Origin of the sequence: Cognataquiflexum rubidum (genome assembly GCF_022538115.1) — a bacterium.
Lineage (GTDB): Bacteria > Bacteroidota > Bacteroidia > Cytophagales > Cyclobacteriaceae > Cognataquiflexum > Cognataquiflexum rubidum.
In genome coordinates, this window is the sequence record NZ_JAKZAL010000011.1 from 1 (window position 1) to 115343 (window position 115343).

The window sequence follows — 115343 nt, forward strand, 5'->3', positions numbered from 1 at the left end:
TCTTTCCTTCCCCATTCGGCAAGGGAAATGTCTTTCACCTTGTATTGGACAAATTTTTCTGATTTGATTTCAGACATAGTATAATTATTTAATGAATTGAATTTCAATTTAAAATGCAAAGTTAGGTTTTTTTGTGCCCAAAATAAAATTTGCCTGTTATAAGAAAAGGACCTCTTTCAGTCCAAAAAAACAAACCATTCCGTTCCTTTTTTCTATTGCTAATTTTCCGTATTCGTCGATTCCCGTAATCTTGCCTTCGAAAACATCACCGTCATCATAGGCAGACCATTCTCCCAACCTGTATAAATTTGCCAGGTAATCTGACTTGATTTTACTGAAGTCTCCTCTTTTCAAGGACATATATCTCTTTTCGATTTTGGCAATCAGCAACCTGAAAATTTCCCATTTTTCTTGCTGCTGACCTGCAAGTAATTTGAGCGAAGTGACCTTTGGCAAGCTGAATTCAGTTTGGTTGATATTCAATCCGACCCCGACTACGGCATGTTCTATCCCCTTTTGGTTGATGATATTTTCAATCAAAATCCCTCCTAGTTTTCCGTCAGTCTGATGGACAATGTCGTTTGGCCACTTGATTTTCAAATCAGCTGCATAGTCAGAAAGCAACTCTACCACCGCCAAACTGATAATCATATTCAGGAAAAATTGTTCGGAAGGCGCGAGAAAATTGGGTTGGAGCAAAAGAGAAAAGGTGAGGTTCTGCCCATTTTCTGATTGCCATGTACTGCCTCTTTGTCCCCTTCCTTTGGTTTGGTGGTCTGTAATGATGATACTTCCCTCCGCTATTTCCCGCCTGCGTAATCTTTCAAGCGCTTCATCATTAGTTGAGTGACACTCTGTCAGGTAAATCACATCTTTACCAAGAAATACGGTATTGGCAAGGATTTTATACATCTCAAATTAGCTAATTTGGAAAGCAATGAAGAAATTTGTTGGCTCTTCACCTATAGAAAATTTTATTTGCAAAATTACTTTAAATAAATGATGACAGCAGAAGCGCTGAGCAAAATAATCGTAAAGGGAATGCAGGAAAAAAAGGCTTCCAATATTGTAGTGATGGATTTGAGAGGTGTAAAGAATGCTTTCACTGATTTTTTTGTTGTCTGCTCAGGGAATTCAGACACCCAAGTCGAAGCAATATCCGACTCGGTGGAAGAAGTCACCCAAAATTTCAAAGAAAAACCTTGGAGAAATGAGGGAAGACAAAATAATCAGTGGATATTGATGGACTACGTTAACGTGGTAGCTCATATATTCCTCAAAGAACAAAGAGAATTCTACGGATTGGAAGAATTGTGGGGAGATGCCAAAGTCAAAAGAATAGATTCTTAAAGGTAGTTTGAACCTTAAGTATCTTAAATCGTTTTACAAAAAGTTTGAAACAAAAAATAATGGCTGATATCAAGAAGAGTAAAAATTTCATGCCCAAGACACCTGACAAGCCTAATTTTCAGCTTTGGCTGATAGTGACTGCCGTGATTGTGCTTGTAGGGATCACCTGGTTCAACCAGAGAAATACAGTAATCAACATTACAAAAAGCAGGTTTGAGGAAATTTACCTAGCTAGTGACGTGGCCAAGGTCATGATCATCAGAAACCAAAACAGGATCGATGTGACCCTGAAGGAAACCGCGCTTCAAAATGAAAAATACAAAAGCGAACTTGAGGCAAATAGCCCTTTCTTTAATCCCACTGGCCCCCATTATTCAATAGAGGTGGCGAGTGCCGAAAAATTTGAAAAAGATTTTGAGGAATTGGAAAGTAAGGTTCCTGAAGATCAAAGGATCGGATACAGTGTAAAAAATGAAGAAAGCTGGTCAAATTGGTTCGGTAGCTTCGGCTTCTTGATCATTCTTTTTGTGTTCTTCTGGATCATGATGAGAAGGATGTCAGGACCAAGCGGTCCGGGCGGACAGATATTCAATGTGGGGAAATCAAAAGCCCAACTTTTCGACGCTGAAAACAAAGTCAAAATCACTTTTGACAACGTGGCAGGATTGGATGAAGCAAAAGAAGAAATTCAGGAAATCGTTGAATTCCTCAAAAACCCGGGAAAATTTACCAAACTAGGCGGTAAAATTCCAAAGGGTGCATTGCTTGTAGGACCTCCGGGAACTGGTAAAACTTTATTGGCCAAAGCCGTGGCAGGTGAGGCCGGTGTGCCATTCTTTACCTTGTCAGGTTCTGACTTTGTCGAGATGTTTGTCGGTGTAGGAGCTGCACGGGTAAGGGATTTGTTCAAGCAAGCCAAAGAAAAAGCACCTTGTATCATCTTCATAGATGAAATAGATGCAATCGGTAGATCGAGAGGAAAAGGACAAATGCCTGGATCCAATGACGAAAGGGAAAATACGCTAAACTCTCTGTTGGTTGAAATGGATGGATTCGGTACTGACTCGGGTGTAATCGTCCTAGCGGCGACCAACAGACCTGACGTGTTGGATAGCGCACTCTTGAGACCGGGAAGATTTGACAGACAGATCAGCATAGACAAGCCGGATATTGTGGGAAGAGAAGCAATTTTCAAAGTCCACCTTGCCCCAATCAAAACCGGTGATGACATCGATCCAAAAAAACTTGCTGCCCAGACTCCTGGTTTTGCAGGTGCAGAAATCGCAAACGTATGTAATGAGGCTGCCTTGATCGCTGCTAGAAGGAGCAAGACGGCAGTGGACATGCAGGATTTCCAAGATGCCATTGACAGGGTTATCGGCGGGCTTGAAAAAAGAAATAAAATCATTTCTCCTGAAGAAAAGAAAATCGTTGCTTATCACGAAGCAGGTCATGCTGTGGCAGGTTGGTTTCTAGAACACGCAGATCCATTGGTCAAAGTAAGTATTGTGCCAAGAGGAATCGCCGCCTTGGGATATGCCCAATACCTTCCAAAAGAGCAGTTTCTATATCAAACAGAGCAATTGATTGATGAAATGTGTATGACTCTTGGTGGCCGTGCAGCGGAAGAAATTATATTCAGCAAAATCTCCACAGGAGCCTTGAGTGACTTGGAGAGGGTTACCAAAATGGCCTATTCTATGGTATCTGTCTATGGAATGAATGACAAGATCGGTAACGTATCGTTCTATGACAGCAAATCTGCTGATTATAGAATGACCAAACCATATTCTGAAACCACTGCAGAAACCATTGATGAGGAAGTGAGAAAGTTGGTTGCCTCAGCCTATGAGAGAACCAAAGACTTGCTCAAAGGAAAGAAAGAAGAATTGGAAACTCTTGCAAAGGAACTTCTTGAAAAAGAAATCCTGTTCCAGTCTGATCTCGAAAAATTAATCGGGAAGAGACCATTTGCTAAGGAAACTACCTACGAGGCATACACCAAAAAGGTAGATAAAAAAGATCCAAATGCCCCTAAAGTTGAAGAAAACGGAAATGGCAAAGCAGAACATACTGAAGAGAAAGAGCCGGTCAAGGTGAAAGAAACCGAGGATTAATTCAAATAATTTCTCATTAAAAAGCCTCCAAATTGGAGGCTTTTTTATTTTCCTGTTACCTTTACCGCATTCTTAAAATCACATGAATCTTAGACTTCAAGAAAAAAAGATTTTTTTTGCATCTGATTTCCATTTGGGTGCACCTGACGAAAAAAGCAGCCGTGACCGGGAAAAAAAAATTGTCAGTTGGCTCAATGAAATCCAAGAAGACGCAGCGGCAATATTTCTGGTAGGAGATATTTTTGATTTTTGGTTTGAATATGATCAGGTGATCCCAAAAGGCTTCATCAGATTTTTAGGCAAAATCGCAGAACTCCGAGAAAAAAACATTCCTATCTTCTTTTTTACCGGCAACCATGATCTTTGGATGAAGGATTACTTCACCAAAGAACTCGGCATTCCGGTTTTCCAGCATCCGATAGAAGTAACTATTGAAAAGTATAAATTTCTAGTTGGTCACGGGGATGGACTAGGACCGGGTGACAACTCTTACAAAGTGCTTAAGAAGATTTTTACCAATCCTGTTTGTCAGTGGGCATTCAAATGGCTTCATCCTGATATTGGGATGCGCATTGCCAATAAATGGTCAAGCAACAGCAGGATCACCAACATTGCCAAAAACGAAAATGACTTCAAAGGAGACGATGAATGGCTTTGGGCCTATTGCAAACAGGTGGAGCAAAGCAAGCATTTTGACTACTATATCTTCGGCCACAGGCACCTACCTTTAAATCTACCTGTTGGGAACAAAGCAAGATATTATAACCTAGGCGAATGGGTAACCCATTTCACATATGGTGTATTTGACGGAAAAGAATTTGAAATCAAAAAGTACGGCGTTTGAAACTTTGGCTTCTCATATTATCCCTCCTTTTGCTTCATGGGCAAAATTCCTTTTCACAGGAGAAGGATTGGGGAGATTATAAAGAAATCAATTTTCCCAGGATCGACAAGGTATCCATGGACAATCAGGGATTCATTTTTTTGACTGATCCGGAAGGGAACCTGTACCAATACAGCAAATCAGGAAATGTCATCAATAATTTTTCTCCACACCGGCAAGGCCGTGTAAGTCAATTGGAAGCGGCTTGGACAATCAATATTTTTACTTTTTCCTCTGACCTGCAGGAATACAGGATTTTGGACCGGTTTATCAATCCGGTGGCAGAAAACAGAATTCCATTAAACCTGATTACCCTTGCCAAAGTCGCCACCATCGGAAACAACAATATCATTTGGGTGTTCGATGAGGCGGATTTATCACTGAAGCAATTTGATTTTATGAGAAATGAAGTGGTCCAACATCAGCCTTTAAACTTGATCCTTGACCGGTCTTCTCTGGAAATAACTGACATTAGGGAATACCAAAACCTGTTGTTCTTAAATATCAAAAACGAGGGGATTTTTATCCTTGACAATCAGGGGAATCTGATCAAAAAACTAAAAGCCTATCCGGCGAAAAATTTTGGCTTTTGGAAAAACAGCATCAACTTCATTGAAAAAGAAGAAATCACCTCTTTGGACTTTCAGTCAGAAAAACAGGAAATTTTTCCGTTACCGGATGATTTCAAAGCATTTGGGATTTTTGTAAACCAGCAATTGGTCTTACTTTTTGATTCAAGCAAAATCCGGATTTATCAAAAACAAAATACGCCACTCAAAGGAAAATAAAAAAAGGAAAGCATAAGACCAGAATCTCACGCTTTCCCTTCATATGAATTTAACCTGGAATTAACCGATCTCTACCAAAGTAATATCAAAAATAAGGTCCTCACCTGCAAGTGGATGGTTGGCATCCAATACGATTTTTTCCTCATCTACATGGACCACTTTCACGGGAACGGGCTGACCCGCCTGATTCTGAAGGGAAAGTTCCATCCCAATTTCAGGCTTGATATCTGCAGGAACCTGATCCATAGGGATATCGATCATCATGTCTGCTCTTTTTTCGCCATATGCCTCAATAGAAGGAATGGTGACAATTTTCATCTCTCCGATGGCCATTCCGTATACGGCGGCATCAAATCCTTTGATCATATTTCCATCACCGAGTACAAAACCCAAAGGCTCTCTGTTGGATGAAGAATCGAATACGGTTCCGTCTGTAAGTCTTCCAGTGTAATGTACTTTTACAGCGTTTCCTTTGGTTGCAACTGACATAATTATATCGTTTTTTTTTAGAATCGTCAAAGGTAAGACTTTTTGTAAGGGATCAAAAACCAAATTGGGTAATTGGCGGACACTGTCCGATATTGTGATACATGTGTTCACATTTGGACATAAACTCTCTATATTTACTGTCCTGAGTCGTGGGAATGGTGGTTTTGATTGATGGCATCATTTTCTCATTAAAGTTTTTAAGAAATAATCCAAACAACATGGAAAACCAACCACTAGGAAAAATCCTGATCATAGATGACAATGAAGATTTGCTCTTTGCGGCAAAGATGTTTCTTAAAAAACATGCAAAGGAAGTGACCATTGAAAAAGATCCGCGACGTATCCCCTTTTTGGTCAATAACAATTCCTTTGATGTAATCCTGTTGGATATGAACTTCACGGATGACACCACTTCAGGCAAAGAGGGATTTCATTGGCTCAAGCAGATCAAAGAAATCGATCCAAAAGCTGTCGTGATTTTAATTACGGCATTTGGTGATGTGGAGATGGCTGTAAAAGCGCTCAAAGAAGGAGCTACGGATTTTATCCTAAAACCTTGGCAGAATGAAAAACTCCTTGCCACCTTGACTGCAGCATCCCGGTTAAAGGAAAGCTACAATCAGGTCGAAAAACTTTCCACCAAGCAAAAGCAGCTTCAATCCGAACTCAAAAAGCCTTATTCAGATATCATCGGAGCAAGTGCCTCGATGAAAAACATATTCTCTATCATTGACAAAGTAGCGCAGACCGATGCCAATATTCTGATTTTGGGAGAAAACGGCACAGGAAAGGAATTGATCGCGAGGGCAATTCACGACAGGTCCAACAGAAAAGACGAGATTTTTGTAGGGGTCGACATGGGATCGATTACGGAAACACTTTTTGAAAGTGAGCTTTTTGGACATAAACGAGGAGCTTTTACAGACGCCAAAGACGATAGGGCAGGCAGATTTGAAATCGCAGACAACGGGACACTTTTCTTGGATGAAATCGGAAACCTCAGCATGCCCCTGCAATCAAAACTTTTGACAGTATTGCAGCGAAGAGAGGTGACGAGGATTGGTTCCAATAAGGCCGTACCCATTGATATCCGACTGATTTGCGCGACCAACATGCCGGTACATGAGATGGTGATGGACAATACTTTCCGTCAGGATTTATTGTATAGGATCAATACCGTAGAGATTTTTCTTCCACCACTCCGTGAAAGACAGGATGATATTCCTACCCTTGCCAACCATTTCCTGAAATCCTATTCGCACAAATACCGCAAAGACTTCAAGGGTTTTACACCCGCAGGTCTTCAGCTGTTGCAGAAATACAATTGGCCGGGAAATATCCGTGAGCTCCAGCATGCCATCGAAAGGGCCATCATCATGGCAGAGGGAGATATGCTGGACAGTCGGGATTTCTTTTTCCTTTCAGCCAAACCAACCAATGAAAAAATTGCCGCTACGGCTACTTATAATCTTGACGAAATGGAAAAAAGCACCATTCAGAGAGCCATTGACAAAAACGGAGGCAATATCTCCAAAGCCGCAAAAGAGCTTGGGCTGACCCGGGCTTCTTTGTACAGAAGATTAGAAAAATATGGATTATAAAGTTGGTCTCCTTGGGAGAATTCTCCTCCTAGCGGTTTCTTTGTTTTTGCTTTCCTACTTCATCCTCAATGGAGCCGGGGTTTTTGCCATTTCCCTGTTTATAATTTTGGTTTTAGCCCAAATTATTTTCCTTTTGGGATATGCCGAAAGTTCCTTCAAAAAAGTCCGTCAATTTCTCAACAATATTAAGCAGGACAACTATTCCAATGTCTATCCGGTCAAGTTTGACGGGACAGACACCGATGACCTCCACATAGAATTCAACGCCATCCTCGCCAAGCTGAAGGAGGACCAAGCAGAGAAAGAAGCCAATTACCAATATTTCCGCTCCGTCTTTCAGCACCTTAGTATAGGATTGATCACTTTTGATGAAGAGGGAAAAGTCCAAATTGTCAACACTGCTGCCAAAAGAATGCTCAGCATACAGCAGTTGGGAAACATTGCAGAAGTTGAAAAAATCAACAAAGAACTCCATATCGCCATCCATACTTTAAGGACGGGAGGAAGCGAACTGATCAAAATCGCCCATCCTGATGGGATCATGCAGTTGTCGGTATATGTGATCGAGCTTGTCCTGAGGGATGTCAAATTCAAATTGGTATCCCTGCAGAATATCCAAAGTGAACTCGAAGAAAAGGAAATGGAAGCTTGGCAAAACCTCGTCCGTGTCCTGACCCATGAAATCATGAACAGCATCGCTCCGATTTCTTCCTTGGCCTCCACGGTAAAAGGAGACATAGAATCCAAAATCGACGCCAACGCCCCTATTGAAGCCAGCGACTTGGAAGATTACCTGATGGCCATCTCCACAATCGAAAAGCGAAGCGAAGGCATGATCAATTTTGTCAGCGATTTCAGAAGCCTTGCCCATATCCCGACACCAAAATTTCAGGCTATTCGCTTGAAACTTCTTTTTGACCAGTTGGAAGTGTTGCTCCAAAACCAATTCGATGCCAACCAAATCCAATTCATCAAGCGTGTGGAACCACAGGATTTGATTCTGTTTGGAGATCAGACATTGATCGAGCAGGTGCTGATCAACCTGATCCAAAATGCCATTCAGGCTGTGGAAGATACAGTGACCCGGATGGTGAGTCTGAAGGCCTTCATCGATGAATCCGGAAAAATCATCATCGAAATCAGTGACAGCGGCAAAGGGATCGAAGAAGAAGCTTTGGGGAAAATTTTCATTCCATTTTTTACCACAAAAAAGAAAGGCTCAGGTATCGGTCTGAGCCTTTCAAAGCAGATCATGCGCAGGCATAAGGGCAATATCCAAGTCAAGTCCAAGCTTGGGGAAGGATCTACTTTCAAGCTGATTTTTAATGCATGATAAATTCAATTTTTAAATTTTTATCACTTTCATTAGGGATTTTAACCTCCAATTAACTTTGCTTTTACATTCAAAGCGCTTATAGTCAAAATCATATCATTTTCATAACATCCTTTTCACACCTAGTTTATAAGCGGTTTTTAGATTTGGGAAAAACAAATCCATTTGAAAACCAATTTTAAAACTATCGTCATCTCGGATGTGCATCTCGGCACTAAGGGATCTAAGGCCAAGGAGGTGGCACGGTTTCTCAAGCAATATACTTGTGAAAACCTCATCCTCAACGGAGACATTATCGACGGCTGGCAACTCAGAAAGTCCGGCTCATGGAAAAGAAAACATACGCGTTTTTTTAACAGAATGCTCAAAATGATGGAAGAAGACCATACCAAGGTCTATTACCTGAGAGGCAATCATGATGATTTTTTGGACCAAATCCTTCCCCTTCAGATTGGAAATCTTTCGATTCAGGCGGACATGATTTATGAAAGCTGCGGAAAGAAATATTTTATCACGCACGGAGATATTTTTGACAGTGTCACGACCAACCTGAGGTGGATTGCCTATCTCGGAGATGTGGGCTACACTTTCCTTCTCTGGCTCAACAGATTGGTCAATTACCACAGGAGAAAAAGAGGAATGCCTTACTTTTCTTTAAGTCAATATATCAAGGGAAAGGTCAAAACTGCCGTAGCCTATGTCGATCAATATGAAGAAGAGTTGTCAAAAATGGCCAAATCCAAAGGTTGTGATGGGATCATCTGCGGCCATATCCACAAAGCCGAAAACAGAACCATCGATGGCATCACCTACCTCAATTCCGGAGATTGGGTGGAGACCATGAGTGCATTGGCAGAAGACCACGAAGGCAATTGGCAGTTGATTTTCTACAATGAGATTGATTTCAAAGCAAAACCCGACCACTCGGTGCCCGTTGTTGAAATTATCCCTGAATTGAAATTCGTGGCCTTCAATAAGTTTGAAAATGACCTCAAGATTCCCAATTTCTTCTAAATTGAAATTCCTATTCATCATTCAAGGGGAAGGCCGCGGTCATATGACCCAGGCGATTTCCATGACCCAGATGTTGGGTGAAATGGGCCATGAGGTCTGCGCAGTCTGTATTGGGAAAAGTCAGCGAAGAGAAATCCCGGAATTTGTTTCGAGGAATATCCATGCTCCTATCTACCTATTTGACAGCCCAAATTTTGTGACAGACAAATCACAAAAGTCAATCAACCTGAGCAAAACCATTTGGGGAAACCTGCTAAAGTTTAAGACATTTAAAAAAAGCCTTGAGCAAATTGACCAATTGGTAAAAAAACACCAACCGGATGTCATTTTGAATTTCTATGATATCCTTGGCGGAATATATAATGCCCTTTACAGACCTGAATGTCAGTTTTGGGTGATCGGTCACCAATATCTGATCCATCATCCCGAGTTCCCGTTTGCACCGGGACAGCCACTCCAAAAACTGCTTTTCAAGATCAATACCCATATCACTTCACTCGGGGCGGATTTGCTTTTGGCACTTTCATTCAGACCTATGCCGGCACATCAAATCCACAATCTCCATGTGCTACCACCTTTATTGAGGAAAGAGGTCAGAAATCTAAACCCCACCCAAGGCGACTTTTTCCTGGCCTATATGGTCAATCCAGGGTATGCAGAGGAAGTGATTTCAGAAGCCAAAAACAATCCTGAAATCCAAATTGAAGCCTTTTGGGATAAGAAAGACGAACCGATTTCCCAAAAGCCCTTGCCCAATCTGACCATTCACATGGTGGATGACAAATTGTTTTTGGAAAAAATGGCAACCTGCAAAGGATTATTGTCCACAGCAGGATTTGAGTCTGTGTGCGAAGCCCTGTATTTGGGAAAGCAAGTCTTGATGGTTCCGGTCAAAGGCCAATATGAACAGGCCTGCAATGCCATTGACGCCCAAATATCAGGAGCGGGATTGATTGGTGAAAAATTTGATTTCAAAAAATTGGATGCCTATCTAAAAGCAGGAACTCCTTCGACGACCACGGACAAAGAATGGATAGACAGTTTTCAATTTATATTTCATGATTTTCTGAGACATTCTCTTCAAAATAAGAAAGAGGTTTTCTTGATTGATTTCACAGAGGAAATTCCCGCCCTTTAACTTCTTACAAAAACTCTGTTGTCCAGGAATGGAGGTAAATTTTTCGTTACCTGATTTTTTTTTGACCAACAAAGAAAATTGACCCTATTTAATTCCTTGAAAAAGTTTGATTTAAAACGATTGCGGTAAAAAAACTTCCAGAAATAGTCCTTCATAATCGGTTTTCCTGAACCAAGAAACCCAAAAATTGGTAAATTCGGTTCTGGCAATTTGGAAATCGCATCAATGAATATAGAAAAATTAAGGCTTGAGGAAGACCGGGAAGGCAAAAAGAAGTGGAAAAAATGGGGCCCATATCTGACTGAAAGGCAGTGGGGCACAGTGAGGGAAGATTACAGTCCAAATGGTGCAGCATGGGACAACGTCACCCACGATGAAGCCCGGAGCAAAGCATACCGATGGGGAGAAGAAGGAATCGGAGGAATTTCGGACAACAAACAGAATCTTTGTATTGCATGGGCTTTTTGGAACGGGAAAGATCCAATTATTAAAGAGCGCTTATTTGGTCTTACCGGACCGCAGGGAAACCACGGAGAAGACGTCAAGGAACTCTATTATTACCTGGATTCCACGCCCACGCACAGCTACATGAAAATGCTGTACAAGTATCCCCAAAATGAATTCCCTTATTCTCACATCAAAGAAGAAAATAAAAAAAGGACAAAAACTGACCCTGAATTTGAACTGATCGATACAGGAATTTTTGATAATGATGCCTATTTTGATATTTTCATTGAATATGCCAAAAGGGATCCTGAGGATATTTCAGGGTTTGCTACGATCCATAACAGAGGAAAAGAAGATGCTGAAATATGGGTAATGCCTACCTTTTGGTTTAGAAAAACTTGGCATACCGGACATGAACCTTTTATGCCCAAGCTTTCCAAAACAGAGGAAAATGGCATTAAGGCATTTTCACCCAACAATGGAAACTATTTTATAAGCTTTGAGGGAAATCCTGAAATTAAGTTTTGTGACAACGAGACCAACAGAGAGCGCCTTTACCACATTCCAAACGATAAAAAGTACCTGAAAGACGCCATCAACGATTATGTGGTGCACAGGTATTCGCAATATTTAAACCCCTCAAATTACGGAACCAAGGCCGCCGCAATATATAAAATGACCATCCCGGCAGGCGGTTCAAGCGTGGTGAAGTTTAGGATGATGCACCAAAAGTCAACTGCCGCGATAGAGATTTGTGACGAAATCCTGAAGGAAAGAAAAAGAGATGCAGATGAATTCTATGCAGAAATCCAACATCGGGTAAAAGACGAAGACATGAGGTCCATACAGCGGCAGGCTTATGCAGGTATGATGTGGGGCAAGCAGTTTTACTATTACAATGTAGATAGATGGCTGGAAGGAGATTCAGGCAGGTATGTCCCACCAAAAGAAAGGAAAAAGGGCCGAAACAGTAATTGGAGGCACCTTTACAACCAAGACATTATCTCCATGCCGGACAAGTGGGAATATCCATGGTATGCCGTTTGGGATTCTGCTTTTCACTGTATCCCGCTTTCGAGGATTGATCCGGATTTTGCCAAAGACCAACTCCTGTTATTTTTGAATGAATCCTACATGCATCCCAACGGACAGATTCCGGCATATGAGTGGAATTTCAGCGATGTCAATCCACCTGTCCATGCCTATGCAGTCCAAAGGGTCTATCAGATAGATAAAAAAATGAGGGGCAAAGGGGATCAGGAATTTTTGGAAAGGGCATTCCACAAACTGATGATCAACTTTACCTGGTGGGTCAATCAGAAAGACAGTGATGGTAAAAACATTTTCGAAGGCGGATTTCTAGGGCTCGATAATATCTCTGTCATCGACAGGTCGCATGCACACCATTACAAAGGAAAATTGGAACAGGCGGATGCCACCTCTTGGATGGCAATGTTTTCGCTGAACATGATGCGGATTTCGCTTGATCTCTGCGAATTCAACAAGACCTACCAATTCACCGCAATGAAGTTTCTGGAGCACTTTCTCCATATCGCAGGTGCGATGAACAACATTTCGGGGGAAAATATCAGTCTTTGGAATGAAGAGGAAAATTTCTTCTTTGACATTTTCCACCTCCCCGGCAAGGAGCCGAAAGTCATGAAGCTCAAATCAATCGTTGGCATCATTCCCTTGTTTGCCGTGGAATCTATCCGGGTCGACATGTTTGACAGTTTACCGGAATTCAAAGAAAGGCTTGACTTTTTCCTCAAGGAAAAACCAAAACTCGCAGCTTTGGTCTCAAGTTGGATCCAACCAGGTTTCGAAAAAAGAAGGCTATTTGCCTTGCTTAGGGGACACAGAATGAAAAGTATTCTGAACAAAATGCTTGATCCGCAGGAGTTTTTGAGTGATTATGGTGTCCGTTCATTATCTAAGTTTCACCTCAAAAAACCCTATAGTGTGAAGTTAAATGGAGACCAACTGACGGTCAGGTACACACCCGGAGAATCCGATTCCCTGATGTTTGGAGGAAATTCCAATTGGAGAGGACCGATCTGGTTTCCGATCAACCACCTTATTATTGAGTCCCTGCGCAAGTTCGATTATTACTATGGGGGCGAATTTTCCATCGAATACCCTACAGGCTCGGGAAATTATATGACAATGGACCTAATCGCCAAGGAACTATCCCTTCGGTGCATCAAAATTTTCCTGAAAGACAAAGATGGGAACCGACCCGTCTATGGACATTACAAAAAGATGCAGGAGGATCCCCATTTCAAAGACCATATCCTATTCTATGAATATTTCCACGGAGACAATGGCCGGGGAATCGGTGCTTCCCATCAGACCGGATGGACAGGCCTAGTGGCAGAAATGATCTATAAATATTATAAACCGGCAACAAAAACCCCAGAAGATGTTGATTCCATTTTTAGAATCTGACAGATTAGAGGCAGGATGCGATGAGGTGGGAAGGGGTTGTCTCTGTGGACCTTTAGTGGCCGCCGCAGTGATATTGCCTCCTGATTTTGCAAATGAGCTAGTCAATGATTCCAAAAAACTGACAAAATCCAACCGCCAAAATCTTGTTTCTGAAATCAAATCATCAGCCATTTCTTGGGCTATTGCCGAAGCAAGCGTGGAGGAAATTGACCGGATCAATATCCTTCATGCTTCTTTTTTGGCCATGAGCCGGGCGGTGGAGATGTTGGATACCAAGCCCCATCATCTATTGATTGATGGCAACAGGTTTAAATCCCATCTTGAAATACCATTCACCTGTATCATCCAAGGAGATGGCAAATTTGCGAGCATTGCCGCGGCTTCAATCCTTGCCAAGGTCTACCGCGATGAAATGATGGAGCGGTATGCTGATGAATACCCAGGATATGGTTGGGAAAAAAATGCAGGCTATCCCACAGTAGTACACCGTGAAGGGATTATCAGATTAGGATTGACGCCTCTTCATAGAAGGTCTTTCAGGCATTTGCCGGATCAATTGACTTTGGATATTTAGAACCTCATCAACATGTATCCCTGAGGAACATAGGTTGTAAGGGTAGTCAACATCGATAAGGCGATTTCTGTCCCTTCCCACATATCAGTGGTTTCCATATCTCTTGCAATCAATGATTGCCCACAGACATAAAATTCTACCCCTGCGTCTTTCAATGCCTCAAAAACAGGCAAATTGGGATTTTTTACACCATTTCTTTTTTGGTATTCCTCGTTGTTTAGCATGCTGAAGATCGCTCCTCCATGGACTGCCACCTTGACTTTAATGTTTTCCTTTGGGACACCTGCAATTCCGTGAAGATTGACCATGCGGGCGATATTGTCCACCATCCTGTTGATTTGCTTTGGATCGTCTGCAGCTGAAACAAGGTCGATAATGATTTTATATTCCGCCTTGGGATCAGGTCTTTCTGTCGCTTCGGGAATTTCATATATTCCCCCAAAACCTTTTACAATCGGAAATTGGGGAGTTTGGCAATATGCGGAAATTGACAATGCAACCAAGGAAAATGTGGCTAGGAACGTTTTTGCAGCTCGGAACATGATAGGAAATGGTTAATTCTGAAAAAATACACAAAAAACCATCCGGCTCAAACTTCTATTTTTCGGATCACATGCTTGGATTGACCATTGATGGTTTCGATCCCTGACACTATAAATTTATTGTCTTTCCAATGGTAATACTTAATCTCAACCCATTCAGAATCATTTGGCTTCACTTGCAGATAATCTTGAGCCTTTAGTAACCCTGTGAGTTGGCCATCTTCTATCTGGTATAATTTGTAACCCGGCAAAACGTTGATTTTTGGGTTTCCTTCAAACAGAAAGTACAGGTCCTTATCTTTCATGGCCAGTGTGCTGTTGTTAAATGCTCCTCCAAAATCATAAAACACCTTCACTGAAGTATCATAAATATGTGAACCATTTTTGTCAAGGACGACAAAATGGACAAATTTCCTTGAAACTTTATAGGAGCTGGAAGCCAAGGCGACATAATCCCTGCTCGCATATGTCTGATACACTTGCATGTCTCTTCTGAGATTTTTGGCATTTTTTCTTAGGCCAGGATTTTTTTTATACTCAAAAAAACCCTCCAATGTCCGCATCGGATGGATTTCGGCTTTTTGCTCCAAACTGTCATTTATCGAAATATGATAGTATCCCGAAAACTGCTCCCCTTGTTTCTTGGCATAGGTGCCCGCTATTCTATAACCTGTGTCACCGGATGGAATCAACTTTGCCGACTTGAAAATAAGTTTTTTTGTTCCGGGGGGTAAAATATCCGTTTCGTACAACTTTGTGCCTGCAGCATTAAATCCAATCATTTTAAGGGATTGGTTTCTGAAGTCACCTTTTTTATGAACTAGGATGTCAAATATCCCATCCTTAACCTGTACATCCCAAATCCGGGTTTTAGGATAAAACAATTCCGCCAAGGAAATCAGCATTCCGGTCCTGTAATCATACAATTGCACAAAATCCCCTTTTTGTAGCGACTTTACTACTAAAATCGAATTTCCAATAATCTTGAATCGGTCTATTGTTCCAAGGCTTACTGAAAAAGGAAAAAACTCAACTTCACCGTTTTGTGTATTTATTTTTGTTAAAAATTTAAAAGTACTGCTATTTGTGATTAACAGGTAAACTATGTCGCCTTCTACCTCGTGATGGACAGTATTGAAACCCCGACCGATACTATATTGCTCAAAATGCCGGTTATTGAATTCTCCATCCTTTATGGAAAGTGTAAGGAGACCTAAATTGGCATCCATTGCATAAGAAAGTACAAAATCTTGACCGGGAACCACGCCAAGATTAATCCCAGGCCAAGGTGAACTGTTTGGAGGAATAATATAATCCTGCCCCAATGCCATTGAGGAATACAAAAGCAAAAAAAACTGAATCCTAAAAAACGTGGTAATTTTTCCTGACATATTGAAATTTACGATTTCAAACTGTTTTAGTTTTATCAATAATTTGACTCAGGAACTTGGCGCCGGACTTTCTTGAGTTTTTCCTTGGGGCCTTGGTACAAAACGGGGGACACGCGCCTGATAGGATTTATATGAAGGATATTTGGAAGCGCTGATTTCTTCGCTGAAATTGGAGCTTCCCTGAAATAAAATCAACAGCAAGAGGCACCCAACCACGGACCAATTGAGCCATTGGCCAGATGCAGCTACAGAGAAAAAGTAAAAAGAAACCCAAAACCCCTGTTCCCCCAGGTAATTGGGATGCCTCGAAATAGCCCAAAGCCCTTTGTCCAAAAATCCTTTTGCAAAATCTCCCCTCAACAACTTCCCTTCCTTTATCAGCCTCCATTTTTCAGTTTGATACTTCCATTGCTGTTCATCGGCGGCAGTTTCTAGGGCCAAGAAAAACAAGGCGATCCCGGCAATAAAATAGTCCCAAAGGCCTATTCCACCGTCATCAAACTGCATCGTCACGAGCATGGGCAGGGTAAACAACAAAATCAATACATTTTGGTAGCCTGATATGAAAAAGAGATTGAATAAAGTCCATTTCCATTTTGGCTGGAATTCAGGCTTTTTGCGTAATATTTCCCAACGGTAGTCCTCTTCCCCTTCCCAAAACTTCCACCTATAAGCCCCTTTTCTGGCAAAATTATAGGTAAGCCTCGCTCCCCAAGCACTGATAAGTATCGCGAGCAAAACCATTCTCGGTGAAAAATCACCGAAATAGGCCATTACCCAAGCGTAAATGATTGGCAAAATACTCCAATATTTATCCACCTGACTGTTATTGTTAGTAAGCTCACCTACCAAAAAACAATAGGTAACCGAGGCTCCACAAATCTTAATCAAGACCCAAAGTGCCTCCCAATCACGATCTCCCAAAGGAATTCCAAACAAATAAGTGAAAACAGGTACAACAAGTAGGGTGAAAATCAGAAGAATCGCCGTTTGGAGAATTTTCATAGAACAGGATTTTCTTTTCAAAATAAGAATAAATTCAAAAAATAAAAACTAACCTCTCCTGTAAAATCTAATTGGTAGAACGGATATAAATGAAAAAAGCCCCGGAAAAGATCCGAGGCCATGTGCGCACGAGAAGATTCGAACTTCCACACCCGTAAGGGCACCACCCCCTCAAAGTGGCGTGTCTACCAATTTCACCACGTGCGCGTTTTTTGAGGTCTGCAAAAGTAGAAAGGTTTGCTATTCCCTGCAAGGGTTAATTTAACTTTTAAAAGGTTTTTGGCTAAAATTTCAACCACCAATTCCCTTCAAATTGAAATTAATGATAGATTTTCTTTTCCGCTGCCAATAAGGTATTGTAAAGCAGGGAAGCAATGGTCATCGGGCCTACTCCGCCTGGAACAGGAGTGATGGCAGACGCTTTTTGGGCAACTTCATCGTATTTGACATCTCCGATCAACTTAAAACCGGATTTCTTGGAGGCATCATCTACCCGATGGATTCCCACATCAATCACAACAGCGCCTTCTTTGACCATGTCGGAAGTGACAAATTCCGGTTTTCCCAATGCTACAATCAAAATATCAGCAGATTTGGCGATTTCAGCAAGGTTTTTGGTACGGCTGTGGGTAAGCGTTACCGTACAATTTCCCGGATATTCATTTCTCGCCATCAGGATACTCATCGGCGAACCTACAATATGGCTTCTTCCGATAACCACGCAGTGTTTTCCGGCAGTTTCTATTTTATACCTTTTCAATAGCTCCACAATTCCATAAGGTGTTGCTGCCACATATGCGGGCCAACCTAATGTCATGCGGCCAACGTTAGCGGGTGTAAAGCCATCCACGTCTTTTTCTGGTTTGATTTTGTTGGTAACTTTTTCGACAGAAATATGCTTTGGTAAGGGCAACTGCACAATCAACCCGTCAATTTCCGGGTTTTGGTTGATGTCCTCCACCACTTTGAGCAACTCTTCTTCGGAGACATTTTCATCCAATCTTACCAAGGTTGATTGAAATCCAACCTGCTCGCAGGATTTGACTTTTGCTCCCACATAGGTTTGGCTAGCACCATCACTGCCCACGAGAATGGCTGCCAAATGGGGGATTTTACCTCCTTCATTCTTTATTTCTGCCACCCTTTGAGCGATTTCTCCCTTTATCTCCTCGGAGGTTTTTTTTCCATCAATTATGACCATTGGATTTACGAATTACGAGTTTGGATTTACGAGGCTTCTTGGAATTTCTCCAGGCAAATTATGACCTTGAAGTTTTTAGACTTGCTACTATTATTGCCACAATCTCATCAGCTTCTTTAATCAACCGTTTAATCTCATTTGTTAATTCCAGATTAGAATTTATTTCTTCAATTACTTCAAGGAAAAACTGGCTTTCGTCGGCTTCCTCCTCCACAATCTTCAATTTATTAATAAAATCCGCCTTTGACTTTGCTCTACTAACCGCCCGATAATTTGCTGCTACCGAACTTGAACACCTGATTAATTGATTTACAAAACTGTTATATTCTCTCGAATGAGGCAATTGCGAACACAATCGCCAAACATCAATGGCAAACTGCTTTGTCCTTTGTTTCATTTCAACCTTCAATTCCGAATCATTTTAGTGAGTCAATTATGAAATTTAGGAATGAAGTTCAAATAAGCCTCGTAATTCGTAAATCATCAATCCAACTTAAGTACAGCCATAAACGCTTCCTGCGGGATTTCGACATTGCCGACTTGCCTCATGCGTTTCTTACCTTTTTTCTGTTTTTCGAGAAGCTTACGCTTACGCGAAATATCACCTCCGTAACACTTGGCCAAAACGTTTTTACGCATGGCTTTCACAGTTTCTCTCGCAATGATTTTTGCACCGATCGCAGCTTGGATTGCAATCTCAAACATCTGTCTCGGTACCAATTCGCGAAGCTTTTCACAAAGTCTTCTACCCCACTCATATGCTTTGTCTCTATGAACAATCGCTGACAAAGCATCGACGATTTCACCGTTGAGCATCACATCCAAGCGTACCATATGAGACTGTTTGAATCCGATCATTTCATAATCTAGGGATGCATATCCTCGGGAAATCGTCTTCAGCCTATCAAAGAAATCAAATACAATCTCTGCCAAAGGTATGTCAAAAGAAAGTTCAACACGGTCGGAAGTCAGGTAAACCTGATTTTTGATTATGCCCCTTTTGTCCATACAAAGTTGGATCACCGGTCCGACAAATTCCGCCGCCGTGATGATGATTGCCTTGACATAAGGTTCCTCGATATGCTTAAAAAGCGTGGGATCCGGCATGTCGGATGGTGCATTGATCAGTTTGTATTCGTTGTTGTTCATCAGGGCTTTGAACTGAACGGACGGTACGGTTGTGATCACCGTCATGTCAAACTCACGCTCCAAGCGCTCCTGAATGATCTCCATATGAAGCATTCCCAAGAACCCGCAACGGAATCCAAAACCCAAAGCTGCCGAAGTCTCTGGTTCCCAAACCAGCGACGCATCATTGAGTTGGAGTTTCTCCATGGAAGCTCTCAATTCTTCAAATTCGGTAGTTTCGACAGGATAAATCCCGGCAAAAACCATTGGCTTCACATTTTCAAAGCCTTTGATGGATTCTGAACAAGGATTCTTGACGTGCGTGATTGTATCACCCACTTTTACTTCTTTGGCTACTTTGATACCAGATATCAGGTAACCCACATTTCCCGCATACATGGTTTGTTGCGGAATCTGATTGATCCCCAAAATTCCTATTTCATCGGCAAAATACTCTTTGCCTGTATTGACAAATTTGATTTTATCACCTTTGTTGATGGTTCCGTTAAAAATCCGGAAGATTACCTCCACTCCCCTGAATGAGTTGTAAACCGAATCAAAAATCATTGCCTGAAGGGGAGAATCAATATTTCCTTTTGGAGCTGGGATTCTTTCCACTACCGCATTGAGAATATCTTCGATCCCAATACCTTCTTTGCCTGATGCCAAGACGATATCTTCCCTATCGCAGCCTATGAGTTCAATAACTTCATCTGCCACCACTTCTGGATCGGCTCCCGGAAGGTCGATTTTGTTCAATACCGGGATGATTTCAAGATCATGACCGATAGCCAAGTAGAGATTGGAAATGGTCTGGGCTTCAATTCCCTGCGAGGCATCCACAATCAAAAGCGCTCCTTCACAGGCAGCAATTGACCTCGATACTTCGTAAGAAAAATCCACGTGTCCCGGGGTATCGATCAGGTTCAGGGTATATTCCTCACCTTTGTAATTATACTTCATCTGGATAGCATGGGACTTGATGGTGATCCCGCGCTCCCGCTCGAGGTCCATATTGTCCAACAACTGATCCTGCATCTCTCTGTCAGTCACCGTATTGGTAAACTGCAGGAGACGGTCTGCCAATGTACTCTTCCCATGGTCAATGTGGGCAATAATACAGAAATTCCTAATTCTTTGCATATCCATTCTGGGCGCAAAAATAGATAAAATTGTGGGTAAAATTGGTATAGACTCAAACTATCCAAAAGAAAATCAATTTATCTCGAGGTAACAGTCTTCGTCTTGATTTAAAAACTCATGAACCAATTCTATGTTTGAAATTAATTTTTGAATAATGGCTTGTGTAGACATGTTACCAAATTTTAATCGGATTACTTTAGGAGGACATCCATTTAGCACGCTCAAAAAATAAAAATCTGAATCTTTTGTAAGAATGGAATAATTCGATTTTTTTGACCAATCCCAGATATGCTGATCGGATTCAGTCAGTTTTTTAAAGTCAGAAATATGGGTGATCTCAGTAAAATATTGACTTAACGGCTTTTTTATTCGCCACTTTAGATTTTCATCAATAAGAATTTTCATTTTTTTGGAAAAAAGTCGCAATGAAACTAACCTGAAATATGAATTTTCTTTTCGGCATCTGCAGCGTATGCCAAACTTGCCATAATATCTTCCCTAGTCAATTCAGGAAAATCATCTAAAATTTCTTCTGTAGACATGCCTGAAGCTAAGTATTCCAAAATATCATAGACGGTGATCCTCAATCCCCTTATACAGGGTTTCCCGCTTCTTTTCCCAGGCTCGATGGTGATGATTTCCTTATAGTCTGGCATAACGATTTTTCTTAAATGTACGCACTTTCTCATTTATTGTTAAAAACCAACCTTTCTTATTTTCTTTGCACCATCAATCAAAACTTGAAAAATGAGAGCAGTTGCAGAAAAGAAAAAAGCCCAAAATATTCCTGAATACATCATTTATATGTACCAAATGGAGGATTTACTTCGGGTCTATAATTTCAGCATGGAGGATATCCGGCAATATGTGATCTCCCACTATCCTATTTCGGAAGCAGAAAAATCAGAGGCGGCAGTTTGGTTTAGCGATATGGCATTAGATATGGAAAATGCAAAAGTGGAAGAATCCGGACATCTACCCCAAACCCAGGAATTGGTAGACAAACTCGCCTCTATCCATTGGACCTTGCTCAAAACCGACAAGGATTACTTTGATCTGTATCAAAAAGCAAAACCACATTTCATCCGTCTTTTGCTCGAAGCTGGAGAAAATGCCCCCAAACATGAGATCCAGATTGCCTTGAATGCCATTTACGGACAGTTATTGGCAAGGCTGAGAAGTAGGGAAGTTCCTGATGATATCTTGGAGGCCACAGATACTTTTGGAGACATTCTCAGTTACCTGAATTGGGAATATTTTAACCAACAGGAAGGAAAAACCAGACAAAACTGAGCTACTCCAGATATTCAAAGACACTTTTGTAACAGCCATTGGCATCAATGTAATCAAAGAATGAGTTGTAAAAAGGATGGATGCTCAGCGTCGCGCTGTCCCCTACAACTATCAATTTTCTTTTTGCTCTGGTCAGCGCCACGTTCATTCTCCTAGTATCTGCCAAAAAACCGATTTCTCCTTTTGCATTGGACCTGACAAGGCTGATGACAATAATATCCCGCTCCTGTCCCTGAAATCCATCAATCGAGTCGATGGTCAACAGTTCAGAGAAAGAGCGGAGGTTTGGAAATTCATATGATTCAAAAACCAATTCATTAAACCTTCTGACCTGGGCGCGATAGGGTGCGATGAGTCCGATATTCCATTGTTTGGTTTTGATCTCAGCGATCCCGATTCTCTTGATCAGCTTTTCAAGGTTTCGGAGTGAAAATCTAGCTTCATCCAAGTTAAATGTACTCAACGATTCTTCTTCTTGAAGCTCACCATAGCCACTCCCTGCTGTATCAATAAATTCCAGCACAGGTTCGTCAGGTCCCAAGAAATGAAGCAGGGTGTTATCTGCAGCTTTTAACCCGTTATGATAAAAGTACTTGCTCGAAAAACCCATGATCAGTTCCGGCATTCTATATTGAAGGGAAAGCATTTTCGAAGCTTCAGGTTTTCTTTTGATCACTTTTTCAAATAGCGTTTCACTCAATCCATTTTTGGCAGCTTCGTAAGATTTGATGGTTGGCGGTAGCTGACAATGGTCGCCCGCCATCACCACTTTAGAAGCTTTCTGGATCGGAATCCAAGTAGCTGCCTCTAATCCTTGGGCTGCTTCATCTATAAATACAATCGGGAAAGTCATTCCTTTCAGAGCCGAATTGGCGGCGCCGACAAGCGTACAAGCAACTACTTGGGTATCTTGGAAAATATCATACACAATATAATCCTGAAGACTTTCTGCTTCATCCTTACAGCGGTTGGCTTCATCAAAGAACCTACGTCTTTCCATTCGATCTTCAGGTCCAAAAGTGCGTTTGCGTTTTTGTCCAAGCTTTCTGAAGTCGTCTGCTGACTTTTTGATTCTCTTAAGATCCTTGTAGCTGTCGTGCATCGCTATCTTGGCATCCAATGTCTGGGACAGGATATGGTCCTCCACTCTTGCAGGATGTCCTATGCGAAGGGTTTTTATTTTGTATTCCAGTAATTTTTCCACCAGATAATCCACAGCAGAATTGCTCGGCGCACACACCAACACCTGCCTGCACTCCTCCAACGACTGAGCGATAGCCGCAACCAAGGTGGTCGTTTTGCCTGTCCCAGGAGGCCCGTGTATGATGGCAATATCCTTAGAGGATTTTACCAAATCCAAAGCTTCGTTTTGACTTGAATTGAGATGGGGAAGAGGTACAGAAACAGCAGCGATAAGTGTAGGCGTTTTTTCCCCCAATAAGATCTGTTTCAATTCTCCCAATCGGCCTTTTTCTGATTTGATAACTGCTTTCATGGCAGATTCCATCTCCCGGTAACTCGCTTCATCAAAAAGCAAATCAATCCCCAATTTGCCCTGATGCATCCACTCGGGAACTTCCTCAGCCTGCAATGTCACTGTCATGACATCTCTTTTTACCTGATTAATCACGCCGCTGATCCGATGGGACTGGGATTGGAATAGAGCTTGGTTGGAAAAAACCGAAACAGACTTCCCAGATTGAAACATATGCGGGGTAGTAGTGTCAAATCTTTCAAATTCGACGATAAGACGCTCCCCAAAACCAATTTTTGATTTTTTTACCTGAACGGGATACCAGCATACGCCTTCATCTTTTTTATCTGAAATTGAGGTATATAAAAATTTTTTCTTGTACTGAACCAGGTCTTCTTCCCACTCCTGCTTTAAAAGTTTTAAAGAATTCCCTAATTCTTCCTGAATATTTCCCATCTATTATTACATTTAAAATCGAAAATAACTGATAATCTATCTCACCAACCAACACTCTAAACATTAAATCGTGAATTTTCTAGCACACGCCTATTTGTCCTTCGGGGATCCCAAAGTCCTAGTCGGAAACTTTATTGGGGATTTTGTCCGAGGGGACATTGATAACATGTATGACAAAGACATTGTTGTAGGCATCAAACTTCATTGGAGTATAGATAAATTCACTGATTCACATCCTGTGGTAAAAGAAGCCCAAGCGATATTGAGACCCGAATATGGGAGATATTCCATGGTAATCACGGATATGTATTTTGATTATTTTTTGGGAAGGTATTGGAAAAACTACCACCATGTGCCCTTGGACCAATTTGCCGAGGAGGTTTATACCACCATTGATGAATACGCGGATTCATTGCCGGAGAAATTTTTACAGACCTTCGGATACATGAAGTATTACAATTGGCTGGCAGGATACGGAGAACTTGACGGCATCAGAAGGGCTATGACAGGAATGGCGAAAAGAGCCAAATTCAATTCAAAGATGGAAACTGCCCATGTGTTCCTTGACCAGCACCATGAATACCTGAAAGTCCATTTTGGTGATTTTTTTGAAGATATAGTGGCCCACTCCAAGAAGACACTCAAGGAATTGCGCAACCCATGATTCACTGTAGACCAAAAGCGAGTACCTATTTCGTACTTGGGCTGATTGTTTTGGCACAGGTTTTCGGACTCATATACACGCTTAATCATTTTGCGACCAAAAGAACCTATCCTACTTTTATCTATCTGTCGCTGACAGTATTTCTCACCTTGGTGATCCTTTTGATATTGGTAAAAATGATGGCAGGCTTCAAAATCATCTCTTTTGGCAAAGATCAAATCATTACAACACTCCCCTTGAGGCGAAAAAGTACCACCTACAACTTGCCTCAGGTGCTGGCTTGGGAAGAAGAGTCGGTGATCACCAACAAAAGAGAATTCAAGCAGCTGACGCTGGTATTTGAAGACAAAAACTCCTTTACCATCAGTAACCACGAGCACCTCAACTACAATGAGTTTTCGGTTTACCTCCACAAAAAACTTTTGAAGAAAAAGATAAAGGAACGCAAAAAGCCTTAAAACCAGACTGCCAATGATCCTGTCAAGGCAAAATTACCCTGGCTGAATCCTGCATCAGGAAGTGAAAAAATCTCATCAGGGCTTATAAATTTTCTTGCCTCCACCCTAAGTAATGCCATTTTTTTGATGTTGTAGTCAAGATTTGCAGAAAACCCGGACACTTTAATTCCATTATTCAAAATGATGGCATTTGGATCAGCATAATATTCAGCCCTTCCGGCAACTGAAAAATTGTCACCAAGACCTCTTTTTAAAGATGCAATCAAGCCAACCCATGAATCAATGCCGTCGGACAAAGTTTGCTGAATACCAAAATCCGCCCCAGCAATAGCAGTCCATTGGCCTTTTTCGTATATGGAATAAAAATTATTGAAAAATCTGTTGAGGCGGATTGGATCAGGATTTTCATTTCCAAAATAGTTGGAATAATTGATAGTAAAATTCTCGCTAGGCATAAACTTTATTGCTGACCCAATACCCAATGACTTGTTTCCCTCTTCCCTGACAATGTTTTGCCAGCCATTCGTCAGCCAAAGTTGGATTTCCCATTTTGGATTTGGGTTAAAAGTAAATTTCCCGCCGGTAAAAAAATAAGGGGAGTTTTCTGCCAAGAGACTCCGTGTCAAATTGATACAATCCCTTCCGTACCACGATTCAAAACCAATATAGGAAGGCATGACTCCAACGTCAAACCATAACTTTTCATGAAGCTTGATTCCTAGCGAGGCTTCATTGAGGTATTGTGCCCACTTAGGCTCATTGGCAAGGTTATACTGGGCGTAAGTTCCCGCCATCAGGGCGAGATTTCCCCTTATCATGTCACTTTGATAGGTTGCTTTTAGGAGAGCAAGGTTGATGCTGAATTCATTGTGCCTATTGAAGTTATATAAAAAGTCAGGCCTGAGATTATCTTCTGGCCGATTAAAATCATAACTGTAATAGGCTTCAAGATATCCGGAGAAAATAAAGTTTTTCTCTATATCCTCTTGGGCGGACAGTTTTCCGATCAAAAAGAAAAGGAAGATGACTGCTCTTTTCATGGGTGAAAAAGAAAAACCCGGATGTTTCCAACCGGGCTGTAATTATCTCTTGGTTCTGAAATTCAGGTCGTAAAGCTCAACGCTTTCTTGAATAATTTTATAGGCTTCTTCTTTTCCTAAAAAATCCTCCACTTTGACTTCTTTGTTTTCAAGTTTTTTGTAATCCTCAAAAAACCTATGGACCTCTTTCATCAAATGGGGAGGAAGTTCATCGATGTCATTGATGTAATTCACAGATTGGTCTTCAGAAGCAACTGCGATGATTTTATCATCTGCCTCTCCTCCATCTACCATCCTCATCACGCCGATTACTTTTGCTTTGACCAAAGTCATGGAAGGAATGTCGATCTGAGAAATAATCAAAATATCCAGGGGATCTTTATCATCACAGAAAGTCTGTGGAATAAACCCATAATTAGCAGGATAATGGACGGCGGAGAACAGAACCCTGTCTAACAAAAGCATTCCGGTCTTTTTGTCCAACTCGTATTTGCCTTTACTGCCTTTAGGGATTTCAATTACGCCCATTACAAATTCTGGGGCTTCTTTGCCAATATTGACATCATGCCAAGGATTGATCATATCTAAAAACTTTTTGGTTTGGAAAATTGAAACAGAGCACAAAGAAACGCGAAAATCACTTGTAATCAAACATTCATGAAGCGGATTCCCGGATGGAGAATTGTCTTTGAACTTAAAAATATGTCCTTTGCTGATTACTGAGTTTAATTAGGAATAAGGCTCGGCAACAATACTGTCACTTTTGTCCCTACATCTTCCGTAGAATCCAACTGGACCTTGCCACCCATTTGGGTTGCAGATTCTTTGACCATATAAAGTCCAAGTCCTGAGCCTACATTTTTTTGAGTCGCTCTTTGGAATAAATTAAACACATCATTAATCAACTTATCTTCAATCCCGACTCCGTTGTCTTCGACGATTATCGTCGCAATGTTTTCTGTGACGTCGATGGTCAATTGGATGAATTTATCCTGAAAATTTTCTTTTTGGAAGACTACGGCATTATGAAACAGGTTGTTGAGAATTACCCGGATTTTGGAATCATCTGAGTTGAAAATGGTGTTTTGGTTGACCTCGATTTTGATATCAATACCTTCCAGATTCCACTTCTGCTTGTAAATTTCAAGCTGTTGGGAAACGACTTCTTTAAAATCTATTTCTGTAACCTTGTTTTCCATTTTTGTGGACCTGTAGAAATCGAGCATTTTGTAAATAAACTCGTCCAATTTGTCCGTGGCAGTATCAATCAAATCAAAATATTCCAAAACAGAGGGGTCTTTGGCCTCCATTTTGGCAAGTTTGGATACGCCAGAAATACTCATCAGAGGCCCTCTCAATTCATGTGAAAGGGAATAAACAAACTGATTCATCTCAGAATGGATTTTCTGAAGTCTTTCATTTTTATCCTTCAGTTCTTTTCTGGCAAAATAGATATCGCCTGCGGTCTTGATGGCATTTTTTATCTGCTCTATATTCCATGGTTTGTCAATAAACCGGTATACCTGCCCCCTGTTGATCGCATCTATGACGTCGGCAATGTCTGAATACCCGGTTAGCAAAATCCTGACAGGTTCGGGATTAATTTTCATCAGTTTTTCAAAGAATTCCACTCCATCCAATCCCGGCATTCTTTGATCGGCAATCACCACATGAAGCTCTTCTGTTTCCGCTATTTTCAGTCCCTCAAATGCATCGATGGCAGTAATGACTTTAAAGTCCCTCCTCAAACTCGCCTTAAAGGAGTTTAGGTTATTGTCTTCGTCGTCTATATAGAGTACTTTAATCTTGTCAGTCATGCTGCGGGGTATTTTGATATATTGGAAGGGTAATGATAAAATTGGTTCCTTTGCCTTGCGCCGTACGAACCTCCAGTGTTCCTTTGTGGTTTTCGATGATGGTATAGACAATTGAAAGACCCAGACCTGTACCCTTCCCTACTGCTTTGGTTGTAAAAAAGGGTTCAAATATCCGCTGTTTGACATTTGCAGGCATTCCAAACCCATTGTCTTCTATTTCTATTCTTATTTTTTCTCCGATATGGATTGTTCTAATCGTAATTTTGGGGTCAGTGATTTTATCCAGATTTTCGACCAAAGCGTGAATGGCATTGGTAATGATATTCATAAACACCTGATTGAGTTTTCCCGGCAGACATTCAATTATCGGTATATTACCAAATTCCCTATACACCTGTATTTTGCCGGACATGGAGCTGTTGAGCAAAATCAAAGTACTGTTGATCCCATCATGGATATCTACTCTTTTGACATCCTGCTCATCTACACGTGAAAACAACCTCAAGCCTTTGACAATTTCGACCGTTCTTTTTGCTCCTTCTTCCATTCCTCTCAAAAGCTGGTCTATTTCTTTGAGAATATAATCGAACTCGATGTCATCCTCGACCTGCTTCAAAGCTTTTTTGGAAGAATCGGTAAACTCGAGCTTTCCTTTCTCCCTGTAGGCATTGACTACTTCCAGCAGATCATTGATATCTCTTTTGAGCGGAGAAATGTTAGAGCTTACAAAGTTGATCGGATTATTGATTTCGTGCGCTATTCCGGCTGTCAATTGTCCCAATGAAGCCATTTTTTCTTGGTTGACCAATTGTATTTGAGTATTTTGGAGATTATGGAGCGTGAGTTCAAGCTCTTCGGTCCTTTGTTTTACCTTTTCTTCCAAAAACTCATTTTGTTCTATTATCCTACTTTCATGCTCCTCAAGCAATTTGAGTTTTTCTCTTTGCTCTTTTTCATTCTCTCTTTTTTGGTCATTAATCCTGTCTGCCAATGCAAATGACAGCAGGATGACTCCCAAAGTTGCCCCAAACGGCATCATATAGAAGTAAGTTGGAGAAAAGGGCATCAATCCCATTTGGGTCAAAACAAAAATAAATATACCCACCATAAAGACCGACCAAGCAATCAGGAAATACCTCGCAGGTTTGAACCCTTTCTTAAGAATGAAAATAGAAATCAGAAACGCATAAGGAATCACGATGGCCTGTGTCACCAAAAAGACCGCGTATGTAATGGTCAAAAAACCCAAAACAGTACCCGCAAGAATAATTCCATAAACAATATAGATTACCTGTATTCCTTTGTCCAATTTTGGAAGGTAGACTTCTGTCTTGAGGAAAGATTGGACAAACATGAGTGCGACGATACTTCCCAGAACAGAAAAAAGGACATTTGACCTTAGATTCATCCATATCCAGTTGGGCCAGATCAATTCCTGGGCAAATCCCAAAATAGAAGTCTGGCCTAACCAAACCAACAAGATGTAGGCAACGTAGATCAGATAGGTGTTGTCATTGAGGGAAAAATAGAGGAATAGATTATAAAAAAAGAGCCCGAAAAACACCCCTGTAAAGATTCCAAAAAGGATATTTTCAAAATTTAGCCGGTTATTGATGGCTTGCATGCCGGCTATACTTGCAGATACAATCCTTTTATCGCTGCTTTTTATTTTGAGGTATACTTCATCCATACCTCCCATTTTGGTTTCAAGGTCAAAAATTATTTTGCGGGAAGGCACCAACCTATCATAGAGATCATGGATCCTTCCACTTGTTTGGTTTCCCCTTACTTTTCCGTCCCGCACCAGATAAAAGTTTACTTCATCTAAATTTGGGTTATTGATCACGAGGTATTTTTTCTCGCCCTTTTTTCCTGTCGATTCCACTTTAAACCTCAGCCAAACTGCTTGCTCACCTAGACCGAAATTTGGATTTTTGGATAAAATCGGCAGGAAGTCGGAGCTGTAAATCACGTCATTGATTTCCAAGTCTTTGCCGTTTTCCATTAAAAACTCATAATTGGAAACATCCACCATAGTGGACCCAATGTCCAATTGGAGTACCGGAGCGTATAAAAAGAAGAAAATTTTGACAAAAAAAACTAACATAGAATCAGTATTGGGATGGGTAAAGCCTGGTGAACTCCATAATGACTATTTTGTCCAAATTGTCTATACTCGGGTAAATGAATATCCATGGCTGCAACGGTCGGTGGGAATCCTTCCACTGTTTCAAAGAAAATTTTAGGAATTTCTTTTGGACATAAAACCAAAAGGCTAGGAAATTCAAACCCCTAAACAAAATTTCAATTGGATGGAGTAAATCAAGCGATGAAGCCAATCTCATGTAGAGGCAGTAAGGGTGGATACCAGCGATAAAGTTATGTTATTGCACCAATAATCATAAGAGAAATGTAAAAAAAATTAAAAAAAAAGAATTTTATACCGACATTTGAATGAATCCTTGCAAAGGGAAAAATTTTTTTGGTGAAAATTATCATTAAGTTGAATATATACTTAAACTTGTACCTAAAGTCTCACTACTAGTAAATTCAAATGTCCGAGTCACCCAAAGAAAAAATCAGGATACTTTATGTAGATGATGAAGAAAACAACCTTCAGGCATTCAAGGCTACATTTAGAAGAGATTACAAGATACACCTTGCACTTTCTGCCGAGGAAGGCCGGGGTCTTTTACATTCCAACGAGGTGGATATCATCATCACGGATCAAAGGATGCCTGATGAAACCGGTGTTGATTTTTTGGCTTCTATCATTCCAGAGCATCCTGACCCAATAAGAATTTTATTGACAGGTTACACTGACATCCAGGCAGTTATTGACGCCATCAACAAGAGTCAGGTATACCATTACCTGACCAAACCTTGGGAGGAGGATTACATGCGGACAGTCATCAAAAATGCGTTTGAAGTGTTTTCGCTTAGGAAAGAAAATAGAAAACTGATGGAAGACCTTGTTGAAACCAACAAAAACCTTGAGGTGATGCTCCATCAAAAATAATATCAATACCGGGCTGCAAGGAGCAATAAAAGCTCCTTGTGGGTCATTGAAAATTTCCTTGCCAGATAGGCGTTCGTCAAGCTTCCTCTGTAAGTGTACACCCCTTTCATAAACCATTTATAATTAAAAATCATTTCTTCGGCTCCACCCAGGTCTGCCATATGGAGTAAAATGGGTGTAAAAATATTGCTCAAAGCACAGGAAGCTGTCCTTGAAACCCTTGAAGCAATATTGGGCACACAATAATGGATCACACCATGTTTGACAAAAGTAGGGACATCGTGAGAAGTCATTTCTGAAGTTTCGATGCAGCCACCCTGATCTATCGATACATCTATGATGACGCTTCCTTCCATCATCGCGGCGACCATTTCTTCACTTACGACAATTTTGTTTCTTCCTTTTTCAGCCCTGAGAGCGCCTATGACGACATCGGCTTCCTTGATGGCATTTCCCAAGGTATAATTATCTATTGTTGAAGTGAAGACCTGCTGACCGAGAAGGTGCTTGATCCTTCGAAGTTTATAAATATGGTTGTCAAACACTTTGATGCTTGCACCTAATCCCAATGCTGTCCTTGCGGCATATTCAGCCACAGTTCCTGCACCGACGATGACCACTTGGGTGGGAGGAACACCGGTTACGCCCCCCATGATCAAACCTTTTCCGTTGTTGACGCTAGATAAGTATTCCGCTGCTATCAGCATTACTGTGCTTCCGGCAATTTCACTCATGGCCCTTACCACAGGCATGCCCCCAACTTTATCCTCTAGGTTTTCATAAGATACGGCTGTGATCCTTTTTTTATTAAGGGCATGGATAAAGTCTGCATTCTGCTTACCCAATTGGAGGGCAGATATCAGGCAGGAACCGGAGCGCATGTAATTGATTTCATCCTCTGTTGGCGGCTCGACTTTGATGATAACTTCTGCATCAAAGGCCTCCTTGGCGGTATAGACTACCTTTGCACCGGCATCTGAATATTCCTTGTCGGTAAATTTTGATTCTTTGCCCGCGTTTGTTTCCACCAAGACCCGCTGTCCGTTATTGACAAGTAGCGCTACTGCATCAGGTGTCAGAACGACTCTTTTTTCCTGAGCGGCCGTTTCCAAGGGCAACCCTATCAACAAAGAGTTCTGTGAATTTTTAACTTTTGCTACTGCTTCTTTGGGATAAATCCCAACCTCTTCCCTGATTTCAACCATCTGTTTGCCCATTAATAACCCTTTTTAAGGTGATATTTCTTCCTTCCTTTTCATCCACTTCGATTTGGATATGGATAAAATCAGAAGGAAGATATCCTGCGATTTTTTCAGCCCATTCTATCCAACAATGTCTGCCACTATCCAAATATTCGTCCAGCCCAATTTCCAAAACTTCCTCCGGATCTTCGATTCTATAAAAATCAAAGTGGTAAAAAACTTCTCCCTCAGGGTTTTGGTATTCATTGACTAGCGAAAAGGTAGGACTATTCACCCTGTCTTTCACTCCCAAAATCCCTGCAATTTCCCTGATCAGAGTGGTTTTACCTGCACCAAGATCCCCTTTGAAAATCCAAATTTTGTCAAACTTGCCAAAGTCTATGATCTTTTGGGCTGCGGCATGAATCTCTTCTATACCGGGACAATAATACTTTTCCAAATTTAATTAAATATTCTTTGGTTCGAGTCGGATAATTGGAACAATCATTTCTTCAAGAGACACTCCCCCATGTTGGAAAGTATCCTTGTAGTAATTTACATAATAATTGTAATTGTTCGGGTACGCAAAGAAATAATCTTCTACGGTAAAAACATAGCCCGTTGATATATTGAACCTAGGAAGTTTGGCATCCTCCGGCCGGGAGATTTCAAATACTTTCCCACTTTCAAAATTCAGATTCTTGCCCTGCTTGTATCTGAGGTTGGTGGTTACATTTTTATCTCCGATGATTTTGTAAGGTCTGGTTACCCTTTTTGTACCGTGGTCGGTAGAGATGATGACTCCGGCTTTGGCAGCATGAATTTTCTTGAAAAGGTCAAATAAGGTAGAATGTTCAAACCAACTTTTGGTCAAAGACCTATAGGCAGATTCATCCGGAGCAAGTTCTCTGACCATTTTGATATCGGTTCGGGCATGTGACATCATGTCCACAAAATTGTAGACGAGGACATTCAGGTCATTGTTCAACAGCTGATGAAAATGGTCCAACGCTGCTTTACCCTGATAAACCTGAAGGATCTTATTATAGCTGAACTTGATATTCAACTTGTTACGGTGGAGATTTTCGGACAGAAAATCTTCCTCATGGTTATTTTTTCCTTCATCGGTATCTTCTCCTTCCCACAGTTCGGGATGGAATCTTGCCATATCGGAGGGCATCAATCCACTGAAAAGTGCATTTCTCGCAAAGGCCGTAGTCGTAGGCAAAATACTGAAGTAGGTACTTTCCTCTGAGGTGTTGAAGTATTCAGAAATAAGTGGCTTGATCACCTCCCATTGGTCAAGCCGGAGATTGTCGATCACCACAAAAAAGAGTGGCTTCCCCTGCTTGATATGGGGAAACACTTTCTCGGCCATTAAACGATGAGAGAGTATTGGCTTATCGGATTTGGGATCATTGATCCAGTCGATATAATTGTTTTTGATAAATTTGGCAAAAGCGGCATTGGCCTCGGTTTTTTGGGTATCCAGGACATCCTGCATCCCTTTGTTTTCGGTCCCGTCAATCTCCATTTCCCAATATGTCAGCCTTTTGTAAATGTCGGTCCATTCCTGATGCGTAGAGGCTTCATCGCAGGCCATGCTGATATTCATAAAATCCTGTCTGTAAGACAGGTTCGTTTTTTCGGTGATCAGCTGCTTGTTTTGCAAAATCTTTTTTACCGAAAGGAGAATTTGGTTTGGGTTAATGGGCTTGATAAGGTAATCAGCGATTTTACCCCCGATTGCATCATCCATGATATGTTCCTCTTCACTTTTGGTAATCATTACGACAGGAACCTGCGGTTTGAGCATTTTGATTTGTTGCAAAGTCTCCAATCCTGTCATTCCGGGCATCATTTCATCAAGAAAAATCACATCGTAATTATACTTCTCCACCATTTCAATGGCATCTACACCGCTATTGACAGTAGATATTTCGTAGCCTCTCTGCTGTAAAAATAAAATATGTGGCTTGAGAAGATCGATCTCGTCGTCCGCCCATAGGATTTTGAACCTTTGCATAAAATTTGGTTTACTTCTTTTAAATTTATAATTACTTTTGAGACCTATCAAATGTCTGCGACATTGAAACGCCATAAAATTTTGAATGATCCTGTTTATGGATTTATCACCATACCCAGTGAATTGATTTTTAGCATTATTGACCACCCCTACTTCCAGAGGTTACGTCGTATCAAGCAACTAGGTTTGACAGATTATGTCTATCCAGGTGCTCTCCACACGAGATTTCACCATGCTATCGGCGCCATGCACCTGATGAGCATTACTTTGGACAACCTCAGACATAAAGGTATCGAAATTAGTGAGGAAGAATACGAAGCAGGATTGATTGCTATTTTATTGCACGATATCGGGCATGGACCTTTTTCTCATGCTTTGGAATTCAGCATACTTCAAAACATCCCCCATGAATCCCTTTCTCTCCTTGTCATCCAATTGCTCAATAAAGAATTGAACAACGGGCTGGACTTGGCCATTAAAATATTCAGAGGGGAATACGAAAGGAAATTTTTCAACCAATTGGTTTCCAGTCAGCTTGATATTGACAGGCTTGATTACCTCCAAAGAGACTGCTTTTTTACGGGAGTTTCGGAAGGAGCCATCGGTGCAGATAGGATTATCAAAATGATGGATATCAAAGATGACCGTTTGGTAATCGAAGAAAAAGGAATTTACAGTATTGAAAATTTTCTGAGTGCACGCAGGCTGATGTATTGGCAGGTATACCTCCACAAGACCACCGTGAGCGCAGAAAAAATGATGATCAGCCTCATCAACCGTGCAAAATACCTCATGCAAAATGGGCAAAACCTGGTCACCACGGATGAACTTTCCTATTTTCTAAAAGGTAATTTTACCTTAACGGACTTTGAAAACAAGGAAGACTCACTAAAATGCTTTCTTGCTTTGGATGATTTTGATATTTGGGGGGGCATCAAGCTGTGGAAAAACCATGATGATTACATTCTCAATAACTTATCACGCATGTTTTTGGAAAGGAATCTCTTTAAAATAAATCTCAGAAATGATGAGTTTTCAAGTTACGACATCGAGGAGGAAAAAATAAAACTGCTGCAAAGGCTTCAGATACCGGAAAGTGACCTTCCCTATTTTTTTAACCATGGCGTTTTGAGTAATCATGCTTACCTCAACACGGAGCAGATTTTCATTTTGACCAAAAAAGGAAACATCATAGATGTGGCCATTGCAGCAGATCTTCCGAATATCAAGGCAATGAGTAAAATTGTGAAAAAACACTACATCTGTCATGCCAAAAAATTAACTTTATAAGCTCTAAACCTACTCTATGGAATTTTCTCTTGGTCAAATTGCACAACTAATTGGCGGAAAAGTAGAAGGCGACAGTTCCCTCAAGGTAAGCCGCCTAGATAAAATACAGGATGGTTTGCCGGGGGGCATAAGTTTTTTGTCCAATGAAAAATATGAATCTTTCATCTATGACACAAAAGCCACAGCCGTCATTGTGTCCGAAAATTTCGAACCTCAGAAGCCTTTAAGCACTAACTTGATCAGGGTTAAAAATGCCTATGAAGGGTTTACGATGCTTCTTGAAGCCTATGCCATGATGCTACAATCCTCCAAATCAGGCAAAGAGGAACCTTCATTTTTTGACGAGTCAAGCACAATGGGTGAAAATTATTACAGAGGGGCATTTTCATATGTGGGAAAAAACTGCATTATCGGCAATTCTGTAAAAATCTATCCCAACGCCTTCATCGGAAACAATGTAAAAATCGGGAACAATACCGTCATCCATGCCGGAGTCAAAATCTATGACAATACACAGATCGGGGATAACTGCGAATTCCACCCCGGTGCTGTCATCGGCGGAGACGGATTCGGATTTGCACCATTGCCGGATGGGACGTATAAAAAAATCCCCCAATTAGGAAATGTGGTCATAGAAGACAATGTCAGCATCGGCACCAATACCACAGTTGATTGCGCCACGATGGGTTCTACTTTGATTAAAAAAGGAGCAAAAATTGACAACCTTGTCCAAATCGCTCATAATGTTATCATTGGCGAAAACACAGTAATAGCAGCCCAAACGGGTATTTCCGGCTCTACAGAAATCGGCAAAAACTGTGTGATTGCAGGAAAGGCCGGGATAGTAGGGCACATAAAAATCGCTGATAACACGACCGTGGGCGCTAATACAGGTGTTTCCAAAAATATAACCAAGTCAGGACAGACTCTTTTTGGTTATGTGGGATTTGATATCAAAGATTTCTTAAAATCTTACAGTCTTTTTAAAAAACTGCCCGAACTAAACGACAGAATCAGAGAACTCGAAAAAAAACCATAAATTTACGCGTCGTAAAATGAAGGAGATTAATAGGATCGGATGAGAGTCAAACAGCATACCATAAAAAAACAAGTTACCGTCTCAGGAGTAGGTCTCCATACAGGGGTAATATCAAACATGACTTTTTTGCCGGCCCCGCCGAATCACGGATTCAAATTCCAAAGAATTGATCTTCCCGGAATGCCGATTGTGGATGCTGACGTGGACAATGTCGTGGATATTTCACGGGGCACTACGCTTGAGCAGAATGGAGCTAGGGTATTTACAGTTGAGCATGTACTTGCTTCCCTCGTCGGATTAGAAATTGACAATGTTATGATCCAGTTGGATGGCCCTGAGCCTCCAATTATGGATGGTTCTTCGATCCAATTTATCGAAGTTTTGGAAGATGTGGGACTGGAAGAACAAAATGCCCTCCGTAGATTTTTTGAAGTACCTGAAAGTATCACCTACCGTGAACCATCGCGAGAAGTAGAAATGGCTGCTTTGCCGCTAGACGACTACCGTGTCACCGTCATGGTGGATTACAACTCTCCTGTGTTGGGGAGTCAGCACGCTTCCATCACGAGTATAAGTCAATTCAAAACTGAAATTGCCTCGTGCAGGACTTTTTGTTTTTTGCATGAGCTTGAAATGCTCTACAACCAAAACCTCATCAAAGGAGGAGACCTAAACAATGCCATTGTGGTCGTTGACAGAGTGGTAGAGGAAAAAGAATTGGAGCATCTCGCCAAGATGTTCAACAAGAAAAAAGTCGAAGTCCGAAAAGAAGGTATCCTCAACAATGTAGAATTACGCTACAAGAATGAACCCGCAAGGCACAAGTTGCTGGATGTGGTAGGGGATTTGGCATTGGTGGGAAGACCATTGAAAGCCCAGATTTTGGCTGCAAGACCCGGACATGCTGCTAATGTTGCTTTTGCCAAAAAAATAAAGCGGGCGATGGAAAAATCGGGTTCGGTACATATTCCCCATTATGACCCGAAGCTTCCTCCGGTTATGGATATCAATCAGATCAGCAATATACTACCGCACCGATATCCATTTCAGCTCTTGGATAAAATCATTTATCTGGATGAAACAGTAGTAGCAGGTGTTAAGAATGTTACCATCAATGAGCCCTTCTTTATGGGTCACTTTCCAAACAATCCCGTTATGCCGGGTGTTCTTCAAGTGGAAGCAATGGCTCAGACAGGAGGTATTCTGGTATTGAGCACCGTAGATGACCCGGAAAAATATTGGACCTATTTTTTAGGTATTGAAAGTTGCAAGTTTCGAAAAATGGTGCTACCCGGAGATACCTTGGTTTTCAAATGCGAATTGCTTGCTCCCATCAGGAGAGGAATCGCAAAAATGAAAGGAGAAGCTTTTGTGGGTAACACCCTTGTATGTGAAGCAATTATGACAGCAAGTATAGTCCGAAAAGAATCATGATCAGTCCTCTATCATACATACACGAAAAAGCCACTATCGGAAAGGATGTGCAAATCGACCCTTTTACTATGATTCACGAAAACGTAGTAATCGGTGAGGGAACCTGGATCGGATCGAATGTCACCATTTATTCGGGAGCCAAAATCGGCAAAAACTGCAAAATTTTTCCAGGTGCAGTGATCGCTGCCATTCCTCAGGACCTCAAGTTCCAGGGAGAAGATTCGACCGTCGAGATAGGGGAAAATACCACCATCAGGGAATGTGTGACCATCAGCCGTGGAACAATAGACAAAAGAACCACCAAAGTCGGAAGCAATTGCCTCCTGATGGCCTATGTACATATTGCCCATGATTGTATTGTCGGCAACAACGTCATTATTGCCAATGCAGTGCAGGTGGCCGGACACGTATCTATAGACGATTGGGCCATCGTCGGCGGAAGCAGCGCCATCCATCAATTTGTAAAAGTGGGAATGCACTCCATGATTTCAGGAGGCTCTTTGGTAAGAAAAGACGTTCCTCCATTTACTAAAGCTGCCCGCGAACCGCTTAGCTATGCCGGCGTAAACAGTTTGGGATTGAGAAGAAGAGGCTATTCCAGCGAAACCATCAGCCACATCCAAGAAGTTTACCGCTACCTGTTCTTAAATTCTTTGAACAACAGCAGGGCACTTGAGGAAATTGAAATCAACCTTCCTGCCACCAAAGAACGGGATGAAATCATCAACTTTATCAGATCCTCCGAAAGAGGTGTGATGAAAGGTTACATCAGTTGATTTATAATGGAACTGAAGCTGAACCAGGCATCCAAAAGATTCCAGTTTGAATGGATTTTTAGAAACATCAGCCTTCACATTCCGGCTTTTTCCCATTGGGCCATTACAGGTAGTAACGGTTCGGGAAAATCCACCTTGTTAAAATGCCTTTCAGGAATCAACCCGCTCACTCAAGGGTCGATATCCTATTTTTCCGAAGGAAAAGAAATAAATGGCAATGATATTTTTAAATCCCTCGTCATCAGCGCACCTTATATGGAGCTGCCTGAGGAATTTACTTTACTTGAGTTGCTTCAATTTCATTTTAAGTTCAAGAGCCCTGCTGAAAACATCAACCTCGATGCCATGATGGATATCATGTACCTCAAGGCACATGAAAACAAACCCATTTCCCAGTTTTCTTCGGGTATGAAACAAAGATTAAAGCTCGGTTTGTGTTTTTTTTCTGAAAGCAAACTTGTTTTTTTGGACGAACCTACCTCCAACCTCGATAAGCAGGGTGTAGATTGGTATTTGCAGTTGGTAAAACAATTTTCGAAGAATAAGACCCTTTTCGTCTGTTCCAATGATCCCAAAGAGTACGGTTTTTGCCCTAATGAGATTAAAATTGAGGATTTCAAGCACAAGCAAAAACTTTGATTATTCGACTGAATGATTAATTTTACAGAAATTAAATCGCCTAGAAATTATGCAAAAACAAATATTTAGCATCCTACTCTTTGGATTGGTGGTCCTTGGGATTTTTTCTTGTAAGGATAAAAAAGACGATCCAACTCCAAACAAAACCCCTGAGGAATTGGCAATTGAAGAACTTACAAGCGGATCCTCACAGATTTGGACAATTGCAGGAGGTGGTTCTGTAATTAGAGATGGCCGGTCAGAAACCAATATCTATCAGACCTTCGAGCTGACGCTTGCTGCGAATTCATCCAGCAAAACGTATGTGACGATTAACAGCAATGACCTTTTTGATGCAAATGGAAATTGGTCTTTTGTAACAGGTGGACTTGACAAGCTTTTGCTTACCGGATCAAAACCTGTCGCAAACAATGAAATTTCTTGGACCAGAACAGCTGACAACCTGATTTTAAGATTCAGTATCGTAGCACCCGGAGCCCGTCAGTTGGGAACAGCCGCAGTTTTGGGAAGCTATGTATTTACGCTTAAGAAGAAAGCATAAAAAATATTTTCCTGAAATTCAAAAGGGCATTCCAAAAATATTTGGGATGCCCTTTTTTTTATGCTTTTAGTGTTACCAAGGTCACTCCCGCACCGCCTCTATCGGCATGTTCATCCTCAAGTTTGGCTACCTGATTCATATTTCTCAAAAGGTTACGGGTAATTTCCTTCAAAATCCCATTTCCCTTGCCATGAACTATCCTTAAGTCTTTGAGCCCAAGCATATAGCCATCATCCACAAAAGCCTGAACCAACGGGAGAATTTCTTCGCCTCTCAATCCACGGATATCAAGATTGGGAGAAAATTCAAGCATTTTGGCGTTGGTATCAAATCCCGTTCTTTTGGCAAAGGTTTTCTTTTCCTTTTTTGCCTCTGAGAGTGAAATCTTCTGAAGTCGGTTGATCTTGACATTGGACTTCAGGTCTCCGATACTAATTTCAGCTTCCTTTTTCTTCAAAGCCAAAACCTGCGCTATAGCGCCATTGTCTATCAATCTCACAAAATCGCCTACCTGGATTTCACCTTCCAAGTCTTTAATTTCAGGAATGACAATAACTTTTTTCTCAGGCTTGACTTTGACTTTCAGATCCTCGATTTCTGTCCTTAGCTGCTTGGTGATTTCTTTGTCACCCTTGCTTTTTTTGATATCAGAAATGGTGTTTTCAATCTTTTTGTTGACCTCATCCAAAAGCGTTTTGGCTTCAGCTTTAGCGTCCTGAATGAATTTCTTCTTATTCTGATCGATATTGTCTTTGAGTTCTGTGTATTCTTTGACTTTAAGGTCCAGAACCCTTTCTTTCTTCTTGTTTTCATTGACCAGCTGCTCATAGTTGGCAAGCTGATTTTCCAGCTTGGTAAGCATCTTGTCATATTTAACACGGTCTTCTCCGATATGCATTTTGGCATAGTCGATGATTTCCTTCGAAATGCCGATTTTAGAGGCGATCTCCAAAGCAAAGGAGCTTCCAGGCTTGCCCAAATCCAATTGATATAAAGGCTCAAGTTTCTCTACATCATAGCGCATCGCCCCGTTTATCAAACCTTGGTTTTTGGAGGCGACTTGCTTCAGATTACCGTAATGTGTGGTCAAAACTCCGTATGCTCCTGTTTTATTCAGAGCCAACAGAATCCCTTCAGCAATGGCCCCGCCAAATTGCGGTTCGGTCCCTGTTCCGAATTCATCAATAAATAGAATGGTCTTCTTGTCGGCAAACTCAGTGAAAAACTTCATGCTCATCAGGTGCGAGCTATAGGTACTGAGGTCATTTTCGATATTCTGCTCATCCCCAATATCGATGAAAAAATTATCGAATAGCGAGCAAGTGGAATGTCCGTCCATAGGAACCAACAATCCGCATTGCAGCATGTATTGGACCATGGCTACGGTTTTTAAGGTGACGGATTTCCCGCCGGCATTGGGTCCGGAAATCACCAACAACCTCCTATTGTGGTCCAGAGTGATATTGAGCGGAACGATTTTTTTGTGCTGCTGCTTCAATGCAAACTCCAGCAAAGGATGTCTTGCATTGCTCCATTCCAACTGTCTTTCTTTTTTTAGAATAGGCCGGGAGGAGTTGGTTTTGATCGCAAATCTGGCTTTGGCACGGATAAAATCCACCATGCCCAGGAAATGATATGCTCGCCTGAGTTCAGGAATATTTGGCCTCACCGTATCGGTAAGCTTGGTCAGGATCTTTTGGATTTCCCTTTTTTCCATGTACTCCAAGTCCTTCAACTCATTGTTGATATCCAAAACCTCTGCGGGCTCGAGATAGACTGTCTGACCGGTAGCTGATTCATCATGGATAAATCCCTTGATTTTTCTTTTGCTTTCAGCCAAAACCGGAATCACCATCCTGCCGCCACGGATTGTGACAGAAGCATCTTCGGGAGTCAGTCCTTTGGCTTTTGCATCCCTAAAAATCCTGTCCAAAACCTTTCTTAACCGGTTTTCTTCATACAAAATCTGTGACCGGATCAGGGAAAGTTCTTGTGAGGCGTTGTTACGGATTTTACCTTTTTCATCGATTATCCGCTCTATGGCTTTGAGGATCGTATTGTCCAATGCCACCAATCCAAGCAAATTAAAGAGGTTGGGATAGGTTTCTTCATGATCTCTGAAAAACTCAAGACAACGGCTCAAGGTAAACAGGGAGAGCCTCATTTCGTGAAACTCTTCCTCATACAGAAAGCTACCTTCGATTTTTGCTTTCTCGAGGTAGGGATAGATATTGGTAAAATTAGAAGAGGGAAACAATTCACCCGATTCGAGGATGGCTTTGAATTCGGATGTTTGGTCTAGAAGTTTTCCGACCAGGTTGGGGTCTTTCGAATACCCCATTTTATCCACAAAATCCATCCCAAGAGGTCCGGTGCATGCTTCTTTTAACAATTCCCGGATTTTGGTAAAATTGATTTTCTCTTCGAGATTTTTTGGGTAAATCATGGGTTGGGATTAGGGGTTCTTGCTTTTTCAACTACATGAAGGGAATCGATCGTCCTTGCATAAATCCGGTCCATCGTCTTTATGTCCAGCATGTAGTATTCCAAGCTCTTTTTGAAAACAGTATCAGCGATATCATGTTTTAAAAAAACCTCATTTTCAAAATAGGGGTATAATAACCTTGAAGAATCATAATGTATCGGAAATGATGAAACCATACCTTCAGCCAAATGGATGTCAATGAGCACTTCCACCATTTTATCTTCGGACAGGATGCCTTCGGGGATTTCTTGCTTGCTGCAGGCAATTCCCACAAAAAGCATCAACAAAAGAAAGATTTTATTTTTCACAGACCAAAATTAATCAATTCCGACAATGAACAAGAAAATTGATTGGTTTACCTTACGTCCGATGATCACATATCGTTTTTTAATTCAATTATCAACCTTAATTTAGGCCTTTGAAAAATCAGCCATGAACGAACTGCTCAAAAAACTCAGAAGGTACGAGATAATGATCCGGAAGGTGGTCAACAACCAGCTTCAGGGTGACTATCAATCCATCTTCAAAGGCGCGGGATTGGAATTTGATGACCTGAGACCCTACCAATACGGAGATGATTTCAGGACGATAGAATGGAAAGTATCCGCCAAAGGCCATGGTACCTTTGTCAAAACCTTTAGGGAAGACAAAGACCAATCGGTTTATTTCCTCATAGACATCAGTGGATCGCAGGATATCGGACAGGAAGGGAAAAAGAAAATAGATATCGGAAAAGAGATTGCCGGCGTTTTGACTTTGGCGGCTGTGTTTGAGGGAAGTCAGGTCGGATTGATTTCTTATTCGGACCAAAAAGAAAAAATCATCCTGCCGGGAAAAGGTCCGAAGCAAGGAGTGAAAATCATACAGGGAATCTTTGGGCACAAAAACATTTCCCAAAAAACCAACTTGACAGAAATGTTCAACTTTGCACTGAACCTGATCAAGAAGAGAAGCATTGTGATCGTGATTTCTGATTTTATCGATGAAGGATATGAGAGACCATTCAAGGCTTTGGCCCAAAGACATGATCTCGTAGCCGTCCAGGTGACGGATCCGCGGGAATCAGCGCTTCCAACATTGGGAATCATTCCAGTCTACGACAAAGAAGAAGGCCGGACGACTTGGGTAAATACTGCCTTTGGTAGCTTTTCCAGAAAAATAGCAGATACATTTACTTCCGAAAGGGAGCATCTCAAAACAATCTGCAAGAAAAACCAGATCAATTATCTGGGCATCAGCACCAAGGACGACATCGTGATTCCTTTGATAGAATTATTCAAAAACCGTAACCGGACAATGAAACGTGGGTAAAGTATTATTCTTCCTTTGCATAATCAGCTACTTTCTGATACCTCAGCAGGCCCATTCCCAGGACCTTGAGGTGGAAGGGTATTTCATGCAGGATTCGGCCATGCTTGGCGAAAGGGTCGGGTATGTCCTCAAAGCAAAATCAAAACCCGGAGTAAATATTGTTTTCCCGGACTCGACACATAATTACTCTCCATTTGTCCTCTTGGAGAAAAAATCCTTCATTTCCTCCACGCAAGAGGATGTCACTGTTGATTCGGTGGTTTACTATGTAAGCAATTTTTCTCTTGATCCTGTTGCCAAACTCGCCCTTCCGGTATATGAAGTATTCAGATTTGACAGTTTGGTTCACATGCCTTTGGAAGCAGGTTTGGCATTGAAACTGACCATTGACCCCCTTCCCGAAGAGCTGGCGTTCAAGGATAACAACGTCTACCAACCCATTCCTACAGAATTCAACATGCTGGTATTACTCCTGATTGTAGGAGTCATTGCAGTTTTGGCAATAATCGTATTGGTTATTTTCGGTAAAAAAATCAAAAGAAAATGGGATAATTGGCGGGAAAAGCAAAAGTACAAGCGCTTTGTCAAAAGGTGGAATGCCGCCGAAACCGCCTTTGCAGCTACGCCGGATATGGCCCAAGCCGATGAGCTCCTTGGCCTCTGGAAAACTTACATGGAACACCTCAATGACGAGCCGTTCAGAGAGTGGACCACGACGGAGATTTCAGAATTCCTCGACAACAAGGAGATCATCAAGGATTTTAGAGCCATCGAAATGGTAATCTACGCCGGCAAAGAAGGAAAAGACATCACCGAAACCTGCAATAACCTGAAAGATATCTGCACGGATTCTTTCAAGAAAAAGATAACAGAACAAGATGAATCCAAATAATATTGCTGACTTTTTTTCTTGGTTCTGGTTTTTGCCTGAGACCTTCAAGACTTTTGAGTGGGAAAATCTATGGGCGCTGCACCTCATTTGGATTGCACCTTTGATTTTGGTTTTGAGAAAGTTTGTAAAATTTCTCAAAAATCCCGTCCTCGAGCTTTCATTGCCGGGTACAGTTTCTCAAAACAATCCGTGGACTTATCTCCGGTTGATTCCCGGGCTGATGTTTATCCTTGCGGTTTGGATGATTGTCATTGCCTTGGCACGTCCCCAAAAAAGCAACGAACGGGTTGAGCAATCTACAGAGGGAATTGACATCATGATCGTGATGGATATCTCAGAATCGATGGACCTGCAGGATTTCAAACCCAACAGGCTTGAGGCCGCCAAAGAAACCGCGATTGACTTTATAAACGGGAGGTTTGGAGATAGAATCGGTATGGTGATTTTCTCGGGAGAAGCTTATTCGCTAGCACCCTTGACGACGGATTATGCCCTGCTGACTGATTTGGTCAAGGATATTTCATTCAATATGATGGATGCAAAAGGTACTGCCATCGGATCAGCTTTGGCTGCCGGGACCAACAGGATGCGTGAATCAGAATCCAAAAGTAAAGTCATGATCTTACTGAGTGACGGGGAGAGCAATGCCGGAAACGTCGATCCACTTTTTGCTGCGCAGTTGGCCGCGGCTATGGATATCAAGATCTACACCATTGCGGTGGGCAAAGACGGCATGGTGCCATACGGCGTGGACTTCTTTGGCAGACCGCAGATGGTCGAGAGCTACCTGGATGAATCTACCCTTCGGGAAATCGCCGGAATCGGCAGCGGAGAGTTTTTCAGAGCATCGGATGACAATGCCTTGGAGCAGATTTTTGACCAGATCAATACCATGGAAAAAGCAGAAATCCTGGAATCACGGTATAAGGAAACAACAGACTACTACCGGGTATATCTCTTTTGGGGTATCCTGTTGTTCTTAGCTTGGCTTGGACTGAAGAGTACTTTCTTCAATAATTTCTTGCTGGATTAAGATAACCTCAAACCCCCACCTTCTCCTTCCATTCCTCCAACCTCCTGTCCATCACCTTGAACCATAAAGGTGGAAACAAAGCCAAAATAATCATGGCTGAATATCCCTGTGGCAGCTGCGGGCTTTGGTCGTAATGGTTAAGGACCTGATAGCGCTTATGGGCATATGCATGGTGGTCGGAATGCCGTTGAAGCTGGAACAAAAGGAAATTGCTGACCATATGACTTGCATTCCAAGAGTGCAAATGTGTCACTTTTTCATACCTTCCATCTATTTTCTTTCGAACCATCCCATAATGCTCAATGTAATTCACCAATTCCAACAGACTGAAAGCGAAGAAACTCTGGGCAAAAAAGAAAACAGGAATTTCCCATACAAATTTGCCAAGGAAGAAAGAGAAAATAATGGTGAAAATTCCAACAAATAAAAGTGGATAGATTGCAAACCAGATCATTTGATTATCTATAGACCAAAAAGGAATGCCTCTTTTTTGAAGTCTTTCCTTTTCTAAATTTACAGCGCTGCTGTAGCCCTTTGTGACAGACCTCCACCAAAAGCTATAAAAAGTCTCCCCAAACCTGCTTGTGGCCGGATCTTCAGGTGTGGCCACCCGTACATGATGCCCCCGATTGTGCTCAATGATAAAATGCATGTAACAAACGGTCATCAATAAAGTTTTGGAGTAATCTTGCTCCAAATCGTCACTTTTATGCCCCAATTCATGGGCAACAGTAATCCCAACCCCTCCTGTAACCAATGCCATTCCTGTAGTAAATGCAAGCCATTCCCAAAAAGAAAGAGTAAAAGCTGCCACAACATAAAAGCCCCAAACCAAAACACCAATCTGCACATACACCCAAATGAAAGTCACAAAACGGTAAAAACGCTCTTTGGAAATATTGGAGATTTCATTTTCGGGTATATTGGTCTTGTCAGTACTGATGAGAAAATCCAAATATGGTACTAAAACAAAAACAAATGCATGGATCAAAAGCAGGTTTAAACCACCCAAATGGAAGCCTCCAATCAACAAAACAGGAAGGATAAATGCAGAAAAAAAACCGATTTTCTTTAGGGGATTCATAGGCGGAAGTTAGGAAATGGGAATTGAAAAAAAAACAGCAAAGAATTATCCGCTACTTTGCCAATAGACAGAAAAGGGGCAACCAAAATCAGGCATTGTCAATAAGTCCATAGCCACTGCGATGGAACTTCAATCCGAGTTTTATATAGTTAATGGCCAGAAAGTGGATACCCACAGAACAGCAACAACCATTCTTATTTACTATTGCCAAGAATCACCTTTACATGTATTGTACGCGATGATCCAACTTGAATTGTAATTCTATATAAATCTTGTTGGGAGATTGGAATTGCCCGGAACATCCCTGCCCGACGACAGGCGGGGGTCTTCCGACTTCGTCCCGATAGCTATCGGGATCCGTCCCAATTGTAATTGAATATTTGGTAATTGGCAAAGAAGCGGATAACCATATTTTTCTATTCAGAAAAGATATCTTTTGTCAAATCCTCAAACAAAATGTAGGTAGCATAGAATGAAATCGGGATGGTGACCAATAACCCCAACCCTAACGTGAGAATACCCAACAAATTGATAATGATTAAGATCAATGTGAAAACAAAAAATTTCCACCACCTCACCGTGATCAACTTTCTGCTTTCTTCCAATGCTGTCCAAAAATCAAATCCACCGAACAAAGCCATCAAAACCGCAAAGCTATATCCTACTGCGAGGTAAATTCCCGGAATCAAAAATGCAAATAATCCCAAAGCCACCAAAATCTGGCCAATCAACCAAATAGAAAAAATCGGCATGTAAAAACTGAAGCCCTTGAAGAAATCCGGATAGATTACCGGTAATCCCAAACTGATCCTATTGGCCGCTAAATAGAATCCCGAATAGAGCGGAGGTGCCAAAAACAACGCAAAAACAAAGGCAAATTTCTGAAGGTACACAGCGGCCATCAACTGCAAAGAAATGATGAGCATGGTATAGGCGACACTCAAAACCGGCTGCTTGAGAAACATTTGCCAAGCCCTTTGAAATATGTCCTTGAAATCGAAATCGTAACCTGTAACCCTAAGTTGTTCTAATTTTTCTTTACTCATTTATAAGACAAGAGATGTGAGAATGAGATTTGAGACATGAGATTTGAGAAAAATTCGAATCTCGGTATGAAAGGATTATTCAATTATTTAAATCCATTTATCATCAAGAAACCGATACAAATAACCCAATAAACAATTAGCCATTAACCATTATTTTGTCATCGCTTCCAAAATATCATGTTTGGTGACAATATGGATCTGATGGTTATCATCTCTTACCAAGACGGCTTTCTCTTTATCCAACATCGAACTCAACACATCCAAGGTGCTGTCCAAAGCCACGAATTTCATGGATGCTTCCATCACGTCGGCGACAGTTGCGTCTTTGAGCTCAGGATTCTCAATTATTTTTGTCAACAATTTGCTGTCTGTAAGGCAGCCCACTACTTGACCATCTTCCAAAACAGGGATTTGGGAAACGCTTTTCCCATTCATCAGGTGGATGGCATCTTTGACTTTGTCATTTTTGTGGGAAACTACCAATTGGTAACTGCCATTTCTAGCACTGATGATATCTCGGGCTGTTCCAAAAGTTTTGTTTTCAAGAAAGCCGTGGTTCCGCATCCAATCGTCATTGTAGATTTTGCCGAGATACCTCGTCCCATGGTCAGGAAGGATGATTACCATGCGGTCTCCCTCTTTCAGGTTTTCTTTGGCATATTCCAAAGCGCCATGAACGGCAGATCCACATGACCAGCCTACGAACAAGCCTTCTTCCCTTGAAAGTCTTCTTGTCATGACGGCCGCATCTTTATCAGTCACTTTGATAAAGTGATCAATCAGTGAAAAATCAACATTTTTTGGCAAAATATCCTCACCAATCCCTTCAGTCAGGTAAGGGTAAATTTCATTTTCGTCGAAGATTCCTGTTTCTTTATATTTTTTGAATACCGAACCATAGGTATCAATTCCCACGGTGATGATGTCAGGATTTTGTTCTTTCAGGTATTTGGCTGTACCACACATCGATCCTCCTGTGCCCACCCCGGCTGCATAATGGGTAATTTTTCCTTCTGTATCGCGCCAGATTTCGGGACCTGTGGTCTCGTAATGAGCTAGCGAATTGGATAAGTTATCGTATTGGTTAGGATAAAAAGAGTTGGGAATATCCTGATTCAGTTTTTTTGCCACTGAATAATATGACCTTGGATCATCCGGAGTCACATTCGTCGGACATACGATCACTTCTGCACCAACTGCTTTGAGGATATCGATTTTCTCTTTGGACTGTTTGTCAGCCATCGTAAAAATGCACCTGTACCCTTTGGCAATGGCGGCCAAAGCCAATCCCATTCCGGTGTTCCCGCTTGTTCCTTCTATGATTGTTCCTCCCGGTTTCAAAAATCCGGCTTCTTCCGCATCTTCGACCATCTTGATGGCCATCCTGTCTTTCATCGAATTTCCTGGATTGAAATATTCAACTTTGACGAGAATCTCTCCCTTGATGCCTTTGTTCAGCCTGTTCAACCTTACCATCGGTGTATTTCCGATGGTTTCAATAATGGAATTATAAATCATAAAATTTGGGTTCTAGAGCCCGAATTTACGAATAATTTTAAACCTCATGCATTTCTAACTGAGGTATCCAAATTTTATTTCGAAAGGGTTGTCACGCCGTCAGGACGCTTTGGCAACAGGTTCGACTTGGACGGCGTATTCGTCCACCAAAGCAACTGCCCCATGTATTGCTGTTTCATCCAGATCCGAAATCAAAATTTTGAGATTTTGGCTGATTGAGGGATATTTAAAAGTTGCAATATTGGCCATCATGCTTTCCTTAAAATATGGAAAAGCTTTCCGGATCGACCCGCCCAAAACTATCGCCTGAGGCGCCAAAGTGTACAGGATATTTTTGATCAACTCACCGAGGTGATGACCGAACTCCGCATAGGCTTTAATAGCCTCGGGATCACCTTCTTTGGCTTTTTTTGCCAAGGTTTTGGCTCTAGAACCATATTTGGCATCAAAAAATTTATTGCTGCAATAAAACTCAAAATCCTGATCGAGGTAAGGTGCCGAGCACCATTCACCTGCCGCACAATTGAATCCACAATACAAATGGCCATTGGCAATAATCCCTGCACCTAATCCTGTTCCAAGGGTAATACCGACTACATGCCTATAAACACGTGCCGCGCCAAACTTATACTCTCCGAGGGCAAAGCAATTGGCATCATTGTTTATATATACCGGTTTTGAAAATCTTTCTTCCAAAAAATCCCTCAAATGGACCCTCCTGAAAGAGGGAATGTTTTCGAGGTTGAGCACTACACCCAAATCCGTATCAATCAATCCCGGGATACCAATTCCAATCGCATAAAAATCATGATGGCTGTAAGAAGAAATCAATTCCGCGATTGTCTCCAGGATAAAATCCTGGCTTTCCTGAGAGGGAGTAGCAATGGTGCGGATATCAATCAATTCAGAACCAACAAGAACTCCTGCTTTGATGTTGGTGCCTCCAATGTCAAGTCCAAGAATGGGTTTTTCGGTTTTCAGCATAGGTCTAAGGTTTTTAAGCTTTAAACAGAAAAAGAAGAATGATTCTTTCATTCTCCTTTTTCCAAAATTTTGGTTTGCTATCGGTTAATCTAGCATACCCTCTATGGATTTTTCAAGTTCGCGTGCATGTGCCAAAAACTCTTCCACATTCATGTCTTTGAAAAAGATCAGCCCATGACTGGATCTGACTTTTGCTGTTTCATGAAGGTAAAAATAATTTTTCCCCAAAAGTAACTGAATATCGTCAAGTTGTCCAACCCATGTACGCTTGGCAACAGTAGAAAATTTACCATTGTGTGAGTAGCTCGGGAAAGAGGCATTCACTTGGCTGAGGTAACAGTTGGAGAATGAATCTTCCATCACCGACATGTCGCCCAGGGAAACCGGCACGATTACATTTGCTTCATGAGGCTCAAATTTGAACCACACATTTCTATAGCCGATGATTCTCAACTTGCTCAGGTCTTTTTCCTCACCCCACTGTCTGACAGCCTCTGCAGTGGCTTGAAGGACTTTATAGTGCGTGTCAGGACCCGAACCTTCAGGATCAAGGGTCAGACTGATTTTGGTAGGATTGACTTTTCTGAACAATTCAACAATCGGAATAACGTCCCTTTTTTTGTCAGGCTGCTCCGTAAAAATATCCCCGGTGTAGAATCCCAATCTCAAATGGTGCACATTTTTCACTTGGACTCCAAAATGAGCCCAAACAAGTTCCTCTTCAAATTCCCTGATCATTCCTTTGAGTTTCTGGATTTTGGCCGGATTTTTTTCTCCGTCATAGGAATTCCTGAGGATACTGATGATGTCGTTGATGGTTTCTCTCAACTTGGCCGCCGACTTGACTTCAAACACATCGACCACAGCACGGACTACCCTGTGGCAAAGTCCCCTGATCCTTTCATCCAAATCCTCTGAAGCCACGTTGGTCAGAAAATGGTAGACATCTTTATCAGTTTTCAGTTTGTACCCAACATCAAAGAAATCCTCAAATTTGACCATCTGAATCTTTCCTTCATCCAAAAGTTTTTTGGTCTGGAGAAGGGTATCGATCACAAAAGTATTGGTGACCGCAGTAAACCCTGATGTCAAGACAGAGAAGTGGGCCTCATTGCTGTATTCATGCAATTGGTTGGTGATATGGGGCAAAATACCCAATGAAATATCATCATGGTGAGGTCCTGTATGGAGCAAAACTTCATCCCGCTCCTGTGTGATGCCACGGGTAAGTTTGGCAATGGTACTTTCCATAACCTGATTGACCGTTTCCTCGGACAATCCGGGAATCATGGCGGTATATTTATCGGCTTTCAGGTCCTCCATTTTGAGACGGTGACCATATTTCTTGATTTTTTTACAAAGGTCAACGATGGACCTTTCTGTTTTTTCCCAAGTCCATTCGCCTTGACGATAATAGGCATCCACAGAATCTGTCAACTTCACCGCGGCACCTTTGGTCACATAAAAACGTCCATTCTTCAGTTTTTGTAGAACTGTGGCCGGGTAGACATTGTCCAATGGAGTCTCAAGGGAATCTTTGACAATTTGTGCTTTGGCTTCACCGGCAGCAATGATGATCCCAACTGCATCGGGATTGAACACAATCGTGTCAAGACCAATGGTGATGACCAGCCTATTGGCCGATACTTCTATCCCTCCCAAATCCCCTGCTGCTACCGCTTGGGTTTCAAAGTTGGTTTCTGTCAGCCTTGTCGTTGAAAAAAGATGCGAACCGCGGGTATTGAAGGCAATGTGGCCATCCGGCCCGATGCCGCCCAAAAAGAATCCGATTCCGCCTGCATCTCTTATTTTCTGCTCATATTGACCACACCAATGGTCGATTTTGTAAATCGATTCTTGTTGGATTTTTTCTAAGTTGTTTATCGGGTCACGGAATCTCAAGGAAAGATCCACTTTGAGATCAGGGAAAACTTCCTTGAAATGTTTCCCTCCTGCTAAAGGAATCTCATCCGAATTGATCAGGATTGCCTTTTCTTTGCTCAGACCGAATCCTTCGAGGTAAAATTTATTGACGTAGTCAAAAAAACTGTTTTTCTGCTTGGAAGAAATCGGATAAAACTCATCTATCTGCACAAAAGTCAAATCCTTGAGATAGGGTTTTTTGACGGCCCCAAGTCCATATTTTTCTCTTGTTTCTTTTCCCTTTTTGGTGTCCCAATTCTCCAAAAGGTATTGTGTCCATTTGATGAAATATTCCGGGGTTTTGCCTGTTGGCAAACTGATGACTCCCTTGGGATTTTCAGAAACCCATTCCAAAAATCTACAAGCGGTGATAAGCCCTAGTTTTGGGAAGTTATCCACCAAAAGATAGGGAATCAGCGTACTTATCTTATCCACACCGGATTCTCTTTGGAAAGCTTTTTCTACTTCTGAAAGCGGGTATTTGCTAAGCATAGGACTGTTTTTTTGTTTCGGACTTTTTAGAAATATATGACAAATGGAGTGACGCAATTTTTTCAATTCCCAACGAAAACAACCCAATTTAAATTTGGCATCTATTCATTCGCGAAGAATAAATATTTAGGCTTGCTCGGATTGCCTTCTGTATTCAACTTAATTTAATTAAGTACAGACGGGAAATTATTTATGCAAAAATAAAAAAACTTTTACGTTAAATCATAGACTTTTATAAAAATTTTAAAAAAGATATTCAAATTTTGCTAAAATATATTTTTAGTAAATTCAATCTTGATTTTCAATTGAAATTCTTTGATCACCTTGAATATTTCCACCAAAGTCACCATCTGCACTTTGGTCAGCTCATCGGTACTGACGTGGTTGGTCGGATTGCTTTTGTTTTCCATAAGCTGTAGCGACTGTTTTTCCAACCTGATCCCCATAAGGTAATAGTAGGCGTGGGAAATCTCCTTAGCTTCCTTGTCGGTAAAGATTTTTTGCTCCTCGAGCATCCTGATCCTGTCTCCTGTATTGGTCTCAAAAATCCTGTATTTCAAAGCAAATATTCGGACAAGGTCCACGATAGGCGTCATGGTTTTCTTGATGTTGAAATGTTTCTCCCCATCAATTTTATAGGTTTTTATATTTTTGAAAAAAGTCAGTGGCGGCTCAAACTGAAGTGCATTGGTCCCCATATTGATAAAAAACTTCTCGGAAGGATTTTCAAGCTGTTGGTCCATAAATTTCCTCAAATCCTCCAACAACCCAAATTCCCCATAAATCGGCCTGCAGTCGAAGAAAGTCGAATACTTCATGACAGTTTCGGGAGTGGATTCCTGAATCCAGCTTTCATAATTCCGCTTCCAATGGGAAAGAGAATGAGTCCATTTTGGGTTTTTGGCCATAAATCCACCCTTGCAGAACACAAATCCGACCTGATCCAAGGCAAAAGAAACCCTTTCGGCAAAATCCAAAAAGTATTCCCTGACCATTTCGCGGTGCTCATTGGCCTTGTCCTCATAGATGATGGCGTTGTCCTGATCGGTTTTGAGGGTTTGCTCTGCCCTTCCCTCGCTGCCAAGCACAAAAAACACAAACTTGGCGGGGGGTTCGCCTATTTCCCTGATGGTATTTTCAATGATCCTCAGGGCAATCGTGTCCGCTACGGCGGTAATGATCTGATTGACGATCTGTGATTTGAGCCCTTTATCGATCAGCTGATGGATAATTTGGGGAACTTGCTCCCACTTTTCCTTCAGTTCTTCCGTATCCATAGACTGCTTCACAGATTGGATAAAAACAAAAGGGCCCTGCGCCTGCTCGGAAAGGATTTTATTTCTGCTGATCCAGCCGACAAATGTTTCTTTGTTTTTGACCAAAAGGTATCGCGTCTTGGTCCGGAACATCATCAAAAGCGCTTCATACAGGAAAGCTGAATCCTGAATGTAAACGATATTCCTGTCCATGATTTCTCCCACAGGGGTATCAAAAGAAAGCTTATCGGCGATAATCCTGTCCCGGAGCGTGATATCAGTGACGAATCCAATAATTTCATTGGGAGAATCTCCAATAAAAAAGCAGGAAATCTTGTCCTTAGCCATCAATCGGGCAACTTCAAAAACAGGGGTATGGACCGGACAAACCGATAAATTACGGAAATGGAGGTCCCCGACTTTTTTGGTGTAGATGTGGTCAATATTATTTTCAGCTGTGGTTATCATTCCTTCCCAAACTCTTCATGGTGAAAATAATTAAATTTCTTAATTTCGGCTATGGTAATTATTGTAACAGGTGTTTCGGGAAGCGGAAAAACAACTTTGGGTTCCCTATTGGCCAAGAAACTTCGGCTGCCTTTTTTTGATGCAGATGACTTTCATCCCAAAGCCAATGTGGAAAAGATGACACAGGGAATTCCCCTGACCGACCACGACCGACAGCCTTGGCTCGAGCACCTTGCTGATAATATTAATGCATGGGAATCAGCAGGCGGCGGAATCCTCGCCTGTTCGGCACTACGAGAACACTACAGGCAAATCCTCCAAGTAGTTCCTTCGATAGTATGGCTGCACCTCATTGGCAGCAAAGATATTTTGACCGAAAGGCTTTCCTTGCGGAAAGGCCACTATATGAATCCCGGCCTATTGGATTCCCAATTGGAGACTTGGGAGGAACCCGAATATGGACATCGGATTGATATCTCAAAAACTCCTGAAGAAATGGTTGCGGAAATTCTGAAAATAGAAGAAATCAAGATGCCATCACTTCACTTTGGTGTCATCGGCATGGGAGTGATGGGCAAAAGCCTTGCCCTCAACCTTGCTGACAACGGAATCCCTACGGCAGTGTACAACAGACATGTCGAAGGAAAAGAGGAAAAAATCGCTTCCACATTTGCTGCTGAAAATTCGGATTTTCCACTTTTGAAAGGTTTTGATGGGTTAGAGGAATTTATCTCTTCCCTCGAAAAACCCAAGAAAATCCTCCTGATGATCCCTGCCGGCAATGCGATAGACATGCAGATCGCCCAATTGCTTCCGATGCTTGAGCCGGGAGACATCATCATTGACGGGGGAAATTCATTTTTTGAAGATTCGAAAAGAAGGTACGAAGAGCTAAATTCAAAAGGCTTCCATTTTATTCCGATGGGAGTTTCCGGAGGGGAAGAAGGAGCGAGAAAAGGACCGTCTTTGATGCCAAGCGGAAATCAGGAAGCGTATGACTTGGTATCCCCTTACCTCAAAAAAATCGCCGCCAAAGACAATAACGGTGCGCCATGTGTCAGCTTTATCGGCAATTCGGGCGCGGGACATTTTATCAAAATGGTCCATAACAGCATTGAATACGGTGAAATGCAGACATTGGCTGAAACTGTGCACCTGATGAAGTATGGGCTGAAACTCTCCTATCCCGAAATTTCAAGAACATTAAAATCCTGGACCAATGAAGGTCTGAAAAGTTACCTGCTCGAAATCACCGCCGACATCCTGCTTGCCAAGGAAGGGAAAAACTTCCTGCTCGATCAGGTGTTGGACAAAGCCGGACAAAAAGGAACAGGCTCTTGGTCATTGACCACCGCATTGAAATACAATGTCGCTTATAGCCCACTTTCTGAAGCTGTCACCGCTAGGATGCTGTCCGGCAACAAAGACGAACGTGAAGAATTGGCTACTTTTTTCGGTCATCGATTCGGAGCTTTTGGAGAAGACAAGGTCATTCTGATTGAGAAAATCAAAAACGCTTACGCCCTCACCCGCATCATCAACCACGAGGTAGGATTTGAATTGATGAATCAGGTCTCACTAACAGAAAACTGGAACCTCAATATGAGTGAGATATCACGGATTTGGACCAATGGATGTATTATCCGTTCGACGCTGATGGAAAACATGGTTGCTTTGTATAAGGAAAACAGTTCGCTGCTGAAAGCCAAACAGATGAAAACCAAGATCAAAGAACTCCGGTATGACCTTTCTTACATCGTTGGCTTGGGTATTCAGCACAATTATGCCTTGCCGGTCATGTCGGCCGCTATCAATTACTTCTATGGAAGGATTACCACCGATTCCTCAGCCAATCTGATTCAGGCACAAAGGGATTACTTTGGCGCACATACCTATCAGCGAAGAGACGATCCCAATGGACCATTTCATCATTCAGACTGGAAAGGAAGTATCCCTAAGGGGGGAAGTATGGAGATTGGGTATTAGGGGGTTGGATTTTGGTTATTTGGTTATTTGGTTATTTGGTTAATGGGTTAAGGGTTAATTGGTTTATTATCCTTGAATTCAAAAAGGCAGATATTGATTGATATTTGATACTAATTGATATTGCCGCACCATTAAAAAGCGTATTTGATTTGAATGCAGAAAGAAAAATGGAAAATTATGTTTTTGATAAAAATTTAGTTGAATAAAGGGATGTTTTCAAAAACCTTAATCTCTAATAACAACGATTAGGTTCCGGTCAAATATCCATGAATATCCAGTATCAATAAATATCCATTAATGAAAAAATGGATAAAAACTTACCAAAGCTTCCAATCCAAGGATCAATATCAAATAATATCCATCCCGATAGCTATCGGGATCAATTAATATCCATACCACAGATACAGGATAAGTTTCTTCCACCTGAAATCCTGAATAAACAACCCAAATTATGAAAACGATCTTCAAATATTTCCTAACCCTTTGTTTGACCTTATTGGTATTCCTCCAGTCAAAAGCACAGGAATTTATCGTCACCAATGTCCATGTCATCGGTATGCGAAATGACAAGGTTCTCAAAGACCATTTTATCCATATCAAGGGAGATAAGATTGTCGGTATATTTCCCAAAAAGGACTTGGGCAAGTTTGAGAAAATGGAAAAGATCGACGGCAAAGGTGCTTATGCTTTCCCGGGTTTGGCGGAAATGCATTCTCATATCCCGGTAACTGAAAATGGCGATTTTTCCTATATGCAGGATGTTATGTGGCTGTACTTAGCCAATGGAATCCTCAATGTCCGCGGGATGATCGGCCATGATTCCCACCTTGAACTCAAAAAGAAAATAGCTTCCGGTGAAATTACCGGACCGAGGATTTTTGCAGCGGGACAATCGCTCAACGGCAATTCTGTCGCAGACCCTGAAAGCGGTGCCAAAATGGTCCGTGACCAAAAAGCGGCCGGTTTTGACCACCTCAAATTACACCCGGGATTGGATATGCCCAAGTTCCTTGCCATCGCCAATACCGCCAAGGAAGTCGATATCAAATTTGGCGGACACATTTCCCTGGACGTCGGCTTGGTCAACTCCCTGAACAATGGCTATCGTTCTGTAGAACACATGGATGGCTATATCGAGGCTTTGGTCGCTGACAAGTCCAAACTTGATCCACAAGTAGCCGGTTCCTTCAGTATGCTCGCTGTGAAATATGCGGACATGTCAAAAATCCCCGATCTGGTAAAGTTATCCGTGGAGAAAAAAGCTTGGATCGCACCCACGCTGACTTTGTTTGAGCGCTTCTTTGGATACATTCCGGCGGATGAGTTTCGCCTGGAATCAGACATGAAATACATGCCCGGCCTGCAGGTACAGCAGTGGGTCAACCAAAAGAAACTCCTCGAAAACCAAGGCATGCTCAAGGAAGAAAATGTCAAACCCTATCTTGAATTCAGAAAGACAATGCTGATGGCCTTGCACCGTGGCGGGGTGCCGATGGTCATGGCTTCAGATTCTCCGCAGGTATTTAACGTTCCCGGATTTTCTATCCACAATGAAATCTCTGCCATGCAGGATGCCAGCATGACTTCTTATGAAATCCTAAAAACCGGATCTGTTAACGTGGCAAAGTATTTTGAAAGGGAAGGAGAATTTGGCGTGATTGCAACCGGTGCTTCAGCGGATTTTGTATTGGTGGAAGGAAATCCCTTGGAAAATCTATCCAACCTCCGAAACGTCCAAGGTGTCATGGTCCGCGGAGAATGGATTCCAAAAAATGTCCTCCAACAGGAATTGAATAGGATTGAGACAAAGAATTTGAGGAAGTGAAAAAAAAGTCCATAGTCCATAGTCAACAGTCCATAGCCGCTGAATTTGAACTTCAAACCAAATGAGCCACAGATACTTAAAAGAAAATAAAAATAAATAGTACTACAATTTTTTGATAAGATGGCATATTGTATTTTTATTCAAAAATTATTTTAAAATGAAAGTTACTGTAATCTTACCTGACGAATTGATCAAAGAAGCTTTGGAATATACCAAAGCAGAGACCATTACAGAAGCTTTGAAAATGGTTTTAAAAGGTTACATTTCAAGCCAAAAGCTAAAAAATTTGAGCCTTTCTATTCTCCAGGAGCCACTTGAATTTAATTACTCAGCAAAAGAATTACGTAAGAAAAATAACTTGTGATAGCTTTTGTATTTAATACTTTTGATTGAAAACCGCAATCAACCCTAATGGGAATTTTTTTCCGAAGGAAATTAGTGATCCATTATGGATCCACAGGCCTCGGTGCCACCGGTTGGGTCAAAACCCTGCAGTCATCATTGAAAGGTCTTTGGATCTGAAAGAGATCCAAGTCTTCGACGGAGAGATTGATCTTCGTTTCAGAAACTCCTGCAGCAAAAAAATGTCCCAAAACCGTCTCTTCAGGATTGGTCAGGCAAACCATATTTCCCCTGATGTTCGCCGGAGGAGGGTCAAACACACTTCCTGTCAGGGTCATCTGTTGATTGATCAGCCTCAAAAACCTGTAGGTATCTTCCGAAATAGCCATCTGCTCAAAATCAAACCTGTATTTGTATGATAACCGGAAACCGTTATCCTCAATAAACCCGGCTATCTGCCCGGTATTCAGTCCGTTGAAATTACTGTCCTCAGCCAAAAAAAGCGCTTTGATCAGCTTGGAATCAGGGATATCACAAAAACTACAGCAAGGCTTGGGTTGGTAAGGAGAGTTAGGTAAACTTCCTGGTGGACGATAGCGCTCTGGAAAAGTTTGAACAGCAGAAACGGCATTTTTAATCCTCCAATAATAAAAATTTTGGGTCTCCGAAGGATCTTTAAATATTGCCGTTAATTGCAAACCCGATCTTGGCTGTAACCTGTTTTCTGTTGGTATGATTATGGTCCGATAACTAAGTGAATCAAGTTGCGGGACAGCCTGGGCCAATGATGGAAAAGACGTGTACTCTACCCCTTCTCTTGTGGTGATTTTTAAGGAATAAGTCCTTCCGATAGTAGCACTAAAAAACGAAGGCGTTTCATAAACTCCTTGTATCCTTTCATTTAAAAATATCACCAAACCACTTTCATTCTCTCTAATTGCAACTGTGGCCTGTGTCACAGGTCTTATAAAATCCACAAAAACGCTTCCGTAGGCAGCTGTTCTGGTGATCTTGATGGTATGTGGCCCGGGTCCATTGGTGATGTGGCCTTCCACACTCAACATACTTTCACCTTCCGGCGCTACCACCGGGTATGGCTCGATACAGGCAGTTACAAATACTATCAGTATAAATATCCAGTTTCTCATCTTTTCCAATTTAAAAAGCATCAGGATCAAACTCCCAAAATTCCATGCTGCCATTTCCGTTTTGGGCTAAAGGCTGGTTCGTTGACCGCAGAAGGTAAAACAACCCGTTTTGGGAAAAGAACCCAAGGTTGTTCCCTAGAAATACTCCGGGAAAATTGATCTTTCTTTTCCACCTGTTCTGGATCAAATCCAGTTCCCAAATCTCAATTGTTTGCTTATAAAACCCGATAATAGCCCGGTTTCCCGATACGGATGCTGTACCCAAACCATTGACATTATCCCCAGGAAAAGTCCCGATAATATTTCTTTCTCCTGTTTCGGGATCCAATTCATAAAGCTCCTTCCGCTCGGTGATGAAGTAAAACTTATCCTTATAGACATAGTGCGGCAGGTTATTCTGAATAGTAAATGGGAAATTGAATTCTGTTTTCCAAGAATCAGTAGCCGGATTATACTCATATAAGGCATTTTCATGACCGAATACACTTCCTCCCAATACATAAATTTTCCCCCTGCTTTGAAATGCAATGCTGTTCCGGGAAGGGAATGGTACATCGGCTTTTCTGATTAATGAAGAACCTTCCAATTTATAAAAAGCATTATTTGGGATAAACTGATTGTTTGCGGGAATTGTAGCTGAACCACCACCAAAATACCCTCCAACTCCAAAACCACTGATATGTGGCGAAATATTAAACATTAGGCTTTTCCATAAGTCCGTTTCAGGGTCAAATTCCCAATAATCAGGATTGATCACGAACTCAGATTGTTGACCCGATCCTACATAAATTTTTTCATTTACTTTGAAGCTGATGGAATTGGCCAACCGGAATTTCTCAGGGAAACCAATAAAGCGCATTTTGCCTACGATATATTCAAATGGGTTTTCAAAAACCAATTCCCGCCCGTTGCTGATGATCCGTATCTTCGGAGAAGGATTGTTTTGGATGGGGGGAATAATCACTTTCAGCAAAGATTCATACACTATTTCCTGAATGGAGGCTTCTGTTTCATCAAAAAATACCCTTGTATCGCTTCCAAGATTCAATCCTAAAATTTCAATACTTTGACCCGGCAAGGCATACTCAGGAGAAAAAGAAAAAATCCCAGGATTAAGTGAGTTTAATTGAATGACATTCCCAAAAGATAAATTCCCTCCAGCTTCGGTATATGCTTTCGCAAAATATAAGCGATCGGGTTCCAGACTCCTGATTTCTCCGACAAACCTGCCCGGACCATTTCTAGTACCTAGAGAAACCACAATAGGATCAGAAAACCCTTCCTCAGTAGCCACCCAAAATCCATGGTCCTCCACCTGAATCTGTTCATTGGTAATCAATCTTCCTACCAACCTGGCACTTTCACCACTGACATACAAGGGCGTTTCTGTAAGTAAAGCAAAGGTGGGAGTACTCTCCTTTTCGCAGGAAAATACCAAAATTGCTACCGCAATGAGAACAAACCCTATATGCCTATTTAACTTCATTCTCCCGATTTTTCTTTTGCTATAAATCCAAATTTGAAAACTAAATATATCAAAAAAAAAAAAAATGAAAACTTCTATTTTTTTCTCAATGAAATTAAAAAAATCTAAGGATCCACAGGCCTCGGTGCCACCGGTTGGGTCAAAACCCTGCAGTCATCATTGAAAGGTCTTTGGATCTGAAAGAGATCCAAGTCTTCGACGGAGAGATTGATCTTCGTTTCAGAAACTCCTGCAGCAAAAAAATGTCCCAAAACCGTCTCTTCAGGATTGGTCAGGCAAACCATATTTCCCCTGATGTTCGCCGGAGGAGGGTCAAACACACTTCCTGTCAGGGTCATCTGTTGGTTGATCAGTCTCAAAAACCTATAGGTATCTTCTGATATCGCCATTTGCTCAAAATCAAACCTGTATTTGTATGACAACCGGAAACCGTTGTCTTCAATAAACCCGGCTATCTGCCCGGTATTCAGTCCGTTGAAATTACTGTCCTCTGCCAAAAAAAGCGCTTTGATCAATTTAGAATCCGGAATATCACAAAAACTACAGCAGGGCTTGGGTTGGTAAGGTGAATTTGGTAAACTAAAAGGAGGACGATAGCGCTCCGGAAAAGTTTGAACAGAAGAAATGGGATTTTTCACCCTCCAATAATAATAATTCTTCATATCTGATGGGTCATTAAAAAATGCAACCAATTGCAAACCTGATCTCGGTTGTAACCTGTTTTCAGTCGGAATAATAATTGATCGATAACTGAGAGAATCAATAATGGGAACAGGATGCAATTTGGAAGGGAAAGAAATGTATTCGGACCCTTCTGAGGTAACTATTCTAAGTGAGTAAGAATTTCCTGTTGTTGCCCTGAAGCCGTCAGGTGTTTCATATATACCTTGGCTGGTTTCTTTCAAAAAGGTAACAAGCCCTGTTTCAGTTTCTTTTACGGCTACAGTGGCCAAAATAACAGGCCTGATAAAATCCACAAAAACACTTCCGTAGGTTGCTGTTCTGGTGATCTTGATGGTATGTGGCCCGGGACCATTGGTGATGTGGCCTTCTACACTCAGCATGCTTTCACCCTCAGGCACCACTACCTCATAAGGTTCAATACAACCATACAGGAATAGTAAAAATAGAAAGAACCAGTTTCTCATCCTTTTCATATTAAAATGCGTCAGGATCAAACTCCCAAAATTCCATGCTGCCATTTATGGCCAAAGGCTGGTCAGTAGATCTTAATAAGTAAAACAAACCGTCTTGGGCAAAAAACCCGAGGTTGTTACCAAGAAATACACCCGGGAAATTGATTTTTCTTTTCCACTTGAGCTGTATCAAATCCAATTCCCAAATTTCAACCTCCTGCTTATAAAACCCGATGATGGCACGGTCTCCTGAAACCGACGCTGTCCCAAATCCATTGATATTTTCTCCCGGAAAAGTCCCGATAATATTTCTTTCTCCTGTTTCGGGATCCAATTCGTAAAGTTCCTTCCTTTCAGTGATGAAGTAGAACTTATCCTTATAAACATAATATGGCAAGTTATTCTGAATAGGGAAGGGAAAATCAATTCCAATTTTCCAACTATCCGTTTCAGGAGTATATTCAAATAAAGATGTTTCAAATTCCTTGAGACTCCCACCCAAAACAAAAATCCTTCCATTGCTTTCAAAGGCTATACTATTAATAGATTTAAAAGGTAAATCTGCTTTTCTGATTAGCCCGTTTCCATCCCAAAACCAAAAAGCCTTGTTAAAGGTAAATTGATTGTTGCTGCGAATGGACTCCGAACCTCCTCCAAAATATCCGCTAACCCCAAAACCGTAAAGATGGGGTTTGATTCCTAAATCTAGCTTTTCCCAATTATCAGTAATTGGATCAAACTCCCAATAATCGGAATTGATAACGAATTCAGATTTTTGTCCTGAACCGACATAAACTTTTCCATTTGCCTGAAAACTCACTGAATTACTTAGCCTGAAAGTTTCCGGAAAATTGATAGGGCGGAATTTCCCCACCATATATTCAAAAGGAATATCAAAAACCAATTCTACCCCATTGCTGATAACTTTGATAAAAGGAGAAGGATTATTCTGGATGGGCGGAATGGTAACTCTCAGTAATGATTCCAAAACAATTTCCTGAATGGCCGCTTCAGTATCATCAAAAAACACCCTCGTATCAGCCCCTAAGTTCAACCCCAATATTTCAATTATTTGCCCTTGAGATGCATATTGAGGTGAAAAAGAATATATTCCCGGACTCAAAGAATTCAATTGAATGACATTGCCGAAGGAGAAATCTCCACCTGATTGAGTAAAAGATTTTACATAATATACCCGGCCGGGAGCAAGACTTCTGATTTCACCTATAAACCTACCGGGACCATTTCTGACGCCTAGAGAAACCACCAAAGGATCTGAAAATTCCTGTTTTGTATCCACCCAAAACCCGTGGTCATCTACTTGAAGTTTTTCACTCGTAATCAATCTCCCTACCAACTTGGCACTCTCTCCGCTGATATCCAATGGGTTCTCTGTAAGTAAGGCAAAGGTGGGAATATCTTCTTTTTCATTGCATGAAAGCAACAATACCACCAAAATCACCGGGAAAAGAATTTTTACCATGTTGAAATTATTTACCGAACTTCCATTGGGAGTAGCCATATTGGGCAGGGTTTGTGAAGGTCTTTCATTGATGTTGAAAGTTCTACCAATAAAAGAACATGCCTTAATCACCTTATGAAATTTAAAAGGGCTCCATACTTAGTCAAAAAAATCCAGAGGCACACTTGAATATATGATGTTTTTCTTTTTATAGGCTTCTTTGGAGAAAAAAGCCATATCCTCCGCAACAATGGAAGATGCATCAAATTGATTTCCTTGGCAATCCATTAGGTAAAACATCAACCCTCCTCCAACTTTACTCATGAAATTTGTATAAAAGACACTGCTATTTTCATATTTGACCAAGGAAACAAAACCAATATAACTTCCTTTATGTGCCTTAGTTAATCTATCCTCCTCTGCCTTTTGAAGCATTTCACTAAACCAATCCATTGAAGCCTGTCCGCAAGAGTCTTGGGCTCTTTGTAACGCCATATCAACGTCCAGAACATCCGTTTCCCAATCATCTTTACTAATACAGCCTACACCTAATAAAAGTGGAATTAGAAAATAAATTATTTTTTTCATAGCCTTTTTCGGTTAAATTTTTTCTCAAATATTTTCAATTCTGAAAACTAAATATATCAAAAAAAAAAAAAATGACAATACAATTATTGAATCCCCTAAATACTAAAATCAAAATCCCCTTGGATAAGATTCCAAGGGGATTTTTGATATTCAATAAGATCTAGGATTTTTACTTAACCACACCCAATTCCTTCCCCACTTCTATAAAAGCAGCAATGGCCTGATCCAAATGAGCCCTTTCGTGGCCGGCAGAAATCTGCACCCTGATCCTTGCCTGACCTTTTGGCACCACAGGAAAATAAAATCCGATGACATATATTCCTTTCTCTAAAAGCTTTTCGGCCATTTTTTGTGACAGCACCGCATCATACAGCATGATGGGGACGATGGCATGTTCGCCGGGCTTGATATCAAATCCTGCCGCTGTCATCTTTTCCCTGAAGTATTTGGTGTTCACTTCTAGCTTGTCTCTCAGTTCGGTAGTCTCCGACAGCAGGTCAAAAACCGCAATCGAAGCACCTGTGATGGATGGAGCCAAGGTATTGGAAAACAGATAAGGTCTTGAGCGCTGACGCAGCAATTCGATGATTTCTTTCCTGCCGGAAGTGAAACCTCCCGAAGCACCGCCAAGGGCTTTGCCCAATGTCCCAGTGATGATGTCGATTTTCCCCATCACATTGCGGTATTCATGGACTCCACGGCCTGTTTTGCCCATAAAACCCGTAGAATGACATTCGTCAGACATGACTACAGCATGATATTTCTCTGCCAAAGCGACGATTTTGTCCAATTGTGCGATGGTGCCATCCATGGAAAAAACCCCATCTGTGACAATGATTTTATTTTGTGCACCTTTGGCATCGGCATCTTTGAGTTGTGCTTCGAGGTCTTCCATGTCATTGTGGTTGTAGCGAAAGCGCATAGCCTTACAAAGCCTGACCCCGTCGATGATCGAAGCATGGTTGAGCGCATCTGAAATGATCGCATCCTCAGCACCAAAAAGCGGTTCGAAAACTCCCCCGTTGGCATCAAAAGCCGCTGCATACAAAATAGTATCTTCGGTACCCAAAAACTTGGAGATTTTGGCTTCCAATTCCTTGTGGATATCCTGTGTGCCGCAGATAAACCTCACGGAAGACATTCCGAATCCGTGGGAATCAATGGCGTTTTTTGCCGCTTCGATGACCTTTGGATGCGAAGAAAGGCCCAAATAATTGTTGGCGCAGAAGTTCAACACCTTTTTGCCTCCGGCAATGGTAATCTCCGCAGCTTGAGGAGAAGTGATGATGCGTTCTTTTTTGAACAGGCCTGCCGCTTCGATTTCCTGTAACTCTTTCTCTAATTTGGGTTTCAAAGTATCGTACATAATATTTTGTATTGGGGGTTTTAAAAGAAAAAAACACTCGTACAATTAAAGTGAAATACATTCATCGAAATCACTATTTTTGTCGCTTTAAGTCCCAAATATAATTAAAAATCCCAAGGGCTTTTCCGGAGCACCGATAAGGAATATTTTAAAAATGGAAAGAATTTTGATCATTGGCGCAGCCGGACAATTGGGTTCGGAACTGACGCAGGCCATAGCCAACATCTACGGTGGAGACAATGTCATCGCCACAGACATCAATCCCAAAGCTTTGGAAAAGTTCGAAAACTGCAGGACTTCCGTCCTGGATGTGATGGACAAAGAGGCTTTGAAAGATTTGGTCAAAGACCAAAATGTGAAGCAGATTTACCATTTGGCTGCAGTGCTATCCGCCACAGGCGAGAAGATGCCTCTTTTTGCATGGAACCTCAATATGGAAAGCTTGCTTTTTGTATTGGAACTGGCCAAAGAAGAAAAACTGGATAAAATCTATTGGCCATCTTCCATTGCTGTTTTTGGCCCAAATACTCCCAAAGTCAACACACCTCAATATTGTGTCAAGGAACCTAATACGGTCTATGGCATTTCGAAGCAAGCCGGAGAAAGGTGGTGTGAGTATTATTTTCAGAAATACGGAGTAGACGTAAGAAGCCTGCGCTATCCGGGACTTATTGGCTATAAGTCACTTCCCGGCGGCGGGACGACTGATTATGCGGTTGACATCTACCACAAAGCAATTGCAGGTGAACATTTTGTTTCTTTCCTCCAAGAAGATTCCTACCTGCCAATGATGTATATGCCCGATGCGATCAAGGCCACTTTGGACCTGATGCATGCACCAAAAGAGCAGGTGAAAATCCGTTCGAGTTATAACCTTTCGGCCATGAGTTTTTCTCCAAAAGAAATTTTTGAAAGCATCAAAGTTCATTATCCTGAATTCAGCATCAGTTACAAGCCCGATTTCAGACAGGAAATAGCAGATTCTTGGCCGGACAGCATTGACGATAGCTGCGCAAGAAAAGACTGGGGTTGGCAACATGACTACAGTCTGGAAAAAATGACTGGCGATATTCTCAAGCATCTTCCGTCTTATTCGTTTTGATTTTCCGAAGTCTGGAGTTATTATGTTCCTGAAGCCCTGCCTTCCGGTAGGCAGGGATCAAATTGTAATAACCCCGAGTAAAGAACGCAACTCGGGGATGATGGCCAACCAAAACGTTCTGGTTTTTGGCCGGATCAAAGGGAAATGAAAAACGAGCATTTCGCCAAAAACAGGGAAATAATGTCCCTATTTTGTTATTCCCATTCTCACGTCTCATATCTATCCTATGCAACTCACTCCAGATAATAAACTTAAGAAACTCATCATAGTAGGCGACAGGGTTTTGATCAAACTCAGAAAAGCTGACGGAAGAACTGCTACCGGGTTATATCTTCCTCCGGGAGTGCAGGAAAAAGAAAAAGTACAGCAAGGCTATATCATCAAAACAGGCCCCGGATATCCGATCCCAATGCCTGCCGAGGACCGCGAACCTTGGATGGAGGCAGAAGAGAAAATTAGATATGTCCCACTTCAAGCCAAAGAGGGGGATTTGGCGATATTCCTTTTGAATGGTGCTTTTGAAGTGATATATGAAGGAGAAAAATATTTCATCGTCCCTCAACATTCTATTCTGATGCTGGAAAGGGAGGAGGAACTTTAAGATTTTGCATCAGTGAATTTCTCACCCAACAAAAACCTCCACTTGTCTTCCGGGGATAATCTGAAAAGTTTTTACAACTCCCCCTGCAACAATCACATAGTTCCCTTCCAATAGGTCAGCAACCACAAATGAGGTTCCCAAAATTCCAGTCCTAATCCAGGGATTAATTTCGGGAGAGTTTCTTAATTGCACATAAACCTCCGCAGGCGCAATAAAGTATTCAGTATTAGGTGAGAAATTGCGTGAAGTAAAAAGGACAGACCCGGTTACTGGTTGGTCATCCCAATTCATACAGGAAGACATCAAGGCCAAAATCAACAATAAACTGAATGCAGAAACTTTCATAGCTAAAGGAATATTTTGGTTAAAAGTAAAACTAAGTTAACGGATAGCAAAAAAAATCGCACTACGTTTTCAATATTAATAATTGATCATCATCATGGATAATTTTGAGGGAAATTCATGTGTTGGGTGATTTTTTACCCTAATTTCTATATTCCGGCTACTTCTTTACCATTGAAGCATACTCTTTTGCGAAGTAACTTAAGATAACATTGGCTCCTGCTCTTTTTATACTCAACAAAGATTCCAACATGGCTCTTTCTCCATCAAGCCAGCCTTTTTGGGCAGCAGCTTTGACCATGGCATACTCTCCGCTGACATTGTAGGCAGCAATAGGCAGGTTCGAATTGTCTTTCAGCAATCTGATGATATCCAAATATGCCAAGGCAGGCTTGACCATCAAGAAATCCGCCCCTTCGGCAGTATCCAATCCAGCTTCTATCAAAGCTTCACTATAATTTGCAGGATCCATTTGGTAGGATTTTTTATCTCCCATTTTGGGAGCTGAGTCCAACGCATCTCTGAACGGACCATAAAAAGCGGAAGCGTATTTGGCAGTGTAGGACATTATGGAGACATCGGTATAGCCATTTTTATCCAAAACCGACCTGATATATCCCACTCTCCCATCCATCATATCTGATGGTCCGAGAATATCCGCCCCTGCCTGTGCCTGCGCCAAAGACATTTTACCCAAGATCTCCAACGTCTCGTCATTCAAAATCTTTCCATTCTCTACAAGTCCATCATGCCCATCTGAACTATATGGATCCATGGCAACATCTGTCATGACTACAGCTTCGGGAAATGTGCTTTTGATTTTGAATATTGCTTTAAGATAAAATGTCTCAGGATTGTAACTTTCAGTAGCGAACCTGTCTTTTTTGATGTCAGGATAGGCCGGAAAAATATCAAATGCCATAATCCCAAGCTTCATACACGCTTCTATCTCTTCCAACATCAGATCCAAAGAAAACCTGTATATCCCCGGCATGGAGGCAACTTCAATCTTTTGGTTGATTCCATCGATCAGGAACATCGGAAAAATAAAGTCTTTGACAGAAAGTCTTGTTTCTTCCACCATGTTGCGGATACCTTGGGATTTTCTGTTTCTTCTCGGTCTTATTTGCATACTATTCTGAATTTTGGCAACTCAAAGTTAAATGTTTAGAAATGAAAACCACCCGGATTATCCAATCAATGAAAATACGGCGTCCGCATTCATTTCTCTAAAATCATCGATATAAAGGTCACACACCGGCAACTCCGACTTGGAATGGGAGGACAAAACTCCCACTACTTTCATCCCCGCATTTTTGGCAGCGGTGACACCTGAAAATGAATCTTCAAAGACGACACAAATACCGGGATCAACCTGTAGGTTAGCCGCTGACTTGAGGTAAACCTCCGGATCGGGTTTGTGTTTGGTTACGTCTTCGCTTGCCAAAATGGACTCCATCCTGTCCATCAGAGACAAAGTGCCGACAATCAATTGAAGGTTGGCAAATGGAGCGGAAGTGGCTACCCCCGTCAAAAACTCATTGACTTTGAGTTGGTGGAAGAAATCCTGAAAACCTGCAATAGGATCAATTTTGTCCCTGTATATTTCCCTGAAGAGGCCTTCTTTCTCATTCTCCAATTCCAACAGTTCCTCGCCGACAATTTTTCTACCGAAAAAGTGACTCATTATATAGGAGTTACTTTTGCCGTACATATGCAGTTCAAATTCTTCCTCTGTGGGGTACATGTCTCTTTTGGCAAAAAACTTCTTGAAAGCCATCGAATGGAATGGATTGGTATGGCAGATAACGCCATCCATATCAAAAATAACTGCTTTTTTCATGGATTAATAGGTTTTGCTTGTAGCGGCAAAGCTAACAAAAGGACATTAAAAAACCCTCCGAGAATTTAATTCTCCCGGAGGGTTTCTATTTCAATGATTGCAAAATGCCTTAAATTCTATTTTTCAAACTCTTTGACCACTTTCTCTATGATATCACAGCAGTCGTGCAGCTGCTCTTCGGTCATGACCAATGGCGGCGCAAAGCGGATGATATTGCCATGGGTAGGCTTGGCCAGGAGACCGTTGTCTTTCAAAGCCACGCACATATCCCAAGCGGTACTGCTGTCGGTAGAGTCATTGACCACGACTGCGTTGAGTAGTCCTTTGCCCCTGACAAGTTTGAGTATTTTGTATTTGTCTACCAAAACCTGCATTCTTTCTCGGAAGATTTTTCCGAGTTTCCGTGCATTTTGGGCTAGTTTTTCATCTCTTACCACTTCAAGCGCTGCTATGGCGACTTTCGCTCCCAATGGATTCCCTCCAAAAGTAGATCCATGCTGACCAGGCTTGATGACATCCATGATATGGTTATCCGCCAACACAGCCGATACAGGATAGAATCCGCCTGAGATCGCTTTTCCCAAGATCAACATGTCAGGCTTGGTGTAAGTGTCTTGTTTTTCGCAATGTCCTTCGCAGGTACAATTGCCACAAACCGCCAAAAGCGAGCCTGTCCTTGCAATTCCTGTCTGGATTTCATCAGCAATGAAAAGGACATTTTTGGCTTTGCAAGCCTCAGCAGCTCTTCGTATAAAATCTTCTGCAGGAGTATATACACCTGCTTCACCCTGAATCGGCTCCACTAAAAATGCCACTACATTCTTATCCCCAAGCGCATTTTGCAAGGCCGAAATATCATCATAAGGTATCTTGACGAATCCCGGTGTGTATGGTCCAAAGTTTTTTCTCGCATTGCTATCCGAAGAAAATGAAATGATGGTGGAAGTCCTACCATGAAAATTATTTTCAGCCACTACAATGACGGCCTGATTTTCATCCACACCTTTTCTTTCATATCCCCATTTTCTGGCGATTTTCAAGGCGGTTTCAACACCTTCCGCTCCGGTATTCATTGGGAGAACTTTGTCAAAGCCAAAGTATTCCGTGATATATTTTTCAAATGGTCCCAAGACATCATTGTAAAATGCCCTTGAAGTCAAAGTCAAAGTACCTGCCTGCTCGATCAAGGCATCTTTGATCCTTGGATGACAATGTCCCTGATTCACGGCAGAATATGCCGACAGGAAGTCATAGTATTTTTTACCTTCTACATCCCAAAGGAAAACTCCCTCTCCTCTTGATAATACCACCGGTAGGGGATGGTAATTGTGAGCTCCGTGCCTGTCTTCCAGTGCGATAGCTTGGCTGCTTGAGTTTATTGTTTCAATCATAATATTTGTAGATTTGTTACCCGTCAAGGATAAATTTCACCGCCCAAAACGGTTTGGCAAATATAGCAAAAGCCTTTAGGATTACAGAATGAACTCAAAAAAGAAGCCTGCAGCACCCATGAAGCTGATTCCAGGGGATTATTACACCAATGAAAAAGGGCTGATGGTTTTTACAGCACAATACCACCTGAGGAGAGGCTATTGCTGTGGCAGCGGCTGCAGACATTGTCCTTATGGGGAGAAGTGATTTGGTTTTATGGTTATTAGGTTATTTGGTTAATGGTTAGCTTTGTTGTAGTGGTTGTAATTGTTAAAATTGTTAGCTGATACACATTTACAAAGCTTGGTACTTATTACATGGTACTTGGTACATTAGGTTGGACTCTCATCCCAACTTCATCGCCACCTTATTTCTATTCCCATTAAAAAAGGAAAACTTTACGGAATATTTTTGATTGGCACTATTGGTATTTCAGGTAAAAGTCCGATATTTGCAAACTCAATTGAAAAAACGTCTATACAATTACGATCATATATCATGGCAAAAGTTTGTGACATTACCGGCAAGAGACCTCAAGTAGGTAATAATGTATCGCATGCGAACAACAAGACCAAGCGTAAATTTTATCCAAATTTGCACAAGAAAAGCTTCTACATCCCTGAGGAAGATGCTTGGATCACTTTAAAGGTTTGTACCAAAGCTTTGAGAACCATCAACAAAAAAGGAATCACTCCTGTGTTGAGAGAAGCCCAGGCTAAAGGATACGTTATCATTAAATAATCAGATCAGGTTTACCATTTAAATATATACAGCGATGGCTAAGAAAGGTAACAGAGTACAAGTGATCATGGAGTGCACCGAGCACAAGGCTACAGGCCTTCCAGGTACTTCAAGATACATCACTACCAAAAACCGTAAAAACACCACTACAAGACTTGAATTGAAAAAATTCAATCCGATCTTGAAGAAAATGACGGTTCACAAAGAAATTAAATAATTTAGGACCTAGGTTGCTTCCGGCAACAATATAAACCTTGAAAATATGGCTAAGAAAGTAGTAGCAACCCTGAAAAAAGAAGGTGGAGTAACATATGCTAAAGTAATCAGAGCAATCAAATCTGAAAAATCAGGTGCATATACCTTCAAAGAAGAAATGGTTCCAACCACTATGGTTCAGGATACCTTGAAAAAATAAAATCATTGCACTTTTTGCGATCGAAAGTCCCTTCAGGCAAAGTCTTTGAAGGGACTTTTTTGTTATATTCGGACTTTAAAAATCACAAGCTATGGGAATTTTCGGTTTCTTTTCGAAGGAAAAAAAAGAAAGCCTTGACCAAGGTTTACAAAAATCCAGCGAAAACATTTTTTCTAGGTTAAGCAAAGCTGTTGTCGGCAAATCTAAAGTTGATGAGGAGATATTGGATGAGTTGGAAGAAATCCTCATCACCTCTGATGTAGGGGTCGACACGACCATTAAGGTTATCAGAAGAATCGAAGATCGCGTTGCCAAAGACAAGTACCTCAATACGGCAGAACTCGATGTGATTCTAAGGGAAGAAATCATGGGCCTGCTCGAAGAAAACCAAAGTACCGACCTTTCGGACTTTGACCTGCCGGCAGACAAAAAGCCATATGTCATCATGGTAGTCGGCGTCAACGGTGTGGGCAAAACAACCACCATCGGCAAACTCGCCTACCAATTCAAACAAGCCGGAAAGTCAGTGGTCCTTGGTGCTGCCGATACTTTCAGGGCTGCAGCGGTGGACCAATTGATCCTTTGGGCAAAACGTGTAGATGTACCAATAGTGTCCCACGGCATGAATACAGATCCGGCTTCAGTGGCTTTTGATGCTGTCAAGCAAGGGGTAGATACCGGTGCTGATGTCGTGATCATAGACACTGCAGGCAGGTTGCATACCAAAGTCAACCTGATGAACGAGCTGACCAAAATCAAAAGGGTAATGCAAAAATTCATCGACGATGCACCGCATGAAGTACTGCTTGTATTGGACGGTTCTACCGGTCAGAATGCATTTATCCAAGCGCAGGAATTCACCAAAGCGACTGACATCACAGCCCTTGCGATTACCAAACTAGACGGCACTGCCAAGGGAGGTGTTGTTATCGGGATCTCTGACCAATTCAAAATCCCTGTCAAATACATTGGCGTAGGTGAAAAAATGACTGACCTGCAGGTTTTCAACAGAAAGGAATTTGTGGATTCACTTTTTAAAAAGAAGTAGCGAGAAAATCTAAAGCCTCTTTGAGTTTCTAAAAATCGGTTCCTTAATACAAGAAAATAGGATTTGAAGCAGAACCTCAAAATGTTCTATTTAAACTTGAAACAATGAATTACAAGACGTTTTTTCATTATGTAAGCTATGCCCAATACCCATTAATGCTTATGGGATTGTATTTTGCTTTTAAGCCATACCTCAATGGACTGGATTTCCTTAACGATAATCCTGAGGTGATATTTGATAACCTTAATTCGGTTTTGATTTTCATGGGTTTAGGGATAAGTTTCTCTTCATTACAGGACACCTCCAAAACTCAAAATGAGTTATCCAAAAAAGTATGGCAAAATCCCCGAAAAGGAAAAATTGCAATCATCATAATGAGCCTGTTTATCCTAATTCTGCTGACCTTGGGATTGACAGGATTTTATTTCTCTGAAACTGGAATTTTAAAAGATTTATCTATAGGAATTATAGTTTTAAGCTTGGGAATGTTTGGTCTTTTGAAGGCTGCAATCGAAATGTTTGAAAATCACAGAGCGGATAAGAAAATCAGCAACATGTGATTTGTCAACCTTTATCTTTAAAATAGGCCTGCTGAAATATCGGATTATTGCCTCCATCCTTCATTACACAGAATAGCCTTCTTGATATTCAGTCACAAATTATAGTGACTTAAAAAAAAAATCGAATCCAACACCCTCCTTTTTTGCTCCTGCTCAAAAATCAAAAACAATCCTTACATACCCCTCCTTATCATCATTTTCCTGCTCTACTAATTTTAGATAAAATCCATTGGGCGTGAAAAATCCTGAAGGTAAGATCTCTTGATTGTCAAAAAATAGCTCCGCAACTTTCCCGAACTCACTGTCCAAAACAACAAAGCTGCTTTCATTGGTGTAAGTTTCTATTTCTGATTCTTTGGTTTCAATATTTACATACCTCAACAACCTCTTCCGATAAGGATCGTATTGGGTAAATTTGTATCTACTTGTCTTCATACTAGGATTAAAAACTGTCCACTCTCCCCTAGGTTCGGTTTTGCCTTTTTCAAAAATCAAAGTTCTAGCGCTTCGGCCATCCACCCAATAACTTTTATCAGAATCTAAAATCAATAAGGAATCATTTGCAGGAAAATTGACCACAAAAAGATCGCGGTCAATAATATAGGAATGGGCAAAAACTCCAAGTTCAGGATCATCATAGTGTTCCCTGTATTTTTCGGGATAGTTGAAGCCTACAGGTTCAAAATTTCCCGAACGGGTGTCCAATTTCCATAACCAATCCCGGTAATTCATATTGGGCTCCTGGAGCACGAAAGGAACATCAGCCAAAAACAAGGTCTTGGTCGCTGCATCATAAGTCATGTCATTGCCATTCATCGCAGAAAAATTAGCAGCCAACCTTTCTTCAGGCACAGAAGGGAAAGGAAAGCGGCTGACAACTTTTCCTTCAAAATCAGTATGGACAATCTCTTTCTGACCTGATATAAAAAACAATCCATCTTGAGTAATAAGACTTCCCCATATGTAAAATCCAACCCCATCAGGACCTTCTGCAAAGAAATTGGTACTTGAAAGCAATTCTTCAGACGGGTAACCGTATTTCAAAAGCCGCTTGTCAGACCATGCATATAGGAAAATGCTGTCATCTTGTTCAAGGTAAGCGAATTTGGCAGGAAGGTTTTTTGTGAATTCATCCTTTTCGAAGTAAATGGTATCTGAAATGTATTCAGTCAACTCGCCGGATATGAATTCGGGATTGGATTCCTTGGAATTACAAGAAAAAACCACTGCCAAAAGAAAAAAGAAATACTTACCCATACCTTATTTTTTAACTTTGAAGTTAATTTAATGTTCAATCATTTCAAGCTTAGGCATCATTTATTTGAAAATTTCCATATACATCCTTCTTTCAATCAACTTACTATTTAAAATTCTAAAAAGAAAAAACCACCAAAGCCTAAAAGCTCCGATGGTCTTTTCCTTGTATTGCCTCTTTTCTCTCGCTTCTCGGCTCTCGCCTCTCGTTTCTCCTCTCAATCTTTTCCCAAAAACGGATACCTGTAGTCCACCGGGGATACAAACGTTTCCTTGATGGTTCTTGGAGAAACCCAACGCAGCAAATTGATCATAGAACCGGCTTTGTCATTGGTACCGGATGCCCTTGCACCTCCAAAAGGCTGTTGACCCACGACCGCACCTGTCGGCTTGTCATTGATATAAAAGTTACCTGCTGCATTTCTCAGTTTTTTGGTAGCCAATTCGATCGCATACCTGTCTTGGGAGAATACGGCGCCTGTCAAAGCGTAAGGCGAAGTCTGATCGACCAATTCCAATGCTTCCTCAAAGTGCTCTTCATGATAGACATAGATGGTCAATACGGGTCCGAATATTTCTTCGCACATGGTCGTGTACATCGGGTCTTTGGTTAGGATGACAGTCGGTTGGATAAAATAACCTTTGGATTTGTCATGATGGCCGCCGGCGATGATTTCTACACCTGCGGCATTTTTAGCATTGTCGATGTATTTGGAGATTTTGTCAAAAGACTTCTCGTCGATCACTGCATTGATGAAGTTGGTAAAGTCCTCGGTTGGTCCCATTTTCATGGAAGCCAAATCCTCTAACAGGTATTTTTTGACATCAGGCCAGATATTGGAAGGAATGTAAGCCCTAGAAGCCGCAGAGCATTTCTGTCCCTGATATTCAAAAGCTCCCCTAGAAAGTCCGACAGCTACTGCTTTGGCATGGGCTGACTTGTGTGCCAAAACAAAGTCTTTCCCACCTGTTTCGCCGACTATTCTCGGATAGGATTTATACTTAAAGATATTTTCTCCAACCGTTTTCCAGATGTGTTGGAATACTCCTGTGGAACCTGTAAAGTGGATTCCTGCAAAATCAGGATGGTTGAAAATGATGCTTCCGGCTGTTGGGCCGTCTACAAAAACCAAATTGATGACGCCATCCGGCACGCCTGCTTCTTTGAAAACCTGCATCAGTACATTTGCAGAGTAAATCTGCGTGTAAGCTGGTTTCCATACGACTGTGTTTCCCATCATGGCCGGAGCGGTAGGAAGGTTTCCTGCTATGGCTGTAAAATTGAACGGGGTCAAAGCAAAAACAAAACCTTCGAGCGGTCTTTGCTCCAATCTATTCCAAACTCCTGCACCGGAAACGGGCGGCTGCTGCGCATAGATTTCAGACATGTATTGCACATTGAACCTTAGAAAATCTATGAATTCACAGGCTGCGTCGATTTCGGCTTGAAAGGCATTTTTGGATTGTCCCAGCATGGTGGCCGCATTGATCTTGGCACGGTATGGACCTGCCAAGAGGTCTGCAGCTTTGAGGAAAATCGCTGCTCTTTGCTCCCATTCCATGGATTCCCAAGCTTCTTTTGCTCCCAAAGCAGCATTGATCGCCTGTTCTACATGGGATGCATCTCCCTCATGGAAGAATCCCAAAAGATGCTTGTGGTCATGGGGAGGGGACATGGATTTCTTAACTCCTGTCCTCACTTCTTCGCTTCCGATATACATAGGCACATCTACAAGCTGCGACCTGAATTCCTTCAGTGTCTGCTGCAGTTCGATCCTCTCGGGAGAACCCGGAGCATAACTTTTTACCGGTTCGTTGACCGGCTTGGGAACGTTAAAAAAACCTTTGAGCATATGAATTTGAGTTTATGATTTCTGAAGGGGCAAAGATAAGGACTACCATCCTGAAAACCTGCCGAATTTCAAAAGTTGTAATTGTTGTATTTGTGGTAATTGCTATCAGCTTCGCTCCTGCTACGTAAGATAGGAGAAAACATTATATTACTTCGTTCTTGTTTCTTGCTCCTCCATCTTGATACATGGTACTTGATACTTTGTACTTGATACAATCTCACAATAGCCCTTCCAATTCCTTCAAATGCCGAATTGTATGCGTCGGCTGATGCTCGATGCCTTTTTCGTGGGGATCAAAATAGACCTGATCGATATTGGAACGGATGGCCCCAAGGATATCCGAATTGGGATTATCGCCTATCATGATGCAATCGGCAGATTGCACAGCCAATCTATCCATCGCATATTGGAAGATTCTTGGGTCAGGCTTTTTGTGACCGGTAGTCTCTGAAGTCACCACCAGATCAAAATACGGAGTCAAACCCGAAGAATGCATTTTCTTGGCCTGACTTTCATTGAAGCCATTGGTGATGATATGCATCTTGTAATTTGGACTCAAATAATCTAAAATCTCTTTGGAATAGGGAAGCAAATGGGGTTTGGAAGAAGTCCTTTGCATAAAATCTTCTTCCATTTCTTTGGGAACATTCCTACCCAAAACACCTGCTTTTTCAAAGATGAGTTTGAACCGCGTTTCCCTCAGGTTTTGTTTGTCAATTTTACCCAAATCATATAGTGCCCAAAGCTTGAAATTGACCTGATAAAAGGCATCGATGAATGTCTGAAAATCTGGAATCCCTACGTTGACCAATTGATAAATCTCGAACAGTTCAGAAAGTGATTCCTGCACATTGGTATCATAATCCCAAAGTGTATGGTCCAGGTCAAAGAAAATATGGCGGTACTTTTTCAATTGCGAAAGGCTATTTGCGGTAGGGATTATTTTCGATCTTATTGATGGCCAATTCCCGGTTGGTAAGCAGGATATTATAAAGATCCTGGTCCCTTTTGAAATTGGGGTCCTTTTGGATAAACTTAAAAATCTGTTGGATGATTTCTTGGGCTTCGTCCAAGATATAGTAAAAAATCCATTGGTCCACCCTTCGGCTTCCCAACAATCCGGAATTTTTGAGGTAGATCAAATGTCGGCTGGTTTTGGTCTGTGTAAAATCCAGAATATGCTCCAGATCAGAAATGGACAGTTCTTTGTTTTGGAGCAAAAGATGGAGGATCCGGACCCTCGGCTCTTCGGAAAGTGCCTTAAAAATCCTCATTCCATAGCTTAAGCTGATATTTTTAAGTCGCATTTAGTAAAATTAACGAATAAAACCCGGTCGAAATTAAGCAAATGAAACTAAAATAGGCTAATATTATACCCAAATTAGAAAACCTAATTAGACTGAATTCGGTTCAGCGAATCAATAAGATAAACCGTATTGCCTTGAAATTTAAAGTAAACCCGATAGCTGTTTTCCTTTTTTTCACCCTTTTCATTTTGGGGATTGAAGACGGTTTTGCCCAAGATAGAGAAAAAAAAGTGATCCAGCTTTCAGGTATCATCCTCAATGCTGACAGTACGGATGCCGTTCCGGGAGTCAATGTCTATGTTCCAAAAAAGGGACGTGGCACAAGTTCTGGTAGGTATGGCTATTTTTCTATGCCGGTATTGGAAGGTGACAGTGTGATTTTTAGTTTTATAGGTTTGAGAAAACAGTCTTTCAAAGTCCCCGAAAATGTAGATGATGACAAGATCTCTTTGATCCTCACCATGCAGGTCGATGAGATTGCTTTGGCAGAAATCGAGGTCATGCCCTATCCCACAGAGGATGAATTCAAAAGACAGGTTTTGGCGATGAACTACGAAGCCCCGATGACGATCGACAGAACAGGGAATCTAAGTCCTGAAACCCTCCTGAGGTATGCGGAAGCGATGCCGGCGTCGGGTAATGAAAACATGAGGTATTTCCAACAGGGACAGGTCATGCAGATCCAGGACCGTTACGGACCTAGACCTTTTACTTTGATGGATCCTTTTGCTTGGTCCAAGTTTATCCAATCCATCAAAAGGGGTGATCTGAAGAAAAAGGATTGACATATTCACCTTAGAAATAAAATCAAAAGGCTCAAAATGATGAATTTTGAGCCTTTTTTGATTCAATCCATTTCATTATTTTCAATTTCTTTGAAATAAAAAACCAAACAGGGTATCTATCGGATTCAATATCTACAAATATCCAGTATCCATCAATATCTCCTTACTAATCAAATTAGCCTCAAATGGAGCGGCTTGTTTATTCAATTTTCAAGACCATTATTACCTTTCTCCATATAAATTGAAGTAATCGGATATACAATCCGAATGTCTTTTTCTGCCCTGAACCTGTCGATAATTGCCTCCGTAATCTGATGCTCAAAAACCCTCCTTTTTCTTGGTTTGCACAAATACCGGAGTGAAAGTTGGATGCCCCGTTCCTGAATCTTGGTGTAGACTGTCGGAGTATATTGACTGAAGGAAATGAAGTGCTCCTTTTGGGCTATTCTCAAATCTGCCTCAATCGCTTTAAAATCAGGTGCAAGCAAATGATTCATGATTTCCTTCAGCAAAAGAGTGGCTTTCTTATAATCCGATTCCAATCCTATGAAGATATTCTGCTCGTTCCAGATATAATCAAAGCCCTGACTGTAATTGGCTTGGGGATCCGTAAAAACCTTCCCGTTTGGCACATGGACGATTCTGCCGGTACTTTGCTCTCCGTCTACCCAATTGCCCACTTCCAGCAAACTAAATTGGAATAATCGTAAATCCACCACATCTCCTTTGTATTCGCCTATCTGAATCCTGTCGCCCACGTCAAACGGCTTGCGCCAATAGATAAACATCCATCCTGCAATGTTGACAAAAATATCCTTGAGCGCAATGGCAATACCCGCCGACAACAAACCCAAAAAGGTGGTGATGGATTGGAAGTTGGTGATCCAGATATTACCCACCAGCAGCAATCCTATAAAAACAAGGATGTACTCGATGGTTTTGCGGGTATGGAAAAGCTTTTTGATCTCGATATCCTTTCCGCGGCTGATGAGTTTAAAGGCTCCCTTTTTGATCACCCACAATACGAAAATAATCAGAATGGTCTTGTAGATACTCCACCTGATATCGTAAGCAATGATGTCGTCCAGATATTCTATGTAATGTTCCATAGTAAAAACAGATAGTCTAAACTACATCTAGCAGGCTGAATATCAAAGATCATCACAAAAAATCCGACTAAATGCCGGATTTCAGTTTTGAAGTAAGGTTGTATTTAGTAATTTATGTGTGTACGGTTTCTCGCCACAAACCATTTAAAACTCGGATTGAAAATCCATTGTAGTGGCTATGGACTATCGAAAGTGGTCTATGACTGATTACAATTTGAATCCCAACCTGTAGTTGACCATGAGGTAGTATGGCCAATATCCGTCAAAAGAGGACATACTCACCCCGATCGTATTTCTCCTGTTTGGATTTGCCGGTTGCCAATCAAACGTCACTTGGGACACATACCCCAATCTCCTATGTCTTTCAACCATAAATCCTGCACTTTCCTGTACCCGTGGTTCGCTATCGCTAAGTTGGTAACCGCGGTGGATTACCTCTCCTCCTAACTGGTATGATGGACCAAATGCCAAGCCTAACCTAAAATCCTTTTTGGTGCGGATGATGTCATATTGAAATCTTACATCAGTAAAAATTCCTGAAACAAATTGTTCCCTGTCTTCGGGAAAAGTATAGTTAAAATCAGAATTGATGATGGATTGGTAATAAGTAAGGCTTGGATTGATCGAAAATCTATCAAGGACTTTAAAGCTCAGTTCGTTGATGACATTAAAACCATACATCCCTACATTTCCTTCCACGAGCACCCCTGTGCCTATCCTGTATGTCATGTTGCTGCTCTTTTCTTCTAATTGCTGCGCAAATGAAGTGGCCGAAATCAAAAGCAAGATGAAAATGGTTGAGGTGATTTTTTTCATTGTGATTTAATTGTGAGCGGCAAAACTATAATAAAAATACTTCTGATCAACTTGGTTTTTCTTTTTATTGCTCAAAAAAACTCTTTTCAGAAATAATCCCTTTTTAGCATGATTTCCCGCTTTCTGTTTTTTTCATTGACAATTTCCCACACGAGCTTGACAGCACTTGATTATTTTGTTTACATTATAAACACATAAATGTTTATTAAATAAACATTTTGAAAAACTGCCATTGACTTATCTGTCGGTTTCGTCACCCTGAGTGTAGCGAAGGGTCTCACAAACATTGTACGAGATCCTTCAGTCGTGCCTCCTTCAGGATGACGCACACCAATCGTCATTGCCTTTCTGTAAATGCCAATTTTAACGACTCAGGATGTGAAAGACGCTAAAAAAATAGAATAATGGATGGTTGCTAAAGCCTATATCGCCGAAGGCATATATCCACCTATATCGCTTTAGCCTATATCATTTCATATCGCTTCAGCTTATATCATTTAGTATCGCCGAAGGCATATATCAACCAATATCAATAAGTATCCTTTAAATATGTATATCAACTGCCATTCCTTTTACAGCTTCAAATACGGGACGATGTCCGTGGAAGCACTGATCGCTGAAGCGAAAGGCAAAAAACTCGACTCCCTCGCCCTCACCGACATCAACTCCACCGCCGGCGTGTTTCCCTTTATCCGTGAAGCACAGAAAAAAGGCATCCATCCCGTCATCGGCATCGACTTCCGCAACGGTGTGAAGCAACAATACATCGGCCTTGCCAAAAACCAAGAAGGCTTCTTCGAACTCAACAAACACCTCTCCCACCACCGCATCAAAGGCATTCCCTTTGAAGCAAAGGCTCCCGCGTTTGAGCATAGTTTTATAGTATATCCTTTGCCTGCGAAGTTTTTTGCCCTGCGGGAAAATGAATTTGTCGGAATCCATCCCTACCAACTCAACAAGATCGTGAAGTCGCCATGGTTTAGGTACAAGGACAAACTCGTCCTGCTACAGCCGGCGACATTTAGCTCCAAGTTGGAATTCAACGCCCACCGCCTCCTCCGGGCGATCGACGGCAATACCTTGCTCAGCAAGCTGGAAACCGAAGAACAGGGCGAAATCTGCGACATGCTCTACAGCTATGCCGATATGGTCGCCCGCTGTGAAGGCCACAGCTACCTGCTGTACAATGCACAGAAACTGCTCGAAGCCTGTCAGTTTTCCTTTTACTTCCAAGCTGTCAAAAACAGAAGGGACATCCTCGGTTCAGACTGGGAAGACTACGACTACCTCAGGCAGGAAACATTCAAAGGTGCCCTCATGCGCTATGCGGACCTGACTGCCGAGATCAGCAAGCGGATCGAAAAAGAACTTGAACTCATCCAGCAAAAGGGATTTGTCTCCTACTTTCTGATCAATTATGACATCGTCAACTTTGCCCACGGCAAAGGCTATTACCATGTCGGACGGGGCAGCGGTGCCAACAGCATCGTCGCTTACTGTCTCTACATCACCGATGTGGACCCGATCGAGTTGGACCTGTACTTCGAGAGATTCATCAACCTGTACCGCGAAAACCCACCCGATTTTGACATCGACTTCAGTTGGACAGACCGGGACGAGGTGACGGCGTACATTTTTGAGAAGTACAACAAAGGAAACCAAGAGCATGTCGCCTTGCTCGGTTCATACAGTACATTTCAATCCAACTCCATGCTGCGCGAACTTGGAAAAGTCTTTGGTCTGCCCAAAACAGAAATCGAATCCCTGATCTACTATGCCGGCAAGCCTGACTATGTGCCTGACCAATACGGGAAGCTGATTATCAAATACAGTCAGGTCCTCCACGGCATGCCTTCCCACCTGACGATCCATGCCTGCGGAATCTTGATTTCCCACAAACCGATACATTATTACACCGCAACAGATATGCCGCCAAAGGGATTTCCCCTAGCCCATATTGACATGCATGTGGCTGAGGACATCGGACTGTATAAGTTTGACATCCTCAGTCAGCGTGGTCTCGGACATATCAAGAGTGCCATCCAAATCATCGAACAAAATCAGGGCGTCAAGGTCGACATCCGTCAGGTTGAAAAATTCAAAAAAGACCCTAAAATCAAGGAACACCTCCGGGACGGACATACCATCGGGGCATTTTATGTCGAGTCACCCGCCATGCGCATGCTACTCGCCAAGATGAAAGCCGACGAATACCTTGAGCTCGTGGCTGCCAGTTCCATCATCCGTCCGGGGGTGGCACGGTCGGGTATGATGCGGGAATATATCCTGCGGCATGTGGACCCCGAGCGCCGCAAAACCGCTCATCCGGTAATGATGGAGATCATGCCCGAAACCTACGGCATCATGGTCTATCAGGAAGATGTGATCAAGGTAGCACACTACTTTGCGGAGCTTTCTCTCTCAGAGGCAGATGTGCTGCGTCGCGGCATGAGTGGCAAATCCCGCTCTAAGGAAGAATTCAAGCGGGTACAAGACCAGTTCTTTATCAACTGCGAAAAGCTTGGCCGTGACCCCAAAATCACAGCAGAGGTTTGGTATCAGATCGAGAGTTTTGCTGGATATTCTTTTGCCAAAGGACACTCGGCCTCCTTTGCAGTGGAAAGCTATCAGAGCCTGTACCTCAAGGCTTACTTTCCGTTGGAGTTTATGGTTGGGGTGATCAACAACTTCGGGGGATTTTACCATACGGAGTTTTATGTCCACGAGCTCCGTATGAACGGCGCCGACATACAGGCACCCCACATCAACGAGAGCGACTACCTGACTAATATCAAAGGCAAGACTGTCTATCTGGGATTTATCCACCTGAAGTTTCTCGAAAAGGCATCTGTAGAAAAAATCCTACGGGAAAGAGCCGTCAACGGACCCTATCTGGGATTGTCCGATTTTATCGCAAGGGTGGAAATCAGCCTGGAGCAGGCGCTGATCCTGATCCGTATTGCCTGCTTCAGGTTTACAGGCAAGAGCAAACAGGAACTGCTTTGGGAGGCGCATTTTATCCTGAACAAAAGAAAAACCGTAGCTGTCGGCAACGAACTGTTCAAAAAATCAGGTTTCCGTGAACTGCAGGTTCCCGAACTCGAAGCTGCCGACATCCGGCAAGAGATCGTCGATCAGATAGAAATCCTGGAATTTCCGCTGGATTCTCCCTTTCTGCTGGTCAAAGACCAGTCTGTGGTGAGCATCAAGGCAAAGGATATGAAACTGCATCTGGGCAAAACGGTACAGGTCATCGGCTACCTTGTCACCATCAAATACACAAGGACAGTCAAGGGTGAGGTGATGAACTTTGGCACCTTTGTCGATCGGGACGGAGACTGGATCGACACGGTTCATTTTCCTCCTGTGGTCAAAAAACATCCCTTCAAGGGCCGCGGCATCTACCTGATCAAAGGCAAAGTCACGCAGGAATTTGACTTCTACAGCATCGAAGTCAGCAGCTGCGAAAGGATGGAATACTGGAATGCAGGTGATTAAACCTTTGAGGTATTTTTAACCTCGAAGGTTTATAACCATTCTCCTGAAGCATGCTCTTTGATGGAAATGGTCATTCCGCAAAAAAGAAGAAGGCCTAATTGAATCAGGCCTTCTTGGTATTGGAACTTCTAGTGGAATATCATCAATTTTAGAAGTTAATGTAAATAGTACAGCTAAACATCATAATCAGGAAATTGAGTAGAATCAATTCCTTTTTCTTTTTGTACCGACTGCATAGAATAATGATAGCAATGAATAGAATGGTACAGAAAGTAAGCAATTCATACCTATTGACTTTGAGGAAAAGCAAAGCAATTTGGAGTGACAACTGTATGGTCATCCCCCAATAGATGAAAAGGTCTATCTTATCTGTTCCATTTTTTTCGAAAAACCCCATGACAGTTTTAAAACCAAAAAACAACATGTATAAAGTAATCCCCATTGCTATAGGCATCAGTGAGATTTTACCAATGCTAAATAAAATGGCTGCACCCAATGAAAATATCAAATAGGTCAGGGTAATCTGTTTTGAGTAAGTTAAGCTCATATTAAATTTTAGTTTATGGGAATTCGATTTACTTTCTAATTTAAGGAGCCGGTTCAACAGACGCATATAAGCATTCTGCATTCCAAACTAGCATATCATATGGCATATTAAAAATCGTCCATGCAATCCCTAAATAAGTTGATGTTGATCCAAATGCAGATATTATCTTCGCTTCCATACATCCATTCCAACGACATTCATAATCACATTGAATTCGATCAGATTCGGAATTTAAACTCTTACTTTTTAATTCCGAGTAAAACCTTAACATTGCCAATTCCTTCAAAATAAAATCCCTTTTTATTTTCGAAAGTTCAGAATCAATAATCTTCAATTCAATTGCATAAGCCAATTTATTAAAATTTTCGAATGATAATAAAGAATTCGCTGCTACTAGGGACATTGTCAATTCTCGAAATTCTTTATTGGCATTGACAAGCTCTTCAGGTAATTGATCGCTTTCTGATTTTCTTGAATAGTCATTTATATCAATTTGGTTTATTTTTTGTTCAAACTTTATTGTTACTTCGAAAGGATTGATTTTCTCCGGAACCACAAAATTATAAGCGTCGGGATTATTTACTAATCCTAAAATTTCTTTGATTACATTTTGTTGGTCATTTTTTTCAAATGAATCCTCGTTAAAAGTACATGCGCTAAAAGCAAAGAATACAATCATTTTTAATTTTTTCATAATTTTTTGAGTTAGAGATAAACTAACTCCAAAGTATATATATATATATATATCCTAATAATCAACGAAATTTTCTTCAGTAAATTTTTTAAAAAAAATTTACAAGTAAAAAATAGAGGTCTTACAAACCCAAATTATCAATTCAAAGACCATCAAAATGCAGTCTTCAGACTGCCTCAACCTTGCTCAATCAATATCACATCAATCAAAGTCTCCGGCAATCCCGCATAATTGGCTGCGCTGCTATACAAATAGTCTTCTTGGGAAAGGACAATTCCAGCTTCTACAGGATTTTGATGAATATAATGAAGGCACTTGCTGACTTTTTTATTGGTATTCAGCTCGATTGGGTGACTATGCTGTTGCCAGACTTGAAAGTGTGTATTATTTGGGTTTGCTCTGCCAGCCTTTCCAAAATGCCAAAGCAAAAATTCTTTTCTGCTTTCTACCGAACTTGCTTTTATAGCCTCAAGGATCTTTACAGAAGTAAACTTTTTAATATCCCTCATTAATCCTTCGAGTGGTTGCTCTCCATTTCTGCCTAGAATCATGTGGACATGACTTGACATTATACAATAGGCACATAGATCGAGGCCTTTGAATTCCTGACAATACCTAAGTGAATCCAAAAAGATATCTCTGTACTCCCTGCGGGTAAATAAATCAATCCACTCTATCACCGTGAAGGTTACAAAATAAAGTTTGTCCTGGTCTCTGATTTTAAATTTTCTACTCATCAAAAAAAGATTATTAACTGCAGTAATTTAGTTGATTTTTTTAAAAAAAGCAGTCTGAAGACTGTATTGACATAGTCCAAGTCAGAAGACTTGAACCATTGGAGTTTGACTTCTACAGCCTCGAAGTCAGCAGCTGTGAAAGGATGGAATACTGGAATGCGGGGGAATAAACCTTTGAGGTTTTTTAACCTCGAAGGTTTCTAAGAATTAAATAACAAGAATTTTCAAACCTTTTCAAACTTCTTCAATTTTGGACTATTGCGGTTATATTCTTTTACAGCCAAGGCCATATCGTATTTATTCTGCATTCTGGTCCATAGATCAGACACGGAAACAAACCATCTATACCTATGCTTTTAATAAAATAAATTTTTCATTATGTTTAAAATACCAATCGCTGTTTATATGAAAACATACCAAAAAATAATTGTTGCAACTCTTTCCATTTTCATTTTCTCCTATCTAGTTTATAAATTTTTAATCATTGATTTCTTGTTTCCAGTTAATAATACCCTCGAAAAATTTATATCAAAAAATACAATTAAAATTGAAAACATCGACCCAAATAATCTAAACAATTCCAATTTCGATCAAATTATCAGTGCTATCGGGGATTCTAAAATAGTATTTCTTGGAGAACAAGATCATGGAGAAGCACCAGCATTTTTAGTAAAATCTAAACTTATAAAAATACTTCATGAAACAATGGGGTTTGATGTTATCATTTTTGAAAGTGATTTCTTTGGACTTAATTTCGATCCAACTAAAACTGATTATATTTTAGGAAATCACACAGATTATCAGGAAAATATTTATTCAATTTGGTCAAATTGTCTTGAATGTCAATACCTTTTTGAATACATAAACAAAAGCAAAGAAAGTGAAAGTCCGATATTCGTTGCAGGTGCTGATACAAGACATCATGGATTAAACTCTAATAAGTTTTTGGTTCCTTCTTTTATCAATTATATGAGTTCAAATAATTTTTTTGAATCTAAAGATGAAGAAAAAACCATTGTAAGAGTACTGACTGAACTATTAGAAAAGGAGTATAATTCCCAAATAGACAAATCCGACAAAAACGATTTTTTAGTATTTTTAGAGAGAACAGAAGAAAAAATCGATGACTCTATTTTTTGGCATCAAGAAATAAGAAATCTTAGAGGTTTCTTTCATAACACTTTCAGCAATTCCAATAATGAAAGGGACATTCAAATGGCAGATAATTTACTTTGGTTGTTAAAACATCCTTTTAAAGATAAAAAAGTAATTTTCTGGGGAAGCAACTCTCATATCTTCAAAAATTACTCCACAATCAATGATAAATATGCCGCAAACGCAAGTGATCAAGATACTACAAATATGGGCTCAGAGATAGCAAAAGTGATGGAAGATGACCTTTTCATACTTGGATTCACCTCTTTTAAAGGAGAAGGAGGTAGACTTTATCAAGAAGGGTATGATATTAAAAAACCTAACCCAAATCATTTTGAAGCTTTAATCCATAAATTAAACTTTGATTACGCCTTTATAGATTTTCAGAAAGGCCATGGTGAATTAGATGGTGTTGAAGAATTTTGGATGAAAACCTTAATACATCAACCCAAATATTTTGCTTGGCATAAAATGTTTGATGGTGTTTTTTATATAAAGGACTCTTACAGATGTGAAGAGACTCCAGCACTTTAAAAAATTCAATTCAAGCTATTTTCTATTAAATTATTTAAGGCTTTTTCACAGATTTTCTAAGAGCTTTCTTGCTTCGTCCCTAGAAAAAAAACAGGCTGACATGGTCCAAGTCTGAAGACTTGAACCAATTTGCCTATCCCCTCAAAAAACTCCCCAAATCCATCTGCTGAATCCCTTTAGATTTATTCCTCTTATGATATTTATAGCTATTTCTGATTTTATACTTAAAAAGCAGTCTGAAGACTGTATTGACATGGTCCAAGTCTGAAGACTTGAACCATTTAGTCCACATGCGTTAGACGGGAGACAGTCAAGCCCCTCCCAATTTTAAAACATCTCCGAACTCTTCTGCTGTAATGACAGTAACCTTTGGAAATTTCAATTTTTTAAGCACTTTAAAATCCGCATCATGTGTGACCAAATAATTAGCACCACACGCTAAAGCACAATCTGTAAACTTATTGTCATTAGCATCTTTTATGAGATTCCATCTAAAGTAAATATCTACCTTTTCAACATTTCCCAACTCCATCAGAACTTTTAATGTAGCTTGAGCAGGCTCCAGACCCATATGAAACCCTATAATTTCCTCATATTCTGATAAAATCTCATTGGTCAGACACAATTAGAATTTACCTGACATTAAATCCTCAAAAATCCAATGAAAGGGTGATTTTCTAGAGATAGCAACCAAAAAAATGTTAGTATCAATGACTACTTTCATCCTCAAGAGATTTTCTTGGGATAGGTGGTACGCATTTTTGTCTTGGATAACTTTATAGCATCCTCATCGGTCCAACCCTTTTCCTCCCAAGCCTTATCAGCCAAATCCATAGCTTTTTCAGCAAAATAAGATGAAATCAACTGTTTGATTTCATTCAGTTCCTGCTCAGAAACATCTTGGGCAAAAAGTGTTAAAAGCTCTCGCTGTAAGTTGGTCAGGGGTGACTCTTCATTAACCATCTTCCTTTACTTTTATTTGAATAGAATTTAATCTCTATCAAATATATCATTTAATATGAATTGGTTCAAGGTTAACCTATAACCAATTATCGCAGATTTACCACTCTTTCTACAATTGACATGATCCAAGTCTGAAGACTTGAACCATTTAGATTTTTAATCTACCTTTTCCGCATCAATCACAAAAACAGCTGGAAGTCTTATCCCTTGGGTTGTGCAGAAAATTGCTTCGCTATCAAGTTTTTTCCGTATTCGAACCCTCAGCTTCATGTCAGGATCTCCAAATTTATCTCTATCCAAATTGAACCCTTCCCGGAAATTAGGATCCATAACATTTTCGTTACCTACCAAATTTTCAAGGCGTACTCTGTCATTTTCGTCAAATTGCAATACGTTTAACTTACAATCCAAACTCAAACCCAAAGTGGTAACTTCAAATATATCAGAAGGAAGATTGTACTGTTCATCTTCTGGATCAGTACAAGTTGTAAGTAGAGCTATTGTGATGAATAGTAAGTAGTGCCTTTTCATGGTGATAAACTTTTTAAAGAAGACGAAGTGAACAGTTCTTTCGTTTCAACTCAGATGTTGTTTTTTAAAATGGGTGGTCTCAACTTGAATGTCCAAGTTACTTTTTCCAAAACTAAAACAGACAGCACTGAAAAGTAAAAGTCTCCTTTATTTTCAATATTTTTACTTTATGGAAAAGGGAGAGGTGAAAAACAGAGTTGAAGAACCATCGGCAGAGTATGGAAAATATACCTATGCAGATTATTTGACTTGGCAGATGGACGAAATGGTTGAGCTGATCAAAGGCAAAATATTCAAACAAGTAGCTGCACCGAGAAGAATTCATCAAGAGGTGTCGGGGAAAATTTTCAATAAGCTTTATAACTTTTTGGAAAAGCATCCTTGTAAGGTTTATGTAGCTCCATTTGATGTACGCTTGCCGGTCAGATCCAAAAAACATGAAGACATTGACACAGTTGTTCAACCTGATATCTGTGTGATTTGTGATCCCGGGAAATTGGATGAACTTGGATGTGTGGGTGCTCCGGATTTGATCATAGAAATCCTTTCACCTGGAAACAACAAAAAGGAACTTCAAAACAAATATGAAGTGTATGAAGAATCTGGCGTGAAGGAATATTGGGTGATTCATCCCAATGAATGTACTTTGATTGTCAATTCGTTGGTAAAAGGAAAATACAATGCATCAAGGATTTTTACTCATGGAGATAAAGTAGTCTCGTTGGCAGTCGAAGGATTTGTTTTGGATCTTGAAGAAGTTTTTGAAGGAATGATGTAATCATAGGTTCAAACTTTAAGACATTCATTAATTCGGTATTATCCTAAAATCATACAAAGATTACCATAGAGGTTTTGCGCTACTTTGTGCAAAATGATTGCTCGCTATCAACTTGAATTAATCAATTTTCCTCAAAAAACTCCTCAAATCCATCTGCTGAATACCTTTAAAAATATTCCCTTCAAACCTGTCCATGGTGATGACGGTCTTTGGGTCAAAAAGCTTTCTAAAGACTGTTTTGACATGGTCCAAGTCTGAAGACTTGAACCAAATATCCCTTCAAAGGCAGGGCAATCTACCTGATCAAAGGCAAAGTCACTCAGGAGTTTGACTTCTACAGCATCGAAGTCAGCAGCTGTGAAAGGATGGAATACTGGAATGCGGGGGAATAAACCTTTGAGGTTTTTTAACCTCGAAGGTTTCTAAGAATTAAATAACAAGAATTTTCAAACCTTTTCAAACTTCTTCAATTTTGGACTATTGCGGTTATATTCTTTTACAGCCAAGGCCATATCGTATTTATTCTGCATTCTGGTCCATAGATCAGCACTCCCTCCAAATACAGCCTGTATCCGAAGCGCGACATTTGGCGTAATGCCACTCTTTTCATTAATTATCTTGGACACTGTTAGCCGTGATACTTGCAAAAGTTCCGCCACCTCTCCTACTTTAAGTTTATTCGGCCTAATTACCTCTTCCAGGAAGATCTTTCCTGGATGGATATATGTATCAATATGTCTATCCATTTTTTCTGTTTTAATGATAATCTTCTAAATCTATATCGTATGCAGCTGCAGTATTGTTGTCAAAATTAAAAGTAATCCTCCAATTTCCAGAAACTTCCAGTGACCAGTCTCCCTTTTCTATTCCCTTTTAAAGGATGTGGTTTCAAATCCGGAAAAGGGTACAAATCGTCAGGTACCTTTTCTAAATTGTCTATAATATCCAAAATCATTTCAATTTTCCTTACCATTGTCGATGGGATTTTGCTCCTGTCGCCTTTGGTCCAGTAATTCTTCAGGGCTTTGTGCTTGATGCTTTTTATCATAAGCCATATGTATAGTGTGAATATACATTTTTCAATTTATTTTGACAAAGGCCTTCAGCAGGTAAACTTAGACTTGGACCATGTGAGTTCGGTCCAAGTCTGAAGACTTGAACCATTGGTTCAGCCAAAAAATAAAGGCCCGAATTGATTCGGACCTTCTCGGTATTGGAGCTTCTGGTAGAATAATATCAATTTTTGAAGTTAATGTAATAGGTACACATACCCATACTTATCAAGACGCTCAATAAAACCAATTCCTTTTTTGTCTTATATCGGTAAATGATAAAAAGTACCGCAAAAAACACAAGGAATCCAATATTTACAATTTCGTACCTGAATGTTTTGAGAAACAGTACTGCTTCCTGAATAGAAAGCTGCACCATGATGCCCCAATACACAAGAAGACCAACCTTAGGTGTTTCTTGTTCAGAAAAGAATCCGGAAATAGCCTTCCAAGCAAAAATCATGATAAAAACTGTAATCCCCAATGAAATTGGCATCCTAGAGATTTTTCCGATACCAAGTAAAAAAGATCCTACTAGTAAAAATACTAAATAGGTCAATGTCAGCCACTTTGAATATTTTAAGCTCATATTGCTATTTGACCGGGATATTGTCAGGCTAAATCTATTCAAAAACTGACTTTAATCCCAAACTTAGTAACATCACTTTTAGCTTAGTCCAAATATATCAGGTTCCTTTTATCCCAACCCCTATTTTGATTTCTCGGAAAAAAAATCTAAACCAAGCCATTATACGGAAGATTGTGATGTGACAATCCAAGCCTGTCTAAAGTGGGTGCTAAGACTTTAACCGATCAAATCCTGAAATCGTATTTACAACTTTCCCTAAACCGGGTATTTAACGTAATCATACTTACAACTTTTCCACCATCAATTCTCTTCCATAAACTCCCCAATCCATTTGTAAACCTTGCTTGGGGTGTAGATAAACTGTACGATCATGGGTTTGTGTTTTTTGCCTTTCTGTAGGTGAAAATTGGGTTCAGGGTTTATCTTTCTGTATTCTTCCAAAAACCTTTCGGTCGTCTTTTCTATTCCCGGCAAGGTCTTTCCTCCCATCATGATCAGCATAGGAGGATCTTTTTCATCCAAAAAATAAATCGGTGAGGTATCTTTCCAAATCTGTGGATTGTCAGTAAATGCCCGGAGGTATTGCGTCCCCGGAGCATAATTCATTTCTTTCAAAAACCAATACATATCCAATCCCGCCGCATCTATCAGAATTGTTCCCTTGATGGGATTTTCCACCCCTAGGGTGTCAAAATATTCATCCCGGACAGAAATCAGACTTGCCAAGTGTCCACCCGCAGAATGCCCTGATACATAGATCTTGTCAGGACTTCCTCCATAGGTTTTGATATTTTCTTCTGTCCACCTGACTGCCTGTGCTGCGGCTTTGGCCATGTCATGCACCTGATAGTCCGGGCTGAGCGGGTAATCGATGATGACTGCCACTATTCCTTTCCTTGCCAATCTTGATCCAAGGAAGTTGTAGATTTCCTTTTTTCCTGAGTCCCAACTTCCGCCATAGATGAAAAGCATTACGTCATTGCTCCCATCGGCATTTTTCGGGGCAAAAACATTCAATTGCTTTTCGGGAAGATTTCCCAAAAATCCCTTTTCCATGTAGGTAATATCCTTGCTGCGCTGCACGGCCCTGAAAGAACAGGAAAAAGAGACTATACCAAGAATGATGAAAAGAAGACACTTTTTAAAGAAATTCATAAAATGCAAATGGGTTGATTCCGGAAAGATAACAAAGATCAGACTTCAGGGTTTAAAATTTCGGAAGAAGATGTTTTGCAATCACCGATTCGGGCAAAGTCCGAAATTAATTTGGATTGATGTGATCTAAACATTAATTCTGAGTCCTTTTATTTGATCAAACTATTATTTCTCGATATTATATTTTGTTTATACTTTTTCTAATGTTAATTTTCACCAGATTCAGGAAACAATATCAGGTTTTAATCACCTTTTACCTGATAAACTGAGTCTTTTACCCCTACCATATCGATCAAGCCCTAGAAAGGATATGGCGTATTTATCTTCACTGAAAGGCTAATACTACAGCAAAATGAAAATAGGCATATTAGGCGCCACCAAACTGGCTGCCGCATTGGGCAATAAATTCCTTTCTTCGGACACAAGTGTCATTTTTGGTGTAAGGGAAAATTTCGAAGCAAAGGATATCGAATGGAAAATCCTCAGCAGACATGCTGATAAAGTCTTTGGCTTTAAGGAGGCGGTGCTTCGCTCAGATTATCTTCTGATATGTTGTGACAATGAACACCTTGTCCAACTATGTGAATGCCTTTCAGAATCAGATCTTCAAAACAAAACTGTCATTGATTGTACCAATGCTTCCTTCGGCAATGAATACGACTGCAATTACTTTCTGATCCAGCATTTTTTGGGAGGTAAAAACATCTATAAAGCGTTCAATAACCTGGGTTTAGACTATCCCAATTCGGATATCTTAGGTCTCATCAAAGAAACCTACTATTGTGGTGAAGAGGGGCCTGAAAAGTTGAAAGTCAAAAGACTGATCGAAAAATCGGGGTTCCGCGCCATCGATACAGGTTCTTCCCAAAGCGCATTTTTATTGGAGGCATTTTTTCATTTGAGCAAAAAAATAGCGGCCAATAAAAAAGAAAAAACAGAATACCACTTCAAGCTAATTTCTGTGTAACTGCTCATTATCCGCCGGATTTTAACTCCGAAAATGGTGTTTTTTCCAAAAACTGAAAATTTTTTTTCTACCCAAAAAGCCCTTCTCATTTTGTTATTTGGCAGTCGTGATTACTAATTTGCATTTCATTTTTTCGCCAAATTTTTATCAAAAAATAATTTTGAGTTAGAAACCTAATTATCTATATTTCAATCCCTTCCGAATACAATTAGACTCTACTCGCAACTCAGAAGGTATAAATTATCATCCACCAATTGGCTTTTTCACCCAAAAGTCAAGCATTTAAAAAGGATATGAAAATAGGAATCTTAGGAGGAACAAAGCTTGCCTCCTCACTCGGCAACAAAATGCTCGCCATGAACCAAACAGTGGTTTTTGGGGTACGTGAAGACTTCGTGACGAAAGAGATCGAATGGAAAATTCTCAATATGTATTTGGATAAAATTTTCAGTTATGAGACTGCCATCGAAATGTCAGATGTGCTTCTGATCTGCTGCGAAAACGAGCACCTACCGAAAGTCTGTAATAGCCTGGCCGTTTCGGACTTAAAAAACAAAATCATCATCGACTGCACAAACGGTGCTTACACGGCAGAATTTTCCTGCAATACTACACTGATCAACAAAAGCATCGGTCAAAACAAACTCTTCAAGGCGTTCAATAACCTTGGAATCGACTATCCAAAATCTGATCCTATGGGTTTGGTGAAAGAAACCTATTATTGTGGACCTGATTCTGCGGAAAAGCTGAGTGTCAAAAAAATCATTGAATGGGTAGGCTTCAGACCTGTAGATGCGGGAGAAATCGAGAATGCCATGCTGCTAGAAGCATTCTACCATCTGAGAAAGACCATTTCTTTCCAAAGACCCGAAAAAATGGATTATCACTTCAAATTGATAGCGGTATAGAAAAAAATTTACTCGAAGCGACTTCAAATTTAATTTCTAAGAGGTTGTAAATCAACCCAAAAGTTTGCTATTACCTTTTTTTAACTATTTTTAGGTTTATCAAATTTTTCAAAACCAATCGGAACAATCAGTGGAAAATAATGAAAACCCAAATTCGGAAAATACTTCTGAAGAATTAGCTTGGATCAAAAACCTCCAAAGAAACAGCTGGGAGCCTGAAGTCATAATCTCGGGTATATCCCTGGCATTTATCTTTGCTTTCCCAGCGCAGGTCTTTGAATTTGGGGTAAAATTGACCCAAGATTTCGGCCTTGAATTTACCGGTGCCTTTCTTGTTTTGGTTTATCTTTCCATGATATTAAGCGTTTTCAAGATATTTTTTTCGATTCATCTTTTGTTGAGGTTTGTATGGGCAGGATTATTGGGCCTCAGCTATGCATTCCCAAAGGGAGTCATCAATGAAAACCTATTTAAAAATTCAATGGAATACAAGTATAAAAAACCAACTGAGTGGGTACTTATTCTTGAGAAGACCTGTAGTATGGCATTTGGTTTTCCGATCATGACAGGAATGATTTTTTTAATTTTTACGTTTTACCTCGGTTTGCTTCTATTTTTTTATTGGTTTTTTGATCTGAATTTCTTTCTGATTTACCTCTTATTTTTATTGACCCTGATCATTTTTGGACTGATTTCCGCATTAACCAAAAAGAACAAACTCAAAAACCTTTTTTCTACCTCACTTTTTAGCACGATACAGGCTACCTATCAGAGTAACCTTGGAAAATGGAAAATAAATATCTATCTGTTTTTGATCATACTCCTGACAGCACCTTTAATTGCTTCAGACCTTAAGGGGTTCTTTAGTTTCGCCAATTCGGCAAACCTGGATCAAAGCCAACTCGATTGGCCTGACGAATCTATGTATTTTGAAGATAAAAAAGATCCTGAAAAAAGATTCCCAAGGGCTTTGATGCCTTCCTACGAAATAACTGGTGAAAATACCCATATCCTTTTGGCCCATTATGAGGAAGATTTCAAAAACTTTGATAAAATTGTGAAAGCACAAAATACTCTCCCGGATTCATTGGGATGGCCAAGTCTAGAAAAAACGCAGGATTTGTACAGAATATATTTGAATGACAGTCTGATATCAGCTAAAAATTCGACTTGGCGCAAAATCAGCCACGGTCCTTCTAAGCAGCGTGCTTTTCAATTTGTTTTTGATATTAAAAATCTGAATCCCGGAGTTCATGAGATCCGCATAGAGAAACTCATTTTTTTATATCCATTTGGGTTCTCTGAACCTGAAATCAGACATAAAGAAAACTGGTCTAAGTTCAGTTTTATGAAGATTTCTTAGCTGCACCTCTCCCTTCCACGATCCGGAAGAATAGGATATGCGCCATGTTTCTCGCATGTTCTTTGGCATAATCGGCATGCTTTCCTTCAAAATATGTATCCAAAGTTGAAAACCAAAGTTCCAGCCAATTGCCAAAATGTGCCTGCGTGACGGTATTTCCGGTTATTGCATCCACTTCCTTATGAACAGGAACCGGACTGAACTTACCTGCACCGGGCCCGGACTGCAGCAAAATCATCTCCCAAAAATCCGTCAGCCTTTCTAAATGTGATTCCCAATCCTGTACAACTTCATTGAAAATCGGGCCAAGGGAATCGTGTTTTCTGATCCGGGCATAAAAACTCCTGACCAAAAGCGACACGTCTTCTCTGCTTTCGATTTTCTTCATTTTTTTATTTTCCTTTCAAAATCGGTGCTAACACTTCCAATTTTCCATCAATTCCCGCAGGAATAGGCAATCCCAGAATCGTCGCCAAAATGGGATAAACGTGGATGTTTTCGAATGAAGGGATCAACAGTCCTTCCTTTACCATGGGTCCATTGGCATAGAAAATCCCGTGCATATCCTTGTACTCAGGGCTGAAGCCGTGCTCTCCATAGACTTCAGTTTTGAACATTGCTGACCTGTTTTGATATGAAACCATGCCCTTTGATGTAGTCAGGTAATGTCCCAAATCAGGAATAATGATCAGGTCACCAAAGCGGTTTCTATACTTTTCGATATTTTTATAATACTCTTTGTCAGCTACGCGGACTACTTTGTAATGCGTAGCTTTATCTGTCAGATCTTTGTAGACTTTTTCAAGTTCTTCTATGTTTTGTAAATGAAGATGTGCCAAAGCGCCGTTATTGACTACCCTCCCATCAATGCCTTCAGTGATTTGATCCAAATTCAAAAGATTTCCCTTTGGGATATTGGTCATCCCATGGTCAGAGACGATAAAAATGTTGATATCAAGCTCAAAACTCTTCAATCCTTCAAATAGTGCTCCAAGTTCTCGGTCTAATTTTTCCAGTCTTCCGCTGATTTCCTTGTCATTATCAGGACCATATCGATGCCCGATATCATCCATGTCGGAAAAATAAAGGGTAATCATCCGCGGTCTTTCCTCCTTAGGAAGCTGCAACCACTCAAAAACCTTGGAAATCCGTGTGAGATTGGAAACTGCACCGTCATAGCTGAAATAATAACTCGGCCGGATTCCCTGCACCGGGGCTTCCGAACCAACGAAAAAGTAGCTAGCGGCCTTCATGCCGTTTTGCTCGGCCAATACCCATATCGGCGTTCCTCCATACCAATAGCCATCTTCTATCACATCCCTATTTCCCATGGTATACACAATATCCTTTTCGGGTTCATAGAAGGAATTGTCCACCAATCCATGATTTTCGGGTTTTAGTCCGGTAGCTATCGTATAATGGTTTGGAAAAGTCTTGCTTGGAAAGGAAGGAATAAGCGCCTCGGCAGAAGTTCCGTTTTGGATAAATCGGGAAAGATTTTCAGGTTTGAACCTTTGGACATAATCGTGTCTGAAACCGTCAAGGGAAATCATGATCACATATTGGTCCTTTTCCTGCGAAAAAACGGGACTGCTAAGAAGGATTAGAAAAACAAATAGTACCAGAATGGATTTCCTCGGTTTCATTTATTCAAGGTTTGATTTGACAGTAAAAGTAGCAGAAGAAAATTTGGCAGCCAATTTGTTTCGAAACTTATGGAAATAAAAACCCATCTCGGTTAAATTCCTGCACCCCGTTAAGATACAAGCTGGGCCATTTCCTCAACTAGTAGTTTTTTTATACTTTTAGGTTAATGAAAATCACTGAACCAAAATCAGAAGCTTTAAACAAGGTCGAAGAGCCATCTACAGAATACGTTGTATATTCTTATGCAGATTATTTGACTTGGGAGTTTGATGAAATGGTGGAGCTGATCAAAGGAAAAATCTTCAAGTCTGCTGCCGCAGCTCCAAGAAGAATTCACCAAAAGGTCTCAGGAAATATTTTTACTAAACTGCATGTATTTTTGAAAAATAAGCCATGCGATGTTTTTTCAGCACCTTTTGATGTCCGTCTTCCTGTCAAGTCAAAAAGAAATGAAGATATTTTCACCGTTGTCCAGCCTGATATTTCAGTGATTTGTGATAAAAGCAAATTGGATGATTTGGGATGTATCGGTGCACCTGACCTGATTGTGGAGATTCTATCTCTTGGAAACAATTCAAAAGAACTTAGAGACAAATATGAAGTCTATGAAGAAAGTGGTGTGAAAGAGTATTGGGTTGTTTTACCCTACGAATGGGCGCTTTTGATTTATACTTTGATCGATGGAAAATATGTTCCCTCCAAACTTTTTACGGTTGGGGATATTGTCGAATCGAAATGTATCTCCGGATTCAAACTTGATCTGGACGAAGTATTCGACGAGCCCGATTAATAATTTCTCATACCAATAAAAAATCCCAAGTTGCTGACACTTGGGATTTTTTTTATGTATAGACGCAATGATTACAAAAAATGGTAATTCAATTAAATTCTTGGCATGACCCTAAAATGCCCGGCACATCGGTCTTCCGACTTCGGTCTTCCGTCCTGTCAATAGAAGAATATTTGGTTTCTTGCAAAAAAGCAGGTCACCAATTTCTATTGCCTTAAACCAGAGGTTCCTGCTGACTGAGGCAATGGAACGAGCCCAAACCCCAAATCAGATCCAAGGAATTCACCCCAACCACCTTTCTATCCGGAAAACAGGAAGTCAGGATCTCCAATGCTATATCGTCATTTTTGTCCTGAAAAGTCGGGACAATCACTGCGTGGTTGGCAATATAGAAATTGGCATAAGAAGCCGGTAGCCTTTGATCTTCGTAGTATTTTGCAGAAGGCATGGGAAGCTCAATGATATTCATCTGCTTGCCGTCTTCCAATCTTAATTCGTGGAGCAATTCCAAATTTTCCTTCAATGGAGCGTAATTCTCATCTGATTTTTTATGCTCGACCACTGTCACAACAGTGTCTTCATTGACAAAACGGGTCAGGTCATCGATATGCCCATCAGTATCATCTCCGATGATGCCATCTTTCAGCCATAAGATATTTTCTACGCCATAATAGCCTCTGAGATATTCTTCAATCTGATTTTTTGATAAGTGAGGATTTCTGTTTGGTTTCAATAAACAAGCTTCTGAAGTCAGCAAAGTGCCTTTTCCATTGAACTCAACAGAACCGCCCTCCATGACAATACCCGGTTGGAAGCAGGGAATATTTCTAAAATCAGCGATTTTGATCGGAATCTGATTGTCCAGGTCATAGGGAGGGTATTTGTCCCCCCAAGCATTGTAATTCCATTTCACCAAAACCTTCTTTTGTTCAGCTTCAGGATTGATCAAAAACGCAGGGCCGTGGTCTCTGCACCATGCATCGTTGGTGGGGAAAAGGTGGAAGAAAACCTTACCAAGGTCCACACCTGCAGCCTGCAAATGTCCCAAAGCAAATGCCCTCATCGCCTCATCTTTTACATTGATATGGACTTCTTCGCCCAAAGCCAAATATTTAATAAACTCCGCATAGGCGGGGAAAATAGTATGGATTTTTCCTGGCCATGATTCCTCTTTGTGCGGCCAACTCAACCAAGTCGCTTGGTGTGGCGCAAATTCAGCAGGGAAATAATACCCCAATTGATTTGGACTGACGCCTCCTGATTTGGCGATTTCGAAGATGTCTTTTGTATAAATATTAGTCTTCATCAATAAATCTCTTAAGGATCGGGGAATAGGAATCAATGCGTCTGTCCCTCAAAAACGGCCAATGGGTCCGGTAACGGTCGGAATTTTCCATATCCAATTCCTGTACATGGACTTCTTCAGCAGCATGGTCTGCTTGATACAAAACCCTTCCAAATGCATTTGTCGCAAAAGATCCTCCCCAAAATTGCTGATTTCCTTCTGTTCCTACCCTGTTGACAGAAACTACCGGAACCCCGTTTGCCACGGCATGGGAGCGTTGAATGGTCTGCCAAGCTTGGTATTGTTCGTCATTGGTTTCTTTGGTTGCCTCCCTGTGCCAACCTATTGCAGTTGGATAAAACAGGATTTCTGCCCCCATCAGAGAAGTGATTCTCGCTGCCTCAGGATACCATTGGTCCCAACAGATCAATACGCCGATGGTTCCGACTTTGGTTTTGAAGACTTTATACCCCATATCTCCTGGAGTGAAATAGAACTTCTCATAATATCCCGGATCGTCAGGAATGTGCATTTTGCGGTATTTTCCCAAATAAGACCCATCGGAATCCAATACCGCGGTGGTATTGTGGTACAATCCCTCTGCTCGTTTTTCAAAAAGGGAAGCAACGATGACTACTCCGAGTTCTTTGGCCAATGCTGAAAAAGTTGTTGTAGCGGGGCCGGGAATCGACTCAGCCAATTTGAAATTGTCATGGTCCTCCACATCGCAGAAATACAGGGAACCGAAAAGCTCCTGCAAGCATACGATCTGCGCACCTTTGGCGGCAGCTTCACGGATTCCCGCAATGGCTTTGGCCATATTGTCTGAGAGGTCACTGGAACAAGATGTTTGCACCATGCCTACTTTGATGGTTCTTTTTGACACTTCGAAGAAATTTTGGTTTCTGACTTGATTCTAATAGGCCCCAAAATTACTTTATATATTCAAAAAATTAAACCCATTTCAAAATTGATATTAAGAGATACCTGTTATTGAGGGATACTTGACTTGAGCAAAACTTTAAATCAATATGTTTGACATTCTTATAAATCCACTTTCCATTTATCTCAAAAGACCCTTTTGCTAGAAAATAAAAGATTTAAAACTAATTTTTTTATAGGCGAAGTTTTGTTCTATGGTCTGTCAACTATTGGCTAAAATAAATTCTATGACAGCTATTTGAAGAAAACCTTACTGCACACCCCTCCTCAATTTTTGCATATATTTGCAGGCAAACCCAAATGTATGTTCCTATGAAAAAAACAATTATTGCAATTGCAGCCTCCGGAGCTTTGCTCTATGCCTGCGGTGCCAAAGAAGAAAAATCAGAAAATATGAATCCATTCTTTGAAGCGTACGATACGCCGTTTGAAGTACCTCCTTTTGATAAAATCAAAAATGAGCACTTTTCTCCCGCCATCTTGGAAGGAATCAAGCAGCAGCAGGCTGAGATCGATGCTATCGTCAATAATCCTGAGGACCCGACTTTTGCCAATACAATCGAAGCAATGGAAAAGTCCGGGGAACTTTTGACCAAAGTCTCTACGGTATTCTCCAATTTCAATTCGGCCAACACCAATGACACGCTTCAGGCAATCGCCAAAGAATTGGCTCCTGAAACTTCAAAACATTCTGACAACATTAGCCTCAATGAAAAACTCTTTGCAAGGGTAAACAGCATCTGGGAAAACAAAGACAACCTTGGTCTGAATGCCGAACAGCAAAAACTGTTGGAAAAAACCTATAAATCCTTTGTCCGAAATGGTGCAAATCTCAATGAGGCAGATAAGGAAAAAATGAGAAATATCAATTCCAAACTTTCTGTATTGAGTTTGACTTTCGGCCAAAACCTATTGGCAGAAACGAATGCCTTCAAAATGTTTATCGATACTGAAGCTGACCTTGCAGGACTACCCCAAGAATTGAAAGATGCCGCATTCCAAGATGCAGAAGCCGCCGGCGAAGAAGAAAAATACCTCTTTACCCTTCAGAATCCAAGCATCATGCCTTTCCTTCAATATGCCGATAATAGGGAATTAAGGAAGCAGATCTGGGAAGCTTACCAAAGTCGCGCCAACCATGACAACGACAAAGACAACAAAGCTATCTTGGTAGAAATGGCAAACCTGCGAAGGGAAAAAGCACAGCTTCTAGGTTATAAAACACATGCCGATTATGTACTCGAAGAGTCAATGGCCAAAACCTCAGAGCAGGTTTACGACCTATTGAATCAACTTTGGACTCCAGCTTTGGCAAAAGCCAAACAAGAAAAAGATGAAATGCAGGCGATCGTTGTAGCAGATGGAAAGGACTTCAACATAGAACCTTGGGACTGGAGATATTACGAAGAAAAACTCCGTCAGCAAAAATTCAACCTTGACGAACAGGAAGTAAAACCCTATTTCGCTTTGGACAAAGTGCAGGCAGGTGTCTTTATGGTTGTCAAAAACCTGTTTGGATTGACATTCGAAGAAATCAAAGACATCCCAACTTACCATCCCGATGCCAAGGCCTATGAAGTAAAAGAAGCTGATGGAACGCATGTTGGTGTTTTATACATGGATTTCCATCCAAGAGCTTCAAAAAGAGGCGGTGCCTGGATGACTTCATACCGTCCACAGCAAACCATCGATGGCGTCAGAAAAGCGCCGGTCATTTCGATTGTCTGCAATTTCTCGAAGCCAACTGGAGACGCTCCGGCATTGTTGACTTTCAATGAGGTGACAACTTTCTTCCATGAATTCGGACATGCTCTTCACGGATTGCTGTCCAATGTGCAGTACAGAAGCCTTGCAGGCACTTCCGTTCCGAGGGATTTTGTCGAGCTGCCTTCACAGATTATGGAAAACTGGGCGACCGAACCAACAGTCCTGAAGCAATATGCCATCCACTACAAAACAGGCGAACCTATCCCTGATGAGCTGATCGAAAAACTCAAAAACTCAGGTACTTTCGGACAGGGATTTGCCACAACAGAGTATTTGGCCGCCTCGCTTTTGGATTTGGACTACCATACCCAAGAGAAGGAAATCGTAGGAAGTGCTAATGATTTTGAAAAAGCATCTTTGGAAAAAATCGGTCTGATGGGTGAAATCATCCCAAGATACCGCAGCACTTACTTCCAGCATATTTTTGCGGGCGGATATTCTTCAGGCTATTACAGCTATATCTGGTCGGGAGTATTGGATACAGATGCTTTCCAGGCATTCAAGGAAACAGAACTCTTCAACCCTGAAAAAGCCTTGGCTTTCAGAAAAGAAATCCTGGAAAGAGGAGGGACAGACGAGCCGATGAAAATGTATGTCAACTTCCGTGGTGCTGAACCAAAGATCGATGCACTTTTGAAAAAAAGAGGTTTGGATCAGGTGAGTGTCGAGAGGAATAAATGATAAAATGACCGATGACGGATGACGGATGTCAGATGTTATAGATCACATTAAGTTAACCTAAGCTCAATCGGATTCTATACATTTTTATCATTTCGGAAGAACATAAAACCATCTTGCCTTATCGGCAGGATGGTTTTTTTGTTTGTATTGTACTCTTTTTAAATCTATAAAACCATTGGAAATATCATTACATCGGTCATCGGTCATCCGACAATTTCCTGGGAAACCATATGAATCTAAAAAGTGACCACTCCACTTCACTCCTTCTTATACCTCAGCTTAAAATTCAAATTCTCTAGATAATCCCCATCTGCCAAGGCTTTGATTTCAAACTCCAAGATTCCGGGTTCGGAGGTGACATTCATAAACTCTAACTGCTTTGGATCGGCGGAAAGTCTGTATTTGCCAGGCATTAGACCAAAGACATAGAAACCACCATCTGTAAATGTCCTCAAAAGTTGTAATGGTTCACTGTCATTCAGTTTTTCCAAAACCAAACGCAAACCTCCCAATCCCTCTTCTTTGCCACTGTGGTCCACTACTACAAATCCTTCAATGATTCCTGTCTGGTATAGCGGGATATCAATGCTTCTATACCTGTTTGGTTCGGCAACAAAGGTAAACCGCTTGACTTTTGGTGCTAAGTTGGGATTGGGAAGTGCATGGATATCGACTTCCATCTGGTATTTCCAATAAGACTGCAATTGGGTAATCCTCAATATCCCATCAGAACCCAAAATCATATTTGCGGATCTGTCCAAGCGTATCGCTTTGGCAGGCACTACCACTTCTCCCGGATCGAAGGTCCCGTTTTCATTGGCGTCAATAAAGAGACGAACCGCCACACCTGATCGGGTAACTTGGTCTCTATTGTCCGGCAAAATATGTCCTCCCGGGTCAATGCCGAGAGATCCTGTGATCGCCTGTTGTGCTGAATAGGTATTCCTGCTTGCCGAAAACTGCGTTGAGGTTCTTACTCCCCTGAAATCATATAGGAATCCCAATTGAAACTGACCTTTCTTCCTGATGGCATCCATTTCATAGCCCATGGTCAACCTACCCATCTTGAAGAGCGTCTGCGATATCATGAGATTGTAGGAAATCGGGGTTTTGTTGTAAGTGTCAAACCTGTACTGTCCCCTGAAAAACATCCCCCTTACAAAAACCGGAATACTCGGGTTTCTTTTGAGGGTATAGGTCATCGAGGCTGTGAATTGGCCGATGGCATTGTAAAGATTTGGCGGCTCTATGCCGGTTCCTGTATCCCTGACTCCACTGATGCGGGCCCGATAATTGACTCTCGCCACAATCCTACCAAACTGCGTGTTGAAATCAGTTTGGAAATTTGTCCTAAACCCACTTTCGTACCATTGTCTTTCTCCGGTGAGCCTGAATCCGGAGAATTTACCAAATGTCTTGAAAGGAAAAAATGCATTTAGATTGGCCTCTCGGATCTGACCCATAAGATTGAATTCTGACCCCGGTACGAATTCTGTAAACTGCGCATTGATGCTGGTATTGTTGGCATAAAAAACCGAGGCCGAAGCCTGGTAATGCCTGTCGGGCAAAACATCGACATTGAGAAGGTATTGTTGTAAAATCCGAGCCGATAGGCCCACCACACCATAAGTCATATTTTTACCAAAAACTGCCCCATTATCCACACCTGCCCTGACTGTCAGTGCATTGGTAACTCCATACGCAATGTCCGCATGGCCGATCAGGTCGTTGTCCAAACTGTCAATACCTGTTTGAGCTATTCCTGCCTGTATGTTATAAGTTACAAATCCTTTGGGCAAAAAAGTAAAGGGTATCTGCAATTGTCTTTCCTCTATGGTGACTTCCCCTTGTGGGGTATAAATCCTGATCGCAAGACGGACCACTCCAAAAGTAATCGGGGCATTGAACCTGTAGTAACCGACATCATCAGCCCTGAGAAAATCCACCAACTGTCCACCGATTAAAAGCTCCACTTCCGAATCAGGTTCTGTATATCCATCGATGACAAAAACGTCTAGCTTCATCCGCGGGATAACGGGATTGTTGGTCACGCCAACTCCCAATATACCGACAGAATTATTGAGTCCGGTGGTACTGATCTGACCTACTGTAATTCCGGTCATGCCCGCATTCTTATCCGGAAGAAGACCTCCCGGCAAAACATATCGCCACCTTGCCCCCGAAAAGGAGGACAGAAGATTTCCGTCCAAAACTGTTCCTGAATAAATTCCCTGCACATCTCCTCCAAAAAGTTCCATCCCTGCATTCAGAAGAATGCCCATGTTTCGATTTTCATCGCTAACATTATAATTCACGTTGTAATCCAACATCCCCGGAGCAAAAAGCTTCCTGTCTCTACCGTAAAGCAATGGAGCATCAGATTGATCTCTATTGGCAGAAGATTGCTTCATTTTTCTTCTCAGTGCCTCTCTTTTTTGTCTTTCATCTATGGGAAGTGAATGCTCTGCAGTCAGACTGAGAGACAACGCATTGAAATTAATCAGGAAATTCAGACCAAAAATCCTGGAATAGTAATCGGGGTGAAGGTAAATGTCCATTTGTCCGACATAAAACTTATCGGCAGGAAGGTTTTCCCTGTTGCCTTTAATGGTAACTAATCCCAAAAGAGGATCAATTAGCCAATTGTCATTTTTGGTAGGGTAAAACCCCTGAAGTCCTTTCCCGTTGCTTGTTTTCTCATTACCTATATACAACATGCTCAGCACTTCGCCCAAGGGCAAAAAAGGCACATCGTCAAAAAATACCACATTCAGGTATGCCTGTCCCAAGGAAGGATAAGAAAAAGTAAGCATGGCTTCGCCATCAGGTTCTTGCTTTGCTTCTGCGGTTTTGGATGAAAGCATCAAAAAAACAGTCAAAAGCATAGAAAGAACCCCTGCTAGTTTCCTGACATGGGCAAAATTATATGGGTGAATCAAGGTAATATTTTAAAAAAGCGAGATAAATAATTTAAAGTTAGGACGGAAGACGGAAGTCGGAAGACCCCCGCCTGTCGTCGGGCAGGGATGTAACGGAGACTGTGCATCCAAACAGCTGTAATGCAGAAGAGTCTCTTTAATTCATTGAGACAATTCTCCGCCGCGGCGGATCAGTGTGACGAACCCGGAAATTTGTGATTCAAAATCATAATGGTTCTTCTTGGATATACACTCCCTTACCGTTGACCAAATAAAACCCGGATTGAATTTCAATTGGAGCGGCTATGGACTACCGACTGTGGTCTCTGGACTAAGTAGCATATGACCACATAATCCTTTCCTATTCTCAGGGAATCCTTACCAGAACTCTTTTGGAAATAGGACTGCTTTGTACCAAATCAGAGGAGGCTATATCAGCCCTTTTGGTTTGGAAGAGAAGCTCAAGCTGGTATTCTCCGGAGGACAATCCTTCAGGAATATCGACCTCAATTCCTTTTTTGCCTGAAAAATACATAGCTACCGTTTCTTCTTTTTGGGAAACAGTCTTTTCGGATCCATCCTTTAGCGACGCAGATACACTTCCTAGAAACGGAGAGTTGCCTGTAGTCACAAATTCCGCGATTGCACGGACTTTTCCGTCTTGCATAGAAGTAGTCACATTTCCGATTTCCAGTCCGGTATTGGTCTGTCCGTTTTTGTAAAATGCCGCAATCACCTGGTCAAATTTGAAATTGATCTGGGTAGAAACTTCGGATTCTACAATCTGATCTACATCCTGTGCCTGGTTATTGGAAGTTACTTTGACACGGGTGAAGTAAGTTCCTGCCGGCAATGACCTGTCAGGTCTCAGCTGAATCCTTACAGTCTGCTGCTGTTGTGGTGCCAAGACGAAAGTTCGTGGAAATGCCCTCAAACGGTCTCCCAGTCCATATTGCATGTCTTTGATACTGTCTCCATAGACCATAATCAGATTGCCCAATTCATCACTTCCGGGATAACCAAACAGAAAACTCACATTGATCTCTTGGTTGACCTCCGATGGATTGGTGATGTACAGTGACGCAATGCCATTCTCATCTATAAAAACCGAAGTCGGTGCAATAGAAATCTGCGCCAAAGCGGGCACAGCCAAAAACAGGAATAAGCTTACAGATAAAGCTAGAAATATATTTTTCATAAAATTGAAGAGTTAAAAAGTCGGCGGGGTAACCGCCGACTTAAAGTTTGATATTTGTAATCCTAGTTATACTCAGCGCTGATGTTGAAAGTACCTGAGTAAGTACCTGTAACCTGGTTTGTAAGAGCAGGGAAAGAACCACCTATCCATAGGTAGAATACGTTGAGTGCTAGATTCACTGTGCTTCCACTTGCAACAGGAGTAGCAGAAGCTCTGTTGGTAATAATTGGATTACCAATCACCTCAGTAGTGACCACAATTGAATTTCCTCCACCGTCACTTAAGTTTACAGTCGGGTCGTAAAAAATTGACACAGGACCGTTAGCTCCGCTTAGGTTAAATTGAGCAACATTGGTAACAGAACCTGTATTGACGTTATCTGCTGCATTATTTGCGTCCAATACAACTGCACCTGGCGTAGTAGCAGAAACCCTACCGAAGTTGATGGAATTCAAAGTTCCATCCAAATTAATGGTCAAATCCTGAAGGATTTCAGCAGTAGCAGGTGCTGTAGCTGCTTTTTGTGCGTAAGATGTACCTGCGAGTGCTACAAAGAAAGTAGCGATGATAAGGGATTTAAGAATTGTTTTCATTTTGTTGTTGTTTAAATAATTAAAAATTTGTTAGAGTCTATTTTACTTTTTGTTTTTGTTTTTACTTTTTTTTAATCTTTTTTTTTTTCAAAATGTATCCATCTGTGATGGATTGTGGATTTGGGGAGATGTTACATAAGCTATTCAGTTAAGAGTTTTCGAAATTTTTTAAATTTTAATGGTATTCTATTGTTGTTTTTATTCCAGGCAAAATCGGTATTCCAATCCAGGCCCTGACCTGTTGAATATCGGGTTTGATATTTCGGATCAGCATTCCTTTGCTGTTCATTTGAAAGTTTGCTTTACCCGATTCAAATTGCAGGGCACTTCCAAAATCCGACGTTCCGTTATTGACTATGTAAAGCGTCTCGTTTGCGTCCTTACCAGAGAAATCCGATTTTAGATTTACAGTCACTTGGATGTTTTCCTGAACCACCATCTCAACCCACCTCATTCCATCTTGCCCACCTATTGTTTGTGGCAGGACGATCCTTGGATTGAAGTTGACTCCTGCGGGAAGGACCAACCGGACACTGACCATCTGGGCTTCAGACTTGCTGATATTTCCCAATACCAACACAGAGACAATCACCATGAAACAAAACCTAATCATAGCTTGTAAAGGAAACGTTGATGTTGATTTCTCCTTCATACCTTCCTGCCGCCACCATTCCTACCGGACCAAACGTTCCATATAAGTACAGGTAAGCCTTGGCCTTTGGTCGGGTGAATGCTCCGTCTTCGGGTGAAGGCGGTGCTGATGGGGCACCTGAACTCCTCCTGCTGACAGGAAAGGTGATGCTGTAAAACCCTGCCGGAAGCTCCACTGCGCTCAGTTTCCCACTCAGTTCATCTACCGGACTCATATTGTTATATGCTACTTTGAGTAGAAAAGGAATGGACTCCGTAGGATTGTCGGTAAGGACAAAAACCGAAGGCGCACTGATGTCTACCGTCAAGTCAAATCCTTCCGGCGCTTCTATCTCATAGATTACGGCTTGATTGTCCGCAAGACCAATTGTAACGGCTTCTGTTCCCGGGACCAATGCACGTTGCTTTTGGTTAAAATCCAAAGTCGGCATTGCGCCCTGCGGGGAGAGAATGGTGATATCATCACTTCCGGTCCAGGTATTGAAACTGATCCTCTGGGCAAAACCTGTCCCTGCTCCTATCAAAAGGAAGAGACAAATGCCCAATAGCATCGTGAAACCTGCAATATGAGAATGAACTTTGATCATTTTATATATACTCCAATTCAATGATAAATTCAGACAAATAAACTCCCGGTGTGGCTTGGGTCAGGTCGAGATTTGCCCCAAGCCAGACGTATAATTCTCCATCCGGACCAATAGGAAATACTCCTTCTCCTACATCTAGTAGCGCACTTTGCAACTGCAAATCATTGAATGCAGCACTCAGGATATATTGAGCCGAAACAACACCGATTCCATCGCTTGCTTCTCTGATCAATTCATTTTGAAGGTAAGTGATCCTTACTCTCGCACCTGGACTGCCGTTGATTTTGAACATTCCCGCAAACTCACTTGTAATTGGAGACACTACCAAGGCTCCGTTCATGACAGGCGGATTGACTAAATCGATGTTCCGGATTGTGAGCATGTTCAGGTTGTCAGTAACCGTTGCTGTTGCCCGCACACTTAATGATGCAAATCCGGAATTACTCGATTGGCCAAAAGATGCCACACTCCCAAAGCAACCGAAAACCAGAAATAATATGTAAAGTCTTCTCATTTCAGTTTTTGATCAGTTTTTGGGTAAATCGATAATCATTCGTGGCCAATTGGATGACATACATGCCCGGTGACAATTTATTACTAGCCGGAATCCAATCCAGTTCATGTATTCCGGTTCCATATTCAGTTGCCGAAAATCCACCTACCACTTGGCCCATCAGGTCATATACCAGAATTTCTGCTTTGGCCGATTCAGGTAAGAAAAACCTGATTTTGGCTGAATCTCTGAATGGATTTGGGCTTACCGGAAATAACTTCGGAAAATCCGGTAGGTATTCAATTTGGTCCTCTTTAAAAGCGCCACCGATATAGATGGTAAAAGGCCTGGTCGGAGACTTTGAGTTAATTTTTGCATGGATTTCGCCTGTTGGATAGGGTGATTGAAATATTATTGCTTTCGGCAATTCAAGTTCATTAGAGGATAGCCTGGCTTTTTTTGCAGGGAGTTCGGGGGCTTGAAAATCGAATGAATAGGCTGTTTGCTCCCTCATATTGATGGCCTTTTCATTCAGATGGTCCATCAAAACAATGTTTTTATCATTAGGCAGTTCAGCCGGCAGTGTCCAATTCATCAGGAAAGATCCTTTGAAAGCTTTCCCATTTTTGGAAGCTGCCAAATGCAACGGAATGACCATTTCTTGTTCGCCGATCAATGGAAGGTTGTTGATGACCAAAGGAATGCCTGTGCGAATAGACCCATAGGTATAAAGGAATAGCCAATCGTTACCCAATGACTCCAATTGAAAGGCATCTTTTGGGTCGATGGTTTCTTTCCCATCTTTTCCAAAGCTGATAAATGATTCGGCCTGCATTTCTTCACCCGTTACCCCGAGTTGGATAGCAAATGGCTCCTCTACTGATTTTCTGCCGAAAAAATCTTTTGTGACATCAGTTTTTACACCATTGTCCGTCAACTGAAGAACAGGGTTTTCGCTGTTGGTTTTCACCCAAAATGCCTGATAAGGAGCTAATCGGCCATTTTCCAAAGTACCGAGTGTCCCATTGTGCGTCAGAAAAGAATTGGTTGACGGATCCCATACATAGATCGTGTTGTCGATATTCGTTTTTGTCCAACCTGTAGGAGAAAAGAAATCGATCATGCTTGCTGTCGGATTGGCGATCAGGTTGAAGCCGGCGTCAGCTAAATTGACTTCGGTGAGTTCGCCTGCGTCTGCCACCAGATTGGTATCCCTCGCTGTGAAAGTGACTCCAAAATCAAATATTCCGTTGGCAAGGTTCGGTTCGGTTCCGGTAGCAGCCATCGTAAGTGGCAATACATCGGAGTAGTTTCCACCACCGGATGGTCTCTCTGCACCATTGAATACATACAGGTAATGTCCCCTTCCCGAAGGCACTGCATCAGAAATCTGAGCAGGCTTTCTCCAGGATTGGAGGCTTGTACCTTTGTCCGTCTCATCAGACCACAATATGTTGGGTTGAAAAGCGGGATTATTGGATCCGGGAAATCCCTGGCTTTCCAAATTGGAAAGAATATCTGCATAGGTAGTACCGACAGGAGAGCCCATCATTCTCCAACCTTTGTTGCCGGTCAATTCCTGTTGGACTTCCAAAGTTGGGTTTGCTGAACTGAAATTGAGGTAAACAGCAGCAGGGTTCAAGACGATTTTGGCAGAGCCGGAAGTAGTCATTGATGCTGTATTATCGATCGTCATTAGGGCAGATGGTCTAACGGTCACAGTAAAAGGCGAGGAAATATTCACCAAGCCTTCTACCAAAAAATTCCCGTTAATTTCTATGTTTCCTGTCACTGTTTTAAGACCTGTTCCTGAAACCCTGAGGCTATTGAAAGTGCCGCCGGCAATGTTCGCGTCCCCATTTTGATCGAATACAACCAATCCATTTCCCGGAATAAATACACCTTCAACATTCCAGTTTCCGGCAACCTGATGTGTAAAACCGGATCCCGTAAAGGTGGTTCCTGCTCCGATTAGGACATTACCACCGAAATTGATCCCTTCGACAGCTGTCACCGAGACAGTTCCTGACATTTCAAAGTCGGAACAAAGAGTATTGGTCCCAACCTGCAAGGTTTTGATTCCCGTTCCGCTAAGTAATAATTTCCCGTAAGTCGATGGGCTATTGATGTTGGCGACAGTTTGGTTGATACCGTAATATTCTATGGTACTGTTACAGCCAATCACGTGGGAAGTATAATTGGACGGGAGTGAGTTGGTTCCGCCGATTCGGAGCAATGCCCCATCCGCTACGGTCAACGTTCCGCCTATTACTGTTCGGTTAGCAGTAAATGTCGACAAATCAAGTCCTCCGGCGATGATGGAGAGGTTGGTGACAATGGCTGTATTTCGGAATAGGCTAAGCGTATGATTACCGGTCAGACCGGAGTTTTCTACAGTCAGGCTATTGACCGTAGTGGGCAGCCCGTTACCGGAACTTTGGTTTGTCTGACCGCTGTAAATGTAATTTGCACCGGTATTGTAAGATCTCGCTCCAGTCACTCTCACCATTCCGGTGGCACCCGTGGTGGTTATTCCCTGTGCTGATTTGATTCCAAGTGTTGCGCCAGTTTGAAGGGTAAAAGTACCGCCACCAAGGAACACCGTATTGGAATCAGCCGGACGGACATATGCCCCGGTCGACACGATATAGTTGATCACATTGGTGACGGTCCCGCCAGATGTATAAGTCTGGGGATTAGTGGTATTCCCATTAAAAATAATTCTACCTGAACCTGTAGCTGTTTCGTTGATCGTGCCGCCTGTATGGGTGAAGTCCCTGGCAATATTTAAGGTGCCGATGGCGGTATTGCTGATACTCATGTTTAGCAATCCGCCTGTGATAGTGGCACTTCCAAGAACTGTAATGCTCCTTTGTGCTCCTGTGGCATTGACTATTGCATACCTTCCTCCGGAGATTTGGAAATTTCCCCCTATAGTGTAAGCAGCACTCCCTTGTCTGATTTCTCCCGTTGCGGTACCATTTTGAATGATCAAATTCCCCGCAATCCCCAAAGGTGAAAAAGTCATGTTTACAGTCATGGCCGGGGATTGAAAAATAACGTTTCCAAAATTTTGGTTTGTACTTCCTACCGTTGTGCCTGTGATGCCTGTCAGCCTTGTCGTTGAAGTCGGATTCCAAGTTGCAAAAGGAAGGGCAGTCCCATTTCTCGCATGTGTATATTCTGCATTTGGACCAAAGACTATTTTGGCAGTGGCAGAGCTAGTGAAACTTCCTCCTGTATTGGTGATTTTGCCATTGATGGTGATCAATGTACCGGCATTACCTGTATTGATATTCCCGTTTGTTCCTAAAATCAATTCTCCGTCAATCACGGCGGAAGCGCTTGCCGCCAAAGTGATCCTGAGTCTGCTTGTCCCTCTAATGGTAAGTGTCGCTCCGGAATCTACGATCCAATCTACACCTGTTCCGTTGTTTATATTAAAATTCTGGTTATTGACAGTTGAGGCTAAAGTGATATTGGAATTATTGGTAATGATAAGCCCCCTGATAGTTTGGCTGGGTACTCCTGTGATGGTCAAGGTCTGACCGGAATTAAAGCGAAGAATATCCGTAGTTGCAGGAGTGGTTCTGGTAGGAGACCAGTTGGAGCCGGTTGCCCAAGAACCATTGTTGGCACCGATCCAGGTATACGTCGTCTGTCCCCAAGACATCATGGGCATAAATGCTAGCAGTACCAAGCAGCAAATTTTTGCTGCCGGTACGCCTTTAAAAAACGATATGTTACTATCAGGTTGCATTTATTAAAATGAGGTTATATTTATTTTAATATTTTTCCAACAAATCACAATATTTAACAAGAAGTCGATCGCTATACGTCAATCTATTTTGTCGATAAAGTTTTTCTAACAATTGGGGTAGACTATCCTATGGATAATCTTTGGAAATAAAGATGCTTTTTGAAGAAGAGGGTGATCTTCTTATTGATTCTTCCCAAATAGTAACAGGTGATTTACTTTTGGGAAGTCATAAAGGAAACTAGGGCTGGGGTGATTGTTCCTTACTTATTTCTTCTGAGGAATATCAAATTTTCCGATTCCTGAGAAGCCACTTTTTAAAATTCCACTATCGTTTAATCGAAGAGTTTTTTAAACCAAAGAGATATTCTTGCGAGATAATTTCTTGTTCTAAATGTGATGCAATATAAATACAAATATCAAAAACAAAACTTTTTATAATAAAATAAATAGAATGCTTATGATTTTGTATGTATTTTTAAATAATACCGTATTTTTAATATGTGACAATTATTGTATTAGCAAAATACTTATCTGCATTTTGTAGCAGAATTTTGACAGATTACCCTTGTGAAAAAAAATTTACCAAAAACATGCATTTTTTTTTCTGTTGGAAATTTTAAAGCTTAAAAAGGGTCTAAAATCAACTCCTCTATCGGGTTTTAAAGCCATTTAAAAGTGATTTTTTGATAATGAAGTGCGTCCCAAAATTAACCAACGGAAGATTCAAAATAATAGAATGCTTATAGGGGAGAAACCTTTCAAATAGGAGTTCAAAATAGCTTTTGTCCTTTTTTTTATTTTGATATTATTATTTTTCAAAGAAAAAACTATGTAAAAAAACAAAAGACCAAATCACCCAATTGAAAAGAGAATTCATTTGGGTAGCAGTTGGAAATCGAGGGAATCAACCCTTTTCCAATAGGACAGATAATTTACAAATAATAGCAACAAGGTATCAGATAGGCAGTTTTGAAAGTAAATTTTATCAAAAATAGAAGAAATGAATATTCTGCTCGTGGATGATAACCCTACCATCAGATCTGAATTTTCCCGCTTCTTTACAGAAAATGGTCATCAGGTAACTGAAGCACAAAGCGGGAAAGATGGGATCGTTAAGTACTATACTATCGGTTCGACTTATTTTGACATTATTGTCACGGATACAGTCCTGTGTGGAATGTCCGGAAAAGAGATGGCTGAAAGAATAAAATATAGCTATTTGGGAAGCAAAGTCCCAATCTTGGCCATTTCCCCAGACTTTGAGCAGGACTACCGTGCTAACGCTGATTCCATTTTCAGCCTCGTACTTCCCAAAGACATCAGCAAAGCCAAAATACTTGACTTTTGCTTGTTAATGGCGGGACGGTCAAAATCACTTACGCTTTGTAGGGTAGTTTGACGGTAAATTCTGACCCTTCACTTAGCTCACTTTTGAAGCTCATCTTACCACCCAACTTTTTGACAAATTCATAGACGATACTCAGGCCAAGGCCCGTCCCTTTGATGTTGGAGACGTTTTTGGATCTGAAAAAGGAATCGAAAATATACTTTTGGTCTTCTTTGGGAATTCCCACACCATAATCTCTGACGGAAATTTCAAAGGTTTTTGCCTTATATATCAGGGTAAGTTCAGGCGCTTGGTTCTCCGGCAATGAATATTTGAGGGCATTTTCGATGATGTTCTTGAAAACATGGGTAAGCCATACAGGATCGGAATAAATCAATTTTTCCTTTTCCGGATAGTGTAGCTTAATCTTGTTTGCCAGGGTTTTTTGGTCGTTGA

Annotated in this window: 108 protein-coding genes and 1 tRNA gene (1 of these 109 running past the window's edge); 44 read left to right on the forward strand and 65 right to left on the reverse strand. The window is 41.2% G+C overall.

Annotated features, from left to right (window positions below; translation table 11 throughout):
- Nucleotides 1-156: 156 nt before the first annotated feature.
- A complete protein-coding gene (locus tag MMU05_RS12685) occupies nt 157-912 on the reverse strand; it encodes a biotin--[acetyl-CoA-carboxylase] ligase (RefSeq protein ID WP_241142054.1) in 756 nt (251 codons plus the stop codon).
- 90 nt (nt 913-1002) lie between these two features.
- Here MMU05_RS12685 and rsfS point away from each other — a divergent pair, with 90 nt between their 5' ends.
- From rsfS to MMU05_RS12705, 4 genes are all read left to right on the forward strand, one after another.
- The gene (gene rsfS / locus MMU05_RS12690; RefSeq protein WP_241142201.1) at nt 1003-1350 is read left to right on the forward strand and encodes a ribosome silencing factor; all 348 of its coding nucleotides are present in this window, start codon (nt 1003-1005) and stop codon (nt 1348-1350) included.
- A 59-nt stretch (nt 1351-1409) separates the two neighbouring features.
- Nucleotides 1410-3467: an ATP-dependent zinc metalloprotease FtsH gene (gene ftsH, locus MMU05_RS12695; protein ID WP_241142202.1), complete on the forward strand. Its 2058-nt coding sequence runs from the start codon at nt 1410-1412 to the stop codon at nt 3465-3467.
- An 82-nt stretch (nt 3468-3549) separates the two neighbouring features.
- Entirely contained in the window at nt 3550-4311 is a 762-nt protein-coding gene (locus MMU05_RS12700) for a UDP-2,3-diacylglucosamine diphosphatase (RefSeq protein ID WP_241142055.1), read from the forward strand.
- Nucleotides 4308-5138: a hypothetical protein gene (locus MMU05_RS12705; protein WP_241142056.1), complete on the forward strand. Its 831-nt coding sequence runs from the start codon at nt 4308-4310 to the stop codon at nt 5136-5138. The genes MMU05_RS12700 and MMU05_RS12705 overlap by 4 nt, the downstream gene beginning before the upstream one ends.
- Nucleotides 5139-5198: 60 nt before the next feature.
- On the opposite strand, the gene MMU05_RS12710 is transcribed toward MMU05_RS12705, so the two are convergent.
- Nucleotides 5199-5627 carry an FKBP-type peptidyl-prolyl cis-trans isomerase gene (locus MMU05_RS12710; protein WP_241142057.1) on the reverse strand — a complete coding sequence of 143 codons (429 nt, stop codon included), beginning with the start codon at nt 5625-5627 and terminating at the stop codon, nt 5199-5201.
- Between the two features lie 218 nt (nt 5628-5845).
- Between MMU05_RS12710 and MMU05_RS12715 the strand changes: the two genes are divergently transcribed.
- The 6 genes from MMU05_RS12715 (at nt 5846) to MMU05_RS12740 (ending at nt 14182) form a co-directional block, all read left to right on the forward strand.
- Nucleotides 5846-7228: a sigma-54-dependent transcriptional regulator gene (locus tag MMU05_RS12715; protein ID WP_113925988.1), complete on the forward strand. Its 1383-nt coding sequence runs from the start codon at nt 5846-5848 to the stop codon at nt 7226-7228.
- Nucleotides 7218-8561, forward strand: a complete 1344-nt coding sequence (locus MMU05_RS12720; protein WP_241142058.1) for a sensor histidine kinase — start codon at nt 7218-7220, stop codon at nt 8559-8561. Before MMU05_RS12715 ends, MMU05_RS12720 begins: the two co-directional genes overlap by 11 nt.
- 165 nt (nt 8562-8726) lie before the next feature.
- Nucleotides 8727-9575, forward strand: coding sequence for a UDP-2,3-diacylglucosamine diphosphatase (locus MMU05_RS12725; RefSeq protein WP_241142059.1), 849 nt, complete (start codon nt 8727-8729; stop codon nt 9573-9575).
- Nucleotide 9576: 1 nt separating this feature from the next.
- On the forward strand, nt 9577-10713 hold the full coding sequence (locus MMU05_RS12730) for a glycosyltransferase family protein (protein WP_241142060.1): 1137 nt from the start codon (nt 9577-9579) through the stop codon (nt 10711-10713).
- 225 nt (nt 10714-10938) lie between these two features.
- Complete coding sequence (locus tag MMU05_RS12735) at nt 10939-13608, forward strand: MGH1-like glycoside hydrolase domain-containing protein (protein WP_241142061.1); 2670 nt, start codon at nt 10939-10941, stop codon at nt 13606-13608.
- Nucleotides 13583-14182 (forward strand): ribonuclease HII, encoded by a 600-nt coding sequence (locus MMU05_RS12740; protein ID WP_241142062.1) that lies wholly within the window; start codon nt 13583-13585, stop codon nt 14180-14182. Before MMU05_RS12735 ends, MMU05_RS12740 begins: the two co-directional genes overlap by 26 nt.
- On the opposite strand, the gene MMU05_RS12745 is transcribed toward MMU05_RS12740, so the two are convergent.
- The 9 genes from MMU05_RS12745 to MMU05_RS12785 all read right to left on the reverse strand — a co-directional run bounded on the left by MMU05_RS12745 (nt 14179) and on the right by MMU05_RS12785 (nt 21248).
- The gene (locus MMU05_RS12745; protein ID WP_241142063.1) at nt 14179-14724 is read right to left on the reverse strand and encodes a DsrE family protein; all 546 of its coding nucleotides are present in this window, start codon (nt 14722-14724) and stop codon (nt 14179-14181) included. The genes MMU05_RS12740 and MMU05_RS12745 overlap by 4 nt on opposite strands.
- Before the next feature lie 47 nt (nt 14725-14771).
- Nucleotides 14772-16115 carry a hypothetical protein gene (locus tag MMU05_RS12750; protein WP_241142064.1) on the reverse strand — a complete coding sequence of 448 codons (1344 nt, stop codon included), beginning with the start codon at nt 16113-16115 and terminating at the stop codon, nt 14772-14774.
- Between the two features lie 48 nt (nt 16116-16163).
- Nucleotides 16164-17120, reverse strand: a complete 957-nt coding sequence (locus tag MMU05_RS12755) for a DUF1295 domain-containing protein (RefSeq protein WP_241142065.1) — start codon at nt 17118-17120, stop codon at nt 16164-16166.
- A gap of 123 nt (nt 17121-17243) precedes the next feature.
- A tRNA-Leu gene (locus MMU05_RS12760) sits at nt 17244-17327 on the reverse strand.
- A 112-nt stretch (nt 17328-17439) separates the two neighbouring features.
- Complete coding sequence (locus tag MMU05_RS12765; protein ID WP_241142066.1) at nt 17440-18321, reverse strand: bifunctional 5,10-methylenetetrahydrofolate dehydrogenase/5,10-methenyltetrahydrofolate cyclohydrolase; 882 nt, start codon at nt 18319-18321, stop codon at nt 17440-17442.
- Between the two features lie 58 nt (nt 18322-18379).
- Nucleotides 18380-18730, reverse strand: a complete 351-nt coding sequence (locus MMU05_RS12770; protein WP_241142067.1) for a four helix bundle protein — start codon at nt 18728-18730, stop codon at nt 18380-18382.
- Between the two features lie 74 nt (nt 18731-18804).
- Nucleotides 18805-20598 carry a translation elongation factor 4 gene (lepA, locus tag MMU05_RS12775; protein ID WP_241142068.1) on the reverse strand — a complete coding sequence of 598 codons (1794 nt, stop codon included), beginning with the start codon at nt 20596-20598 and terminating at the stop codon, nt 18805-18807.
- Between the two features lie 66 nt (nt 20599-20664).
- Nucleotides 20665-20997: a DUF5615 family PIN-like protein gene (locus MMU05_RS12780; RefSeq protein ID WP_241142069.1), complete on the reverse strand. Its 333-nt coding sequence runs from the start codon at nt 20995-20997 to the stop codon at nt 20665-20667.
- A 26-nt stretch (nt 20998-21023) separates the two neighbouring features.
- A complete protein-coding gene (locus tag MMU05_RS12785; RefSeq protein WP_241142070.1) occupies nt 21024-21248 on the reverse strand; it encodes a DUF433 domain-containing protein in 225 nt (74 codons plus the stop codon).
- Between the two features lie 91 nt (nt 21249-21339).
- Between MMU05_RS12785 and MMU05_RS12790 the strand changes: the two genes are divergently transcribed.
- Nucleotides 21340-21885, forward strand: coding sequence for a DUF4924 family protein (locus MMU05_RS12790; RefSeq protein WP_241142071.1), 546 nt, complete (start codon nt 21340-21342; stop codon nt 21883-21885).
- Nucleotide 21886: 1 nt separating this feature from the next.
- Here the strand turns inward: MMU05_RS12790 and MMU05_RS12795 are convergent, their stop codons facing one another.
- Nucleotides 21887-23815, reverse strand: a complete 1929-nt coding sequence (locus tag MMU05_RS12795; RefSeq protein ID WP_241142072.1) for an AAA domain-containing protein — start codon at nt 23813-23815, stop codon at nt 21887-21889.
- A 70-nt stretch (nt 23816-23885) separates the two neighbouring features.
- On the opposite strand from MMU05_RS12795, the gene MMU05_RS12800 reads away from it, so the two are divergent.
- Nucleotides 23886-24479, forward strand: a complete 594-nt coding sequence (locus tag MMU05_RS12800) for an acyl carrier protein phosphodiesterase (protein WP_241142073.1) — start codon at nt 23886-23888, stop codon at nt 24477-24479.
- The gene (locus tag MMU05_RS12805) at nt 24476-24937 is read left to right on the forward strand and encodes a hypothetical protein (protein ID WP_241142074.1); all 462 of its coding nucleotides are present in this window, start codon (nt 24476-24478) and stop codon (nt 24935-24937) included. Before MMU05_RS12800 ends, MMU05_RS12805 begins: the two co-directional genes overlap by 4 nt.
- Here MMU05_RS12805 and MMU05_RS12810 read toward each other — a convergent pair.
- From MMU05_RS12810 to MMU05_RS12825, 4 genes are all read right to left on the reverse strand, one after another.
- Nucleotides 24934-25977: a porin gene (locus MMU05_RS12810; RefSeq protein ID WP_241142075.1), complete on the reverse strand. Its 1044-nt coding sequence runs from the start codon at nt 25975-25977 to the stop codon at nt 24934-24936. The two genes, MMU05_RS12805 and MMU05_RS12810, sit on opposite strands and share 4 nt — an antisense overlap.
- 42 nt (nt 25978-26019) lie before the next feature.
- Nucleotides 26020-26559, reverse strand: a complete 540-nt coding sequence (locus MMU05_RS12815; RefSeq protein WP_241142076.1) for an inorganic diphosphatase — start codon at nt 26557-26559, stop codon at nt 26020-26022.
- A gap of 143 nt (nt 26560-26702) precedes the next feature.
- Nucleotides 26703-27794 (reverse strand): hybrid sensor histidine kinase/response regulator, encoded by a 1092-nt coding sequence (locus tag MMU05_RS12820; protein ID WP_241142077.1) that lies wholly within the window; start codon nt 27792-27794, stop codon nt 26703-26705.
- On the reverse strand, nt 27787-29901 hold the full coding sequence (locus MMU05_RS12825; RefSeq protein WP_241142078.1) for a sensor histidine kinase: 2115 nt from the start codon (nt 29899-29901) through the stop codon (nt 27787-27789). Before MMU05_RS12825 ends, MMU05_RS12820 begins: the two co-directional genes overlap by 8 nt.
- A 447-nt stretch (nt 29902-30348) precedes the next feature.
- Here MMU05_RS12825 and MMU05_RS12830 point away from each other — a divergent pair, with 447 nt between their 5' ends.
- Complete coding sequence (locus tag MMU05_RS12830) at nt 30349-30813, forward strand: response regulator (RefSeq protein ID WP_241142079.1); 465 nt, start codon at nt 30349-30351, stop codon at nt 30811-30813.
- A gap of 2 nt (nt 30814-30815) precedes the next feature.
- Here the strand turns inward: MMU05_RS12830 and MMU05_RS12835 are convergent, their stop codons facing one another.
- The 3 genes from MMU05_RS12835 to porX are packed head-to-tail and all read right to left on the reverse strand — an operon-like array spanning nt 30816 to nt 34020.
- Nucleotides 30816-32030 carry an alanine dehydrogenase gene (locus MMU05_RS12835; protein WP_241142080.1) on the reverse strand — a complete coding sequence of 405 codons (1215 nt, stop codon included), beginning with the start codon at nt 32028-32030 and terminating at the stop codon, nt 30816-30818.
- Nucleotides 32011-32454: a tRNA (adenosine(37)-N6)-threonylcarbamoyltransferase complex ATPase subunit type 1 TsaE gene (tsaE, locus tag MMU05_RS12840; protein ID WP_241142081.1), complete on the reverse strand. Its 444-nt coding sequence runs from the start codon at nt 32452-32454 to the stop codon at nt 32011-32013. The genes MMU05_RS12835 and tsaE overlap by 20 nt, the downstream gene beginning before the upstream one ends.
- A 6-nt stretch (nt 32455-32460) precedes the next feature.
- A complete protein-coding gene (gene porX / locus MMU05_RS12845) occupies nt 32461-34020 on the reverse strand; it encodes a T9SS response regulator signal transducer PorX (RefSeq protein WP_241142082.1) in 1560 nt (519 codons plus the stop codon).
- Nucleotides 34021-34083: 63 nt separating this feature from the next.
- Here porX and MMU05_RS12850 point away from each other — a divergent pair, with 63 nt between their 5' ends.
- The 6 genes from MMU05_RS12850 to MMU05_RS12875 are packed head-to-tail and all read left to right on the forward strand — an operon-like array spanning nt 34084 to nt 39739.
- On the forward strand, nt 34084-35310 hold the full coding sequence (locus MMU05_RS12850) for an HD domain-containing protein (RefSeq protein ID WP_241142083.1): 1227 nt from the start codon (nt 34084-34086) through the stop codon (nt 35308-35310).
- 16 nt (nt 35311-35326) lie between these two features.
- On the forward strand, nt 35327-36349 hold the full coding sequence (gene lpxD, locus MMU05_RS12855) for a UDP-3-O-(3-hydroxymyristoyl)glucosamine N-acyltransferase (protein WP_241142084.1): 1023 nt from the start codon (nt 35327-35329) through the stop codon (nt 36347-36349).
- A 39-nt stretch (nt 36350-36388) separates the two neighbouring features.
- Nucleotides 36389-37783 (forward strand): bifunctional UDP-3-O-[3-hydroxymyristoyl] N-acetylglucosamine deacetylase/3-hydroxyacyl-ACP dehydratase, encoded by a 1395-nt coding sequence (locus MMU05_RS12860; protein ID WP_241142085.1) that lies wholly within the window; start codon nt 36389-36391, stop codon nt 37781-37783.
- A complete protein-coding gene (lpxA, locus tag MMU05_RS12865; protein WP_241142086.1) occupies nt 37780-38559 on the forward strand; it encodes an acyl-ACP--UDP-N-acetylglucosamine O-acyltransferase in 780 nt (259 codons plus the stop codon). Before MMU05_RS12860 ends, lpxA begins: the two co-directional genes overlap by 4 nt.
- 6 nt (nt 38560-38565) lie before the next feature.
- Entirely contained in the window at nt 38566-39198 is a 633-nt protein-coding gene (locus tag MMU05_RS12870) for an ABC transporter ATP-binding protein (protein ID WP_262917675.1), read from the forward strand.
- A gap of 49 nt (nt 39199-39247) precedes the next feature.
- Nucleotides 39248-39739, forward strand: coding sequence for a hypothetical protein (locus MMU05_RS12875; RefSeq protein ID WP_241142087.1), 492 nt, complete (start codon nt 39248-39250; stop codon nt 39737-39739).
- A 58-nt stretch (nt 39740-39797) separates the two neighbouring features.
- Here the strand turns inward: MMU05_RS12875 and MMU05_RS12880 are convergent, their stop codons facing one another.
- Together MMU05_RS12880 and MMU05_RS12885 are read right to left on the reverse strand one after the other, a co-directional pair.
- On the reverse strand, nt 39798-42185 hold the full coding sequence (locus MMU05_RS12880) for an endonuclease MutS2 (RefSeq protein ID WP_241142088.1): 2388 nt from the start codon (nt 42183-42185) through the stop codon (nt 39798-39800).
- A complete protein-coding gene (locus MMU05_RS12885) occupies nt 42182-42532 on the reverse strand; it encodes a DUF4296 domain-containing protein (protein WP_232826804.1) in 351 nt (116 codons plus the stop codon). The genes MMU05_RS12880 and MMU05_RS12885 overlap by 4 nt, the downstream gene beginning before the upstream one ends.
- A 124-nt stretch (nt 42533-42656) precedes the next feature.
- On the opposite strand from MMU05_RS12885, the gene MMU05_RS12890 reads away from it, so the two are divergent.
- The 3 genes from MMU05_RS12890 to MMU05_RS12900 are packed head-to-tail and all read left to right on the forward strand — an operon-like array spanning nt 42657 to nt 45460.
- On the forward strand, nt 42657-43535 hold the full coding sequence (locus MMU05_RS12890; protein WP_241142089.1) for a DUF58 domain-containing protein: 879 nt from the start codon (nt 42657-42659) through the stop codon (nt 43533-43535).
- Nucleotides 43528-44427 (forward strand): hypothetical protein, encoded by a 900-nt coding sequence (locus tag MMU05_RS12895; RefSeq protein WP_241142090.1) that lies wholly within the window; start codon nt 43528-43530, stop codon nt 44425-44427. The genes MMU05_RS12890 and MMU05_RS12895 overlap by 8 nt, the downstream gene beginning before the upstream one ends.
- A complete protein-coding gene (locus MMU05_RS12900) occupies nt 44414-45460 on the forward strand; it encodes a vWA domain-containing protein (RefSeq protein ID WP_241142091.1) in 1047 nt (348 codons plus the stop codon). The genes MMU05_RS12895 and MMU05_RS12900 overlap by 14 nt, the downstream gene beginning before the upstream one ends.
- 7 nt (nt 45461-45467) lie before the next feature.
- Here MMU05_RS12900 and MMU05_RS12905 read toward each other — a convergent pair whose 3' ends face one another.
- The 6 genes from MMU05_RS12905 to MMU05_RS12930 all read right to left on the reverse strand — a co-directional run bounded on the left by MMU05_RS12905 (nt 45468) and on the right by MMU05_RS12930 (nt 54231).
- Nucleotides 45468-46544 carry an alkane 1-monooxygenase gene (locus tag MMU05_RS12905; RefSeq protein ID WP_241142092.1) on the reverse strand — a complete coding sequence of 359 codons (1077 nt, stop codon included), beginning with the start codon at nt 46542-46544 and terminating at the stop codon, nt 45468-45470.
- A 416-nt stretch (nt 46545-46960) separates the two neighbouring features.
- Nucleotides 46961-47590: a hypothetical protein gene (locus MMU05_RS12910; RefSeq protein ID WP_241142093.1), complete on the reverse strand. Its 630-nt coding sequence runs from the start codon at nt 47588-47590 to the stop codon at nt 46961-46963.
- 150 nt (nt 47591-47740) lie between these two features.
- The gene (locus MMU05_RS12915; RefSeq protein WP_241142094.1) at nt 47741-49108 is read right to left on the reverse strand and encodes a cystathionine beta-synthase; all 1368 of its coding nucleotides are present in this window, start codon (nt 49106-49108) and stop codon (nt 47741-47743) included.
- Nucleotides 49109-49207: 99 nt separating this feature from the next.
- On the reverse strand, nt 49208-50092 hold the full coding sequence (locus MMU05_RS12920) for an ROK family protein (protein ID WP_241142095.1): 885 nt from the start codon (nt 50090-50092) through the stop codon (nt 49208-49210).
- An 84-nt stretch (nt 50093-50176) separates the two neighbouring features.
- A complete protein-coding gene (locus MMU05_RS12925; RefSeq protein WP_241142096.1) occupies nt 50177-52507 on the reverse strand; it encodes a glucosamine-6-phosphate isomerase in 2331 nt (776 codons plus the stop codon).
- Between the two features lie 266 nt (nt 52508-52773).
- Nucleotides 52774-54231, reverse strand: coding sequence for a DUF294 nucleotidyltransferase-like domain-containing protein (locus MMU05_RS12930; protein WP_241142097.1), 1458 nt, complete (start codon nt 54229-54231; stop codon nt 52774-52776).
- Nucleotides 54232-54282: 51 nt separating this feature from the next.
- Between MMU05_RS12930 and gndA the strand changes: the two genes are divergently transcribed.
- From gndA to MMU05_RS12945, 3 genes are all read left to right on the forward strand, one after another.
- Complete coding sequence (gene gndA, locus MMU05_RS12935; RefSeq protein WP_241142098.1) at nt 54283-56217, forward strand: NADP-dependent phosphogluconate dehydrogenase; 1935 nt, start codon at nt 54283-54285, stop codon at nt 56215-56217.
- Between the two features lie 451 nt (nt 56218-56668).
- Nucleotides 56669-58042: an amidohydrolase family protein gene (locus tag MMU05_RS12940; RefSeq protein WP_241142099.1), complete on the forward strand. Its 1374-nt coding sequence runs from the start codon at nt 56669-56671 to the stop codon at nt 58040-58042.
- Nucleotides 58043-58199: 157 nt separating this feature from the next.
- A complete protein-coding gene (locus tag MMU05_RS12945) occupies nt 58200-58406 on the forward strand; it encodes a type II toxin-antitoxin system VapB family antitoxin (protein WP_241142100.1) in 207 nt (68 codons plus the stop codon).
- Nucleotides 58407-58488: 82 nt separating this feature from the next.
- Here MMU05_RS12945 and MMU05_RS12950 read toward each other — a convergent pair whose 3' ends face one another.
- From MMU05_RS12950 to kbl, 6 genes are all read right to left on the reverse strand, one after another.
- Nucleotides 58489-59586, reverse strand: coding sequence for a DUF4249 domain-containing protein (locus MMU05_RS12950; RefSeq protein WP_241142101.1), 1098 nt, complete (start codon nt 59584-59586; stop codon nt 58489-58491).
- On the reverse strand, nt 59543-61018 hold the full coding sequence (locus MMU05_RS12955) for a Kelch repeat-containing protein (protein WP_241142102.1): 1476 nt from the start codon (nt 61016-61018) through the stop codon (nt 59543-59545). The genes MMU05_RS12950 and MMU05_RS12955 overlap by 44 nt, the downstream gene beginning before the upstream one ends.
- A 104-nt stretch (nt 61019-61122) precedes the next feature.
- On the reverse strand, nt 61123-62166 hold the full coding sequence (locus MMU05_RS12960) for a DUF4249 domain-containing protein (RefSeq protein ID WP_241142103.1): 1044 nt from the start codon (nt 62164-62166) through the stop codon (nt 61123-61125).
- Between the two features lie 10 nt (nt 62167-62176).
- The gene (locus MMU05_RS12965; protein WP_241142104.1) at nt 62177-63676 is read right to left on the reverse strand and encodes an IPT/TIG domain-containing protein; all 1500 of its coding nucleotides are present in this window, start codon (nt 63674-63676) and stop codon (nt 62177-62179) included.
- 99 nt (nt 63677-63775) lie between these two features.
- The gene (locus MMU05_RS12970; protein WP_241142105.1) at nt 63776-64204 is read right to left on the reverse strand and encodes a hypothetical protein; all 429 of its coding nucleotides are present in this window, start codon (nt 64202-64204) and stop codon (nt 63776-63778) included.
- Between the two features lie 169 nt (nt 64205-64373).
- Nucleotides 64374-65570 (reverse strand): glycine C-acetyltransferase, encoded by a 1197-nt coding sequence (gene kbl / locus MMU05_RS12975; protein WP_241142106.1) that lies wholly within the window; start codon nt 65568-65570, stop codon nt 64374-64376.
- A 154-nt stretch (nt 65571-65724) separates the two neighbouring features.
- On the opposite strand from kbl, the gene MMU05_RS12980 reads away from it, so the two are divergent.
- The gene (locus MMU05_RS12980; RefSeq protein ID WP_241142107.1) at nt 65725-66672 is read left to right on the forward strand and encodes an NAD-dependent epimerase/dehydratase family protein; all 948 of its coding nucleotides are present in this window, start codon (nt 65725-65727) and stop codon (nt 66670-66672) included.
- A 226-nt stretch (nt 66673-66898) separates the two neighbouring features.
- Nucleotides 66899-67273 carry a co-chaperone GroES gene (locus MMU05_RS12985; RefSeq protein WP_241142108.1) on the forward strand — a complete coding sequence of 125 codons (375 nt, stop codon included), beginning with the start codon at nt 66899-66901 and terminating at the stop codon, nt 67271-67273.
- 21 nt (nt 67274-67294) lie between these two features.
- Here MMU05_RS12985 and MMU05_RS12990 read toward each other — a convergent pair whose 3' ends face one another.
- From MMU05_RS12990 to rocD, 4 genes are all read right to left on the reverse strand, one after another.
- The gene (locus MMU05_RS12990) at nt 67295-67618 is read right to left on the reverse strand and encodes a hypothetical protein (protein WP_241142109.1); all 324 of its coding nucleotides are present in this window, start codon (nt 67616-67618) and stop codon (nt 67295-67297) included.
- 157 nt (nt 67619-67775) lie between these two features.
- Complete coding sequence (hemB, locus tag MMU05_RS12995) at nt 67776-68747, reverse strand: porphobilinogen synthase (protein WP_241142110.1); 972 nt, start codon at nt 68745-68747, stop codon at nt 67776-67778.
- A gap of 57 nt (nt 68748-68804) precedes the next feature.
- Nucleotides 68805-69458 (reverse strand): HAD family hydrolase, encoded by a 654-nt coding sequence (locus MMU05_RS13000; protein WP_241142111.1) that lies wholly within the window; start codon nt 69456-69458, stop codon nt 68805-68807.
- A 116-nt stretch (nt 69459-69574) separates the two neighbouring features.
- Complete coding sequence (gene rocD, locus MMU05_RS13005) at nt 69575-70849, reverse strand: ornithine--oxo-acid transaminase (RefSeq protein ID WP_241142112.1); 1275 nt, start codon at nt 70847-70849, stop codon at nt 69575-69577.
- A gap of 88 nt (nt 70850-70937) precedes the next feature.
- Between rocD and MMU05_RS13010 the strand changes: the two genes are divergently transcribed.
- The 6 genes from MMU05_RS13010 (at nt 70938) to MMU05_RS13035 (ending at nt 73653) form a co-directional block, all read left to right on the forward strand.
- Complete coding sequence (locus MMU05_RS13010) at nt 70938-71096, forward strand: DUF5522 domain-containing protein (RefSeq protein WP_241142113.1); 159 nt, start codon at nt 70938-70940, stop codon at nt 71094-71096.
- Between the two features lie 291 nt (nt 71097-71387).
- Entirely contained in the window at nt 71388-71630 is a 243-nt protein-coding gene (gene rpmB / locus MMU05_RS13015) for a 50S ribosomal protein L28 (protein WP_113925164.1), read from the forward strand.
- A 34-nt stretch (nt 71631-71664) separates the two neighbouring features.
- Nucleotides 71665-71847, forward strand: a complete 183-nt coding sequence (gene rpmG / locus MMU05_RS13020; RefSeq protein WP_113925165.1) for a 50S ribosomal protein L33 — start codon at nt 71665-71667, stop codon at nt 71845-71847.
- Between the two features lie 45 nt (nt 71848-71892).
- Nucleotides 71893-72045, forward strand: coding sequence for a DUF4295 domain-containing protein (locus tag MMU05_RS13025; protein WP_113925166.1), 153 nt, complete (start codon nt 71893-71895; stop codon nt 72043-72045).
- Between the two features lie 91 nt (nt 72046-72136).
- Complete coding sequence (gene ftsY / locus MMU05_RS13030; protein ID WP_113925167.1) at nt 72137-73093, forward strand: signal recognition particle-docking protein FtsY; 957 nt, start codon at nt 72137-72139, stop codon at nt 73091-73093.
- Nucleotides 73094-73197: 104 nt separating this feature from the next.
- Nucleotides 73198-73653 (forward strand): hypothetical protein, encoded by a 456-nt coding sequence (locus MMU05_RS13035; RefSeq protein WP_241142114.1) that lies wholly within the window; start codon nt 73198-73200, stop codon nt 73651-73653.
- Between the two features lie 153 nt (nt 73654-73806).
- On the opposite strand, the gene MMU05_RS13040 is transcribed toward MMU05_RS13035, so the two are convergent.
- The 4 genes from MMU05_RS13040 to MMU05_RS13055 form a co-directional block, all read right to left on the reverse strand.
- Complete coding sequence (locus tag MMU05_RS13040) at nt 73807-74910, reverse strand: DUF4221 family protein (protein WP_241142115.1); 1104 nt, start codon at nt 74908-74910, stop codon at nt 73807-73809.
- Between the two features lie 215 nt (nt 74911-75125).
- A complete protein-coding gene (gene pruA / locus MMU05_RS13045; protein WP_241142116.1) occupies nt 75126-76760 on the reverse strand; it encodes an L-glutamate gamma-semialdehyde dehydrogenase in 1635 nt (544 codons plus the stop codon).
- A 217-nt stretch (nt 76761-76977) separates the two neighbouring features.
- Nucleotides 76978-77673, reverse strand: a complete 696-nt coding sequence (locus MMU05_RS13050) for a YjjG family noncanonical pyrimidine nucleotidase (protein WP_241142117.1) — start codon at nt 77671-77673, stop codon at nt 76978-76980.
- A 10-nt stretch (nt 77674-77683) separates the two neighbouring features.
- Nucleotides 77684-78067 (reverse strand): ArsR/SmtB family transcription factor, encoded by a 384-nt coding sequence (locus tag MMU05_RS13055; RefSeq protein ID WP_241142118.1) that lies wholly within the window; start codon nt 78065-78067, stop codon nt 77684-77686.
- A gap of 194 nt (nt 78068-78261) precedes the next feature.
- Between MMU05_RS13055 and MMU05_RS13060 the strand changes: the two genes are divergently transcribed.
- The gene (locus tag MMU05_RS13060) at nt 78262-78852 is read left to right on the forward strand and encodes a carboxypeptidase-like regulatory domain-containing protein (RefSeq protein WP_241142204.1); all 591 of its coding nucleotides are present in this window, start codon (nt 78262-78264) and stop codon (nt 78850-78852) included.
- Between the two features lie 203 nt (nt 78853-79055).
- Here the strand turns inward: MMU05_RS13060 and MMU05_RS13065 are convergent, their stop codons facing one another.
- Nucleotides 79056-79961, reverse strand: a complete 906-nt coding sequence (locus MMU05_RS13065) for a mechanosensitive ion channel family protein (protein WP_241142119.1) — start codon at nt 79959-79961, stop codon at nt 79056-79058.
- A 207-nt stretch (nt 79962-80168) separates the two neighbouring features.
- Nucleotides 80169-80777: a hypothetical protein gene (locus tag MMU05_RS13070; RefSeq protein WP_241142120.1), complete on the reverse strand. Its 609-nt coding sequence runs from the start codon at nt 80775-80777 to the stop codon at nt 80169-80171.
- Between the two features lie 549 nt (nt 80778-81326).
- Here MMU05_RS13070 and MMU05_RS13075 point away from each other — a divergent pair.
- The gene (locus MMU05_RS13075) at nt 81327-84275 is read left to right on the forward strand and encodes a DNA polymerase III subunit alpha (protein ID WP_241142121.1); all 2949 of its coding nucleotides are present in this window, start codon (nt 81327-81329) and stop codon (nt 84273-84275) included.
- A 148-nt stretch (nt 84276-84423) separates the two neighbouring features.
- Here the strand turns inward: MMU05_RS13075 and MMU05_RS13080 are convergent, their stop codons facing one another.
- The 3 genes from MMU05_RS13080 to MMU05_RS13090 all read right to left on the reverse strand — a co-directional run bounded on the left by MMU05_RS13080 (nt 84424) and on the right by MMU05_RS13090 (nt 86253).
- The gene (locus tag MMU05_RS13080) at nt 84424-84822 is read right to left on the reverse strand and encodes a hypothetical protein (RefSeq protein WP_241142122.1); all 399 of its coding nucleotides are present in this window, start codon (nt 84820-84822) and stop codon (nt 84424-84426) included.
- Nucleotides 84823-84862: 40 nt separating this feature from the next.
- A complete protein-coding gene (locus MMU05_RS13085; protein ID WP_241142123.1) occupies nt 84863-85516 on the reverse strand; it encodes a hypothetical protein in 654 nt (217 codons plus the stop codon).
- Nucleotides 85517-85692: 176 nt separating this feature from the next.
- Nucleotides 85693-86253: an REP-associated tyrosine transposase gene (locus tag MMU05_RS13090; protein WP_241142124.1), complete on the reverse strand. Its 561-nt coding sequence runs from the start codon at nt 86251-86253 to the stop codon at nt 85693-85695.
- A 405-nt stretch (nt 86254-86658) separates the two neighbouring features.
- Between MMU05_RS13090 and MMU05_RS13095 the strand changes: the two genes are divergently transcribed.
- Entirely contained in the window at nt 86659-87942 is a 1284-nt protein-coding gene (locus tag MMU05_RS13095) for an erythromycin esterase family protein (protein ID WP_241142125.1), read from the forward strand.
- Between the two features lie 310 nt (nt 87943-88252).
- Here the strand turns inward: MMU05_RS13095 and MMU05_RS13100 are convergent, their stop codons facing one another.
- The 3 genes from MMU05_RS13100 to MMU05_RS13110 all read right to left on the reverse strand — a co-directional run bounded on the left by MMU05_RS13100 (nt 88253) and on the right by MMU05_RS13110 (nt 89436).
- A complete protein-coding gene (locus MMU05_RS13100; protein ID WP_241142126.1) occupies nt 88253-88567 on the reverse strand; it encodes a putative toxin-antitoxin system toxin component, PIN family in 315 nt (104 codons plus the stop codon).
- Nucleotides 88568-88668: 101 nt separating this feature from the next.
- Nucleotides 88669-88905 carry a hypothetical protein gene (locus MMU05_RS13105; protein ID WP_241142127.1) on the reverse strand — a complete coding sequence of 79 codons (237 nt, stop codon included), beginning with the start codon at nt 88903-88905 and terminating at the stop codon, nt 88669-88671.
- Between the two features lie 156 nt (nt 88906-89061).
- Nucleotides 89062-89436, reverse strand: a complete 375-nt coding sequence (locus MMU05_RS13110; RefSeq protein WP_241142128.1) for a hypothetical protein — start codon at nt 89434-89436, stop codon at nt 89062-89064.
- 169 nt (nt 89437-89605) lie between these two features.
- Between MMU05_RS13110 and MMU05_RS13115 the strand changes: the two genes are divergently transcribed.
- Nucleotides 89606-90214, forward strand: a complete 609-nt coding sequence (locus MMU05_RS13115) for a Uma2 family endonuclease (RefSeq protein ID WP_241142129.1) — start codon at nt 89606-89608, stop codon at nt 90212-90214.
- Nucleotides 90215-90660: 446 nt separating this feature from the next.
- Here MMU05_RS13115 and MMU05_RS13120 read toward each other — a convergent pair whose 3' ends face one another.
- The 4 genes from MMU05_RS13120 to MMU05_RS13135 all read right to left on the reverse strand — a co-directional run bounded on the left by MMU05_RS13120 (nt 90661) and on the right by MMU05_RS13135 (nt 93010).
- On the reverse strand, nt 90661-90960 hold the full coding sequence (locus MMU05_RS13120; protein WP_241142130.1) for a HigA family addiction module antitoxin: 300 nt from the start codon (nt 90958-90960) through the stop codon (nt 90661-90663).
- 65 nt (nt 90961-91025) lie between these two features.
- A complete protein-coding gene (locus MMU05_RS13125) occupies nt 91026-91262 on the reverse strand; it encodes a type II toxin-antitoxin system RelE/ParE family toxin (protein WP_241142131.1) in 237 nt (78 codons plus the stop codon).
- 188 nt (nt 91263-91450) lie between these two features.
- A complete protein-coding gene (locus MMU05_RS13130) occupies nt 91451-91762 on the reverse strand; it encodes a hypothetical protein (protein ID WP_241142132.1) in 312 nt (103 codons plus the stop codon).
- Between the two features lie 393 nt (nt 91763-92155).
- Nucleotides 92156-93010, reverse strand: a complete 855-nt coding sequence (locus tag MMU05_RS13135; RefSeq protein ID WP_241142133.1) for an alpha/beta hydrolase — start codon at nt 93008-93010, stop codon at nt 92156-92158.
- A 352-nt stretch (nt 93011-93362) separates the two neighbouring features.
- Between MMU05_RS13135 and MMU05_RS13140 the strand changes: the two genes are divergently transcribed.
- The 3 genes from MMU05_RS13140 (at nt 93363) to MMU05_RS13150 (ending at nt 96248) form a co-directional block, all read left to right on the forward strand.
- Nucleotides 93363-93977 (forward strand): NADPH-dependent F420 reductase, encoded by a 615-nt coding sequence (locus MMU05_RS13140; RefSeq protein ID WP_241142134.1) that lies wholly within the window; start codon nt 93363-93365, stop codon nt 93975-93977.
- A gap of 293 nt (nt 93978-94270) precedes the next feature.
- Entirely contained in the window at nt 94271-94885 is a 615-nt protein-coding gene (locus MMU05_RS13145) for an NADPH-dependent F420 reductase (RefSeq protein ID WP_241142135.1), read from the forward strand.
- A gap of 130 nt (nt 94886-95015) precedes the next feature.
- Entirely contained in the window at nt 95016-96248 is a 1233-nt protein-coding gene (locus MMU05_RS13150; RefSeq protein WP_241142136.1) for a hypothetical protein, read from the forward strand.
- Here the strand turns inward: MMU05_RS13150 and MMU05_RS13155 are convergent.
- Nucleotides 96232-96636: a group III truncated hemoglobin gene (locus MMU05_RS13155; RefSeq protein WP_241142137.1), complete on the reverse strand. Its 405-nt coding sequence runs from the start codon at nt 96634-96636 to the stop codon at nt 96232-96234. The genes MMU05_RS13150 and MMU05_RS13155 overlap by 17 nt on opposite strands.
- A gap of 4 nt (nt 96637-96640) precedes the next feature.
- Complete coding sequence (locus MMU05_RS13160; RefSeq protein WP_241142138.1) at nt 96641-97894, reverse strand: alkaline phosphatase family protein; 1254 nt, start codon at nt 97892-97894, stop codon at nt 96641-96643.
- Between the two features lie 167 nt (nt 97895-98061).
- On the opposite strand from MMU05_RS13160, the gene MMU05_RS13165 reads away from it, so the two are divergent.
- The gene (locus tag MMU05_RS13165; RefSeq protein WP_241142139.1) at nt 98062-98685 is read left to right on the forward strand and encodes a Uma2 family endonuclease; all 624 of its coding nucleotides are present in this window, start codon (nt 98062-98064) and stop codon (nt 98683-98685) included.
- Between the two features lie 214 nt (nt 98686-98899).
- Here the strand turns inward: MMU05_RS13165 and MMU05_RS13170 are convergent, their stop codons facing one another.
- The gene (locus MMU05_RS13170) at nt 98900-99991 is read right to left on the reverse strand and encodes an agmatine deiminase family protein (protein ID WP_241142140.1); all 1092 of its coding nucleotides are present in this window, start codon (nt 99989-99991) and stop codon (nt 98900-98902) included.
- A complete protein-coding gene (locus MMU05_RS13175) occupies nt 99981-100829 on the reverse strand; it encodes a carbon-nitrogen hydrolase (RefSeq protein WP_241142205.1) in 849 nt (282 codons plus the stop codon). Before MMU05_RS13175 ends, MMU05_RS13170 begins: the two co-directional genes overlap by 11 nt.
- 395 nt (nt 100830-101224) lie before the next feature.
- On the opposite strand from MMU05_RS13175, the gene MMU05_RS13180 reads away from it, so the two are divergent.
- Nucleotides 101225-103360: a M3 family metallopeptidase gene (locus tag MMU05_RS13180; protein WP_241142141.1), complete on the forward strand. Its 2136-nt coding sequence runs from the start codon at nt 101225-101227 to the stop codon at nt 103358-103360.
- A 257-nt stretch (nt 103361-103617) separates the two neighbouring features.
- Here MMU05_RS13180 and MMU05_RS13185 read toward each other — a convergent pair whose 3' ends face one another.
- The 7 genes from MMU05_RS13185 to MMU05_RS13215 all read right to left on the reverse strand — a co-directional run bounded on the left by MMU05_RS13185 (nt 103618) and on the right by MMU05_RS13215 (nt 113500).
- Complete coding sequence (locus tag MMU05_RS13185) at nt 103618-106299, reverse strand: fimbria/pilus outer membrane usher protein (protein ID WP_241142142.1); 2682 nt, start codon at nt 106297-106299, stop codon at nt 103618-103620.
- Between the two features lie 346 nt (nt 106300-106645).
- On the reverse strand, nt 106646-107476 hold the full coding sequence (locus MMU05_RS13190) for a hypothetical protein (RefSeq protein WP_241142143.1): 831 nt from the start codon (nt 107474-107476) through the stop codon (nt 106646-106648).
- 62 nt (nt 107477-107538) lie between these two features.
- The gene (locus MMU05_RS13195; protein ID WP_241142144.1) at nt 107539-108069 is read right to left on the reverse strand and encodes a DUF4402 domain-containing protein; all 531 of its coding nucleotides are present in this window, start codon (nt 108067-108069) and stop codon (nt 107539-107541) included.
- A gap of 175 nt (nt 108070-108244) precedes the next feature.
- Complete coding sequence (locus tag MMU05_RS13200; RefSeq protein WP_241142145.1) at nt 108245-108682, reverse strand: hypothetical protein; 438 nt, start codon at nt 108680-108682, stop codon at nt 108245-108247.
- Nucleotides 108675-109307, reverse strand: coding sequence for a hypothetical protein (locus tag MMU05_RS13205; RefSeq protein WP_241142146.1), 633 nt, complete (start codon nt 109305-109307; stop codon nt 108675-108677). Before MMU05_RS13205 ends, MMU05_RS13200 begins: the two co-directional genes overlap by 8 nt.
- Nucleotide 109308: 1 nt before the next feature.
- Entirely contained in the window at nt 109309-109821 is a 513-nt protein-coding gene (locus MMU05_RS13210; RefSeq protein ID WP_241142147.1) for a hypothetical protein, read from the reverse strand.
- Nucleotide 109822: 1 nt separating this feature from the next.
- A complete protein-coding gene (locus tag MMU05_RS13215; protein ID WP_241142148.1) occupies nt 109823-113500 on the reverse strand; it encodes a T9SS type A sorting domain-containing protein in 3678 nt (1225 codons plus the stop codon).
- A 1060-nt stretch (nt 113501-114560) separates the two neighbouring features.
- Between MMU05_RS13215 and MMU05_RS13220 the strand changes: the two genes are divergently transcribed.
- Nucleotides 114561-114959, forward strand: coding sequence for a response regulator (locus MMU05_RS13220; RefSeq protein ID WP_241142149.1), 399 nt, complete (start codon nt 114561-114563; stop codon nt 114957-114959).
- Here the strand turns inward: MMU05_RS13220 and MMU05_RS13225 are convergent.
- A protein-coding gene (locus MMU05_RS13225) for a PAS domain S-box protein (protein ID WP_241142150.1) crosses the window boundary here: on the reverse strand, nt 114937-115343 show its final stretch. 2902 nt of this gene lie beyond the right edge of the window; the window shows 407 of its 3309 coding nt (coding positions 2903-3309); the start codon falls outside the window, past its right edge; the stop codon is at nt 114937-114939. The two genes, MMU05_RS13220 and MMU05_RS13225, sit on opposite strands and share 23 nt — an antisense overlap.

What these genes read in the sequence shown, in the direction of transcription:
- lpxD (WP_241142084.1), top strand. Translation starts at nt 35,327, where the DNA reads ATGGAATTTTCTCTTGGTCAAATTGCACAACTAATTGGCGGAAAAGTA.
- MMU05_RS12805 (WP_241142074.1), top strand. Translation starts at nt 24,476, where the DNA reads ATGATTCACTGTAGACCAAAAGCGAGTACCTATTTCGTACTTGGGCTG.
- MMU05_RS12960 (WP_241142103.1), bottom strand. Translation starts at nt 62,166, where the DNA reads ATGAGAAACTGGTTCTTTCTATTTTTACTATTCCTGTATGGTTGTATT.
- MMU05_RS13010 (WP_241142113.1), top strand. Translation starts at nt 70,938, where the DNA reads ATGAACTCAAAAAAGAAGCCTGCAGCACCCATGAAGCTGATTCCAGGG.
- MMU05_RS13180 (WP_241142141.1), top strand. Translation starts at nt 101,225, where the DNA reads ATGAAAAAAACAATTATTGCAATTGCAGCCTCCGGAGCTTTGCTCTAT.
- MMU05_RS12710 (WP_241142057.1), bottom strand. Translation starts at nt 5,627, where the DNA reads ATGTCAGTTGCAACCAAAGGAAACGCTGTAAAAGTACATTACACTGGA.
- MMU05_RS12955 (WP_241142102.1), bottom strand. Translation starts at nt 61,018, where the DNA reads ATGAAGTTAAATAGGCATATAGGGTTTGTTCTCATTGCGGTAGCAATT.
- MMU05_RS12920 (WP_241142095.1), bottom strand. Translation starts at nt 50,092, where the DNA reads ATGCTGAAAACCGAAAAACCCATTCTTGGACTTGACATTGGAGGCACC.
- MMU05_RS12965 (WP_241142104.1), bottom strand. Translation starts at nt 63,676, where the DNA reads ATGGCTACTCCCAATGGAAGTTCGGTAAATAATTTCAACATGGTAAAA.
- rsfS (WP_241142201.1), top strand. Translation starts at nt 1,003, where the DNA reads ATGACAGCAGAAGCGCTGAGCAAAATAATCGTAAAGGGAATGCAGGAA.
- MMU05_RS13205 (WP_241142146.1), bottom strand. Translation starts at nt 109,307, where the DNA reads ATGATCAAAGTTCATTCTCATATTGCAGGTTTCACGATGCTATTGGGC.
- kbl (WP_241142106.1), bottom strand. Translation starts at nt 65,570, where the DNA reads ATGTACGATACTTTGAAACCCAAATTAGAGAAAGAGTTACAGGAAATC.
- MMU05_RS12880 (WP_241142088.1), bottom strand. Translation starts at nt 42,185, where the DNA reads ATGATTTACCCAAAAAATCTCGAAGAGAAAATCAATTTTACCAAAATC.
- MMU05_RS12735 (WP_241142061.1), top strand. Translation starts at nt 10,939, where the DNA reads ATGAATATAGAAAAATTAAGGCTTGAGGAAGACCGGGAAGGCAAAAAG.
- MMU05_RS12740 (WP_241142062.1), top strand. Translation starts at nt 13,583, where the DNA reads ATGTTGATTCCATTTTTAGAATCTGACAGATTAGAGGCAGGATGCGAT.
- MMU05_RS12785 (WP_241142070.1), bottom strand. Translation starts at nt 21,248, where the DNA reads ATGCCAGACTATAAGGAAATCATCACCATCGAGCCTGGGAAAAGAAGC.
- MMU05_RS13175 (WP_241142205.1), bottom strand. Translation starts at nt 100,829, where the DNA reads ATGGTGCAAACATCTTGTTCCAGTGACCTCTCAGACAATATGGCCAAA.
- MMU05_RS13155 (WP_241142137.1), bottom strand. Translation starts at nt 96,636, where the DNA reads ATGAAGAAAATCGAAAGCAGAGAAGACGTGTCGCTTTTGGTCAGGAGT.
- MMU05_RS13070 (WP_241142120.1), bottom strand. Translation starts at nt 80,777, where the DNA reads ATGAAAAAAATCACCTCAACCATTTTCATCTTGCTTTTGATTTCGGCC.
- MMU05_RS12945 (WP_241142100.1), top strand. Translation starts at nt 58,200, where the DNA reads ATGAAAGTTACTGTAATCTTACCTGACGAATTGATCAAAGAAGCTTTG.
- MMU05_RS13110 (WP_241142128.1), bottom strand. Translation starts at nt 89,436, where the DNA reads ATGAAAAGGCACTACTTACTATTCATCACAATAGCTCTACTTACAACT.
- rocD (WP_241142112.1), bottom strand. Translation starts at nt 70,849, where the DNA reads ATGATTGAAACAATAAACTCAAGCAGCCAAGCTATCGCACTGGAAGAC.
- MMU05_RS13135 (WP_241142133.1), bottom strand. Translation starts at nt 93,010, where the DNA reads ATGAATTTCTTTAAAAAGTGTCTTCTTTTCATCATTCTTGGTATAGTC.
- MMU05_RS12980 (WP_241142107.1), top strand. Translation starts at nt 65,725, where the DNA reads ATGGAAAGAATTTTGATCATTGGCGCAGCCGGACAATTGGGTTCGGAA.
- hemB (WP_241142110.1), bottom strand. Translation starts at nt 68,747, where the DNA reads ATGCAAATAAGACCGAGAAGAAACAGAAAATCCCAAGGTATCCGCAAC.
- MMU05_RS12910 (WP_241142093.1), bottom strand. Translation starts at nt 47,590, where the DNA reads ATGAGTAAAGAAAAATTAGAACAACTTAGGGTTACAGGTTACGATTTC.
- MMU05_RS13080 (WP_241142122.1), bottom strand. Translation starts at nt 84,822, where the DNA reads ATGAGCTTAACTTACTCAAAACAGATTACCCTGACCTATTTGATATTT.
- rpmG (WP_113925165.1), top strand. Translation starts at nt 71,665, where the DNA reads ATGGCTAAGAAAGGTAACAGAGTACAAGTGATCATGGAGTGCACCGAG.
- MMU05_RS12830 (WP_241142079.1), top strand. Translation starts at nt 30,349, where the DNA reads ATGTCCGAGTCACCCAAAGAAAAAATCAGGATACTTTATGTAGATGAT.
- MMU05_RS12970 (WP_241142105.1), bottom strand. Translation starts at nt 64,204, where the DNA reads ATGAAAAAAATAATTTATTTTCTAATTCCACTTTTATTAGGTGTAGGC.
- MMU05_RS12715 (WP_113925988.1), top strand. Translation starts at nt 5,846, where the DNA reads ATGGAAAACCAACCACTAGGAAAAATCCTGATCATAGATGACAATGAA.
- MMU05_RS13025 (WP_113925166.1), top strand. Translation starts at nt 71,893, where the DNA reads ATGGCTAAGAAAGTAGTAGCAACCCTGAAAAAAGAAGGTGGAGTAACA.
- MMU05_RS13095 (WP_241142125.1), top strand. Translation starts at nt 86,659, where the DNA reads ATGAAAACATACCAAAAAATAATTGTTGCAACTCTTTCCATTTTCATT.
- MMU05_RS12685 (WP_241142054.1), bottom strand. Translation starts at nt 912, where the DNA reads ATGTATAAAATCCTTGCCAATACCGTATTTCTTGGTAAAGATGTGATT.
- MMU05_RS12915 (WP_241142094.1), bottom strand. Translation starts at nt 49,108, where the DNA reads ATGATTTATAATTCCATTATTGAAACCATCGGAAATACACCGATGGTA.
- pruA (WP_241142116.1), bottom strand. Translation starts at nt 76,760, where the DNA reads ATGCTCAAAGGTTTTTTTAACGTTCCCAAGCCGGTCAACGAACCGGTA.
- MMU05_RS13035 (WP_241142114.1), top strand. Translation starts at nt 73,198, where the DNA reads ATGAATTACAAGACGTTTTTTCATTATGTAAGCTATGCCCAATACCCA.
- MMU05_RS13115 (WP_241142129.1), top strand. Translation starts at nt 89,606, where the DNA reads ATGGAAAAGGGAGAGGTGAAAAACAGAGTTGAAGAACCATCGGCAGAG.
- MMU05_RS12900 (WP_241142091.1), top strand. Translation starts at nt 44,414, where the DNA reads ATGAATCCAAATAATATTGCTGACTTTTTTTCTTGGTTCTGGTTTTTG.
- MMU05_RS13145 (WP_241142135.1), top strand. Translation starts at nt 94,271, where the DNA reads ATGAAAATAGGAATCTTAGGAGGAACAAAGCTTGCCTCCTCACTCGGC.
- MMU05_RS13160 (WP_241142138.1), bottom strand. Translation starts at nt 97,894, where the DNA reads ATGAAACCGAGGAAATCCATTCTGGTACTATTTGTTTTTCTAATCCTT.
- lepA (WP_241142068.1), bottom strand. Translation starts at nt 20,598, where the DNA reads ATGGATATGCAAAGAATTAGGAATTTCTGTATTATTGCCCACATTGAC.
- gndA (WP_241142098.1), top strand. Translation starts at nt 54,283, where the DNA reads ATGGTAATTATTGTAACAGGTGTTTCGGGAAGCGGAAAAACAACTTTG.
- MMU05_RS12755 (WP_241142065.1), bottom strand. Translation starts at nt 17,120, where the DNA reads ATGAAAATTCTCCAAACGGCGATTCTTCTGATTTTCACCCTACTTGTT.
- MMU05_RS12985 (WP_241142108.1), top strand. Translation starts at nt 66,899, where the DNA reads ATGCAACTCACTCCAGATAATAAACTTAAGAAACTCATCATAGTAGGC.
- MMU05_RS13140 (WP_241142134.1), top strand. Translation starts at nt 93,363, where the DNA reads ATGAAAATAGGCATATTAGGCGCCACCAAACTGGCTGCCGCATTGGGC.
- MMU05_RS12835 (WP_241142080.1), bottom strand. Translation starts at nt 32,030, where the DNA reads ATGGGCAAACAGATGGTTGAAATCAGGGAAGAGGTTGGGATTTATCCC.
- rpmB (WP_113925164.1), top strand. Translation starts at nt 71,388, where the DNA reads ATGGCAAAAGTTTGTGACATTACCGGCAAGAGACCTCAAGTAGGTAAT.
- MMU05_RS13165 (WP_241142139.1), top strand. Translation starts at nt 98,062, where the DNA reads ATGAAAATCACTGAACCAAAATCAGAAGCTTTAAACAAGGTCGAAGAG.
- MMU05_RS12810 (WP_241142075.1), bottom strand. Translation starts at nt 25,977, where the DNA reads ATGAAAAGAGCAGTCATCTTCCTTTTCTTTTTGATCGGAAAACTGTCC.
- MMU05_RS12890 (WP_241142089.1), top strand. Translation starts at nt 42,657, where the DNA reads ATGAACGAACTGCTCAAAAAACTCAGAAGGTACGAGATAATGATCCGG.
- MMU05_RS12795 (WP_241142072.1), bottom strand. Translation starts at nt 23,815, where the DNA reads ATGGGAAATATTCAGGAAGAATTAGGGAATTCTTTAAAACTTTTAAAG.
- MMU05_RS13200 (WP_241142145.1), bottom strand. Translation starts at nt 108,682, where the DNA reads ATGATTAGGTTTTGTTTCATGGTGATTGTCTCTGTGTTGGTATTGGGA.
- MMU05_RS12720 (WP_241142058.1), top strand. Translation starts at nt 7,218, where the DNA reads ATGGATTATAAAGTTGGTCTCCTTGGGAGAATTCTCCTCCTAGCGGTT.
- MMU05_RS12765 (WP_241142066.1), bottom strand. Translation starts at nt 18,321, where the DNA reads ATGGTCATAATTGATGGAAAAAAAACCTCCGAGGAGATAAAGGGAGAA.
- MMU05_RS13190 (WP_241142143.1), bottom strand. Translation starts at nt 107,476, where the DNA reads ATGAAAAATATATTTCTAGCTTTATCTGTAAGCTTATTCCTGTTTTTG.
- MMU05_RS12745 (WP_241142063.1), bottom strand. Translation starts at nt 14,724, where the DNA reads ATGTTCCGAGCTGCAAAAACGTTCCTAGCCACATTTTCCTTGGTTGCA.
- MMU05_RS12860 (WP_241142085.1), top strand. Translation starts at nt 36,389, where the DNA reads ATGAGAGTCAAACAGCATACCATAAAAAAACAAGTTACCGTCTCAGGA.
- MMU05_RS12940 (WP_241142099.1), top strand. Translation starts at nt 56,669, where the DNA reads ATGAAAACGATCTTCAAATATTTCCTAACCCTTTGTTTGACCTTATTG.
- MMU05_RS12700 (WP_241142055.1), top strand. Translation starts at nt 3,550, where the DNA reads ATGAATCTTAGACTTCAAGAAAAAAAGATTTTTTTTGCATCTGATTTC.
- MMU05_RS12925 (WP_241142096.1), bottom strand. Translation starts at nt 52,507, where the DNA reads ATGCTTAGCAAATACCCGCTTTCAGAAGTAGAAAAAGCTTTCCAAAGA.
- MMU05_RS12990 (WP_241142109.1), bottom strand. Translation starts at nt 67,618, where the DNA reads ATGAAAGTTTCTGCATTCAGTTTATTGTTGATTTTGGCCTTGATGTCT.
- MMU05_RS12930 (WP_241142097.1), bottom strand. Translation starts at nt 54,231, where the DNA reads ATGATAACCACAGCTGAAAATAATATTGACCACATCTACACCAAAAAA.
- MMU05_RS13195 (WP_241142144.1), bottom strand. Translation starts at nt 108,069, where the DNA reads ATGAAAACAATTCTTAAATCCCTTATCATCGCTACTTTCTTTGTAGCA.
- MMU05_RS12905 (WP_241142092.1), bottom strand. Translation starts at nt 46,544, where the DNA reads ATGAATCCCCTAAAGAAAATCGGTTTTTTTTCTGCATTTATCCTTCCT.
- ftsH (WP_241142202.1), top strand. Translation starts at nt 1,410, where the DNA reads ATGGCTGATATCAAGAAGAGTAAAAATTTCATGCCCAAGACACCTGAC.
- MMU05_RS13120 (WP_241142130.1), bottom strand. Translation starts at nt 90,960, where the DNA reads ATGGATAGACATATTGATACATATATCCATCCAGGAAAGATCTTCCTG.
- MMU05_RS12870 (WP_262917675.1), top strand. Translation starts at nt 38,566, where the DNA reads ATGGAACTGAAGCTGAACCAGGCATCCAAAAGATTCCAGTTTGAATGG.
- MMU05_RS13105 (WP_241142127.1), bottom strand. Translation starts at nt 88,905, where the DNA reads ATGGTTAATGAAGAGTCACCCCTGACCAACTTACAGCGAGAGCTTTTA.
- MMU05_RS13065 (WP_241142119.1), bottom strand. Translation starts at nt 79,961, where the DNA reads ATGGAACATTACATAGAATATCTGGACGACATCATTGCTTACGATATC.
- MMU05_RS12825 (WP_241142078.1), bottom strand. Translation starts at nt 29,901, where the DNA reads ATGTTAGTTTTTTTTGTCAAAATTTTCTTCTTTTTATACGCTCCGGTA.
- MMU05_RS13090 (WP_241142124.1), bottom strand. Translation starts at nt 86,253, where the DNA reads ATGAGTAGAAAATTTAAAATCAGAGACCAGGACAAACTTTATTTTGTA.
- MMU05_RS12820 (WP_241142077.1), bottom strand. Translation starts at nt 27,794, where the DNA reads ATGACTGACAAGATTAAAGTACTCTATATAGACGACGAAGACAATAAC.
- MMU05_RS12815 (WP_241142076.1), bottom strand. Translation starts at nt 26,559, where the DNA reads ATGATCAATCCTTGGCATGATGTCAATATTGGCAAAGAAGCCCCAGAA.
- MMU05_RS13125 (WP_241142131.1), bottom strand. Translation starts at nt 91,262, where the DNA reads ATGATAAAAAGCATCAAGCACAAAGCCCTGAAGAATTACTGGACCAAA.
- MMU05_RS13075 (WP_241142121.1), top strand. Translation starts at nt 81,327, where the DNA reads ATGTATATCAACTGCCATTCCTTTTACAGCTTCAAATACGGGACGATG.
- MMU05_RS13040 (WP_241142115.1), bottom strand. Translation starts at nt 74,910, where the DNA reads ATGGGTAAGTATTTCTTTTTTCTTTTGGCAGTGGTTTTTTCTTGTAAT.
- MMU05_RS13000 (WP_241142111.1), bottom strand. Translation starts at nt 69,458, where the DNA reads ATGAAAAAAGCAGTTATTTTTGATATGGATGGCGTTATCTGCCATACC.
- lpxA (WP_241142086.1), top strand. Translation starts at nt 37,780, where the DNA reads ATGATCAGTCCTCTATCATACATACACGAAAAAGCCACTATCGGAAAG.
- MMU05_RS13085 (WP_241142123.1), bottom strand. Translation starts at nt 85,516, where the DNA reads ATGAAAAAATTAAAAATGATTGTATTCTTTGCTTTTAGCGCATGTACT.
- MMU05_RS12750 (WP_241142064.1), bottom strand. Translation starts at nt 16,115, where the DNA reads ATGTCAGGAAAAATTACCACGTTTTTTAGGATTCAGTTTTTTTTGCTT.
- MMU05_RS13210 (WP_241142147.1), bottom strand. Translation starts at nt 109,821, where the DNA reads ATGAGAAGACTTTACATATTATTTCTGGTTTTCGGTTGCTTTGGGAGT.
- MMU05_RS12790 (WP_241142071.1), top strand. Translation starts at nt 21,340, where the DNA reads ATGAGAGCAGTTGCAGAAAAGAAAAAAGCCCAAAATATTCCTGAATAC.
- MMU05_RS13220 (WP_241142149.1), top strand. Translation starts at nt 114,561, where the DNA reads ATGAATATTCTGCTCGTGGATGATAACCCTACCATCAGATCTGAATTT.
- MMU05_RS12875 (WP_241142087.1), top strand. Translation starts at nt 39,248, where the DNA reads ATGCAAAAACAAATATTTAGCATCCTACTCTTTGGATTGGTGGTCCTT.
- MMU05_RS13130 (WP_241142132.1), bottom strand. Translation starts at nt 91,762, where the DNA reads ATGCCAATTTCATTGGGGATTACAGTTTTTATCATGATTTTTGCTTGG.
- MMU05_RS13170 (WP_241142140.1), bottom strand. Translation starts at nt 99,991, where the DNA reads ATGAAGACTAATATTTATACAAAAGACATCTTCGAAATCGCCAAATCA.
- MMU05_RS12950 (WP_241142101.1), bottom strand. Translation starts at nt 59,586, where the DNA reads ATGGCAGCATGGAATTTTGGGAGTTTGATCCTGATGCTTTTTAAATTG.
- MMU05_RS13055 (WP_241142118.1), bottom strand. Translation starts at nt 78,067, where the DNA reads ATGCGACTTAAAAATATCAGCTTAAGCTATGGAATGAGGATTTTTAAG.
- MMU05_RS12780 (WP_241142069.1), bottom strand. Translation starts at nt 20,997, where the DNA reads ATGAAAATTCTTATTGATGAAAATCTAAAGTGGCGAATAAAAAAGCCG.
- porX (WP_241142082.1), bottom strand. Translation starts at nt 34,020, where the DNA reads ATGCAAAGGTTCAAAATCCTATGGGCGGACGACGAGATCGATCTTCTC.
- ftsY (WP_113925167.1), top strand. Translation starts at nt 72,137, where the DNA reads ATGGGAATTTTCGGTTTCTTTTCGAAGGAAAAAAAAGAAAGCCTTGAC.